At 58.1% G+C, this 115,343-nt stretch carries 88 protein-coding genes (2 of these 88 only partly in view); 47 read left to right on the top strand and 41 right to left on the bottom strand.

Translation table 11 applies throughout. The annotated features are described in order from the left end of the window. Both Mal65_RS05035 and Mal65_RS05030 read right to left on the bottom strand, forming a co-directional pair. Positions 1–665, bottom strand: the 5' portion of a protein-coding gene (locus Mal65_RS05035) for an MBL fold metallo-hydrolase (protein WP_145294339.1). 139 nt of this gene lie to the left of the window's left edge; only the first 665 of its 804 coding nucleotides appear in the window; the start codon lies at positions 663–665; its stop codon lies off the left edge, out of view. A 125-nt stretch (positions 666–790) separates the two neighbouring features. Beyond that, complete coding sequence (locus tag Mal65_RS05030) at positions 791–1,771, bottom strand: NAD-dependent epimerase/dehydratase family protein (RefSeq protein WP_145294336.1); 981 nt, start codon at positions 1,769–1,771, stop codon at positions 791–793. Between the two features lie 433 nt (positions 1,772–2,204). On the opposite strand from Mal65_RS05030, the gene Mal65_RS05025 reads away from it, so the two are divergent. After that, positions 2,205–3,338, top strand: a complete 1,134-nt coding sequence (locus tag Mal65_RS05025; protein ID WP_196784584.1) for a S1C family serine protease — start codon at positions 2,205–2,207, stop codon at positions 3,336–3,338. 121 nt (positions 3,339–3,459) lie between these two features. Continuing rightward, positions 3,460–4,527 (top strand): PDZ domain-containing protein, encoded by a 1,068-nt coding sequence (locus Mal65_RS05020; RefSeq protein ID WP_145294330.1) that lies wholly within the window; start codon positions 3,460–3,462, stop codon positions 4,525–4,527. Between the two features lie 47 nt (positions 4,528–4,574). Here the strand turns inward: Mal65_RS05020 and pdxA are convergent, their stop codons facing one another. After that, on the bottom strand, positions 4,575–5,588 hold the full coding sequence (pdxA, locus tag Mal65_RS05015) for a 4-hydroxythreonine-4-phosphate dehydrogenase PdxA (RefSeq protein ID WP_145294328.1): 1,014 nt from the start codon (positions 5,586–5,588) through the stop codon (positions 4,575–4,577). A gap of 302 nt (positions 5,589–5,890) precedes the next feature. On the opposite strand from pdxA, the gene Mal65_RS05010 reads away from it, so the two are divergent. The 12 genes from Mal65_RS05010 (at position 5,891) to Mal65_RS04955 (ending at position 24,219) form a co-directional block, all read left to right on the top strand. Further along, positions 5,891–7,462 carry a C25 family cysteine peptidase gene (locus Mal65_RS05010; protein ID WP_165701075.1) on the top strand — a complete coding sequence of 524 codons (1,572 nt, stop codon included), beginning with the start codon at positions 5,891–5,893 and terminating at the stop codon, positions 7,460–7,462. Between the two features lie 175 nt (positions 7,463–7,637). Beyond that, complete coding sequence (locus tag Mal65_RS05005) at positions 7,638–8,873, top strand: prenyltransferase/squalene oxidase repeat-containing protein (RefSeq protein ID WP_145294322.1); 1,236 nt, start codon at positions 7,638–7,640, stop codon at positions 8,871–8,873. A gap of 56 nt (positions 8,874–8,929) precedes the next feature. Continuing rightward, entirely contained in the window at positions 8,930–9,379 is a 450-nt protein-coding gene (locus tag Mal65_RS05000) for a hypothetical protein (protein ID WP_145294319.1), read from the top strand. A gap of 239 nt (positions 9,380–9,618) precedes the next feature. After that, the gene (locus tag Mal65_RS04995) at positions 9,619–11,433 is read left to right on the top strand and encodes a right-handed parallel beta-helix repeat-containing protein (RefSeq protein ID WP_145294317.1); all 1,815 of its coding nucleotides are present in this window, start codon (positions 9,619–9,621) and stop codon (positions 11,431–11,433) included. A gap of 101 nt (positions 11,434–11,534) precedes the next feature. Next, the gene (locus Mal65_RS04990; RefSeq protein WP_145304688.1) at positions 11,535–13,061 is read left to right on the top strand and encodes a sulfatase family protein; all 1,527 of its coding nucleotides are present in this window, start codon (positions 11,535–11,537) and stop codon (positions 13,059–13,061) included. Between the two features lie 154 nt (positions 13,062–13,215). After that, entirely contained in the window at positions 13,216–13,806 is a 591-nt protein-coding gene (locus Mal65_RS04985) for a sigma-70 family RNA polymerase sigma factor (RefSeq protein WP_145294314.1), read from the top strand. Next, complete coding sequence (locus tag Mal65_RS04980) at positions 13,799–15,556, top strand: LamG-like jellyroll fold domain-containing protein (protein WP_145294312.1); 1,758 nt, start codon at positions 13,799–13,801, stop codon at positions 15,554–15,556. Before Mal65_RS04985 ends, Mal65_RS04980 begins: the two co-directional genes overlap by 8 nt. 1 nt (position 15,557) lies before the next feature. Beyond that, positions 15,558–17,072 carry a sulfatase family protein gene (locus Mal65_RS04975; protein ID WP_165701074.1) on the top strand — a complete coding sequence of 505 codons (1,515 nt, stop codon included), beginning with the start codon at positions 15,558–15,560 and terminating at the stop codon, positions 17,070–17,072. 78 nt (positions 17,073–17,150) lie between these two features. After that, positions 17,151–18,776, top strand: a complete 1,626-nt coding sequence (locus Mal65_RS04970; protein ID WP_145294308.1) for a sulfatase — start codon at positions 17,151–17,153, stop codon at positions 18,774–18,776. A 91-nt stretch (positions 18,777–18,867) separates the two neighbouring features. Continuing rightward, entirely contained in the window at positions 18,868–21,585 is a 2,718-nt protein-coding gene (locus Mal65_RS04965; RefSeq protein WP_196784583.1) for a PSD1 and planctomycete cytochrome C domain-containing protein, read from the top strand. Positions 21,586–21,666: 81 nt separating this feature from the next. Beyond that, positions 21,667–23,163 carry a DUF1501 domain-containing protein gene (locus Mal65_RS04960; RefSeq protein ID WP_145294305.1) on the top strand — a complete coding sequence of 499 codons (1,497 nt, stop codon included), beginning with the start codon at positions 21,667–21,669 and terminating at the stop codon, positions 23,161–23,163. Between the two features lie 117 nt (positions 23,164–23,280). Then, positions 23,281–24,219 (top strand): sugar phosphate isomerase/epimerase family protein, encoded by a 939-nt coding sequence (locus tag Mal65_RS04955; protein ID WP_145294302.1) that lies wholly within the window; start codon positions 23,281–23,283, stop codon positions 24,217–24,219. Between the two features lie 13 nt (positions 24,220–24,232). On the opposite strand, the gene Mal65_RS04950 is transcribed toward Mal65_RS04955, so the two are convergent. Then, positions 24,233–25,723 carry a DUF6298 domain-containing protein gene (locus Mal65_RS04950; protein ID WP_145294299.1) on the bottom strand — a complete coding sequence of 497 codons (1,491 nt, stop codon included), beginning with the start codon at positions 25,721–25,723 and terminating at the stop codon, positions 24,233–24,235. 143 nt (positions 25,724–25,866) lie between these two features. On the opposite strand from Mal65_RS04950, the gene Mal65_RS04945 reads away from it, so the two are divergent. From Mal65_RS04945 to Mal65_RS04925, 5 genes are all read left to right on the top strand, one after another. Then, on the top strand, positions 25,867–26,733 hold the full coding sequence (locus Mal65_RS04945; protein WP_145304684.1) for an OmpA/MotB family protein: 867 nt from the start codon (positions 25,867–25,869) through the stop codon (positions 26,731–26,733). A gap of 153 nt (positions 26,734–26,886) precedes the next feature. Then, positions 26,887–27,822, top strand: a complete 936-nt coding sequence (locus Mal65_RS04940; RefSeq protein WP_231131282.1) for a protein-tyrosine phosphatase family protein — start codon at positions 26,887–26,889, stop codon at positions 27,820–27,822. A 165-nt stretch (positions 27,823–27,987) separates the two neighbouring features. After that, positions 27,988–30,516 carry a beta-galactosidase GalB gene (gene galB / locus Mal65_RS04935; RefSeq protein ID WP_196784580.1) on the top strand — a complete coding sequence of 843 codons (2,529 nt, stop codon included), beginning with the start codon at positions 27,988–27,990 and terminating at the stop codon, positions 30,514–30,516. 179 nt (positions 30,517–30,695) lie between these two features. Then, a complete protein-coding gene (locus Mal65_RS04930; protein ID WP_145294293.1) occupies positions 30,696–31,556 on the top strand; it encodes a family 16 glycosylhydrolase in 861 nt (286 codons plus the stop codon). Positions 31,557–31,651: 95 nt separating this feature from the next. Beyond that, the gene (locus Mal65_RS04925) at positions 31,652–33,133 is read left to right on the top strand and encodes an alpha-L-fucosidase (protein WP_145294290.1); all 1,482 of its coding nucleotides are present in this window, start codon (positions 31,652–31,654) and stop codon (positions 33,131–33,133) included. A gap of 41 nt (positions 33,134–33,174) precedes the next feature. On the opposite strand, the gene Mal65_RS04920 is transcribed toward Mal65_RS04925, so the two are convergent. After that, positions 33,175–34,059 carry a LysR substrate-binding domain-containing protein gene (locus Mal65_RS04920; RefSeq protein WP_145294288.1) on the bottom strand — a complete coding sequence of 295 codons (885 nt, stop codon included), beginning with the start codon at positions 34,057–34,059 and terminating at the stop codon, positions 33,175–33,177. Positions 34,060–34,156: 97 nt separating this feature from the next. Between Mal65_RS04920 and Mal65_RS04915 the strand changes: the two genes are divergently transcribed. From Mal65_RS04915 to fliM, 3 genes are all read left to right on the top strand, one after another. Further along, on the top strand, positions 34,157–34,456 hold the full coding sequence (locus Mal65_RS04915) for a DUF167 domain-containing protein (protein WP_145294285.1): 300 nt from the start codon (positions 34,157–34,159) through the stop codon (positions 34,454–34,456). A 96-nt stretch (positions 34,457–34,552) separates the two neighbouring features. After that, complete coding sequence (locus tag Mal65_RS04910) at positions 34,553–35,875, top strand: glutamate-5-semialdehyde dehydrogenase (protein WP_390621935.1); 1,323 nt, start codon at positions 34,553–34,555, stop codon at positions 35,873–35,875. 236 nt (positions 35,876–36,111) lie between these two features. Further along, a complete protein-coding gene (gene fliM, locus Mal65_RS04905; protein WP_145294279.1) occupies positions 36,112–37,221 on the top strand; it encodes a flagellar motor switch protein FliM in 1,110 nt (369 codons plus the stop codon). Between the two features lie 50 nt (positions 37,222–37,271). Here the strand turns inward: fliM and Mal65_RS04900 are convergent, their stop codons facing one another. Then, on the bottom strand, positions 37,272–39,704 hold the full coding sequence (locus Mal65_RS04900) for a glycoside hydrolase family 2 protein (protein WP_165701072.1): 2,433 nt from the start codon (positions 39,702–39,704) through the stop codon (positions 37,272–37,274). 186 nt (positions 39,705–39,890) lie between these two features. Between Mal65_RS04900 and Mal65_RS04895 the strand changes: the two genes are divergently transcribed. From Mal65_RS04895 to cls, 3 genes are all read left to right on the top strand, one after another. Beyond that, positions 39,891–42,701, top strand: coding sequence for a PAS domain S-box protein (locus tag Mal65_RS04895; RefSeq protein WP_165701071.1), 2,811 nt, complete (start codon positions 39,891–39,893; stop codon positions 42,699–42,701). A 4-nt stretch (positions 42,702–42,705) separates the two neighbouring features. Further along, complete coding sequence (locus tag Mal65_RS04890) at positions 42,706–43,353, top strand: response regulator transcription factor (RefSeq protein ID WP_145294271.1); 648 nt, start codon at positions 42,706–42,708, stop codon at positions 43,351–43,353. A gap of 169 nt (positions 43,354–43,522) precedes the next feature. Then, positions 43,523–45,052: a cardiolipin synthase gene (gene cls, locus Mal65_RS04885; protein WP_231131366.1), complete on the top strand. Its 1,530-nt coding sequence runs from the start codon at positions 43,523–43,525 to the stop codon at positions 45,050–45,052. A 51-nt stretch (positions 45,053–45,103) separates the two neighbouring features. Here the strand turns inward: cls and Mal65_RS04880 are convergent, their stop codons facing one another. The 3 genes from Mal65_RS04880 to hmpA all read right to left on the bottom strand — a co-directional run bounded on the left by Mal65_RS04880 (position 45,104) and on the right by hmpA (position 47,577). Further along, on the bottom strand, positions 45,104–45,439 hold the full coding sequence (locus Mal65_RS04880) for a cupin domain-containing protein (RefSeq protein WP_145294269.1): 336 nt from the start codon (positions 45,437–45,439) through the stop codon (positions 45,104–45,106). Positions 45,440–45,526: 87 nt separating this feature from the next. Continuing rightward, on the bottom strand, positions 45,527–46,351 hold the full coding sequence (locus tag Mal65_RS04875; RefSeq protein WP_145294266.1) for a YwiC-like family protein: 825 nt from the start codon (positions 46,349–46,351) through the stop codon (positions 45,527–45,529). Then, positions 46,348–47,577 (bottom strand): NO-inducible flavohemoprotein, encoded by a 1,230-nt coding sequence (gene hmpA, locus Mal65_RS04870; RefSeq protein WP_145294263.1) that lies wholly within the window; start codon positions 47,575–47,577, stop codon positions 46,348–46,350. Before hmpA ends, Mal65_RS04875 begins: the two co-directional genes overlap by 4 nt. Positions 47,578–47,795: 218 nt before the next feature. Between hmpA and Mal65_RS04865 the strand changes: the two genes are divergently transcribed. Continuing rightward, the gene (locus Mal65_RS04865; RefSeq protein ID WP_145294260.1) at positions 47,796–48,005 is read left to right on the top strand and encodes a DUF3565 domain-containing protein; all 210 of its coding nucleotides are present in this window, start codon (positions 47,796–47,798) and stop codon (positions 48,003–48,005) included. Between the two features lie 33 nt (positions 48,006–48,038). Here Mal65_RS04865 and Mal65_RS04860 read toward each other — a convergent pair whose 3' ends face one another. The 4 genes from Mal65_RS04860 to Mal65_RS04845 all read right to left on the bottom strand — a co-directional run bounded on the left by Mal65_RS04860 (position 48,039) and on the right by Mal65_RS04845 (position 54,562). Continuing rightward, the gene (locus tag Mal65_RS04860) at positions 48,039–49,163 is read right to left on the bottom strand and encodes a DsrE family protein (RefSeq protein ID WP_196784578.1); all 1,125 of its coding nucleotides are present in this window, start codon (positions 49,161–49,163) and stop codon (positions 48,039–48,041) included. A gap of 97 nt (positions 49,164–49,260) precedes the next feature. Continuing rightward, positions 49,261–49,815, bottom strand: a complete 555-nt coding sequence (locus tag Mal65_RS04855) for a rhodanese-like domain-containing protein (protein WP_145294254.1) — start codon at positions 49,813–49,815, stop codon at positions 49,261–49,263. A 206-nt stretch (positions 49,816–50,021) separates the two neighbouring features. Next, positions 50,022–53,174 (bottom strand): efflux RND transporter permease subunit, encoded by a 3,153-nt coding sequence (locus Mal65_RS04850; RefSeq protein WP_145294251.1) that lies wholly within the window; start codon positions 53,172–53,174, stop codon positions 50,022–50,024. A gap of 32 nt (positions 53,175–53,206) precedes the next feature. Next, entirely contained in the window at positions 53,207–54,562 is a 1,356-nt protein-coding gene (locus Mal65_RS04845; protein ID WP_165701070.1) for an efflux RND transporter periplasmic adaptor subunit, read from the bottom strand. Positions 54,563–55,093: 531 nt separating this feature from the next. On the opposite strand from Mal65_RS04845, the gene Mal65_RS04840 reads away from it, so the two are divergent. Together Mal65_RS04840 and Mal65_RS04835 are read left to right on the top strand one after the other, a co-directional pair. Beyond that, positions 55,094–55,834 carry an alpha/beta fold hydrolase gene (locus Mal65_RS04840; protein ID WP_165701069.1) on the top strand — a complete coding sequence of 247 codons (741 nt, stop codon included), beginning with the start codon at positions 55,094–55,096 and terminating at the stop codon, positions 55,832–55,834. After that, complete coding sequence (locus Mal65_RS04835) at positions 55,809–56,624, top strand: methyltransferase domain-containing protein (RefSeq protein WP_145294243.1); 816 nt, start codon at positions 55,809–55,811, stop codon at positions 56,622–56,624. The genes Mal65_RS04840 and Mal65_RS04835 overlap by 26 nt, the downstream gene beginning before the upstream one ends. A gap of 29 nt (positions 56,625–56,653) precedes the next feature. On the opposite strand, the gene Mal65_RS04830 is transcribed toward Mal65_RS04835, so the two are convergent. Together Mal65_RS04830 and Mal65_RS04825 are read right to left on the bottom strand one after the other, a co-directional pair. After that, positions 56,654–58,348, bottom strand: a complete 1,695-nt coding sequence (locus Mal65_RS04830) for an alpha/beta hydrolase (RefSeq protein ID WP_145294240.1) — start codon at positions 58,346–58,348, stop codon at positions 56,654–56,656. Positions 58,349–58,449: 101 nt separating this feature from the next. Beyond that, the gene (locus Mal65_RS04825; protein ID WP_145294237.1) at positions 58,450–58,833 is read right to left on the bottom strand and encodes a translation initiation factor; all 384 of its coding nucleotides are present in this window, start codon (positions 58,831–58,833) and stop codon (positions 58,450–58,452) included. Positions 58,834–59,044: 211 nt separating this feature from the next. Between Mal65_RS04825 and lacZ the strand changes: the two genes are divergently transcribed. Beyond that, complete coding sequence (gene lacZ, locus Mal65_RS04820; RefSeq protein ID WP_145294233.1) at positions 59,045–62,266, top strand: beta-galactosidase, LacZ type; 3,222 nt, start codon at positions 59,045–59,047, stop codon at positions 62,264–62,266. On the opposite strand, the gene Mal65_RS04815 is transcribed toward lacZ, so the two are convergent. After that, positions 62,263–63,705, bottom strand: a complete 1,443-nt coding sequence (locus tag Mal65_RS04815; protein WP_145294230.1) for a hypothetical protein — start codon at positions 63,703–63,705, stop codon at positions 62,263–62,265. The two genes, lacZ and Mal65_RS04815, sit on opposite strands and share 4 nt — an antisense overlap. 277 nt (positions 63,706–63,982) lie before the next feature. Between Mal65_RS04815 and Mal65_RS04810 the strand changes: the two genes are divergently transcribed. Beyond that, entirely contained in the window at positions 63,983–65,599 is a 1,617-nt protein-coding gene (locus Mal65_RS04810; protein ID WP_145294228.1) for an arylsulfatase, read from the top strand. Between the two features lie 98 nt (positions 65,600–65,697). Here Mal65_RS04810 and Mal65_RS04805 read toward each other — a convergent pair whose 3' ends face one another. After that, complete coding sequence (locus Mal65_RS04805) at positions 65,698–66,792, bottom strand: NAD(P)-binding domain-containing protein (protein ID WP_145294224.1); 1,095 nt, start codon at positions 66,790–66,792, stop codon at positions 65,698–65,700. Positions 66,793–67,466: 674 nt separating this feature from the next. Here Mal65_RS04805 and Mal65_RS04800 point away from each other — a divergent pair. Beyond that, entirely contained in the window at positions 67,467–69,731 is a 2,265-nt protein-coding gene (locus Mal65_RS04800) for a DEAD/DEAH box helicase (protein WP_196784577.1), read from the top strand. Positions 69,732–69,736: 5 nt separating this feature from the next. Here Mal65_RS04800 and Mal65_RS04795 read toward each other — a convergent pair whose 3' ends face one another. Continuing rightward, on the bottom strand, positions 69,737–71,539 hold the full coding sequence (locus Mal65_RS04795) for an apolipoprotein N-acyltransferase (protein ID WP_145294218.1): 1,803 nt from the start codon (positions 71,537–71,539) through the stop codon (positions 69,737–69,739). A gap of 179 nt (positions 71,540–71,718) precedes the next feature. Here Mal65_RS04795 and Mal65_RS04790 point away from each other — a divergent pair, with 179 nt between their 5' ends. Further along, positions 71,719–73,773: a serine/threonine-protein kinase gene (locus tag Mal65_RS04790; RefSeq protein ID WP_145294215.1), complete on the top strand. Its 2,055-nt coding sequence runs from the start codon at positions 71,719–71,721 to the stop codon at positions 73,771–73,773. A gap of 22 nt (positions 73,774–73,795) precedes the next feature. On the opposite strand, the gene Mal65_RS04785 is transcribed toward Mal65_RS04790, so the two are convergent. The 6 genes from Mal65_RS04785 to Mal65_RS04760 all read right to left on the bottom strand — a co-directional run bounded on the left by Mal65_RS04785 (position 73,796) and on the right by Mal65_RS04760 (position 78,657). Beyond that, on the bottom strand, positions 73,796–74,302 hold the full coding sequence (locus tag Mal65_RS04785) for an SET domain-containing protein (protein WP_196784576.1): 507 nt from the start codon (positions 74,300–74,302) through the stop codon (positions 73,796–73,798). A 170-nt stretch (positions 74,303–74,472) separates the two neighbouring features. Beyond that, entirely contained in the window at positions 74,473–75,381 is a 909-nt protein-coding gene (locus Mal65_RS04780; protein ID WP_196784575.1) for a family 16 glycosylhydrolase, read from the bottom strand. 124 nt (positions 75,382–75,505) lie between these two features. After that, entirely contained in the window at positions 75,506–76,387 is an 882-nt protein-coding gene (locus Mal65_RS04775; protein ID WP_145304678.1) for a thiazole synthase, read from the bottom strand. After that, complete coding sequence (gene thiS / locus Mal65_RS04770; RefSeq protein ID WP_145294209.1) at positions 76,387–76,590, bottom strand: sulfur carrier protein ThiS; 204 nt, start codon at positions 76,588–76,590, stop codon at positions 76,387–76,389. Before thiS ends, Mal65_RS04775 begins: the two co-directional genes overlap by 1 nt. Before the next feature lie 168 nt (positions 76,591–76,758). After that, on the bottom strand, positions 76,759–77,763 hold the full coding sequence (locus Mal65_RS04765) for a sugar phosphate isomerase/epimerase family protein (RefSeq protein WP_145294206.1): 1,005 nt from the start codon (positions 77,761–77,763) through the stop codon (positions 76,759–76,761). Positions 77,764–78,066: 303 nt separating this feature from the next. Further along, entirely contained in the window at positions 78,067–78,657 is a 591-nt protein-coding gene (locus Mal65_RS04760; protein WP_145294203.1) for a hypothetical protein, read from the bottom strand. Positions 78,658–79,234: 577 nt separating this feature from the next. Here Mal65_RS04760 and Mal65_RS04755 point away from each other — a divergent pair. From Mal65_RS04755 to Mal65_RS04740, 4 genes are all read left to right on the top strand, one after another. Further along, on the top strand, positions 79,235–80,257 hold the full coding sequence (locus Mal65_RS04755; RefSeq protein ID WP_196784842.1) for a prenyltransferase/squalene oxidase repeat-containing protein: 1,023 nt from the start codon (positions 79,235–79,237) through the stop codon (positions 80,255–80,257). A 108-nt stretch (positions 80,258–80,365) separates the two neighbouring features. Further along, a complete protein-coding gene (locus tag Mal65_RS04750) occupies positions 80,366–81,229 on the top strand; it encodes a PSP1 domain-containing protein (RefSeq protein WP_196784574.1) in 864 nt (287 codons plus the stop codon). Between the two features lie 102 nt (positions 81,230–81,331). Beyond that, a complete protein-coding gene (locus tag Mal65_RS04745) occupies positions 81,332–81,742 on the top strand; it encodes a Minf_1886 family protein (protein WP_145294198.1) in 411 nt (136 codons plus the stop codon). 49 nt (positions 81,743–81,791) lie between these two features. Next, on the top strand, positions 81,792–82,559 hold the full coding sequence (locus tag Mal65_RS04740) for a class I SAM-dependent methyltransferase (protein ID WP_196784573.1): 768 nt from the start codon (positions 81,792–81,794) through the stop codon (positions 82,557–82,559). Here the strand turns inward: Mal65_RS04740 and Mal65_RS04735 are convergent. The 5 genes from Mal65_RS04735 to Mal65_RS04715 form a co-directional block, all read right to left on the bottom strand. Next, complete coding sequence (locus Mal65_RS04735; protein ID WP_145294192.1) at positions 82,551–84,110, bottom strand: carbon-nitrogen hydrolase family protein; 1,560 nt, start codon at positions 84,108–84,110, stop codon at positions 82,551–82,553. The two genes, Mal65_RS04740 and Mal65_RS04735, sit on opposite strands and share 9 nt — an antisense overlap. Positions 84,111–84,144: 34 nt before the next feature. After that, on the bottom strand, positions 84,145–84,909 hold the full coding sequence (locus Mal65_RS04730) for an N-formylglutamate amidohydrolase (RefSeq protein WP_145294189.1): 765 nt from the start codon (positions 84,907–84,909) through the stop codon (positions 84,145–84,147). Beyond that, on the bottom strand, positions 84,906–86,138 hold the full coding sequence (locus tag Mal65_RS04725; RefSeq protein WP_145294186.1) for a carboxylate-amine ligase: 1,233 nt from the start codon (positions 86,136–86,138) through the stop codon (positions 84,906–84,908). Before Mal65_RS04725 ends, Mal65_RS04730 begins: the two co-directional genes overlap by 4 nt. A 104-nt stretch (positions 86,139–86,242) precedes the next feature. Continuing rightward, positions 86,243–87,715 (bottom strand): RimK family ATP-grasp domain-containing protein, encoded by a 1,473-nt coding sequence (locus Mal65_RS04720; protein WP_145294182.1) that lies wholly within the window; start codon positions 87,713–87,715, stop codon positions 86,243–86,245. Beyond that, on the bottom strand, positions 87,712–88,491 hold the full coding sequence (locus tag Mal65_RS04715; RefSeq protein WP_196784572.1) for a cysteine peptidase family C39 domain-containing protein: 780 nt from the start codon (positions 88,489–88,491) through the stop codon (positions 87,712–87,714). Before Mal65_RS04715 ends, Mal65_RS04720 begins: the two co-directional genes overlap by 4 nt. A gap of 331 nt (positions 88,492–88,822) precedes the next feature. Here Mal65_RS04715 and Mal65_RS04710 point away from each other — a divergent pair, with 331 nt between their 5' ends. Next, complete coding sequence (locus tag Mal65_RS04710) at positions 88,823–89,614, top strand: serine/threonine-protein kinase (protein WP_196784571.1); 792 nt, start codon at positions 88,823–88,825, stop codon at positions 89,612–89,614. A 199-nt stretch (positions 89,615–89,813) separates the two neighbouring features. On the opposite strand, the gene Mal65_RS04705 is transcribed toward Mal65_RS04710, so the two are convergent. After that, positions 89,814–90,392 (bottom strand): tetratricopeptide repeat protein, encoded by a 579-nt coding sequence (locus Mal65_RS04705; RefSeq protein WP_145294177.1) that lies wholly within the window; start codon positions 90,390–90,392, stop codon positions 89,814–89,816. Positions 90,393–90,800: 408 nt separating this feature from the next. Here Mal65_RS04705 and pgsB point away from each other — a divergent pair, with 408 nt between their 5' ends. The 3 genes from pgsB (at position 90,801) to pgsW (ending at position 93,874) form a co-directional block, all read left to right on the top strand. Beyond that, positions 90,801–91,997, top strand: coding sequence for a poly-gamma-glutamate synthase PgsB (gene pgsB / locus Mal65_RS04700; protein ID WP_196784570.1), 1,197 nt, complete (start codon positions 90,801–90,803; stop codon positions 91,995–91,997). Between the two features lie 136 nt (positions 91,998–92,133). Continuing rightward, the gene (gene pgsC / locus Mal65_RS04695; RefSeq protein ID WP_196784569.1) at positions 92,134–92,622 is read left to right on the top strand and encodes a poly-gamma-glutamate biosynthesis protein PgsC; all 489 of its coding nucleotides are present in this window, start codon (positions 92,134–92,136) and stop codon (positions 92,620–92,622) included. 106 nt (positions 92,623–92,728) lie between these two features. Continuing rightward, a complete protein-coding gene (pgsW, locus tag Mal65_RS04690) occupies positions 92,729–93,874 on the top strand; it encodes a poly-gamma-glutamate system protein (protein ID WP_145294171.1) in 1,146 nt (381 codons plus the stop codon). A 14-nt stretch (positions 93,875–93,888) separates the two neighbouring features. Here pgsW and Mal65_RS04685 read toward each other — a convergent pair whose 3' ends face one another. Both Mal65_RS04685 and Mal65_RS04680 read right to left on the bottom strand, forming a co-directional pair. Then, positions 93,889–94,929 (bottom strand): peptidase M42, encoded by a 1,041-nt coding sequence (locus Mal65_RS04685; RefSeq protein ID WP_145294168.1) that lies wholly within the window; start codon positions 94,927–94,929, stop codon positions 93,889–93,891. 199 nt (positions 94,930–95,128) lie between these two features. Then, a complete protein-coding gene (locus tag Mal65_RS04680; RefSeq protein WP_145294166.1) occupies positions 95,129–95,485 on the bottom strand; it encodes a hypothetical protein in 357 nt (118 codons plus the stop codon). A 174-nt stretch (positions 95,486–95,659) separates the two neighbouring features. Here Mal65_RS04680 and Mal65_RS26935 point away from each other — a divergent pair, with 174 nt between their 5' ends. From Mal65_RS26935 to Mal65_RS04665, 3 genes are all read left to right on the top strand, one after another. Then, positions 95,660–97,360: a two-component system sensor histidine kinase NtrB gene (locus Mal65_RS26935; RefSeq protein WP_196784568.1), complete on the top strand. Its 1,701-nt coding sequence runs from the start codon at positions 95,660–95,662 to the stop codon at positions 97,358–97,360. A 160-nt stretch (positions 97,361–97,520) separates the two neighbouring features. Continuing rightward, positions 97,521–98,948 carry a sigma-54-dependent transcriptional regulator gene (locus Mal65_RS04670; protein ID WP_196784567.1) on the top strand — a complete coding sequence of 476 codons (1,428 nt, stop codon included), beginning with the start codon at positions 97,521–97,523 and terminating at the stop codon, positions 98,946–98,948. A 235-nt stretch (positions 98,949–99,183) separates the two neighbouring features. Then, on the top strand, positions 99,184–100,497 hold the full coding sequence (locus Mal65_RS04665; protein ID WP_165701068.1) for an MFS transporter: 1,314 nt from the start codon (positions 99,184–99,186) through the stop codon (positions 100,495–100,497). A gap of 25 nt (positions 100,498–100,522) precedes the next feature. On the opposite strand, the gene Mal65_RS04660 is transcribed toward Mal65_RS04665, so the two are convergent. Further along, a complete protein-coding gene (locus Mal65_RS04660) occupies positions 100,523–101,605 on the bottom strand; it encodes an acyl-CoA desaturase (RefSeq protein WP_145294157.1) in 1,083 nt (360 codons plus the stop codon). A 93-nt stretch (positions 101,606–101,698) separates the two neighbouring features. Beyond that, complete coding sequence (locus tag Mal65_RS04655; protein ID WP_145294154.1) at positions 101,699–101,902, bottom strand: small basic protein; 204 nt, start codon at positions 101,900–101,902, stop codon at positions 101,699–101,701. 387 nt (positions 101,903–102,289) lie between these two features. On the opposite strand from Mal65_RS04655, the gene Mal65_RS04650 reads away from it, so the two are divergent. Then, positions 102,290–103,450: a lysylphosphatidylglycerol synthase transmembrane domain-containing protein gene (locus tag Mal65_RS04650; RefSeq protein ID WP_196784566.1), complete on the top strand. Its 1,161-nt coding sequence runs from the start codon at positions 102,290–102,292 to the stop codon at positions 103,448–103,450. A gap of 50 nt (positions 103,451–103,500) precedes the next feature. Here the strand turns inward: Mal65_RS04650 and Mal65_RS04645 are convergent, their stop codons facing one another. Together Mal65_RS04645 and Mal65_RS04640 are read right to left on the bottom strand one after the other, a co-directional pair. Then, positions 103,501–107,328, bottom strand: coding sequence for an AAA family ATPase (locus Mal65_RS04645; RefSeq protein WP_145294151.1), 3,828 nt, complete (start codon positions 107,326–107,328; stop codon positions 103,501–103,503). After that, positions 107,325–108,584 (bottom strand): metallophosphoesterase family protein, encoded by a 1,260-nt coding sequence (locus Mal65_RS04640; protein ID WP_145294149.1) that lies wholly within the window; start codon positions 108,582–108,584, stop codon positions 107,325–107,327. The genes Mal65_RS04645 and Mal65_RS04640 overlap by 4 nt, the downstream gene beginning before the upstream one ends. Before the next feature lie 525 nt (positions 108,585–109,109). Here Mal65_RS04640 and Mal65_RS26930 point away from each other — a divergent pair. Together Mal65_RS26930 and Mal65_RS04630 are read left to right on the top strand one after the other, a co-directional pair. Continuing rightward, positions 109,110–109,541, top strand: coding sequence for a hypothetical protein (locus tag Mal65_RS26930; protein ID WP_196784565.1), 432 nt, complete (start codon positions 109,110–109,112; stop codon positions 109,539–109,541). 53 nt (positions 109,542–109,594) lie between these two features. Continuing rightward, entirely contained in the window at positions 109,595–110,416 is an 822-nt protein-coding gene (locus tag Mal65_RS04630; RefSeq protein ID WP_145294146.1) for a ParA family protein, read from the top strand. An 88-nt stretch (positions 110,417–110,504) separates the two neighbouring features. Here Mal65_RS04630 and Mal65_RS04625 read toward each other — a convergent pair whose 3' ends face one another. Continuing rightward, positions 110,505–111,179, bottom strand: coding sequence for a DNA-3-methyladenine glycosylase (locus tag Mal65_RS04625; RefSeq protein WP_145294144.1), 675 nt, complete (start codon positions 111,177–111,179; stop codon positions 110,505–110,507). 3 nt (positions 111,180–111,182) lie between these two features. Here Mal65_RS04625 and Mal65_RS04620 point away from each other — a divergent pair, with 3 nt between their 5' ends. After that, a complete protein-coding gene (locus Mal65_RS04620) occupies positions 111,183–112,457 on the top strand; it encodes an amidohydrolase family protein (protein WP_145294142.1) in 1,275 nt (424 codons plus the stop codon). Here the strand turns inward: Mal65_RS04620 and Mal65_RS04615 are convergent. The 4 genes from Mal65_RS04615 to Mal65_RS04600 form a co-directional block, all read right to left on the bottom strand. Continuing rightward, complete coding sequence (locus Mal65_RS04615) at positions 112,442–113,248, bottom strand: SDR family NAD(P)-dependent oxidoreductase (protein ID WP_145294140.1); 807 nt, start codon at positions 113,246–113,248, stop codon at positions 112,442–112,444. The two genes, Mal65_RS04620 and Mal65_RS04615, sit on opposite strands and share 16 nt — an antisense overlap. Next, complete coding sequence (locus tag Mal65_RS04610; RefSeq protein ID WP_165701067.1) at positions 113,245–114,102, bottom strand: GDSL-type esterase/lipase family protein; 858 nt, start codon at positions 114,100–114,102, stop codon at positions 113,245–113,247. Before Mal65_RS04610 ends, Mal65_RS04615 begins: the two co-directional genes overlap by 4 nt. A 138-nt stretch (positions 114,103–114,240) precedes the next feature. Continuing rightward, positions 114,241–115,032, bottom strand: coding sequence for an Fpg/Nei family DNA glycosylase (locus tag Mal65_RS04605; RefSeq protein WP_145294133.1), 792 nt, complete (start codon positions 115,030–115,032; stop codon positions 114,241–114,243). Positions 115,033–115,213: 181 nt separating this feature from the next. After that, positions 115,214–115,343: the 3' end of a DUF1559 domain-containing protein gene (locus Mal65_RS04600; protein WP_145294130.1), read on the bottom strand. Its footprint extends 1,052 nt past the window's final position; 130 of the gene's 1,182 nt are visible here — the last part of the coding sequence; the start codon falls outside the window, past its right edge — the gene reads right to left on this strand; the stop codon is at positions 115,214–115,216.

Raw genomic sequence — 115,343 nt, 5'->3', positions numbered from 1 at the left:
CGGTCCAACAATTCGGGATCGTTGCGAAAGATCGGTCCGTGGCTGGGGGCCAGCCATTTGACGTCACTGTTGCGGATGCGTTCCAACGAGCGGACGAAAGCGCCGATGTCGCTGCCGTGATGTGCGTCGATCGCGCCGATGCATCCGTCGCGATAAATGTTATCGCCGCTTAACAAGACATCACCGACGCGAAACGACAACTGGCTGTCGGTGTGTCCGGGCGTATGCCAGACTTCGATTTCCAAATCGCCGACGGTGATGATGTCGCCATCGTTGACTTGATGTTCGATGGTGACCTTGGGCATGTCCAAGTGCAATTCTTGGGCTTCGATTTCCGCCATCGTCTTCAACCGATCGCCGGCTTCCAACGTCGCCACGGCCGCCGGGTGCGCGGTCACGCTGGTCCGCAACATCTGCTTGGCTTTGGCCAATCCCTGAACGTGATCCACATCGGCGTGGGTGGCCACCAGCGTTTTGCACTGGCTGAATGGAAAATCCAGCTGACGAATCAGTTCGACATAATCGTCGACCGTTTCTTCGTATCCAATATCGACCAACAGCCACTGGTCGGCGTCATAGACCAAGAAAACGTTGCACCCAAGAACTTCGCCGGCTTGAAAGTTCAGTTCAATGATGCCTGGGAAAAGGGGCTTTCGGGGCAGCATGTTTCGGCCTGACGAATAGGTGCAAACGTAGTGGGAAAAGGATAAGCGTCGACGGACCGGCAATGACCGATCCGCCGGTGTGGATGAACGTGCGACTTTGCCACACGATCGACCGTCGGCAGAGTCTAAGGATTCGCGCCGCGATGGGAACCGCCACGACGATCCCGATTCAACACGTCGTCCAACCCCTGGCGATAGGTCGGAAAAGCCAGTCGAGGCAATAGACAGCGCTTCATTCGTCGGTTCCACACGCGTTTGTTGCTGTCGCTGCGGACCGACATTTTGGATTGACCGTCGGCGAACCGCGGCGTCGGCGCGGCCAAACGATCGGCGATGTACTGATAAAAGTCGCGGCGGACCACGGGCCGGTCATCGGCAACGGCAAACAACCGATGCGATCGGACGCGCGACGGTTCGGGGACATCCGCATCCATCGCCTGCCAAGCCGCCATCACCGCCGCGGCCGCATCGGCAACATGAATCAAATTCAGGTACCCGCCGCCCGGCGATGCCAAAACCCGACCGTCGCGGACATCGGCGATCCGCGGCACACGTCCGGGACCATAGATCCCACCCAGCCGCAGCGTTGTCGCCCGGCGATGCACTGCCCAGCGGCGAACCCGTTCTTCGGCCATCAAGTGTGCTTGGCCGCCGGGGCGTGTGGGCCGCGTCGGTGACGTTTCGTCCACCCAGCGACCGTCACGCTGGTGATAGACGCCGGTCGTGCTGATGTAGACGACTCGTGTGGCCGGCGCGATCGCGTCCAACAAACGCTGCAACCCCAAAACCTGCGATTCGTAACGTCCGACCCCGGATGCCGAATCGTGGCTGACGGCGACCAACAACCGGTCCACCGGCGGCAGACCACGCAGTGTCGGTGGCCGATTCCAATCGGCAATCACTGGTCGCCAGCCGGCTTCGTCGATCGCTTCGGCTTTCCGCGGGTCCCGCGTCGTGGCCCAAACCTGGTCGCCGCGTGCCTGGGCCAGCCGGGCGACTCGCCGACCGACATAGCCGCAACCGAAAATCAGCGTCCGCTGTTTTTCAGGGCTTTCGTGGACACCAGCCGGCTGGGTCCGGCAAGATTCGGGGTCACTGGGTGGCATCAAAGTCGTCAAACAGTGGTCGGAAAAGTCGTGCAATCGGCGAAAAAGTGCCCTCATACCGGACGGGTGGCCAGAGGTCGCGTTTTCCGCCCCAACCGGGTCGCTGGAGGCCCCGTGAATTCCAAACCGTCGCCGCGGACGGTGAAAAACCGTGCGGTTTGACGGGCTGAAAAGGCATGAATCGCTCAGGCCGCGACACCCCGAGCCGTTTTTCGGGGTTTCACCGGTGTCGGCCCGGCTACAATAGGCCGCAGCCGACGGCGGATCAAACTGGGGCCGTTTGGCACGGCAGTTTGGCTCTCGGACTTCCTATTTCGATCCACTCTGTTTTTGATTCATACGTTTCGATTTTCACGTTTCGATTCACTCAGGCGAATGGTTTGGCGTGGTCCCGCAGCGGACCGTCGATGGCATCATGGAATCGTATCCACCAATGAATTGGACATCGCGATCAGTCGGAAACCCATCGGGGCAGCGAACCGCCGGGCTGGCTCTGTTGCTGACGTTGGGTATCGCCTGGCTGTCGTCATCCTCGGCGACGGGACAGACGATCGTCGCGAATCCACTGGCCACATCGACCACGGCGGTCAGCGCCCGCATTGAAAACGACTATGACGGTGACACCAAAGTCACCATCCCGGATCCGCTTCGCGACGAATTGCGCTACGGTGGCGTTCCCGATTCGATCGATGAATTCCGCCAACTGGAGGACCAGGTCCAACAGGTCGCCCGACGTGGTGCCCGCTGTACCGTCGGTGTGAAAATCGGACCGGCCCAAGGCTGTGGCGTGATCATCACGCAAAGCGGTCTGGTCTTGACCGCCGCCCATGTCGCAATGCGACCGGGCAAGACGGCGGAAATCATGCTGGACGACGGCCGCACGGTATTGGCCACGACCCTGGGCATGAACCGACACGTCGACGCCGGATTGCTGCGGATTCACAGCGGCCAAAACAACGGCCGGCCGTGGCCCTGTGCATCACCGGGCACCAGCGATCGTCTGCGTCCGGGAATGTGGTGCGTGGCGACCGGGCATCCCGGCGGTTACGACACGTCGCGTGGCACGGTGACCCGAGTCGGGCGGATCTTGGCCATCCAGTCGGGATCGCTGTTGACCGATTGCGCTTTGATCGGCGGCGACAGTGGCGGCCCACTGTTCGACATCGAAGGCCGCTTGATCGCCATCCACAGCCGGATCGGCAACGACGTGGCGGACAACTTGCACGTCCCGGTCGACTACTACAAAGAAAGCTGGGACCGTTTGATGGCCGGCGAAGCGTGGGGCAGTCTGCCCGGCTTTCGCCCCGTCATCGGTGTGACCGGCAACAATTCTTACTCCGACGCCCGAATCTTGGACGTGCATGACGGTTCACCCGCCCAAGATGCGGGAATCGAACCAGGCGATGTGATCACGCAATTTGGCGAAGTCAGTGTTTCGAATTTTGAATCGCTGACCCGCGCGGTCTCCAACACGATGCCCGGTGAACGCGTCGTGGTTTGGCTGACTCGTGGCGGCACCCAGTTCAAAGTCCTGCTGGAAATCGGACGAGGTGAAGACGACGACTGATGGAAAGATGGGCCAGCGACGCCATCTGTTTCCTTGCGGTTGAGATCGCTACCGACCATTTTGATTTTGTTCTTTTCACGACCCTGCTAGTCCCCGACACCGGAAATCGCATCCTTTCGTCATGAATAAGAATTGGTGGATCCTTTGCCTTGCCGCGTTGTCGATCATGACGATCGATGTCGATGTTGCACGGGCCCAAGACTATGACGACACCGAAGCGTGGTTGCGGCACCAGTTGGGTCTGCGGACATCCCAGCGCCGCGACAACGCGGAAATGAAGCGTTTGGTTTCGCCGCTGTCACAGTCGACCATCGACAGCGTCGTGAAGGTCTACAGCGGCGATCGCCCGGTGGCGTTGGGCACGATCGTGGCCGCCGAAGGATACGTGCTGACCAAACGCAGCGAATTGACGGGCGATCCGATCCGCGTCCGCATGTCGGACAACCGCCTGTTGCCCGGACGCATCGCCGCGGTCCGCCGATCGTCCGATTTGGGGCTGATTAAAATCGAATCCGATGAAACCTTCACACCCGTGACTTGGGTCGATCAGACGCCGCAGGCCGGCAGTTTCCTGATCAGCCCCGGACGCACCGGACGCACGATCGGAATCGGTGCGATCGGTTCCCGACGGGTCCGTGTCGAACACAAAGGCCGCCTTGGCGTTCAACTGGTCAGCGCCGAACGCTCCGGTGCAACCGTTCGTGGTGTCCAGCCCGGCAGCGGTGCCGATCAAGCGGGCATCGAAAGGGGCGATCGCATCGTCGCGATCAATGGCCGCCAGCAACCCGATCGCTTTGCCGTGGTCAACACGCTCAGCAAAATGTACCCGGGCGAAGTGGTGGCATTGACCATCGTCCGCGGCGAAGACCGATTGGAGATGGACGCGCGATTGCGTGACCTTAGCGTGCTGCAGGAAACGGAAAACGACGCGCGGGTCAACGGACCCCGCAGTGCACGGCTGTCCGGTTTCGATGACGTCTTTCAACACGACACCGTGCTGAACCCTGACGAATGTGGCGGTCCGATCTTGGACAGCGACGGTCGCGTGATCGGAATGAACATCGCTCGCGCCGGCCGCGTCGTCAGCTATGCGTTGCCGGCCAGCGTGATCATGGAAGACTTGGCCGACATGCTGAACGAAGCCCGCGGAAGCGTCCCGGATCAAAACACGGTGGCCGGACAACGTTAGGTTCGGTGACGGACGTTAAATGCCGAAGGTCCAGTCGACTGGCGGAACTAATTAGCCGCCAAGTCGATCGCCATTTCGATCGCGGCCTGCATGCTGTGATGGCTGGCTCGGCCGGTCCAAGCCAAATCCAACGCCGTGCCGTGATCCACACTGGTCCTTACGATCGGCAATCCCAGTGTGACGTTGACTGCTTCGTCAAACGCGAGCGCCTTCAAGGGAATCAAACCCTGATCGTGGTACATGCAAACATACACGTCGGTCACGTCACGCTGTCGCGGTGTGAACGCGGTATCCGGCGGCAAGGGGCCGGTCACAGGAATGCCTTCGCGTGAAAGCTGGTCAACCGCGGGCTGAATCAAACGTTCCTCTTCACCGTGGCTGAACAAGCCGCCTTCGCCCGCGTGCGGATTCAATCCCAACACGGTCACGCGAGCGGGACGTCCCAGACGGCGTGACACCGCGGCATGCCCCAACCGCGCCGCTTCAACGATCGACGATGTGCGGATCAGCTTCGGCACGTCCGCAATGGCTTCATGAATCGTCACCAGCACGCAAGAAATCTGGGGGCTGGTCAACATCATTCGAAAGTCGGTTACACCGGTCCGATCGGCCAGCAGTTCGGTGTGACCGGGGAACGGACAACCTGCTTGATGCCAAGCTTCCTTTTGAATGGGGCCGGTCACGATACCGGCCACCCTGTCATCGATCGCGGCATCAATCGCCCACTGAACCGATGACAACGATGCCGCGCCCGTCGCTGCGTCGGGGCGTCCAGCCGCAACGGCACCGGCGTCCAGATCACCGACGGGCCAAATCATCGGACGATCGGACACTTCGACGTCCGCCCAATCACGTGCGACTTCGGGGACAGGTAATTCCAATAGATCACCGATCCGCCGAACCACGTCGGCCGGGCCGACAAGAATCGGTTGACACCGATCCGTGATTTCGCTCAGCATCGTACAGCGAAGCGCCAGTTCGGGACCGACACCCGCGACGTCACCGACGGTCACCGCCAAACGTGGGATTCGCTTTGTGGATGCGGGACTGGCGGTACTCATGGAAGCCTTTTGGAAACGAAGCCCTGTCAAAACGCAGTATTTTGAAACCTGGCCGAACGAAAAAACGGGGCCCGAGTCGCCGGCCATGGCCCCGTACCACGCGAACGGGTTTGGCCGCCTTTTCGTAAAACGTCAGTTAGCCAAGCAGCCTGTCCGCCACCCAGCAACGTCACGCTATCCAAAGCCTAGTGCATGAGGCCCCGATGACGGAATCAGCCGAAACGACCAAATCCACCACCGACTGGCGTGGGCGGGCCACGGCGCGGCCAGGATCTTCACCGCGATCTGGCCCCCCTGCGAACGTGAAATCACCATGGCGATGGCACACGTCATGGCTGTGTTTTTTGCTGCTGTCAATCGCTGCCCCCGCGTCGGCCGTCGACGTCGTTTTGGTGTGTCCCGACGCCTTTCAAACCGCCGCACGCACATGGGTCGAACACCGCAGGGCCGAATCGCTGCAGATCACGGTGATTCCGTCACAACGGACGGCCGAATCGTTGTCCCAGACAATCAACCAAGCCAGCGACGCCAACACGCGATACGTTGTGTTGCTGGGCGACGCACCGGTGATCGGTACCCCTTGTGACCCGGCACGACAGATCCCCACGCATTACCGCGAAACCACGGTGACCCGGAACTGGGGATCGACACCGACCATTGCAACGGACTTGCCCTATGGATTGGCCGGACCGGACAAAATCCCAAGGCGGGCGGTGGGGCGTATCCCCGTCACCAGCCCGGCTCAAGTGCAATCGTTTGTCAACCGCCTAAAAGCCTATGAGCGCAGCCGCGATTTCGGGCCTTGGCGACAACGCATCGAATTGACCGCCGGCGTTGGCGGATTTGGGATGATCGCCGACGCCGCGATCGAACAAGTCACGCGAGCGATCGTTACCGGCGTGCTGCCGGGGGACACACGGACGTCGATCGCCTATGGCAGCCCCGGTCATCGCTTTTATCCGCCAGGCCCCAGCTTTCGCGACGCGGTGATCCGGCGGTACCGACGCGGGTCTCGGTTTTGGGTCTATGCCGGTCACGGTTGGATCGACCAACTGGACCGCGTTCCGGCCACCGAGGACGGCATCGCGGTGCTGGACAACGTTTCGGTGTCGCGGCTGGCCGGTTCCCAAGAACGCAGCAGCATCGGCCTGATGCTGGCGTGTTACACCGGCGCCTTTGATGCATCCCAGCCGTGTTTGGCTGAGTCGATGATGATGCAGCCGTTCGGACCGATCGCCATGATCGCCGGCAGCCGAGTCACCATGCCGTATGGCAACTGCACCGCCGCAGTCGGGCTGATCGATGGGATCTATGATCGCCGGATGCCACGTCTGGGCGACGCCTGGTTGGGTACGTTAAGCGCGATGCATGCTGACGATGAACAGGACGATCGCACGACCACGCGAAAACTGATCGATACCTTGGCCGCGGTCGTCAGCCCCAGCGGGACGAAGTTGATCGACGAACGGCACGAGCACATGCGTCTGTACAACTTACTGGGCGACCCGACCCTGAAATTGAATCCGCCCAAGACGGTGCCGATTCGTGTCGTCAGCGGGCACTTGGACGGCCAACCGTTGCAGATCGAATGGTCCAGCCCCATCGACGGACAATCACAAATCGACGTCGGTTTTCCCGTAGGCTATCAACCCGACGATCAGTGGATCGATGCCGGCTGGGTCCGCGAAGTCGAACCGGGGCACTGGTCGATCGCATCGGCCGATGCGGATGCCGATGCCGGCGCCGTGAATCGGCACACGTTCGAATTGCCCGAATCCATCGATGGGATGTTGATTTGCCGCGTCCGCGTCGACGGTAGCGACGATTGGGCCAGCGGATCGGCGGACTTGATCGCCCAACCGCGACAACGCTGACCAAGACATCTTCCCGGCACGCTGCTTGCATTGCAGATCCGGTGTACAGCCGCCCACAACGGCCCGGAAATTCGCGGGATGATCACGCAAGCCTGGTCGGCATCGCGTGCGAACCTTCGCTTTCCGTGTTTCTGTGCGGCACACCGTTACCGCATCGCAGGAAAGCATCCCAGCCATGAATTCAGCGTCCACCGCCACGTCGTCATTCTTCTTTCTGGGTCGGCGAAATTTCCGCCACCACCGGCGGTTCTTTGTCACCTTGGGACTGGTCGCACTCACCGCGGTCCCGGCTTCTGCCGATTCGCCCTCGAACGAAGGCAACGGTTCGGTCGACTGGCCATCTGTTTCTGCGCAGCGAGACAAGATCGCCCAAGCGGGGCTTAAATTCCTGAAGGAACAAGGACAATCCGATAAAGGCAGCTTTTCCGATCGCGTCGGTCCTGGAATCACCGCGTTGGCGATCACGTCGGCGCTGCGAAACGGACGTCCGGTCGATGACCCGATGGTCGCGTCGGGCCTGAAGGCCTTGGAATCATTCGTTCAAAAGGATGGCGGGATCTACGGCAGCGGTCGGCTGAAGAACTATGAAACCTGTGTCGCCATGGTTTGCTTTGCCCAAGCCAACACCGACGGGCGCTATGACCAAATCCTGCAGGACGCCAAACGATTTGTCACCGATTTGCAGTACGGCAATGATCGCAAGGATTCGTCCGACCCTTCCTTTGGCGGCGCCAGCTACAGCGGTGATGAGCGGCCCGATCTGTCCAACACGGGCTACCTAATCGAGGCACTTCGCAGCGTAGAAATGCCCACCGGCGACCCGTCCATCCAGGCCGCATTGAAATTCATCTCCCGTTGTCAAAACTTGGATTCACCGCACAACGACACCACGTACGCGGACAAGGTGGACGACGGTGGTTTCTACTATGTCATTCCGTCGACCAGTCCCGAATCAGGCACGCCCCAACGTCGCGGCGGGCAATCTGGTCCCGACGAACGCACCACGGCCAATGGTGGTTTGCGAAGCTATGGATCGATGACCTACACGGGTTTGAAAAGCATGATCTATGCGGGCTTGCAGAAAGAAGACCCGCGTGTCAAAGCCGCCGTGCGTTGGATCGAAATGAATTATGGCGTCGATCGGAATCCCGGCATGGGATCGGCCGGCCTGTTTTATTACTACCACACGTTCGCTGCCGGATTGAACGCAGCGGGCCTGCAAGTCGTCACCGATGCCGATGGCCAAACGCATCACTGGAAGGCTGATCTGATTGCCGAGTTGGCCGAACGCCAAAACGACGACGGATCGTGGAGCAACGAGAACGGCCAGTGGTTCGAGAACGACAAGAACCTGGCGACATCTTTTGCACTGATGGCCTTGTCCTACTGCGATGTTCCGGGCGAAGAGTGATGTCGGGGCGGGTGTTCGGACTTAAACGGCGATACCGTTTCGGCATCGGCCGCTTGATGTTGACGACACTGTTGGCGGCCAGTCTCTGTTCGCTGGCAACCGGCCACGATCCGATCGCTTGGCAAAGCAAGCGGTTTCGGATGATCAGTCTTCTTGATCGCCTGGAAACCCTCGCACAGCCGCTGCGGCAAGCCTGGCCCACGACCAGCGGCGAAATGCACCAGACGGGTCTGTTCATGGCCTACCCCGTCCGGCACCCCCGCACTTTGGTTTTGTTGACGCCCGTCAAGTTTGATTCCCCCTCCGTGACGATCAACACGATCGAACGGGGCCGTCACGGCAGCCTGCGTTTGCGGCTTGCCGGGGCGGACGAAGGCGACTGGATCGAATGGCATCCGCACAAACGCCATCCGACCAGCTTCACCGGTGGCCTGGGCGATTCGCATTCGCTGCAACGCTTCTTGCCGATGACTCGTGGATGGTATCTGGTCCGTTACGATTCCTAGCAATCACATCGCTCGGGAAAACGCATATCACCGGCAGCTGGCTGCGTCATGACGCCACCCCAGGATCTGTCTCCATTGACACAGTGCGTCTATCGGGGTGCTGTCGCCGATGATGCCTCCGGCCATGCGGGCTAGAATGGTGCCGGGCTAGCACACGATTCCCGAAGGCATTGGTCGTCGGATGGCACACGGTGCAGCCGGACCAGACTGATCCCCGCCACTTCCCCACAGATCCTTTCATGCGTTGCATCGTGACCACCATCCTGGCATTGAGCGTCGGTACAGCCTTTGCCAATCAGACGATCGATGTCGCCGACCACGGAATCGTACCGGGCACTGATTGCACCTTTGCCGTCAACCGGTTGATCGAAAGTGTGGCGGATCAGGATGCCGTAACGCTGCGTTTCGCGGCGGGACAGTATGACTTCTATCCAGAAAACGCGGTCGAACGACATCGCGCGGTGTCCAATCATGACAACAGTTTGAAACGCATCGCGTTTCCGTTGTTCGGTCACCAAAACGTGACCATCGATGGTGGCGGTGCCGTGTTCATGTTCCACGGTCGAATCAGCCCGTTGGTGTTGGCCCAGTGCACCAATATCACTCTGAAGAATTTCACGATCGATTGGCAGCGATCGTTTCATGACGAATTGCCCGTCATTGCCAGCAACCCGGACGACGGCAGCTTCGTCGTCGAAATCGATCCGAAACGTTATCCGCACACCATCAAAAACGGCAATCTGCTGTCGGACAAGTACGATTGGCAAGACCGGATGGGATCCAACATCGTCTTTGATCCCAAAACCAACGCGCCGATTTTCAACACACGTGACTATTCGATCAACTTCTCCGCGCCTTACACGGCATCACACGCCGGTGAGAATGCGGTCAAGATTTCCAGTCGCGTTCGCAAATCGCCTCCGCCGGCCGGCAGCGTTCTGATCAGCTACGGCACACATCCGACCAGTCGTCTTTGCCCGGCCATCCATTTGGATCAAGCCAATCAGACGCGAATCCAAAACGTGACCATTCATGCGGCCGGTGGCATGGGCGTCATCGCCGAACGATGTGACGACGTAGACCTGGACGGATTGGTCGTGACATCGAATCAAGACCGGATCGTGTCCACCCGCGCCGACGCAACACACTTCATCGGATGTCGCGGAACGATCCACTTACAAAACTGTTTGTTCGAACACATGCTGGACGACGGAATCAACGTCCACGGTGCCTATGTCAAAGTGGTCGAATACTTGGGTGATCGCCAATTTCTGTGTGAAATCAGCCACTTCCAACAATGGGGACTGGTCTTTTCGAAGCCGGGAGATCGAATCGCGTTGTTGTCGCGTACCACCGTTCTGCCGTTCTTTGAAACCGAGGTCACCGAGACGCGGATTTTGAACGAGCGTCGTTTGTTGGTCACCCTTGCCGAGGTTCCCGACCAGATGCCCGAAGGACCGTTGTCGATGGAAAACCTGACTTGGTATCCCGATCTGGTGATGAAGAACAACACGATCCGCGAAAACCGCGCGCGCGGTGCTTTGATCACCACCAAAGGCAAAGTGTTGTTGCAAGACAACGTCATCGCCAGCCAGATGCACGGCATCTTGATCGAAGGTGATAACAACAAATGGTATGAATCCGGCGGCGTGCAAGACATCACGATCACCGGAAACACCTTTGACAATGTCGGCTTCGAAGGCGGACCGGTTTATCCGTTGCTGGCTTCGCCGCTGTTGAATGAAACCCAGCATATGGGCGAAGGCCACTTCCACCGAAACATTCGTTTCACTGACAACACGATCCGGTCCTTCAGCGGGCACCTGGTCCAAGCCCGATCGGTCACCGGGCTGACCATCTCGGGCAACCGATTGGAATTCAGCAAAGACTATCCGGCCGTCACCGATTTCCCGGCGGTCGATCTCGAATACTGCGACAATGTCACGATCCGAGACAACGACGCCGTCGGATTTGACCGTACGCTGGTCGTGGAAACATCCGACGATTGCTCGTCGGTATCGGTCGGCCCCAACTCGGGCCTGGATCGACCGTAACACCTTGCAACGGTCAACCATCATCGACCAAGCCACAATGATTCCGTTTGGCTGCTTCCCCGCCCAATCCCCCCCCCCGCAACGAACCCACCTTGGCGAAAATGACCCGATACCTTGCACCGCCCCTGATCGGCTGGATCACTTGCTGTTGGATCGCTGGACCGGCGATCGGCGATGATGCGGCCGCGGATTCCACTCCGCCTAACCCCACTCGGCCGAACATCGTGTGGATCATTCCCGATGACATGTCGGCCAACTTTTCGTGCTATGGCGAAACGGCGATTGAGACACCCAACGTCGACGCCTTGGCCGCCGGCGGTGTTCAGTTCAATCGTGCCTTTGTGACCGCACCGGTCTGCAGCACTTGCCGATCGGCGTTCATCACGGGGATGTACCAAACCAGCATCGGCGCCCACCACCATCGCAGCGGACGCGGTGAACGCAAAATTGAATTGCCCGCCCATATCCGCATGGTGCCGAAGATGTTCCAGGATGCCGGCTATTACACGACGATCAGCGGCTGGCCCAATCGCGGCAAACGTATGGGCAAGACGGACTACAACTTCCAGTGGGACGCATCGGTCTATGACGGCACGGATTGGTCCGAACGAAAACCCGGCCAACCCTTCTTTGCCCAGATCCAGACGAAGGGCGGAAAGATGCGTGGCAAAGACGCCAGCGGATGGAGCCGGATTCATGAGCAAGCGGAAAAGACACTGGGCAGCCGTACCGGCGAAGATGTCGTTCAACTGCCACCCTATTACCCGCAACATCCTGACGTGATCGCCGACTGGGCCGCCTATCTGGATTCGGTCCGCATGACCGATCACATGGTGGGCGAAGTGCTACAGCGATTGGAAGACGAGGGCATCCGCGAAAACACTCTGGTCTTGTTCATGACCGATCACGGCATCAGCCATGCACGTGGAAAACAATTCCTGTACGACGAAGGGATTCATGTTCCCCTGGTGATCAGCGGCCCGGGTATCCAACCGGGAACCGTGCGCGACGACGTCGTCGAACACATCGACATTGCGGCGTTGTCCTTGGGTGCCGCGGGGATCGAAGTCCCGACTTGGATGCAGGCGCAAGACATCTTGGCCGACGATTATCAGCCGCGTGACGCGGTCTTTGCGGCGCGTGATCGCTGTGACGAAACGGTCGATCACATCCGGTCGGTACGGACCGCTGATTTCAAGTACATCCGCAACTTCCTCCCTCAGCGGCCGCATCTTCAGCCCTGTGCCTACAAAGACGCCAAGGCGATCCTGATTGCATTGCGTCAATGGCACGACGCGGGAAAGCTTGACGCGACCCAAGAACTGATTTTTCGCCCGACCCGACCGGCGGAGGAGCTGTATGACTTGGCGGCCGACCCGCACGAGATCAACAACTTGGCCGATGACCCGGGCTATCAGGACAAGCTGGCGGAAATGCGGTCGCGTCTGGATCGTTGGATGGAAGAATCCGGCGACCAGGGTCGTCAGATGGAAGACGCAGCGATGTACGACAGCGATATGGAGGAATACTTGCGGAAGTTCCGCAAGCCTGACGGCGACAAAGCTCACATGCGGGTCATCGAATCCAACATCGCATTGATGAAAAAATGGGCGGCCGAGGGCAAGTGAATTGGCCGTCCCCCCCTAGCTGCTGACAACGCCGCGGCGACTCGATCATTCGGGTCGTCGCTTTTTTATTGTCAATTTTGATCAAAATGGCTTGGTAATTTCCGGCGTTCCCGGAATTTCTCTGTGTCGCCCGATGATTTCTGGCTCGATCCGCATGAATTCCCTCCCTGATGCCCCGCCCGATGACGTCCCACCCGACGATCCCCTGGATGACCGCTACGCCGACTTTGTCGGCTTGCTTGCGCGTCATGATCAGGCGGTCCGTCGGTTCGTCCGTGCGTTGTTGCCCACTGGTGACGGAGTGGATGACGTGATGCAGGAAACAGCGCTGGAATGCTGGCGAAAATACGACCAGTTTTCTGACACGGCGACCGAGGTCGATGGCGAATTCACACGCTGGGCTTGTGTGATCGCACGCTACAAGGCACTCAGCTGGCAACGTGACCGCGCACGGGACCGACTGGTGTTTCGCGAAAGCGTCATTGAACAATTGGCCGCATCGGCCGAGTTGCGTTTGGATCGCGGCGATCACGAACGCGAAGCGATCGAACGGTGCCTGGATCAGTTGCCCGCCGATCAGCGGCGATTGTTGTTAAGCGTGCATTCGCCCGGTGAATCGGTCGCCCGAATCGCCAGCGAAACCGGCCAGCGGGCACGCAAGTTGTACAGCGTCGTGCAGTCGCTTCGCAAACTGCTACTGCGTTGCGTCGAAAGCCGATTGGCATCGGAGTCGTCGCATGGCTGATCGCTTGAAGAACGTGATCTTTCAAACGCTGCAGCGGACCGTTTCTCGCGCCGATTTCGACTGGTTGCAAGACCGTTTGGAACAAGACGACGCGGCACGACAAACCTACCTGACCGCCGTGCACGTCAGCGAACACTTGGATCAACAAGCGGTCGATGCCTCGGGAAAGCCGACGCCATCCGATGCACCGGGTGCTGATGCAATGTCGACGCCACTGTCGATCGGTCGCCAAACCATCGAATCGACGCCTGTAATGCACTGGGTCCTGGTCGCGGTGGCCGCCAACATCATCGCCTTGGCCGGGATCACCTGGTACGCGCGAACACATGACGCACCATCACGCACCGAACGCGGCAGTGTCTTGCCTGACGATGCCATGGCCACGTCGTCGGCCCCGGATGCGTCATCATCCTTTGCCGCCGGCGACTCCGACACGACCACCGAACGGCTGATCGCGGGACATGCAACGCTGCGTCGTGCGATCGACATCCGCTGGCCGAAAGGCAACAGTGGCTTGCACGAAGGCGACGTGCTAACCAACGGAACATTGCAATTCGATTCCGGCGTCGCCGAGATCGATTTTTTCTGCGGCGCAACGCTGATCGTCGAAGGCCCAGCCAAGCTGAACTTAGAATCCGACTGGTCGGCCGAGGTGTTTCTTGGTCGCCTGCGTGCGAATGTTCCACCGGTTGCCCGTGGATTCACGGTCAAAGCCGCCGACGCACAGATCGTTGACCAGGGGACCGAATTTGCATTGCAAGTGACGCCCGATGCCGCCTGTGTCGAAGTCCTTCGTGGGCAAGTCGAGATCCGTAGCACCGATACGCCCGCACGGCAGTTACGCACAGGCCAGCGGCATTGGTTGAAGGGGTCCGCGTCGTCGGCGTCCGACTTTCACGACTTGGTGACCAACGACGATGTCCAGCGTCGTCGCCACACCGCGCAGAGCGATCGCTTGGCCGATTGGCGAAACCATATTCGCCAGCTTCGCCGTGACGAACGGTTGATTGCTCTGTACACGGCCGACGCCATCGACCGCTCCGCCGAATCGTCGGACGAATCGCTGAGACGGATGTTCAATCAGGTCGGCGCCCCCGATGAACGTGACGGCGTATTGGTCGGTCCGGTCGAGCGAGTGTCGGGTCGATTCGGCAACGAATCGAAAGGCTTGGATTTTTCGCGGACCGGCGCCCGTGTCCGCACACGAACCGACGGCCAGTACGGCGCATTCACGTTCGCATGCTGGGCGCGCATCGACGGACTGGATCACGTTTACAACGCCTTGTTCTTGGCCGACGGGTATGAAAACGGCGAACCCCACTGGCAAATCGACCAAGACGGCCGGTTGTTGTTTTCAGTGATGGTCGACGACACGCCGGGGACGGGACTGGGCGGTCATCCACAAGCCCGGTTTCACCACCTGTACAAGACGCGTCCATTTTGGAACGACAGCAACCGTAACCAATGGTTCCACTTGGTCGCGGTCTATGACCCACCGAATCGACGCGTCACACAGTACGTCAACGGCGACATTGTCGGCGATGAAGTCATCCAGCCCAAATTTCATGTCCAGGACCTGCGGATCGGCCCCGCCGAGATCGGCAACTGGGGGCAACCGCTTCGCAATTCGCCATGGTTTGCCGTTCGTAATCTGAACGGCCAGATCGATGAATTGGCCATCTACGACGCGGCTTTGGATGCCAACGCAATCCAGTCGCTTTACCAACAGGGAAAACCACTTGGTTACTGACATGCCCTCACGAACATTCATTTCATCCGTCGCGTTTGCGATCGTTGGCATCGGGGCATTGTTCGCCACCGATGTCATCAACGCGAACGATTCGATCGCCGGGGATGATACGTCACGACCAAACATCCTGGTCATCATGTGCGACGACTTGGGTTATGCCGACGTCGGGTTCAACGGATCGACCGACATCCAAACTCCCAACTTGGACGCATTGGCCAAAGCGGGAACGGTGTGCACGTCGGGCTATGTGGCCCATCCGTTTTGTGGCCCCAGCCGCATGGGCATGATGTCGGGACGTTACCCGCATCAATTCGGCGCCCCGTTCAACTTGCCCAACAGCGGCCAAGGGGCGGATGCCTATGTGGAACACGGCATCGATCCCGACGAAGTCTTGATCAGCACGGTGATGCAGCGTAGCGGCTACTTCACCGCCGCGGTGGGCAAATGGCACATGGGGATCCAATCGTCGTTTCACCCCAACCACCGTGGTTTCGAAGAATACTACGGCTTCTTGGGCGGCGGACACAAGTATTTCCCCCAACAGTTCCAGGGCGTCTATGAACGCCAGAAGGCGCGCGGCATTCAGCACATCAACGAATACGTTCGCCCACTGGAACACAACGGCCGACCGGTGAAGGAAACCGAATACGTCACCGACGGGTTGTCGCGCGAAGCCGTTCGAATCATCCATAATGCAGCCACTGACGACCGACCATTCTTCATGTTCCTGGCTTACAACGCGCCGCACACGCCGCTGGAAGCCAAGCCGGAAGACATGGCCCCCTTCGCACACATTGGCGACGAAAAGAGACGTACCTACGCCGGCATGGTCTTCGCCGTCGACCGCGGCGTCGGTCAGATTGTGGATGCGTTGTCCGAAACATCGCAGTTGAACGACACACTGATCGTCTTTCTTAGCGACAACGGCGGCAAAACCAGTGCCGGTGCCGACAACGGCCCGCTGCGTGAAGGCAAGGGCAGCACGTTCGAAGGCGGCTATCGTGTTCCGATGTTCTTCCACTGGCCCGGCGTTGTGAACGCCGGCCAAACCTACCCACACCCGATCACCGCATTGGATTTCTATCCAACCTTTGCCGCCCTGGCCGACGCGTCGATCCCCGACGGCAAAGTCTTGGACGGCAAAAATGTTTGGGCCTCGCTGATCAACGGCGACAATCCACGACCGGATGAAATGATCTATGCCATGCGGCACCGACAAGGTTTCAGTGACGTCGGAGCACGCCGTGGCCCTTGGAAGATCACGCGGACCTTTCGTAGCCCTTGGAAGCTGTTCAACCTGGAACAGGACCTCAGTGAATCGCGCGATCTGATTCAACAGTATCCAGATGTGGCCGCCGCGATGATTGAACAAACGAAACAGTGGAGCAGCACACACCCCAGGCCTCTGTGGTTCGACAACCGAAAGGCCGAATCCGAATGGACCAAGCTGGAAATGCCGCGGCACAATGAAACGTTCGCCTTTGAACGTCCAGGCCAGCCGGCCGGCCAACCTTGACACGCTCTTCGCCACGCGGCATGCGTTTCCGCGTGACCAGTCCCCCCCACCCCTTGTTACGTTGAAAGCCTACCCGCCATGAACACGCACCCTCGGTTTCGCAATCGCATCCCGCTTGTCGGTTACTTTTGTCTTTTCATTGGTTTTGCCGTCACGGGTTTGGCGGCGGACCGACCGAACGTCCTGTTTGTGGCGATCGATGACCTTCGTCCAGAACTGGGTTGTTATGGTTCGGAGATTGCTGTCACCCCGAACATGGACGCTTTGGCCGCCGACGGACTGTTATTCAATCGCGCGTATTGCCAGCAAGCGATTTGTCGTCCTTCGCGGGCCAGTTTGATGACCGGTGCTCGTCCGGAAACCACGGGTCTTTTTCACAACTATGTCTCGCTGCGTGAACTCCAGCCCAACATCCTGACGTTATCCCAGCACTTCATTGCCAACGGCTACGACGCGGCGTATGCCGGCAAGATCTTCCACAACGGGGACAACGACGACGACACTTCTTGGAATCGAAAGCCCGTTCAGTGGCTTGACGGTTTGGACAAGCCACAGAAATACCATTTAGCCGAAAACCGGCGATCGCAATCCGAAACCGCCAAAGAGATGTTGGCCAAGTACGGCGATGCAGCACGACGCGGATTGATTTCTGGCCCGACTTACGAAGGCGCCGATGTTCCCGACCACGCGTACCTGGACGGTTACAACACACTGCGTGCGATCGACATGCTGGACAAAATGGTCCAGGACGACAAACCGTTTTTCTTGGCACTGGGCTTTCACAAGCCGCACCTGAATTGGATCGCGCCCAAGAAGTACTGGGACATGTACGATCCCGAAAAAATCCAGCTCGCAAGCCAAACGGATGCACCGGAGGGTGGTGCGGCGATGGGGCTGCACGCATCATTCGAACTTCGCACCCGCACGGGGATCCCCAAGTCGGGGCCGATCGACGACGCCATGGCCCGAAAGCTGATGCACGCCTATTTGGCTTGTGTCAGCTACGTGGACGCCCAATTCGGAAAAATGGTTCAAGCCTTGGATGACGCTGGTGTTCGCGATAACACGGTCATCGTCGTATGGGGCGATCACGGCTGGCACCTGGGTGACATGGGCGTCTGGGGCAAAGCGACCAACTACGAAATCGCGACCCGTGTGCCGTTGATGATCTGGTCACCGTCGATGAAGGCACGCGGCGTGAAAACCGATGCGTTGGTCGAACTGGTCGACATCTACCCGACGCTGTGCGATCTGGCCGGCCTGGACAAGCCCGATCACCTGGAGGGCCACAGTTTCGCCCCGTTGATGGATTCGCCAAACCAGCCTTGGAAAAAGGCCGCGTTCAGCCAGTACCCCAATCCGGCACTGCGCGAATGGGCCGCCAATCCGCTGTCACCGGAAATGCGTGAGACATTTTTCGGACCGCTGATCGAAGAAGTCGAACAACGGATTCAAGAACAACAGGGGGATCGTTGGGATCGCGACCTGTTTGAAAACAACCTGATGGGATACGCGATGCGTACCGACCGATATCGATTGGTGGCCTGGAAGGACCGAAAGGATGCGGAAGCAGCGCCGATTTTCGTCGAGCTTTATGACCACCAAGACGATCCCAACGAAACCATCAACATCGCGCCGCAGAACCCCCAATTGGTCAATCAGTTGCTGAAGCAACTGGACGCCGGTTGGAAAGCCGCGCTGTAGCATTGCGGCCGTCTAAAATTGAATCCCGTTGCCAATTCCCCCACGCCTGATCGATCGACGAATGATTTTCCGATTCCCGACAATGCGGCTCATGATGGTCACCGCAGGTCTTGCGATTGCCGCATGGGCCGGCGGTCCGTTGGCCCACAGCGACGACCCTGTCGACTTTGAACGCGACATCCTGCCGATCCTAGAAGACCATTGCCAGTACTGTCACGGCGAAGACGAACAGGAATCCGGGCTGCGTCTGGATCGTCGGGCGATGATGTTGCGTGGCGGCGACTATGGGCAACCCGCGGTCGTTCCCGGTGATCCGGATGGCAGTTATCTGATGACGGTGGTCACGCATGCGGAACCTGGCATGGAGATGCCGCCCGACGATGACAAACTGTCGGACGAAAAGATCGACTTGCTGCGGCGTTGGATTCAACAAGGTGCGCAGTGGCCCGGCCAGATGGACGACGTGGTCGATGAAACGATCGATCACTGGGCATTCATGCCTTTGAAAAAGGAATTCGACCACGACACGATCGACGGATTCCTGAAGGCCAAACTGGATGAAGCCGGACTGGCATTCAGCGCCGAAGCTCCGCCGCGACAATTGATCCGTCGCGTCAGCATCGCGTTGACGGGTTTGCCGCCGACGCCCCAGCAATCACAAGCCTTCGTCGATGCTTACGCCAAAGATGCCGACGCGGCCTATGAAAACTTGGTCGAACAATTGTTGGATTCGCCCCACTTCGGCGAACGGTGGGCACAACACTGGCTGGACGTGATTCGCTGGGCGGAAACCAACGGCAGCGAAAGCAACCTGTATCGCAAGAACGCGTGGATGTACCGCGACTATGTCGTCGACGCGTTCAACCAAGACAAACCCTATGACCAATTCATCACCGAACAAATCGCCGGTGATGTATTGGGACACGGTGACGCGACCGGCTATCTGGTCGCCGGCCCCCACGTTCCGGCGGCAACCGTTGGCCAGGAACCGACGGCGATTCGTCAAGCTCGAGCCGACCGAATGGACGAAATCCTGCAAACCGTTGGGGCTTCGGTGATGGGGGTGACCGTCGGATGTGCCCGATGCCACAATCACAAGTTCGATCCGATTTCGATCCAGGACTACTACCGCTTGTCAGCGGTCTTTCAAGACATCGAATTCGGCAGCCGCTTTCCCGAACTTTCCCCCGAACACCCACGCGTCATCCGCCACGACGAATTGACCGCCGACATCGAGGCGATTCGATCACAAATGCGGCGTCAAGGTTGGGCGTGGGTGGAAGATTGGTCGGGCTTCGAAGAAATTCATTTCCCACCACAAACGGTTCGTGAAATGCGGATCCAATTCGAAAAGGGTTGGGTCCAAGCCGACGAACTAGAAATTTTCGAAGCGGGTGATTCGTCACGAAACGTCGCCAAAGCGCACTATGGCACCGTCGTGACGGACAATCCGGCCACTCATATCGAAGGCAAAGATCCCGAAGCCTTGGCCGATGGCGTTTTTGGTACGCAAGTCTGGCGCGGGAAGAGTCCCAGCGGACAAAAGGAACGCCCATGGCTGCACTACACCTTCGCCCAAGACACGACGATCGATCAGATTCGAATTAGTACCAACCGCGAAGACTTCTTTGAAACGGATTACCTGGACAAGCAGAACAAGAACATGCACGGCGACTTTGCGATTCAGTTTCGCGACGCCAACGGGAATTGGAAAACGTTTGCCAAGACGTCGATGATGCGCAAACGCACCGAAGACGATTCCAATCGCAGTGCATTGGTCGACACCATCCAGCAGGCCATCGAACAGTTATCCACCCAGGGGCCCCAAATGGCGTTCTTGGGCAAGATGATCGAACCGGTCGACACCTTCGTGTTTTCGCGTGGTAGCCCGGAAAACCCTCGTGAAAAAGTTGAACCGGCCGCGCCCGAAAAGCTGAACGGTCAATTGGACATCGCGCCGGACGCATCGGGCCCCGAGCGCCGCCTTGCATTTGCACGCTGGCTGACGCGACCAGAAAACCCGTTGACCGCGCGAGTGATGGTGAACCGTTTGTGGCATCATCTGTACGGCAACGGAATCGTTCCCACGCCCAGCGATTTTGGCAAAGCCGGTGCACCGCCGACGCATCCGGAAATGCTGGACTGGATGGCGGAACAGTTCATCGAATCGGGTTGGTCGATGAAGTCGACGATCCGCTCGATCGTGATGTCGGATGCCTTTCGTCAATCATCCTTGCCCAACGACGACGGAATGCGTGTCGATGCGTCGGCGCAACTGCTGTGGCGTTTTCCGCCACGTCGCGTGGAGGCGGAAGTGATTCGTGATTCAATCTTGTTGGCCGCCGGTAACCTGAACGACACCGTTGGCGGTCCCAGCTATCGCATTCACAACATCAAAGCACGCTATGCCCAGTGGGAAGTCGTTGACAATTACAGCGATCCGACTTGGCGGCGAATGCTGTATCAAGAACGGATGCGTCGTGTCGACGATCGCATCTTTACGGCATTTGACTTTCCCGACTGTGGTCAGATTCGTGCCAAACGCCCGGTCAGCACCACACCGCTGCAGGCGTTGAATTTGATGAACAGCCAGTTCGTGGTCACGCAATCCGAAGCGATGGCCGAACGGGTGCGCCGCGAAGCGGGCAACGATACCGAATCGCAAGTCCAACGCTGCTATCAACTGCTGTTTTGCCGGGACGCCGATGAAAGCGAATTGCAATCATCGATCGAACTGGTCCGGCAACATGATTTGGCGCTGCTTTGCCGTGTCTTGTTCAACACCAATGAATTCGCGTTCCTGCCTTAACCGCCCGCGGGTCGCGCAACGGCGGGTAACCGATGGGGTTGGCCGTGATGACCTTGAATTTTTAACCGAAGATTGCAATCGATGAACTTGCCTGAACGCATCAGTCCAATCGGACGTTCGCTTTTGAACCGTCGATCGTTTTTGGGCCAGACCGGCATGTCCCTGGGTGGTTTGGCACTTTCACAGTTGCTGGCCCGTGACAACCTTTTGGCCAGCGATGCCGCCGATGGCTTGGGGCCGATTCGTCCCCAGATCGACGATAAGAATCCGTACGCGTCACGGCCACCGCACTTTGAAATGCCGGCCAAACAAGTCCTGGTGATTTATTTGCCGGGTGCGGTCAGCCATGTCGACACCTTCGATTACAAGTCAGCCTTGTACGACCTGGACGGTCAAAAACCACCAGGGATCCCCGCGGTCACCTTCGAAGGCCCAACGGGCAATATCGCCAAGCCGTTTTGGGACTTTCGTCCTCGCGGTGAAACCGGAAAGATGGTTTCGGATCTATTGCCCAACTTGGCCGAAATGGTGGACGACTTTTGTTTCGTCCATTCGCTGACGACCCAAACCAGCGCGCACCCACAAGGCGAAAACTTTTTCAACACCGGTTTTACGATGGAAGGTTTTCCGTCGTTCGGCGCTTGGGTGACTTATGCGTTGGGCTGTGAAACGGAAGAACTGCCCGCGTTCGTGGCCATCAACGACCCGCGTGGGCTTGCGCGAAGTGGCAAGAACAATTTCGGCAGTGGATTTCTGCCGGCGGCTTTCCAGGGCACCGATTTCACCGCATCCAACCCGCCGGCCAACTTGCACCGTCCCGACCGGTTTACACCGGGGGCCGATCAAGCGGGCGTGGATCTGCTACGCAAACTGAACGCCGATCACCTGGAGAGCTTTCCGGGCGATGCAGACTTGGCCGCGCGAATTGCCAGCTATGAATTGGCCGGCCGTATGCAGACATCCGTCCCCGAAGTGATGGATATCGCCGGCGAACCCAAACACGTCCACGATGCTTATGGAACCGAAACCGGCACCGAACTGAAACGTGCTTACGCCAACAACTGCATCCTGGCACGCCGTCTGTTGGAACGTGGCGTTCGTGTGGTCCAGTTGTTCAATGGCAGCGACCCGGCCGGCGGCAATGGGATCACCAACTGGGATTCGCATTCGGACATCTTGAAAACGCATGCGATGCAAGCGGAAATCATGGACCAGCCGACCGCTGCTTTGATCGCCGACTTGAAACAACGGGGCATGTTGGAACACACGCTGGTGGTCTGGTGCACGGAGTTCGGACGGATGCCGTTCTTGCAAGCCAACGGGACGGGGCGTGACCACAACCCCGACGCCTTCACCTGCTTCTTGGCCGGGGCCGGTGTGAAAAAGGGATTCAGCTATGGCGAAAGCGATGAATTCGGATTCAAGACCGCCAGCAATGAAACGACCGTATACGATTTCAACGCCACACTGCTTCACCTGATGGGACTGAATCACGAGCGTTTGACGTATTACCACAATGGGCTGGAACGACGCCTGACCAATGTCCACGGTCATGTGGTGAAAGACATTCTGGCCTGATTCGCCACGGATCATCGCCCATGGTTTGACGATGACAGGTATAACGACGACGTTCGAATGTCGCGTCTCACCCGTCGTACTTTCCGGAATACCCGTTCATCGCAAACCGACAACGCCATGATCCATCGTCGACAATTGCTTCAGTCCACCGCGGCACTGGCCGCGGCGTCCACCGTTGCTGGGCAGACCGACCCAGCAATCGCCGCTGATCCCGGCAGCGTCAAACGTGGAAACCCGATTGCGGTATCCACCTATTCATATTGGCGGTACCGCGACGATACCAAGTTACCCATCACGCGGTGTATCGAACTGGCGGCCGACGCCGGTTTTGATGCCGTGGAGATCTTGCATGTGCAAATGGAAGATCAATCCAATGCAATGTTGCAAACGATCAAACAGCGTGCGTTTCGCTTGGGACTGGATTTGTGCGGGTTGTCCACGCACCAGTCTTTTGTGACTCCCGATGCCGACAAACGGAAGCAGCAAATCGATCACACGATCGAGTGCATCGAATTGGCCTATGCGATGGGCATTCCCACGATCCGCGTGAACACCGGTCGCTGGGGAACATCAGGTAGCTTTGATGAACTGATGGCCAACCGTGGAATCGAGCCCACGCTGAATGGCTACACCGATGACCAAGGATTCGCATGGGTTCGCGATGCCTTTGAAAGGTGTTTGCCGACCGCTGAGAAATGTGGCGTCGTGATGGGGTTGGAAAACCACTGGGGGCTTGGCCGAACCGCCGACGGTGTTCTACGTGTCATCGGTGAAGTCGATTCGCCGTGGTTAAGAGCCACGTTGGACACGGGTAACTTTTTGGAAGACCAGTACCGCCAGTACGAACAATTGGCCCCCGAAGCCGTCTTCGTCCAGGCCAAGACGTACTTTGGCGGTGGGACGTGGTACACATTGGACATTGATTACGAACGTGTCGCATCGATTCTGCGGCAAGTGGATTACCGTGGTTACATCAGCCTGGAATTCGAAGGCAGTGAAGACCATGCGACGGCCATCCCGAAAAGTCTGGCCATGCTTCGGCAACACTTTTCATAACCCAGGCATCGTATCAGCGTTCGGCGTGCACCTCACCGCGTAGCACCAAAGCCCAGTTTCCGCCGTTCGGTGGTCGCAGACGCATCAGTTCCTTGTTCCCCATGCGGGTTTGCATCCGCTGATCGGTGTCGATAGAAATCCAATCCGCCGTTCGCTGGCCCGTGTCGCGCACCGCAACTTCGGCGGTGGTGGCATTGGCGGGAAAGAAAATCACCAACGTTTGGTCGTCCTTACCCGCGGCAGCATAGGCTTCGTTGGCTTGCCGCCCGATCAACAGATCATTCTTGGGATTCACATTCCACAGTGGCACCAATTGCTCCACGTCACGAGCCGCCCGCAAGCATGCCACCGCCTTGTCGTTGATCCCGATTCCCGAATCGGGACGATGGAACCGAATCGAAGCGGCCCCGGCCAACAGATGACGCCAAAACCGTTCGATCGCGTCTTGGTCACGATGGCCAAACTTGTTCCCATCGGCCCCATAGGTTTTGGTGGTGTTCATCGGACGCGGCTGACTTTTCAGATAGTCACGCACGAACAAAAAGTTTTGCCAGTGTTTCTCACCGCTGTTGTGATTGTTCTGCGACACGTCGACGTAGTCGTAAATCTCCGGATGGTCGAAGGTTTCCCGGTGTGACGTGGCCGATAAATTCCAGTCGTCCCACATTTCGGTCACCATGACCGTACGTCCGGCATCCTGGGCGCGTTGCTTGATGAAATCCGCCCAGTACTGTCCCCACTGTGGTTGCGCCCGCGTTTCGTTATCGATGCAATACAACACGTGGTCGTATTGCAACGAATGCTGTAACAACTTGGCGACTTGTCGCTGCTGGTATTTCAGCACGACTTGGTTGTCACGTTGCCGCGGCGTTGTGAAGAAAAAGGGCTGTTTGTTTTGACCGGGATGGTCGGGATAGGTTTTTGCGAATCCGGATTCGTCAAACGTGTAGTTCACGTTATTTGCCGGGTTGTACGGATGGTCGATCCAGCGTCGTGGTCCGCGACCGGCCAAGTCCGCATAGTCGAACCGATCCCAGATTTCGATTTGCACAAAGATGTCACGCTGGGCGGTCCAACGTAGAAATCGTTCAAAGCGTTCCCAGTACTTTGGGTTCCACCGCGACAGGTCGTACTTGCCATTGTCCAACCGCAAGAACGGATAGACCTCGGTACCACGATCGGGCCGATCGGACATCGTGTTGCGAACGACGTTTCCGCCGGCGGCTTGAATGCGGTCCAGCTGGGCTTTCAATTCATCGGCGGGCCACTGAAACAGGTTGTCATCATCGCTTCCGCCCAACAGCAACACGGGTTCCCCACGGTATGACCAGTACCAACGGTTTTCGGCCCAAGGCTCGATCCCCCGTTGATCGGCTCGCGATTCTTCCGCCCCAGTCGCCGGGCAAACCGCCGCAGCAAACGCCAGGCAGAGGCCCCCGGCGCAAAGCAGTCGCCTTGAAACCAGCGCCGTTGCGGTTGACCAGCGATACCGATTCGTTGCCATCGTGCGTATCCACCTGCGAATTGTGGGAAACGAATGCTCTTGCGACGTTTTTCAAAGATTTTCTAAAGTCCCATGCTATCAGCCCCGTCGACAGACCGCATTGACGGTCGAACGGACCCTTTACGATGCCAACGCCCATTGCCATGAACGCCCGACGCCGCACCCAGGATTCGCCTGGTCGCGTGCGTGCTGCGCTGCTGTTGTCCGTCTGGCTGATTGCGGCGGTCGTGTCCGGCTGTACACAAAATCCATATTTGGCCACCCCCGGCGGTGCCGCATGGCAGGGGCAACCCGTCGCGGTGGCCAACAATCCCACGCAGGCCCAGATCGCCGAACTCAGCCGACGCGTTCAGTTGCTGGACGATAACAATCGCCAGCTGACCACGCAGTTGGCCCAAAGCGAACAGCAGGCTCAGGTCTATAAGGACGAACTGCGATTGGTACGCACACAGCTTGCCGAGGTCACCAACCAGTTTGAATCCGCACGAATGGCTGCGAACCAGGCGGAAAACCAGGTCCGCAGTTTTCAAGCGTCCACTCAAATGCGTGGCGGCGCGACCATTCGGCCGAACACCAATTTGTCCGCGCAAGCATCGCGGCTGAACCTTCCCAACTTGGCCGTCCAGCCCGACGGCGATGTGGTTCGCATCATCTTGCCCGCAGATCAGTTATTTCGCGCGGGAACCAACCAGATGATCCCGCAAGCGGCCGGAATCTTGGATCCCGTTGCCGCACAGCTGCGCACCGTGTTTCCCCGACAACGCATCGCCGTGGAAGGTTACACCGACAATTCGCCAGTCTATGGCGGCGATGTCGCGACCAGCCATCAATTGAGTGCCGCACAGTCGGGTGCCGTACTGGACTTCATGGTCCGCCGTGCAGGAATGCCGATCCACCAATTGTTCACCGTGGCTCAAGGTGCCAACAATCCACGGCAATCCAATGACACCCCCGCCGGTCGTGCGGCCAATCGTCGGATTGAATTGGTCGTCTATCCTGAAACCTTCTAAGCATTACAGGTCCACTCACGATCGCGCAAAGACGAACGCCGATCTGAAATCGACTAAGCTAGTCCCAGCGACCTAGGTAAAGCACTGGTTCAATGGGACACTTGGATGGGCATGTTTTGGGGGCAAACAATCAAGGCGGCAATCGCTGCTGTGATGCTGTCCATCTTCTTTGGCGACATCCTGACAACACACAGTGTTGCCGACCAGCCTGAGAAAAACGCGTCGGTCCCGCATCCACAAAAGATGCCCACCCGTCATGTTCCCAACTTGGTGCAATTGCACGACCGGGTGTTTTCTGGTGGGTTGCCCGATAACGACGACGCGTTCGCGGAATTGGCCGCATTGGGCATTCGCACAGTGATCAGCGTGGATGCCGCGTTGCCCGATGTCGATGCCGCCGAACGACAAGGATTGCGCTACGTCCATCTGCCTCACGGCTATGACGGTATTCCTGCGGAACGTTCACTGGAATTGGCCCAAGCGGTCAACCAATTGCCGGGCCCCATCTTTATTCATTGCCATCACGGCAAGCATCGCAGCCCCGCCGCCGCCGCGGTGGCCTGCTTGGGCGCCGGTTTGATCAATGAAAACCAAGCCGACCAGACACTTCGCATCGCCGGAACGGGCCCACAGTATCGCGGGCTGTTTGCCTCCGTCGCCGACGCCCAACCTCTGTCCGACGCCGCGTTGAATCAAAGCGGTGTCGCCTTTCCCAGCATTGCTGATGTGCCCGCGATGGCCCAACTGATGGTGGACCTGGAAACACGCTTGTCGCACCTGCGTCGAATCGCCGCGAATGCCTGGGAACCGCCCGCCAACCATCCTGACCTCGACAAAGATCACCAAGCATTGCTGTTGATGGAAGCCTTTGTCGAAGCCGATCGCATTGCCCGGCAAGAATCGCTCGGCGATGACTTTGTCGAACAATTACAACGATCAATCGCGAATTCGAAAGCGCTCCGGCAATCGGTGGCGCGGGCGTCACAGAATCGGTCCGCCGCCAAAATGAGTCTCCGCAGAATCGAAAAAATCTCACACGATTGCCGTGTCTGTCACCAGCGATTCCGTGACGTTCCGTCGAATCAATAAGTCTCCGTCCGGGGACCTGCGACAGTCTGTTCCGACGCTTCCAAATTGTTAACACTTCGACGATGATACGGGTCTGCCCCGCCGCCGTCGTTGTCGAACGTCTTGAAGATTCGCATCGTCTGGCCTTCCCCCCAATCTTTTGCCCACCCGAAGGATTCGCCGACGATGCGACGATCGACCGGATTTCAATTTCGTGTTTGCCCACGATCGCGACTGCCACTGCTGGTGTGCGCATGTGTGATTTTGATGGGGTCGGTCGCTTCGGCCGAAAACCTTCAACGCATGGGACGCGAAAGCTTCAACAACGATTGGCGTTTCCACCGCGGCGCCGCCGAACACGCACAGAACGCCCAATACGATGATGCGTCCTGGCGTCCGTTGCGTCTGCCACACGATTGGGCGATCGAAGGCCCGTTTGACATTCAATACAACGCCCGCTGTGGCGGCCTGCCGTTCCACGGCATCGGGTGGTATCGCAAGTCGTTCACGTTGCCGGCAACCGACCGCGGTAAACAAGTCAGCGTCGAATTCGACGGTGCGATGTACAACGCGGAAGTCTGGCTGAACGGCCACAAGGTCGGTCAACGACCGTTCGGCTACATGGGTTTTGTCTGTGACCTGACCGAACATCTGAATTTTGGTGACGAAGCCAACGTCATCGCCGTTCGCCTTGCCCCGGAAGACCTGTCGTCACGCTGGTATCCCGGTGCGGGCATCTATCGGAACGTTTGGTTGGATCGCAAGTCACCGATGCATGTCGATCACTGGGGCACGTCGATCACGACACCGACGGTCACCGCGGAACAGGCGGTTATTGCGATCGAAACAAGCATACGCTGCGCCGACGCGAACAATTGCACCGGAGAATTGCAAACGACCGTCCTGGATGCGTCCGGCCAATCCATCGCCCAGTCCACGCAGCCGATCGAGGGGAAACCAGAAAAGGCGGTCACTGTTTCAACCGAATTGAACGTGGATCAGCCCAAGCTGTGGGACATCAGTCAACCGAACCTTTATCACGCGGTCAGCAAGATCGTTTCGGCCGACGGGGAAGTCCTGGACCGCTATGTGACGCGATTCGGGATCCGCACCATCGATTTCAGCGTTGAAAACGGATTCGTCCTGAACGGTCAACCGGTCAAATTCAAAGGCGTCTGTCTGCACCACGACCTTGGACCACTCGGTGCGGCCGTTAACCGACGCGCCACGATGCGTCAGTTAGAAATCATGAAATCGATGGGCGTCAACGCGATCCGAACCAGCCACAACCCGCCGTCGCCCGAGCAACTGGAATGCTGTGACGAGTTGGGTTTGGTCGTGATGGACGAATCGTTTGACGTGTGGCAAATCGCCAAAGTTGAAAATGGTTACAACAAATTCTTCGACGAGTGGTCCGAGCGTGACTTGCGCGACATGATCCTTCGTGACCGCAACCATCCCAGCGTGATCATGTGGAGCATCGGTAACGAGATCCTGGAGCAAGGGCGAAAAGACGGCTGGAAACAAGCCCGACGCCTGACTGAAATTTGCCATGACCAAGACGCGACGCGACCGGTCGCAGCCGGCTTCAACTACTATCCCGGCGCGGAGGTGAACGGTTTGGCCGCCGAAGTCGATATCGTGGGCTGGAATTACAAGCCCATGCGATACCAGGAAGTCACCGAGAACCATCCCGATTGGATCATGTGTGGATCGGAAACCAGCAGCTGTGTCAGCACACGTGGCGAGTACCATTTCCCCCTAGTGAAATACGACACTCACCCGTCCAAACAAGTCACCAGTTATGACTTCATCGGTCCGGTCTGGGCGTACCCGCCGGACTTTGAGTTCCAGTCGCTGGAAGAGAACCCGAACATTCTGGGCGAATTCGTTTGGACCGGCTTTGATTACTTGGGTGAACCGACCCCGTACGGTGGTCGTGACAATTCAACCAACGGCTATTGGAACGGCGATTGGCCAGTACGCAGCTCGTTTTTCGGAATCGTTGACCTTTGCGGATTTCCCAAGGACCGATTCTATCTGTACCAAAGCCAATGGACCGACACCCCGATGGTTCATGTCCTGCCGCACTGGACCTGGCCCGAACGGATCGGCGAAGACACGCCCGTGGTCTGCTATACCAATTGCGACGAAGTCGAGTTGATCGTCAACGGCGAATCACAGGGACGCAAAGCTCGCTTCAGTGCCCCCGTCACGTTGCCGATGTCGGCAAAGGTGGTCCCCGAACAGACTTATGATTCGAAGTATCGGCTGCAGTGGGTGGTTCCCTATCAACCAGGGTCCATCGAGGTCGTCGGGTATGTCGACGAAAAACCTGTCAGTCGCAAAAGGTTCGTCACCGCGTCCGCCCCGAAACAGATCCAGCTTTCGGCCGATCGCTCCGAAATCGCCGCCGATGGAATGGACCTGTCTTTTGTCACGGTGCAGATCCAAGACGGCGAAGGCAATTTCTGTCCGCGGGCCGACAACTTGGTGAAGTTCAGCATTGACGGACCTGCGGAAATCGCAGCGGTCGGCAACGGAAATCCTGCGTCAACCGAACCGTTCCAAGCGGATCAGCGGTACGCGTTCAACGGTCTGTGCATGCTGATCGTGCGATCCAAAGCCGACGTCGCCGGCGACATCAAGATCACTGCCACCTCGGAAGGGCTTGATGCATCGACCTTGAGTTTGCATTCAACCGACAACGATTGATCGAACGTTTTCAAGCGACTTTGATTTTGCTTCGCTTCCCTTGCGGGCGTGCATCGGATCCACCGGCATCCATGCCCGCTTTTCTGCGGAAGCCAAACAAAGGTTTCCGCCCCCATCTGAGGGCGTTTCATTCAACGCATCTACCTTTCCCGCATGTCCCATTCCCACCCCAGTCTGCAATGACACTGCTTACCATTCCAAAACGATTCCTGTTTTTCGCTCTGACGTTTCTTTTTGCTTTCCAAACAATCGCTAATGCGGAACCACCAACACCACCGGAAGGCTATCGATGGGTTCCCGATCCAAGGTTCACCGACGAATTCGACGGGGACCATTTGGACGCTGACAAGTGGTACGACCACCATCCGACGTGGAAAGGACGATCCCCGGCAAAATTCATGCCTTCGGCGGTATCGATCGTCGACGGCAAATTGCGGATTCGAAACAGTGTGCTGGACCAGCCAGATGGGCCATACACCATCGCCGGCGGCGCCGTTTGCTCCAAAAGCAATCAAGCACACTTCGGATACTACGAAGTACGCATGAAAGCTTCGAAAGTGTCGATGTCATCCACGTTTTGGTTTTCCAATCGTGGACGCAAAGTCGAAGATCGCTGGATCGCGCAAGAATTGGATGTCCAAGAAACCATCGGTGGTCCTAAGAAGCATCCGAATCGACCGTTCGGCATGTTTTCAAACACGCACGTTTGGATTCGCGAGAACGGCAAAAAGTATTCGAAGTCTCAGCCCGGACAAAGCGAATTCAAGGTATCAGCCGCCGACGAATTCCATACCTACGGCGTCTGGTGGGTCGATGCCAACACGGCACACTTTTATCACAATAATGAATTTCAATTCACACTTCACCCGGACACGTCGATCGTCAGCGAACCGTTCACCGACCCGATGCAGTTGAACATGGTCACCGAGACGTACAACTGGGAAACACCACCGACACCTGAAGAACTAAGCGACGACACGAAGAACGCGACCTATTACGACTGGGTTCATGGATTCCGATTGGAACCCATCCAACCATGATCAAGTGGCGCGGCGATCCCATCGTTTAACTTGGCGTCACCGCGGGAACGTTAACGGTATACTATTTTTTAACCTTCTATTCAGCGAAATAACCCATGAGACACTTTGCAATCGCTTTGATGGCGTTTGCCGCTGCGGCAAGCATTTCCAACCGACTGTCAGGCCAAGATTTCAAGCCCGACTGGCAATCGTTGGCCGCGCACGATGAGGCCCCGGAGTGGTTCAAGGATTCCAAGCTAGGAATCTATTTCCACTGGGGCGTGTACGCGGTTCCGGCCTATGGCAGTGAGTGGTATCCGCGGAACATGTTTTTGAAAGGACACCAAGTCAACAAACATCACGTGGATGTTTACGGCGATCCGGGAAAATACGGCTATCACCGCTTTGTCGACCAGTGGCAAACGCCTGAATTTGATGCCACCGAATGGGCCAAGCTGTTCAAAGCCACGGGGGCCCGTTTTGCCGGACCGGTGGCCGAACACCACGATGGGTTTTCGCTGTGGGACAGCCAGGCGACGCCCTGGAACTCGGTGGACAAAGGCCCCAAACGCGATCTATTGGGTGAATTGACCGAAGCGATCCGTGCCGAAGGCATGAAAACCATCGCCACGTTCCATCACGCTCGGAATTTCTATGGCCACTTTGAGGGAATGGTCAAAGACTATCCATCGGCCAATGAGAACGAGGAAACCGCGATCTTGTACGCCCAAATGCCGGCGGAGCAGTTCCATCAAATGTGGTTGGACAAATTGGCCGAAGTGATCGACCAATATCAACCCGACATCATTTGGTTTGACAGTTGGCTGGACCGGATCCCCGAGTCCTATCGCCAGGAGTTCGCCGCCTATTATTTGAACGCGGCAAAGAAGTGGGATCGCGACGTGGTGATCGTTCGCAAACAGGAGGATTTGCCGTTGGACATGAGCGTGCTGGACCACGAAAAGTCTCGTGAACCACGCGCGGCGGAAAAGGTTTGGATGACCGACGACACGATCAGCACGGGCAGTTGGTGTTATACCGATTCACTGAAAATCAAACCCACGCACAAGGTGGTTCATGCTCTGGTCGACACGGTGGCCAAAAATGGAATCGTCCTGTTGAACATTTCACCGATGGCCAACGGCCGGATCCCCGACGACCAACGCCAGGTGTTGGCCGAACTGGGCGAATGGATGAACGTCAACGGCGAAGCCATCTATGCGACGCGCCCTTGGAAGGCTTACGGCGAAGGGCCGACGGTGGAACCCGAAGGCGGATTCAAGAAACACGGCGAATTTTTGAAGCTTGAATATTCCGCCGCCGACGTCCGGTATACACAAAGCAAAGACGGCACCACCGTTTATGCGATCACGCTGGGGTGGCCCAAATCCGCGATCCAGCTGCAATCGGTCCGTGTCCAATCGGCGGATGACCAAGCCACGGTACAACTGCTGGGCCATGACGGCACGCTGGCTTACGAAGTGGACGACCAAGGTCAGCTGACCATCCAGATGCCGGCAATCGCCGCTGACGATCTGCCCTGTGATTGCGCGTACAGTTTCAAGCTGACCGGCTTTGAATTGGACGCCGCGAAATAGGGTCCTTCTTCCCGGCGTCTTACTGCGGTGGCGGTGGTGAATCATCCACCCGCCACCGCGCCGACGTGATGGATCACGGCGTCGGCGAATTCGCTGGTCGCACGAATCGACGCCTCCTCACTAGCTTGCAACAGGCAAACGCTGCGTCGGATCATCGGACTTTCGATTCGAATTCCCGACAGGTCGGTTCCGGTCATCGCCAGTTCAGGCAAGATCGTCGGTGGTCCTCCGGCGTTGGTCACTGCCAGACACCCGGCTACCGATGTCATTTCCACGGCCACTTGTAATTCGACATCATTCTGTGCAAAGGCCGCGTCGATCATGCGACGCGTGCAGAAGTCTTTGGTCATCAAGCACAGCGGTTCTCCCGCCATCTGGTCCAAACGGATTCGTCGGCGATTGGCCCACAGGTGCTCGGCCGGAACGATCAGGACGAACCGCTCGCCGAACAACCATCGGCAGTGCAATTGCCGTCGCGTCGGTTCGAACGAAATCCCCAGATCCAGGCTGCCATCGACCAGTCCGTTTTCCACGTCGTCCGCGGACAATTCGTGGACGACTAACTGGACACCGGGGTTTTGGCTTTTGAACTCCGCAACAACCGGCGGAATCAAGTACGCACCCACGGTTTGAACCACTCCCACTCGGATCCGCCCACGCAACATTTGATCGAACTCATCGATCGCAGCCTGGCCTTCGTCCAACACGTTGATCGCACGCTGGGCGTATTCACCGAACAGCACGCCGGCTTGAGTCAGCCGAATGCCCCGTCCGGCGCGTTCGAACAGCGAACACCCCAGTTCTTTTTCCAGATCCTTCATCTGCTGTGACAGTGTCGGCTGAGACACCAGCAGTTCTTCGGCAGCGATGCGAAAACTGGTGTGGTTGGAAATCGCCAGAAAGTAACGCAGGTGTCGCAGTTCCATTTACACTTTGCCACAGACCGATAGGATAGAGCGATCAGACCGTCGGCAATCATAACCGAAGCCGACCGACGTCACGATCCGCATTGCGTCCACCGTCATGATCCCGATCGAACACCGCGACGATGAACTGCGATTCGACGTTCGCGTCACACCCAAAGCCAAGCGGGCCAAAATCGGGGGCCGCCACGCCGACGCACTTCGGGTGGCCGTCACATCGCCGCCGGAAGACGGGAAAGCCAACGCGGCGGTCATTCAGGGATTGGCCAAATTTTTCAAAATCGCCAAATCGAACATTTCCATCTGCAGCGGTCAGGCCAGTCGGTGCAAACGAATCGCCGTGCGATCGATGACCGAAACAGAACTTCGGGACCGTCTGCGGGACGTCATTGACGCCTGATCCGCTCAATTGGGCCCGTCAGACTCAGACGCTTTTTCCGTGAATCAATCCGATCCCGCCGCCTTGCGTTGACCCTTTCGCGGTTCACACTGACAATTGTCACGACGTTCAACCGCCGACCGCCCCACATTCGAACGACCGTCCATGTCGACCACCACTGAAATTGATCTTGCCGGATACTGTGCCGAAACCGCCCAGAAAGCCAAAGCTGCGTCGTACGAACTTGCCAACATCGATACGGAATTGAAGAACCGTTGGCTCTTCGATTCGGCCGATCGCCTGGTCGCGGATTTGGACACGATTCTGCAGGCCAACGCCAAAGATGTGGCCGCGGCCCCCGATTACAACTTGAGCGACGCTGCGGTGGATCGGCTGCGTCTGGACAAGAATCGCGTCGATGGCATCGCACAAGCCCTTCGCGAAATCGCTGCGTTGTCGGACCCGATCGGCGAAGTCATCGACGGGTTCACGCGTCCCGGCGGATTACGGATCGTTAAACGACGCGTCCCGCTGGGCGTGGTCTTTTTCATCTACGAAAGCCGGCCGAATGTGACCGCCGATGCCGCAGCGATTTGTGTCAAAAGCGGAAACGCCGTCATCCTTCGCGGCGGTAAAGAAGCCATCCACAGCAGCCGTGCCATCGTCGAATTGCTGCAACAGTCGGCACGGGAAATCGGATTGCCCGGGGATGCTGTCCAGCTGGTCCAAACGACGGATCGGCAAGCCGTGGGCCAGTTTCTTTCGATGTCCGATTGCATCGATGTGGCGATTCCCCGCGGCGGCGAAGGCTTGATCCGCCGTGTCACCAGCGAAGCGACGATGCCGGTGATCAAACACTTTGACGGCAATTGCCACGTCTATGTCGACCGCAATGCCGACGTTCCGATGGCGGTGAACATCATCGAAAACGCCAAATGCCAGCGAATGGGTGTTTGCAACGCCTGCGAATCCTTGTTGATCCACGCGGACATCGCGACGACGGTTCTGCCGGCGATCGCCGAACGATTGTCGTCATACCCGATTGAAATGCGGTGCGACGATCGCGCGGCGAAATTGGTCCCTGGTTCGTTGGAAGCCCAAGAATCCGACTGGTCGGCGGAATACCTGGGGCCGATCATCAGCGTCCGCGTTGTCGATTCGCTGGACGAAGCAGTCGGGCTGATCAATCGATATGGGTCCCATCACACCGACGCCATCGTGACCGACAATGTGCGGGCCGCCGAACAATTCACCAGCGGCGTCGACAGTTCAGCGGTCATGGTGAACGCCAGTACGCGATTCAACGACGGTGGAATGTTCGGACTGGGTGCCGAAATCGGTATTTCGACCGACAAGTTTCACGCTCGTGGACCGTGCGGGCTGCGTGAATTGACGACGTACAAGTACATCGTCCAGGGCGACGGTAATATCCGCACCTGATTGGTACCGACGGGCCGCATCGACGATCTCAACCTGAAGGGATTCTCTGCACGCCGGACGGTGCTAGATGGCGTGTTTCACGGCGTTCCCGAGCTTGCCGACGGCTCGTTTGCCGATCGCGATGACGGGCAATTCTGGACTCGCATCGCCGGACCGACATCGCGTATTCTTTGCGGGTGCTGTGGACACGCCTGTCGAATCCGCGGTCCCGCAAACCAGGACGGTATTTCGCTGCCATGTCGGACGAATCACTTAGCCAGAATCAGGTCGAAAGTCTGCTCCGCGCCATGGAGGGCATGGGTGACGACGACGGTCCACCCGAAGCCCCCAAGTTCACCGACGAAGGTCCGCCCGAACCGGTATCCGCCGGGGTTCGTACCGCGTCGGCCCGGCAACCCAGCGGCGCTCCGTATCACCACGGCGTCGGTGATGCCAGAGTCATGGCGTATGACTTCAAACGTCCCGAACGGGTCGGCAAAGAACAGATGCGGGCGATGCAATCGCTGCATGAAGTCATCGCGCGGAACTTCGGCGCGTCGGTCAGCGGCATGCTGCGGACGATGATCGAAGTCAAACTGCTTAGCGTCGATCAACTGACCTACAGCGAGTTCGTCTTCAGCCTGGACAACCCCAGTTGCTTCAACGTCATCAGCACCGAACCGCTGGACGGCCACTGGATTCTGGACATCAATCCGGCACTGTCGTACACGATCATCGACCGAATGCTGGGCGGCGACCCGGTCCCCGGCGACGTCATTCGGCGACCGTTGACCGAGATCGAAACACGCTTGATGAATCGCGTCGTCAAGTTGTTCTTAAGTCACTTGAAAGATGCTTGGCAAAACATCATCGAATTGGACCTGTCGGTCGAAAGCACCGAAAGCAACCCACAACTGGTCCAGATCGTTCCGCCCAATGAAGTCGTAATCCTGGTTAGCTTTGAGATCGTGATCGGCAAAAATCGCGGGATGTTGAATCTTTGTATTCCTTTCAACACCGTCGAAAAATACAACTCGCAACTGTCACGCAACGGTTGGGTCGGCTACGGACGCGAAGCTCCGACCGAAGAATCGCGACGCCAAATCGAATACAACCTGGATGAAGCGCCCGTCAACGTGGTCGTCACGCTGGCACGATCCAAGATCAACACCAGTGATTTGCTGGCGTTGAACGTGGGTGATGTGATTGCCACCGAAAAGGAAGTCACGGATTCCCTGGAACTGTCCATCCAGGACGTGCACAAGTTCAACGTGCGTGCCGGGGCTTTCAAAGGCAAAAAAGCAGTCCGCATCGACACGGTGGCGGAAAAACCGCAGCGAAATGCTGGCGGTTCTCCGCCACGCTAGGCGACGCACGATTCGGTCCCTTTTCGACATCCCTGTCAGGTGCGACACGTCTACTTGGGGTCGTTCACCGAGGGCTCTTCGCGGGACACCGACAACAGGGCAAAGTCGACCAAGTTGCCTTCGTCTTCTTTGAACCGGGACACCTTCAACGCGATGACGTTCGTGCCGTCGATCAGTGCATCGAGTGCCTCCGGCGGCAACAACACCGTGCTGTAGGGGACATAACGGGCGCGGTCGCTGTTGGTGATGTTCATCATTGTTTTGCCGTTGATCGATAGTTCCCAACGACCGGTTCCCACAGTGTGGATGGCCAGCCGTTCGGGTTGCGTCGACAAATCAAACTCTCCGCGAATTCGCACCGGGCCATCATCGGCGGTACGTTGTGGCTTGAGGCTTTCGGCGCGGCGCATAGAAACCGATTTCCCCTGCGTCACGTCCACGTCGGCTGTCCGCCAACCAGGCGTCAGCTTGCCCGACCAATCCGTCCACGTCTTGGATGACAGGTCGATCAAAGAATCACTGTGGATCGGTTGGTACAGTTGCCGATGCATGCGTCGTAAATCATCAGCCGCGATCTTGCTGATTTCTCGGTCATAGGTCAGCCATCCATTGCACTCATGTTCGACGTCGGAGATTTGGGTATAGACCGCTGCGTTCAATCCGTGCGGCTTCATCAAACGCAAATTGGTCAACCAAGTCTGATAGCGTTGTTTCCAGGATTCTGGATTGGCGTAACCTTCGCGTCCCTTTTCGCCAGCCGGATTCACGACGGGGCGAAGCGTTTGATCGGCATGCCAGCGGTGGTCATCGACCAACACGTTGAAACCGCCACATTCACCACACAAAGTCGCGCGGTCGTCGAAATTCCATCCATGGGCCGGCGAGATGTTGAAGGAATAGTCGTGGTTGTCATAAAGATCACCGACCGGATGATCGGTCCAGCCACTGGCACAGGTCACCAAACGACTGGGATCCAGGTCCTCGGCCCACCGTGTCAGCCTTTCGGTGTCATATTGGCCCCAGCCTTCGTTGAACACCACCCACTGAATGATCGACGGGTGGTTGTACAGATGGCGGACCATTTCCACCTGTTCTTGTTCCCACTGTTGTCCGCTTTCGGCTGTGATCTTGGAATCAAACTTGCGTGTGCAAACGAAGTCCTGCCAGACCAACAGGCCTTTGCGATCGGCTTCGTAGTACCAAGCACGCGGATGCACCTTGATGTGCACTCGGACCATGTTGCATCCGATGTCTTTCAGATATTGCAGGTCATAACGCACCGCGTCCTCTGATGGTGGCGTCATCGCGCTTTCGGGCCAATAGCCTTGGTCAAGCGGACCGAACTGAAAGATCGGCTGGCCATTGAGATGAATACGTTGGTTCCCATCGCCGTCGACTTGGGTATCGACCGTTCGCAACGCGAAATAGCTTTCGACGGTATCGATCACCCGATCGTCGCGTCGCAATTGGATCGACAGGTCATGCAGATTCGGATCATCCGGTGACCACCACTGAAACTGGTCATCCAAATCGATTCGAATCGTCTGTCCCGGTCGTCCGTCGACCACATGCGCTGCATCACCGGCATTCAGACGAACCGTCATGTCGTTAGCGGCGTGATCCGTATCCACGCGGACATCAATGGCTTTCTGATGTGCGACCGGCGTGATTTTCAATTGAGCGATGGAAGCCGCCTTGGGCACCGGTTCCATCCAAACACTTTGCCAGATGCCGCTGTTGGGGTTGTACCGAAAGCCTTTTCTGGATTCCGGCAGGGCTTGCTTGCCGATCGTCTGGTCACCCATGTTGGTCGGGTCCCACGCGATGACGACGATCTGCTGTTGGTCCCTGTCATCCAATGCATCGGTGATGTCACAGGAAAACGGAACGTAGCCGCCACGGTGATCGGCAACTTTGGTCCCGTTGCACAGCACGATTGCGTGCCAGTCGACCGCTTCGAAGTGGACCAGGATTCGATCGTTTCGCCAATCGTCGGGAATGCGAATGGACCGACGATAGAACATCACCTGTTGCGGACGCACGCTGCGATTGATTCCCGACAGCTGAGTTTCAGGGCTGAAAGGAACCAAGATCTTTTTATCAAACGCACTGGGCAGATCGGGAAGTCCATCAGCCAGCGGATCTTGCCTGGCGTTTTCAATTCGGCCCCCGGTCCAACGCTGTGAATCGCCGCTAAGGTGAAAATCCCACAAACCGTTCAGCGATTGCCAACGGTCCCGCTTCATTCCCGGCCGCGGGTATTCACGCCACGCGTTGTCCGCGGTGACATTCCGCCCCCACCGGGTCATCAGATCAAACTGGTCCGGTTCGGCCGCTCGGTCCACGGGATTGGAAACTCGCGTCGGCTGCGCCGCGGACCAAGGATGGTGCACCAAGAAAAACAGGCCGACACAAAGGAGTGCGACGACGGGTCGCACCTGTGATGTGGCACAAAACAGGCCACTGATTCGAAGAAAACTCACGACGAAAAATCCGTATACCAAGGCGGGAATTTGGGGGTGGGGCGGTGCGATGGACGAGCCATCCGGCCGATCAACGGCGGATCGCGTCATCACACGACACATACGAACCGTGGGACCACAACTCGACACTGCGTCGATAAGACGCGTTGCCCCATGGTCGGTTTCGGTGATGGAAGGACCACCGCTTTGTCGTATGTTAAATGGATCATGAACGGTGTAGCGATTCAGGCCGATTCGATTCGTCAGGAAATCTTTGATCGATTTGGGACGATTCCAAGTTTCTTTGAGTTGTCATTCCCCACGCCCGAGTTGGCTTGGGACCTATGGCGTCAGGCTCAAGTCGCCTACTTGGATAATCCGCTGCCGTTTCGATTCAAGGAACGGCTGTTCGTCTATCTTTCGCGGTTTTGCAACAACCCGTACTGCCTGGGCAGGCACGTCGCAATGTTGCTGACACCGAATCCGGCGACCGTCGGCCCCAACGAAGGCCCCGGTGCCCACAGCGCGACCGACATCGCCGCACTGCTGGACGCGCCCGCCCCGAGTCGCCAGGAACTTCTCAGCCAGATGGACCGGCTGAACGACGTCGATCCGCCACTGGAACAATGGCCCAGCGATCACCCCGCGCTGGAACATTCGCTGTTCGTCTGCAGTGTGGCGACGTTTCTGCGCATTGGCGAAGCCGATCTTTGCTCGGCGGCGATCCGCAGTGCATTGGCGCCGGTTTGGTCCCAGCGTTTGGAACTGTTCCTGGCATTTGTTCGGCGAGCCCACGATTGGACCGAATCGCATCGTGAATTGAAACTGGAACCAGAAATCACCGCGCTGCTTTCTGCCCAACCCGCTTTGGCAAAATGGATGGATCGGTGGCGTCCCGGCGATGCGGTTCGGCTGAAGAACGAGTGGCACCAAGGCGTCACGGCCCCCGGCGATGCCATGGGTGGTTTCTTCGGCGAAATGGAACACGAGCTGACGCGGTGGCGAACGTTTCGCAATGGCAAGCAAGATGCCGCCAGCGGCACCAATGACGACATCGCCTTGCTGATGCGAATCCAGAACTTGGCCATGCAGGCGACCCAAGTGGGCGTGCTGATCGCCGATGCCAGAGCCCCGGATTTTCCCGTCGTCTATTGCAATTCCAGTTTCGAGAAGATGACGGGATATCGCAGCGAAGAAATCGTCGGCCGCAATTGCCGATTCCTGCAAGCCGATGATCGCGATCAGTTTGAAATCCACGTCATGCGTCAAGCCTTGCGTCAAGGCAGTGCGTGCACCGTGACGTTGCGCAACTATCGCAAAGACGGGTCGATGTTTTGGAACGAAATTTCACTTTCACCGATCCACAATGATCGCGGTGAACTGACCCATTACGTCAGCATCGAACGCGATGTGACCGAACGGCAACAATCGCTGACGGATCTAAAGCGAGAACGTCTGCTGTTGGACGCCCTAAGCGATGGCACCCCGTTCGACGAACTGCTGCGTTTGATCGTGACGCAAGCGGAATCGTCGTGTGCGCGAATGAGTGCGGCGATCTTCTTGATCGACGACGACGGTCAATCCCTACGGTGCGCTTGCGCGCCACGCTTGTCGCCGGAACTGCGTTGCCGCATGGAACGGGTGCCGATCGAACCGGGCGTCTGCTGCTGTACGTTTGCCGCGTCGCAGCGTCAACGGCAAATCATCCCCGATATCCATCTGCATGAACGCAGCGAATTGATTCATCCGCTGGCCAAAGCGGCTGGAATTCGCTCTTGTTGGGCCGAACCCATTCTGTCGACCCAGCGTGACGTGTTGGGTGTGCTGTCGATGTTTTCCACCCACGCGGCTCGGCCGACCGAAACCGAGCTTTCGTTGCTTTCACACTTTGCCCAACTGGCGGGCGTGGTGATCCAACGATCCCAGGCGGCCAGACGTCTGGCCAAAAGCGAAGAGCGTTTGCGGTTGGCGTTGCGAGCCACGAATGATGCGATCTGGGACATCGATCTGCTACGACAACGCATGTGGTGGAATGAAGTCTTTGACGAACAGTTTGGCGGCCCATCCGGCGATGTCGATGTCGATACGTGGTGGCACCAACACATTCATCCCGATGATTTACGGCGTGTGATTTCATCACCGTCACGTGCCGTCGAAGGACGCGCGGACGATTCGAAGGGGCTGATCGAATACCGCTTGATGCGTCGTGACGGTACCTATGCCGTGGTGAAAGAGCGCACGCTGCTGAGCCGTGATGCCGAGGGCCAGCCGGCTCGGCTGCTGGGTGCACTGACGGACCTGACCCAGCGGCGGGCGTTGGAAAAAGAAGTCTTGGAAATCGCAGCCGCACAAAGTTGGCGGATCGGAAACGACCTGCACGACGGCGTGGGACAAGAACTGACCGGCATGGGCATGCTGGCCGACGCACTGGGTGCATCGATCGACCGGGACGTGACGTCGGTTGACTTGGCGTCACTGCGGCGGATCGCTGGCAAGTTGCGGGAATCGGTCCATCGCACACTGCGGCAAGTCCGTACTCTGGCGCGAGGCATGAATCCGGTGGACGTTGACCGTCACGGATTGACGTCGGCGTTGACCGAAATGTGCGATCGCATCCGTGAACTTCACGGTGTGAATTGCCGGTTCGAATGCGATCGTCCCGTTCCGTTTCGCGAGAATCAAACGGCCACCCAACTGTACCGCATCGCTCAGGAAGCGGTGACCAATGCCGTCCGCCACGGCGAAGCGGCCAACATACGCGTTCGACTAGGCTTCCGTGACGACCAATGGTCACTGCGAATCCAAGACGATGGCGTCGGAATTTCAAAGAAACCCAACGCGGATCGCGGCATGGGGCTGCGGACCATGGACTACCGCGCCGGACAAATCGGCGGCCAAATCCAGATCGGACCACGCCCCGACGGCGGCACGGAAGTCGCCTGTATCTTCCCCGGCGACGCCGTCGCACAGGACGACGAGGAATTCATCGCACTTCTTTCCGATTTACCAACCGAGTGATCTTATGTTGCACCGCATCGTTATCGTTGATGACCACCCCAGCACACGTGACGGATTGATCACCCGTGTCGACGTGGAACCCGACTTGGCCGTCTGTGGCGAAGCCGCCGACCAGGATGAGGCATTGGAAGTGATCGACCGAACGCATCCGGATTTGGCGGTCGTCGATATCTCGCTGAAATCAGGCAGCGGCATCGACCTGATCAAGATCCTAAAAACCAAGACACCGGAACTGAAAACGCTGGTTTGGTCGATGTTCGACGAATCGCTGTACGCCGAACGCGCCCTACGCGCCGGTGCCAAGGGCTATATCAACAAGCAACAGGTCACCGACAAGATCATCGAAGCGATTCGAACCGTGATCAGCGGTGAACTGTACATCAGTCGTGAACTGTCGGCCAAAATGTTGCAGCGTGCCGTGATGGGCAAAGACGCCGTGGCACAGTCGCCGGTGGAAAACCTTTCGGATCGCGAATTGGAAACATTCCGATTGATCGGCCAAGGTTTGACGACCAAGGACATCGCCAAGACGATGAACCTGAGTCCCAAGACGGTGGAAACCTATCGGGCACGCATCAAAGAAAAAGTCGACTTGCGAGACATGGCATCATTGACTCGCGAAGCAACCCAGTGGGTGTTGGAAAACGGCTGATTCCGGCATCCAAGCCTCGTCGCCCGAAACAATGGAACGCGAAGTTGCCACGCCGGTCCACATCGGCGTCATGTTGCCGCTGAACGACCCGAGCCAGTATCGTTGACGCATCCAAGTCATCGCCCCAGTGGGCGTTGGCGACGTTCCGTTCGATGCGGGGTTAGTGCCGATGATATTGGCCGATGGCGGCGGTCTATTTCCGAACAACTGGATCACAACCGAAGGGCCGCAGTGGTGGTTGGTTGCCGCACCGGTTCTGTTGCTGGTGATCGAAGCGGTGGGGATCGCAACAGCCTGCCATGCGCTGCGGTACGTTCGGACGTCGCAAGCCACGGTGGCCTGGGTTGTCGGCCTGTTGACTGTGCCGGTGCTGACGATCCCGCTGTACTGGGTATTCGCTCGCAATCGATTTTCAGGTTATCGAGAAGCCATTCGTCGCGTCGGCCAACGTCATCGTGAATCCGTCGATGCCGTTCGACACGAACTGGCGACCGAATCAAACACACGAAGCACGGCGCTGCAAACACCGCTGGACCATGTCGCCGATGTGCTGGACACGCCGATCAGTGCCGACAATCGCTTCGAACTATTGATCGACGGTGATGCTTTCTTCGACGCGGTCGAACAGCAGATTGATTCCGCCACCGATTACGTCTATTGCTGCTTCTATATCATCCGCGACGACGAATGCGGGGGACGCTTTGCCGAAGCCTTGATTCGGCAAGCCAAAGCGGGACGCAAGGTTCGGTTGCTGTACGACGAAGTCGGGTGTGCGGGACTGCGTCGACGTTACCTGAATCGATTGAAAGACGGCGGGGTTGACGTTCGATCGTTCAACACACGTCAGGGGCCCGCGAACCGATTTCAAATCAACTTTCGCAATCATCGAAAATTGGTCGTCGTGGACGGAACATCGGCGATTATCGGCGGCCTGAACATCGGCGATGAATACCGTGGGGTGGCCAATTGGATCGATGGCTGGCGGGACACCGCCGTCGCCGTTGTCGGACCACTGGCCAGGAAAGTCCAGGCCGTGTTTGCGGGCGACTACTACTGGGCGGCAGGACTTGATTTGGCGGAAGCCAACTGGGGGCCCACATCCAACGACGATGCCCCACCGAATCGCAGGGACAATGGCCAGCAGGGCAAACGTGGTCTGGCCGCGGTATGTGCAACCGGCCCCGCTGATCACCTACCGCGTGCGTCGATGATGTTCGCTGCGGCCGCGTCAATCGCCAAGTCACGATTATGGATCAGCACACCGTACCTGGTTCCCGATGAAGCCGTGATGGTTGCCCTTGCGTCCGCCAAGGCTCGCGGCGTCGACGTCAAGATTCTGATTCCCGCGGTTGCCGATCACTGGGCGGTGTATCTGGCCGGTTTCTATTACGAACACGAATTGGCCGAGATGAAGATTCCGGTCTATCGATACAAGGACGGATTGCTGCATCAAAAATGCGTCTTGATCGACGACGACTTGGTTTTGATCGGATCGACCAACCTGGACAATCGATCGCTGCACCTGAACTTCGAACTGATGGTTGCGATTGAACAAGCCGACTTTGTCCGAGACGTGCACCGGATGTTGGTCAACGATCTGAAACAATGCCACGGTCCGGAAGATCGCGCGCAAATCACGCGCCCTTGGACGTCGCGTCTGGGTACCGCCATCGCCCGTTTATTCAGCCCCATCTTGTGATTCGGATCAGGTGCCGACCGGTGATCCCGCGGGCAAACGGTCGACCGCCGATCAATCTGTCGGTTTGGCGGCTTTCAGCAGCAACAACAGCATCTTGGTCGGTTTCGTTGCCGTGATGCTGTGTGGCACGTTTGCATCCATTCGGTAGAAACTGTTCGCCGACGCCACCGATCGTTCATCGCCAACGGTGACTTCCGCTTCCCCATCGATGAAATGCATGATGGCGGGAACCGATGCGGTGTGTTCCGACAATTCCTGTCCCGTATCGAAGCCGAACAGGACAACCTTCAGATGCGAATCCTGGCACAACGTCTTGCTGATCGTGCCATCGTCTTGGATTTGGATCTCATTCGCCAAATCAGAAAATGCTGTATGCAAATCACTCATCGCTTACCTTATCCCTCCAATCACATTTACCACTGAATCACCCCACGGTCACGGATCGTCCTTGCTCGATGCCGGACTTTGACTTTCTCACGCGACGGGGCCCGGAAGACCAAGAACGACGGCACTGATGATTCCAAGTGCCGTCAACATTGTGGCCGCCACCAACGTCCAACCCACGCGGCGCAGATGCTTGGCCGGCGGCGGCCAAAACATCAACCCCCATCCGCCGACGATCATGGGAACCGCTGCCAAAGGCAACCAAACTTGGTTGACCACAAGTCCGACCGTCGCTGCTGTGGTGATTCCCAAACCAATCCAACTCGTGACGGCGGTTTGACGTTTTTGCATCGCGATCACGCCGCGAACCGCCAACGTGGTCGATGCAAAACCCAACAGCCAAACCAACCACACCAACAGACTGTTCGAACGATCCAGGCCACCGTCCAACAAAATCGGCATGCATGGCAATGACAGGCCCGCAACGCCCAACAATTGACCGCCCAAGGTTCGGTGCAGGCGAACAATCGCAATCGCAAAGCAAATGGTCGAAAGTGCAAGACACGCGATCAGCGCGATCCGCGTCGGCGGATCCGCAGACCACAACGCGAACGCACCGACCGCAACGGCCAGCCCCAACAAACCCGACGCCAGCGCCCTTGCCCCAGGGGCGCCGCGTTGGGCACGTCCGCCACGATGCCCCATCGCGACCAGTATCGGTTCGTGTGCAAAGAATCCGGCCAGCGATGCAACCACGATCGCAGCGCCGACCCAACTGGGGCCGACCGACAACAACGCCGAAAACAATGGAATCATCACGATGGCATAAGCACCGTGTTCCTTGGGCTTCAAACTGACGACCGCCACAGCGGAGGTCGGCAGTGGTGGTGCCCCCACGACCATCGCATCATTCATGTCACCTGGCTCAGTTCCTGTTTAGGGCCAAAAAACTCATATCGCATGCACGATGGATCGACCCCCAACTGTTCCAGGGCGTTCTCAACGGATGCCATGAACGGCTTGGGACCACAGAAATAAAAATCCGCGTCCCCATAGGGCGTCCACTGACCAATGAGGTCCGCGGAAAGGAATCCCACATGATCACACCTTCGACCCTGGCCGGCATCCGGCGGCGTGTCGTACAAGACCTTGTAGGTGAAGTCGTCGTGCCGGCCCGCTAGTTCTTCGATCTCATTCGCAAACGCATGCACGTCGCTGTTGCGTGCCGCTTGGACAAAGCAGATCGGTGTATCGATGGCCCGATTGACCAGCGTTTTCGCCATCGATAACAAAGGCGTCACCCCGATCCCACCGGCCAAAAGAACCACCGGACGTTCGGCCGATCGAACAAGATCCAATGTGAACTCGCCACACGGTGGCCCCAAATCCACGGTTTGACCTGCGTCGATTGAATCGTGCAAATGATTCGATATCAGGCCACCGGGTGCACTTTCCTGTGGCCCCTTTTCGCGTTTGACACTGATGCGGTAATGCGGTTGGTCCGGGCAATCCGAAAGACTGTAATTCCTTGGCGACGTCGGCGTTTCGGGATGATCAATGTGGACCGTGATGTACTGACCGGCCTGAAACGTGGGCAGCGGTTCGTCATCAGCCGGCCGAAGGTAGAACGATGTCACCTCCGAACTCTCGCAGACTTTTCTTTGGACGACAAAGGACCGCTTTCCTGTCCAACCACCGGGTTGGGATTGCTGATGCTGGTAAATGTCCGCTTCGCGTGAGATCAGGATGCCGGCCAAGAACTGATAGGCCTCGGCCACTGCATTGACGATCTCCGGCGTGGCGGCATCGCCCATGACATCCTTGATCGCGGCCAACAAGTTTTCGCCAACGATCGGATAGTGTTCCGCTTTGATGTTCAGCGAGCAGTGCTTTTGCGCGATCAATTCGACCGCCGGCATCAGCACGCCCGGATTATCGATGTGTGTGAAATAGGCACATATCGCGCCGGCCAGCGCCTTTTGCTGGCCCCCGGTGTGTTGGTGAGCTTGGTTGAAGAATGCCCGGACTTCCGGATTCGCTTCGAACATCCGCTCGTAAAAACGACGCGTGATGGTTTCCGCGTTGGCGGCAACCAGCGGAGTGATTTCCTTGACAATCGCGACAGTTTGTTCGCTTAGCATTACGGCGTGCGTTGGGTTGGATTTCAAAGGCGGGATAGGTGGGACCACGACGCGACGATTGGAAACCAGGGCTTCCGATCGCCATCACCGGGCTTCACCCAAAAACTACCCTGCCAAATCTTTACGTCAAGGTATACTTTATTCACCGACCTCAACAAGCCCGTTCGAACAGTGATTAGTCGGCGGTGCTGCAACAACCGACCCCGGACCGCCGTTCCATGAAGCATCCCATTTGTGGATACCACCGCGACGAAGAAGGCCACTGGGTGGCTCAATTGGCGTGTGGGCACAATCAACACGTCCGCCACGATCCGCCATGGATGATCCGGACGTGGGTCACATCACGTCGTGGCCGCGACGCGATGTTGGGCTATCTGCTGGATTGCAAGAAGTGCGACGAACACGCGCCGCCGGACGAAAGGCCCTAGCAGAGGAATCGATATCGCGACGTTGACGGCGTGCTATTTCAAATCAATGCAAACAAAGCCATCGCTTTGCAGATTGACGAGGCTGGTCAACGCAGAAACCGCAGTCTGCGCGAAGACGACCAGATCGTCGGGACGTGCGTTGCCATGCAACAGTGATTGACCACACACATAGAACTCCACGCCGGCTTGGTGCAACTGTCGCAAACGCAACGCATTCGGATTGCCCTTGGTGCCGAAACGCGACGCATACGCATCATCGTTCAGTGCGATGAAGGTGGCGCCGCCGTGCAGCACGACCGCGATTTCGGGGCTCTGCTGATCTTTGCCACCGGCATGGTACAAGTTGACGTACTTGGCAATCGTCTCCAATGCATCGTGGGTCTGGTCAGCGGGGCTACTTTGCGTCACGTCGATCAACAGCTTGCTATCGCTGCGAGGCTGCTGCGTCGCATCAGGCAAGTGGAACACTGGTTTTCCGGCTGGAATCCGTGGCTGGCCCAGCGGCGTGCCGACGGATGAATCGGACGTCGGCTGCTGCGTCGCTTTCGGCGCTTCCACGTCGGCGGGGACCGCATGGTTCTTCATCGCTTCGGCAAACCCGTTTGCGACAAAGCCCGAAACCACTTCAGCGTGCGCTTTGATCAAAGACGCGACGGCCGGATCGTCCGAAGTTTCGATCACACGGACACCTTTTTCGGTATCTTCGTGCTGCATTTTGATTTTGTCGGCGTGCCGAAACAGTTCCGCAAACAAAGGATCTCGCATCCGAATGGGTTGAATCTCATCGACGCGAATCTTCATCCAATGAACGTGCTCCTGAATCTTTGCCGCGATGTCGGGATCGTCCGATTCGGTGACCGTGATCACGCCGTCATCGGTTTCGGTCACCGTGCGACGAATCTTGTCGTGGTGACTCAGCAAGAACTGAAACACTTCGTGATCGGCATCGTGACGATCGTCATGGGCGTGGGGTCCGCCGGCTTGTTCACCACCGCCCGCGCCCCCGCGAAATCCACGTCCCATCCCGAATCCTGGTCCACGGCCACCGCCGCGTCCGAATCCTGGGCCGCGACCGGTTTGCGCGGCAACATCCACGCAAAACAATGCCATGACCAACAGCCCCAAAACTAGTCGACCGGCGGTGGTCGGGAAATTCATCGGGCGCATCGTGGTGATTCCTAATAGGTCAGAGAACGAGTTTCAGGCGGTCGAAACCGTCACGGATCGATGCCGGGGCCAATCATCCCCAATCATGTCACGCCGAACACTTGCCGCTGCTGCAACTGTCACCGACTTGATTCCATGGCATTCGGGCCAAGACCATCCCCATGCCACAGGTGTCCGTGATACCGGCGAACATCAATCCGGCGCCAATGAAACCTGACAGGCCAATGAAGGCGGGATGGACAAAGTACCCCAGCACGGCACCAAGCAGTGCCAGGAACCCGGCGACAATGCGGACCTGGCGTTCCAGCGAAATTGCTTTCTTTCCACGCACCACCGGCAAGCCTGCGGCGTCCCACGCCGACGTGCCGCCTTCGACGTTAACGACGTCTTCCAAGCCGGCATCGGCAAACTTCTTACACGCCTGGGCGGCCCGATTTCCGCTGCGACAGATCACATACAACGGTTGCCCGGCCGACCCGTTGCGTGACCGCAAGAATGCGGCCGCATCCAGTGATTCCAACGGCACGTTTTTGGCACCCTGGGCGTGAACCTCACGAAACTCCACGGGCGTACGGACGTCGATCAGTTCGACATCGGATTCGTTCGACAACTGGGCCATCCGGTCCACGGAAATCGTTTGCATCAGGGATTCTCCTTCACACGTCCAATCGTTATCTCGATAGTCGACGATATTTCTGACCATCGTCGTGCATCACTTCATCGACAGGTTCGACGCGGCACAACACCTCGCCACCTTACGATATATCAATGCTTCAATCGGTCGGGCGTCCGCCGCGACGCCGAAAAATTTTTCCCAGCATTCGTTTTAAACGTCTGACGCGAGCAAAGTCACGCGGATTCCGTCGCCCCCGGCTGCGGCGGATCGTCGCCGGACGAACCGCGGCGGCTGCCCCATTCGGCGACCGTCTGCATCACAAAGAAGAACGTCGGCACCAACAGCAACGAGAAAAACGTGGCGGCAATCATTCCGCCGACCACGGCGTTGCCGACCGCACGGCGGCTGGCGGCCCCCGCACCACTGGAAACGATCAACGGCAAAAAGCCCAAGATGGACGAAAATGCGGTCATCAAGATCGCGCGAAAACGCAGCGACGCTGCACTGACGGCGGCCTGTCCAATGTCCATGCCTTCGCGTCGCTGCTGGCTGGCGAATTCGACAATCAGAATCGCATTCTTACTGGCCAGAGCGACCAACAGGACGATTCCGATCTGGGTGTACACGTTGTTGTCGGCCCCGCGGACGACCAGCGCCAAGATCACCCCCAAAACGGCCAAAGGCACCACCAAAATCACCGCCGCAGGGCTGGTCCAACTTTCGTACTGGGCGGCCAAAACCAGGAACACGGCCAAGATGGCCAGCCCGAAGATTGCCAATTGCCCGCCGCCGGCCAATTTTTCTTGGTACGACATCCCCGTCCAAGCAAACCCGAAGCCGGGTGCCAAGCGTGACTGCGTGATCTGTTCCATCAAATTCAGAGCCTCTCCCGAACTGGTCCCCGGCGCAGGTGACCCGTTGATCGAAGCACTGGGATACAAGTTGTATCGTTTCACCACCGACGGACCGAATTCATCGCGAACATTGACGATCGATGACATCGGGATCATCTCGCCATGAATGTTCCGAACGTCCAAGCGTAAGATATCGCTGGCGTTGGCCCGCTCCGATGCATCGGCTTGCAACCGAACTTGGTAGGTCCGGTTGTTGTAGGTGAAATCGTTGACATAGGCCGACCCAAGGTAGGCTTGCAGCGTTCCAAACACGGTCCCCAGCGGGACATCTTGCGTTTTAGCCTTCAAGCGATCGACGTCGGCAAACAACTGGGGCACGTTGGCACGAAACGAACTGTTCAGTGCGGCCAAGCGAGATTGGCCCGATGCCGTTTCGACCACGTCGGTGGCCGCGTTCTGCAGCTGTTCGTACCCGCTGGCCCCTTGGTCCAACAGTTCCATTTGGAAACCGCCGGCATTGCCCAAACCGTCGATCGGTGGTGGGGTGAACGGAAACACGACAGCATCCTGCAACTGGGCAAACTGCTCTCTTAAGTGTTTCAGAATACCGGGCAATTGTTCCTCGGGCGTTTCGCGTTCCTCCCAGGGCTTCAGCACGACGACACTGAACGCGACGTTGCTGTCGGCATAGCCGCTAAGCAACGAATATCCGGAAACCGAAAGTGTGTTGGCGACCCCCGGCGTGTTGTTGTAGATCTTGTCCAGTTGATCGATCACACGATCGGTTCGTTGCCGCGATGCGGCATCGGGTAGCTGGACGTTGACCATCAAATAGCCCTGATCTTCCTCCGGAACGAATCCGGTCGGCAACGATCCAAACCCCCAACCGATCAGCAACAACAGCCCCGCGTAAACCAGTCCCACGCCGAAGACGAACCGGACGATTCGGCGAACGATGGCGGTGTATCCATTGGTGGCCGAATCAAAGCCACGGTTGAACCATCGGAATCCGACAAAGGTGCTTTCCTTCGGTGGTCGCAACAGGATCCCACACAGGGCGGGGCTTAGCGTCAATGCGTTCAGCGTACTGATCAACACCGCCGCAGAAATCGTCAACGCGAACTGGCGAAACAGTTCCCCGGTGATTCCCGGCATGAAGGCACAGGGAACGAAGACGGCCAACAGCACCAGCGTGGTCGCGATCACCGGACCGGTGATTTCGTCCATCGCTTTGACGGCGGCATCCTTGGACGACAAACCGTCCTCCAAGTGTCGGGTGGTATTTTCAACCACCACAATCGCGTCATCGACCACGATCCCGATCGCCAGAACGATCCCGAACAACGACAGCATGTTGATCGAAAAACCGGCGACATTCATGATCATGAACGTCCCGATCAGGGAAACCGGGATGGCCACCACCGGAACGATTGTGGCTCGCCAATCTTGCAAAAAGATAAAGATCACCAGGACGACCAGCACGACAGCCGACACCAGCGTCTTGTAAACCTCCACGACGGATGCTTCAACGAACAGAGTCGAATCAAAGGGGATGTCGAACTGCACACCATCGGGCCAGTTATTGCTGGCGGCCAATTCGTCCATCCGATCGCGGATCAGAGCGGCCGTTTCGATCGCATTGGCACCGGGCAATTGATAGATCCCGATCGACGCCGACGGCACGCCGTTGTACTGGGAGTTATAGACATAGTTTTGTCCACCCAATTCCACACGCGCGATGTCGCCGACCCGTAGAACGCGTCCGCCCTGTTCGGCGCGAATGATGATGTTGGCGAACTCTTCCGGTTGGACCAATCGACCGCGGGCGTTGACCGTCAATTGATAGGCGGTCCCCGGTGGCGCCGGTTCGGCCCCGACTTGTCCCGCGGCCACCTGAATGTTTTGCTCGCTGATCGCATCGACCACATCTTGGGTCGTCAGTCCCCGTTGCCGAAGTTTTTCCGGCTCCAGCCAAACACGCATGCTGTAATCGCCAACGCCAAACACTTGGACGTCTCCGACCCCCTTGATCCGGCTAAGTTCGTCACGCACCGACAGCGCGTAATTGCTAAGGAACAACGCGTTGTAAGATTCGTCCGGGCTGGTCAGCGACAAGAACTGCAAGATCTGTGTCGAACGCTTTCGCGTGGTGATCCCCTGCTGGCGGACTTCGAACGGCAAACGCGGCTCCGCGATGGCGACCCGGTTTTGAACCAGCACCGATGCGATGTCCATGTCGGTGCCCAGTTCGAACGTCACCGTCAAGCTGTAGCTGCCGTCATTCGCGCTGGCCGATGACATGTACAACATGCCTTCGACACCGTTGACCTGTTGTTCAATGGGCGTGGCCACCGTTTCAGCAATTGTCTTGGCATCGGCACCGGGATACATCGCGGTGACCGACACTGTGGGCGGCGAAATCGGCGGGAACTTTGCCACGGGCAGGGCAAAGAACGAAACGACGCCGGCGATCACGATCACGATGGAGATGACCGCGGCGAAGATCGGACGGAAGATAAAGAACTTGGACATGAATCAGTCGCTGCGTGATGAAAGGCCCAAAACTATTCCTGTCCGTCCGCAACGCCGTCGTCATTTGACTCGGCTGCTTCAGACATTTTTTCCGCCAGCTGTTCTTCAGCCTCATCAGTCGGATTTTCGTTCATGCCTCGGGTCAGCGCGTCGGCATCCAAGTCCAACGTGACGTCGACGGGTGTAACGGGGCGTCCGACCTGGGCCTTTTGCAAACCACTGACGACGATCTTTTGCTGCGGCGAAAGCGATTCGGTCAGCCGAGCCCAACCGTTCATTCGCTTGATCACGCTGACGCTTTCCCGCTGCACGATGTTTTGATCGTCGACCAACAACAAGTATTCACCACGCTGGTCACGCTGGACCGACAACTCGGGAACAAACGTTGCCTCCACCGCCTGGGATTCGGGGATTCGAACGGTGACAAACAACCCCGGCAAAAGCCGTTCATCTTCATTGTCGAAAACGGCTCGCACCGCCAGTGTCCCGGTGGCGACATCGATCCCCTTGGCATCGGCGTATTCCAATTTGCCTTTGAAAGCGAAGCCTTCGTCGCCTTCACGTTTCAAGTAAGCGTCACGTGCTTGAAACTTCACCAGATCAAATTCGGCTTCCCCGCGACTGCGATCCGACCGCATGAATCGCAACAATTCGCGATCGCTGATGGTGAAGTTGGCAAACATTTTGCTTTCGTCAACGATCGTGGCCAACAAAGATCCGACTTCGACCAGATTGCCTTCCTTCACGGACGTCTTCGAAATCCGTCCGTTGATCGGCGCCTTCACTTTGGTGTACTGGACGTTCAGGTCCGCGATCCCCAACGCGGCCTGGGCGGTTTGCAGTTGGGCACGGGCGGCGGCGACTTGAGATTCCGCCGATTTTAGGTTGGCTTGCGCGGCATCATTGGCGGCTTTGGCGGCGTCAAATTCGGCTTTGGACGCGGCATCACGTTGCAACAATCGTTGCTGGCGATCGAAATCCAGCTTGGCTCGTTCGGCTTCTGCCTTGGCCACCCCAACCGCCGCTTCGGCAACGGCGATTGCGGCATTGGCATTTTCAACGTCGGCCTGAGCGGCCTTTTGTTCCGCTTCGTACTGATCCGGTTCGATCAGATACAGATCGGTGCCTTTGGCGATGTCTTGCAACGCGGTGAATTTCTGCGATTGCAAAACGCCACTGACCTGGGCGCGAACATCGGCTGCATTGACCGGCTCGGTCGTGCCCTCTTTTTCCAAGAAAGGCGTGTAACTTGTAATCACCGCGGTCGACACACCGACCGGTTGCGGCGGCGGTGCTTCGTATTTGTTGGCTTCCTTGCGGTTGCAACCGCAGGGTGAAAGGAACAGCAGCACCGCGGCCGGCAGTCCCCAGTCTCGAAGGCGTGTCATCTTCATCGGCCCAACATCCACATTACCCCGGCATGACGGTGTGATCATTCCTGCGGAGCCAAGCATACTGGAAATCCGGCGGCCCGAAGACCAGACAAGAATACGAATCTGAGCGTTTCCGATCGTTGGCATTCCTTCGATGCCAGACCGACGAATGCCGACCGAACCAGCGCAATCCGCATGGAACAAAAACATGCACCGGAGAATCCGACGGGGGGATCGTCTGACGGCTAAGTCGGCCACCGTCCAGGTCCGCCGGTTCCATGGTCGGTCGCCTGACGGCCGTCCCGGCATCCGCCGACCAATGTGCAAACCCATGGCATCAAATCGATCCCATGTCGGCGGCCGGCACCGCCATTTCCCAACTCGGCCGGCGCGCCGCCATGTCCGTTTCCACAGGTGAACGAAACACCCGTATTCCCAGACACCCACCGGAACGGGCTATGCTAGACAGACGAGCGGCGACGCCAACGGTTTGCCGCAATGCCCACTTCTGCCCCGGCGATCCGCTTCAAATCCATCCACCTTCCCATGCAATCCACTGTCCTAATGATCAGCGGTTGGTCCTACGGCGCTGGCGCCCTGGCCCCACTGGCCCAGCGGCTGCCGGGACACATGGATTCGATTTCGTTGTCGGCCGAAGAAGTGCTGACGTCGGACCGGATGGATCGTTTCCTGCGTGACGACCGCCAATACATGTTGGTCGGATGGTCGATGGGCGGCATGTTGGCGCTGCACTGGCTGGCCCGCCAGCCGAATCTTTTTAAGGCGATGGTGTTGGTCGGCAGCACCGCGAAGTTCAGCAGCGGCGACGGTCATCACGACGGCGTGCCGAAATCACGGCTGCGGGCAATGTCGTTGGGGCTGCAGCGGGACCCGACCAACGTCCTTGCACGATTCGACCGTCTGGCGGCCGAACCACATCCGGTGCACCCGAGTGTGACCGAATGGCGACAAGCGAACGAACCATCGACGGACCTGGACGCCAAACAGCGTGACGAATCGCTGGCGGCTGGGTTGAGATTTCTGTCATCCAGCGACTTTCGTCCGCTTCTGGCCACCGTCACCGTGCCCACGTTGATTCTGCACGGCGAAGACGATGAAGTGATCCCCGCGCGGGCTGCGACGGAAATGGCACACCGAATCAAAGATTCGCACCTGGAATTTCGAGCCCAAATCGGCCACGATCTACCTGTACGCGATCCCACTTGGGTCGCCGAGCGGATCGAGCAGTTTTGGACCAGTGATGAGGCTGACGGCAATACAGACTGACGACGTCGGACAGCGTTTTTCGTCAGCGGCGACGACCTACGATCGCCACGCCGACGTTCAAGATCGCGTGGCGGCGGATTTAATGCGCTGGATCGGCCGCACTCCGCCGGGCCCAAAAACATCGCCCGACCGCATTCTGGAAATCGGCTGTGGGACCGGACGCTTGACCGTTCGCCTGGCCGGTCGCTTTGCCACGTCCCAATTGACGGCGATCGATTTGAGCGCCGCAATGGTCAACGTGGCGCGGCAAAAACTGCCAGACGATCACTCTGCCACGCTGATCCCCGGTGACTTGCGTGATTTCGACGCACCGCCGTTCGATTTGGTCACCAGTGCATCGGCGATCCACTGGATTTTGCCGATCGACAACGCCTTTGCCGCCGTCGACCGTTTGACCATTCCGGGTGGGCGCGTCGTCATGGCCTGGATGATCGAAGGCACGTTGGGCGAACTGCACAACGCGCGTCTTCGCATGGTTCCCGACAAACCGCCCCAGTCCGCCCTTCCGGCTTGGCCGCAATGCCTGGACGCGATCGAACGAACCGGTTGGACCGTTCATCGTACCGACCAACGGACTTATCCGACGCGTCACCGGTCGGCGATGCATTTGTTGCGGGCCATCCATGACCAAGGGTTGACCGGCGGCCCGTTTTCACGGGCACAAACACCGCTCAGCCGTGGTGAACTGGCCGCCGTCATGCGTGACTATCAACAACGACATGGTCAGGACGACGATACCGTGTCGGCCAGTTACGTCGTGGGATTCGTCGACGCGACCAAGCCCGCTTGAGCGAGGTTGTGAATTCGCCGGCGGGTGCACTATGGCTTGGGGGTGCCCTTGGCTTTGAACTTTTCTTTTAACTGTCGGCTCAGATCGTCATTCCACTGCGCCGGTTCGGTCACCGAGGTCCACGCATCGATGTAAGCCGATGGGGCATAGTTGTGTCCGTAGCCGATCGGAACGCTGGTCGCCATCGGCATGTCAAAAGCCACCTGCAAGAACGTCACTACCGGAAACCATCGCAAAAACGGCGACACGTCCGGGCCCCGCGGCTCGGTCAACCAATCCGGTCGGTGCCAGGCAAGGTTCGGTGAAAACCAGATCATCGGATCACTGGCATGTTGGATGTAGACGTTTCGCATCGCTCCCCAAGGCCGTGACGGGTTCAACGCATTTTTAGCTGCGGTGAAACGGACCAAACGGCTGTCCCGATACACGGGCAACCAGGCCGGCGAATCCGGCTGGCGGTCGCGAACGATTTCGTTCCAACGCTGGCTTGGAAAAGGCGGGCCGCTCCAAACCGCCCCCTGAATCGGGTCTTCGAAAATCGTGTACATGTCGGCACATACTTCCGACCCGAGCGCCCCCAGACTTAGCCCTTGCAAATATAGCCGCGGTCGGTCGTCGGCCGGCAAGTCGGTCCAGTAACGATAGATCACATCGAACAACGCGTCCGCCGAAACGATCGAACGCTTGGGATCCACCAGAATCGTGATCCAACTGGGCAAGTAGGAATATTGCGTGCTGACAATCGCGCAATCGCCGCCGTGAATGAACTCCAAAGTGTCGACCGCCGACGGGTCCAACCAACCGGTTCCCGTGGGCGTCGCAACGACCAGCACGCTGCGGTCGAAACCGCCGACCCGGATCAATTCCTGCAGGGCCAATTCCGCCCGCTGCTGCGGCGTTTCCGCCGAACGCATGCCCACATAGACGCGAATCGGTTGCGGAACATCACGGTCAAGAAATTCACCGATTTCGTCGGCACTGGGACCTTGCACCAGGAAAGCCTTGCCCTGACGCCCGATCGAATCCCAATCGACCAGCGATTCTTCGCTGCCACATGCCATCGCGTCGCTGGGATGATCGATGTCTTCTTCGATCAACGCATCCGCTTTCAAAAACACACCATCGGCAAAGTTCACCAACCCGCGAATGACGACACCATTGGCGACCACCCAAACGATCACAGTCACCAAGATCGTTCCCAACGTCACCGCAATCCGTCGCGGCAAAAATCGATTCAGCTGATTCGCGGCGAACACCGACGAATCGATGAACATGCGTGTCAACGCGACAAGCACGGCGGCAAAGACGATCGCAATCGCGCTGGTGCGATAGGGATCCGCCGTTTGCAGACTTGGCATCTCCATCAATTCGCGAATCGAATTCTGCCAGAAAGTCATCTGGCGAATGCCCCCGACGAAACACAACGCCACCACGATCACGGTCGCAACCTTGGCGATCCGCTGAAGCTTCTGGGGCGCGTGGGGAAGTTCGAAGAAGCGATAGATCCAAACCAGCAAAACGCCCAATGCGTATCCGGCGGCGATCGAAAACCCCGACAGCAAGCCCTGGGTGACGTAGTGCCGGGGTAACAACGACGGCGTCACTGATGCGGCGAAAAACAGCGTGGCAAAAACCAATCCGACAAACGAAAACGATCGCCAGTATTCCACCAACCATCGCCGTACCCGCCGCGACAACGCGATTGATCGTTTCGCTTTTGACATGAGCCTGATTCAAGTATTGAAGAAGTCGAAGCCAACCACCGAAGACGACCAGAGCTCAGGACCCGGCGTCTTTGAATGTGCGTGACCATCGCGTGGGTTCGTCAACCTTTGACGCGATAACCGATCTGTTTCAGCTGACGCCGAACCGTGTCCAGATGGTCACCCTGTAATTCGATCAAATCCTGTTTCGCTTTGACCGTTCCGCCGGATCCACAGACCGCCTGTAACTGCTTCAACAACTGCGGCAGATCGTTCGCGGCGGCGGTCAAGCCTTCGATGACCGTCGCGACACGCCCGCCTTTACGCTTTTGACGCTGGATCTTTGCCGTCTGTTGTTCGGGCGGCAAACGTTGACGTTCGACTGCCAGTTTCCGCTCGTGTTCAGCTTTCTGCGCAGCACTGCACTGACAATGGGCTTCCACCTTGCCACACAGATCACAGGTGGGCGGAATGTCGAACTGGGTTCCGGCAAACAATCGTGTCATCAATCAGTCAGTCAACCAAAGTCTATTGTCAACATATCGCATCATCCCTTCGGATTGTCGCCGACCATCGTATCGTTGTTTTCGCTGTCCGTCTTCGGGAATGTCGCAGCATCGACGACTCCCGGAGCAACTCATCGGCGCTAAAATGTGACCTTTGGCCTCGGCGTCCCGCCCCGCCTTCATGACCACCGTCGACAGGATGACCATCCCAATGCCGCTACTTCGTTTCTGTCCACAGCCCTGCCGTTTGCCAACGTTGATCGTTGCGTTCGGCCTTTTGCTGACCAACATTGGTTGCGCGGTGGACACCGCCCCGGCCCCGGATGCACCGGACTGGGCAAACCAACATGTCATCGGCATCAACAAACTGCCGCCGCGTGCCCACAGTTGGCCGCTGGCCGGCACCGTGGCCGCCGCCAATGGCCAGACAACCGATTCACCATGGGTCCGTTCGCTTAACGGCCAATGGAAGTTCCACTGGGCCAAAGATCCGTCGTCACGACCGGTCGATTTTTATCAGCCCGATTTTGATGTCACCGGTTGGGCCAACATTCAAGTCCCCGGAAACTGGCAAACCCAGGGCTTTGGATTGCCCGTGTATTCCAATATCCCTTATCCGTTCAAGAAAGATCCGCCGAATGTGATGGGAGATCCGCCGGCCGATTTCACCAACCACGAAATGCGGAACCCGGTCGGTTCGTACCGACACACGTTCGATGTGCCCGCGGATTGGTCGGGACGAAAAATCGTCTTGCATTTTGCCGGCGTCGATTCGGCTTGCTACGTGTGGGTCAACGGACAAAAGGTCGGCTACAGCCAGGGCAGCCGAACGCCCGCCGAGTTTGACGTCACCGACCTTGTCCAGACCGGCAAGAACCAATTGGCGGTCGAGGTCTATCGATACTGCGACGGCAGCTATCTGGAGGACCAGGATTTTTGGCGTCTAAGCGGTATCTTCCGCGACGTCTATTTGGTTGGCACCGACGAACGTCGCATCCGCGACTTCTTTGTCACGACAGACTTGGATGACGCCTACCAAGATGCCGAATTGGCGGTGCAAATCGAATTGGAAAACCGTTCCGATGTGGACGCCGCTCTGTCCGTCGACGTCCAGCTATTGGATGACCTTAACGAAGCCGTTTTCCGTGACACCGTGACCGCCGAATCAATTCCGGCCGGATCCAAAGGCAACGTCGCGCTGACCGAAACGATCAAGCAGCCGAAACTGTGGTCCGCCGAAACACCCAATCTGTACCGCTTGGTGCTGACCCTGTCCGACGCCCAAGGAACGGTCATCGAAGCCCGGCAATGTGAAGTCGGATTCCGCGAAGTCGAGATCAAAGATGGCCTGCTGCACGTCAACGGACGTCCGGTTTATCTGAAAGGCGTGAATCGTCACGAACACGACCCGCAAACCGGCCACACCATCAGCCGTGAATCGATGATCCGCGACATCGTGTTGATGAAGCAGTTCAACATCAACGCGGTACGCACCAGCCATTACCCCGATGACCCCACGTTCTATTCGCTGTGCGATCAGTACGGTTTGTACGTCATCGATGAAACCAACATCGAATCGCACGGCATGGGGTACAAGCGTGAATCGCTGGCCAAGGATCCGTTGTGGGAAAAGGCTCATTTGGACCGAGCGATACGGATGGTCGAACGTGACAAAAATCACCCCAGCATCATCATCTGGTCGCTGGGCAATGAAGCGGGCAACGGCGTGAATTTCATGACCAATTACGACTGGATCAAACAGCGTGACCCGTCGCGTCCGGTCCAGTACGAACAAGCCCACTACGACCAACACAACACCGACATTCGATGCCCGATGTACGCGACGATCGACAAGATTGTCGACTACGCCCGCAATGATCCGGACCGACCGTTGATTTTGTGTGAATACGCGCACGCGATGGGCAACAGCGTCGGTAACCTGCAAGATTACTGGACCGCCATGGAATCTTATGACCATCTACAGGGCGGATTCATCTGGGACTGGGTGGATCAGGGCTTGGTCAAGTCGGTTCCCGAGGGTGACCAATTGCCGACCGGCTTGACGCCCGCCTTCGGTGACTCGGACACTTTCTTTGCCTATGGCGGTGACTTCGGCGACAAGCCCAACGACGGCAACTTTTGCATGAACGGTTTGATCCAGCCTGACCGCCGACCCAACCCGCACCTTTGGGAGGTCAAAAAGGTCTATCAAAATGTGAAGGCAAGCTCCGACGCGCCCTCCCAAGGCAGCTTCACGGTGCAAAACAAATTTGTCTTCACGAACTTGGACCAGCTGGAGACGCGTTGGACGCTACGCATCGATGGTGAAGTGGCCGACACCGGTTCGCTTGGACGTCTGGACGTCCCGCCGCTTAGCACCGCCGACGTCAACGTTCCCTTCGACTTGAAAGAATCGGGTCGCGGCGAAGCGTTGCTGACGCTTGAATTTGTCCAGCCACAGAAAACGCTTTGGTGCGATGCCGGACACCGTGTTGCTTGGGACCAATTCGAACTGCGTCCGGCGGCAGCCGAAGCGTCCACGATGCAAGCGAATGATGGTCAACCACTGCGTGTGACCAACAACGAGGCGACGCTGGTCATCCAAAACGCGGGCAACACGTTGGAATTCGACAAGTCGACGGGTGCGATGTCGTCCTGGATCGCCGGCGGCAAGGAATTGTTGACCGGACCGCTGCAATTGAATTTCTGGAAGGTCCCCAACGACAACCAGTATCGCAACCGTTATTTACAGCGATTGGGTGTCTGGCAAGACGCGGTCGACCAAATCAAAGTCACCGAGATGGATGTCCGGAACGACGGCGAAAAGGTCGTGGTGCAATTCGATTCGAAGCTGCCCAGCGTCGATGCGACGTGCAGCGTCAAATACACCATCACCGACGGACAATCGGTGGACATCAAAGCCGCCTATCAGCCCGGAAAACCGCCGGCCGATCTAATGCCGCGGTTCGGCATGCAAATGCAAATGCCCGAAGCATTCGGGCAAGTCCGATGGTACGGTCGCGGACCGCACGAGACGTACTGGGACCGCAAGACCGGTGGAGAAATTGGGACCTACGAAGCTCAAGTCGCCGACATGGTGTTTCCGTACTGCCGATCACAGGACACGGGCAACCGCACCGATGTGCGGTGGATCGAACTGAACGATGGCGATGGAACCACCGTGCGCGTGACCGGCGATGCGCCGGTCAGCGCCAGTGTTTGGCCGTTCACGATGGAGGATTTGCAACAATCCACCCATCCGTACAACCTGCCGCGTCGTCCGATAAGCGTCGTCAGCATTGACGAAAAACTACACGGCGTCGGCGGCGATAACAGTTGGGGTGCCAGGACGCACAGCGAGTACACCCTGGCCAGTGATCAGCCGCATCAAATCGGATTCCGGATGCGGGTCCGCTCAGGTCAGTCGGACTAGAACTGCACTTGATACTTGTCCGTCATCTTGCGGCGCGTGTCTGCGGTCATTTTGTCGATCGTTGAAAGGGTCGACGTCCAATTCGCATAGGCGTTGCCGCGAGCCTGGGCCTTGTTCACGTTTGCCGCGTTTAGGCTGTTGTAGTAATAGCCTTCGCGGTAACCGTAGCCACCGTTCCAACCATACGAGTATCCGGCGCTGCCGTAGTAGCCGCCGTTCAGGCTATCGCGTGCGTTTTGTTTTCCGACAGCGATATTCCCTTGGCGAACCGTCAGCGCATTGCCACGCAGCAACTGCGCGACGTCGGTCCCGTACTGGACCATTTCGGGGTCGACGTTCAACGTTCCCAATTCTTCGATCTGACGAGCCCGTTGGTCATGCCATTTGGCCAAGTGCCCGGTCGATTGCGATTTGTGGTTGCGCGTCTGTTCGATGATTTCATTGACTTGGTCGAAGTAGTACTTGGTGCGATAGACCGCCTGTTCTTCCTTCGAACGCGACTTGGCCGCCGGGTCGGTGGCCGCGGCGGCGCGACGTGCCTGACGTTCCAAACTGAACATGCTAAGCACACCGCTAAGGGTGCTTTCAGTGATCGGACCTTGGAACTGCAGAACGTTTCCTTCGACCTTGACGTCCCACGTCAGGATTTCCGCGGCCGAGGTGCCGGCATTATCCAAGATTTCGGCCAACATTTCCTTGGCGATCAATTTCAGCCCGGCCGGCGATTTGCTGAACTCGAACTTCACGATGCATTCGTTCAGACTTTTTCGGCCGACGATGATGCTGAAACCTTCCATCGACGCCAGGGTCTTGGCGACGTTTTCCGGAGGGTTGGATTTCAGCGACTTCAGGCCTTCCAAGTGCTTGCTAAGCGGGACGGGCGAAAACGCATTCTTGGTTTCAATCGCCAACATCGCCGACAGATACGATTCGGGTTGCCCCGCCATGCGCGTCAGGAAATCGCTGTAGTTCACGCTGACACTGGGCGTCAACCAACCGGACAGCAACGTCCGGTCGGCCGGTCGCAACATGCCCAACCGATTTTCCTTGCCGGCCAGAAAATAGGTCTGGTTCGGTGACCAAACGACCTTTTCGCCTTCCACTTCGTCGACATAGCCGCCCAACGAATCGGCCAACTGGTCGGGTTGGACGGTTTGCTTCAGCGTGGCATAGCCGGCTTCCCAGCGTGGGGACATCTTGGACAGATCCAAGTCGGCGATCAGCCAGTAGTCTTCGATTCCCTGGGCGGCCCGTTTGGCAACACCGGCGGCCGACAGCAATTCATTCAGGGCGGGGACGTTGACGTAACCGACCGTGTTGGCCGGAGCAGGGGACTTCTTCAACAAAAGCGCGATTTTTTCGTCATCATCAGCCGCCGCGACCGTAGTAAAAGTAACGGCCGCCAGTAGCGACAAGCCATGCGACAGTAGGCGATTCATGTTTGCTAGCTCGGATGCAGAGGGATAATGGGCTGCGGAAAAGACGGTGTATCGACAGCATAGCCGCCGGTCGGCACGTCCGCCGGTCTGCCTGGCAAAGGGACAAGTGTGCCCGGAACAGGCGTGCCCAGAACAGGACACAAAATACACGGGATATTTTGTGCCTGTTAAACTCCCAAGCCCATCCCCCGAAATCCCGCCACCTTTCCGGCGTCGCACCGGAAACGGCCGCCCACCTTTGCCGAACTCTCACCTCGCCTTCACCATTGCCTCACCAATGAGATTCAAAACCCTCCACCTACTGGCCGTCTTGAGCCTGTGCGTTTGTTCCCACCTGCAGGCCCAGGATCGCCCCAACGTGATCGTTGTGCTGGTCGACGACATGGGCTATTCGGACCTCGGCTGCTACGGCGGCGAAATCGACACGCCCAACATCGACGCACTGGCCGGGCAAGGCCTGCGGTTCACCCAGTTTTACAACCAGGGGCGGTGTTGCCCGACACGGGCCAGCCTGATGACCGGGCTGCAGCCACACCAGACGGGCATCGGCCACATGACGGCGCCTCCCGGCAAACCGCTGGGCATCACCGGACCGTACCAGGGATATCTGAACGACCAGTGCACGACCCTGGCATCCGTGTTGCGTGATGCGGGCTATCACACGTTGATGACGGGCAAGTGGCACCTTTCGGGCGACCAAGAACAGTGTCAGCCGACACGCCGTGGCTTTGATCAGTTTTACGGATGCCTCAGCGGCGCGATCAATTACTTTGATCCGGCGGGCGATCGCGGATTGACACGCGGCGACCAACCAATCGATGCACCGGAGGATTTCTATGCCACCGATGCGTTCACCGACGAAGCGATGCAGATGATTCGCGATGTCACCACCAAAGATGACCGTCCGTTCTTTTTGTACTTGGCCTACAACGCCCCCCACTGGCCGCTGAACGCCAAGTGGGAAGACTATCAAAAGTATCGCGGCAAGTATCGTGACGGCTGGAACGAACTGATCCGTCGTCGCAATGAACGTCAGCGAGAACTTGGCATCCTTGACGCGGACACCGAACCGGCCGCTTATCCGGGTCCTGACTGGGATTCATTGAAACCGAAACAACGCGATCGCCTGGACGCCGTCATGGCGGCCTACGCGGCGTGTGTGGATTCGGTCGACCAAAATATCGGCAAACTGGTCGGATTCCTGGACGAACAAAAGCTGACCGACAACACGATCATCTTTTTCTTGTCCGACAACGGTGCCTGCCAGGAAGGCGGCGATTTCGGCAAGGGCGATGAAGCGATGGTCAAGAATCCGCCGCTTCGCACGACCAACGGCGTTCGATTGGGTTTGCACTGGGCCGGTGCCTGTAACACGCCTTATCGCAAGTACAAACACTTCGTTCACGAAGGTGGCGCTTGCACGCCCATGATCGCCCATTGGCCCGCGGGAATCCCCAACAAGCTGAAGGGTTCATTGGTCGATGAAGTGGCTTACCTACAAGACTTCATGCCCACGCTGATGGAATTGGCCGGCGGATCCTATCCGTCCGATGTCACGCCGATCGAAGGGCGTTCGATGCTGCCGCTGTTGAAGGGTTCAAAAGATCCGATTCACACCGAAACGATCTTTTGGGAACACGAGGGCAACGCCGCGGCCCGCGACGGTGACTGGAAACTGGTTCGTGAATACGGCAAGCCGTGGGAACTGTACGACATGGCGAACGACCGAACGGAGCTGAACGATCTGGCCGACACCCGCCCCGAGGTTCGTGACCGATTGATCGCGGCTTGGGAATCATGGGCCGATCGAACCGGCGTCGCTTATCCCGAGCGTTTCAACATGTACGAATACTTGAACAAGTTGAACAAGGCCCCGGGGCATTCGTCGAAGTGAGACAAGCGTGCGGCCGACTGCCCGTTTCGCTTGAGCAACGGCGTTTGCAACGTGGCGACAGCCACGCTGCATCGATGATCCCAACCGATAGCGATGCGTCAGCTTTCCGGCTGTGCACGGATGATCGAATCGATTGAGGAATCCTGTGACACCGCCACGGATCTTCCGGTGATGTGGCGGACGATCTTGTCGACGTGTTCGTGACAGTTTTCCAAAAAGACCTTGTAGCGACTGGATTGCGTGCCGGCGACCGCCGTCCCGGCCACATACACGCCCGGGACCGAGGTCATCATCGTTTCGGCATCGTAGGCCGGATGGTCGCCCGGATGGACCAATTCGATGCCGATTTCGCGGAACAGCGTTTTGTCTTGCTCGTAGCCGATCAGCGTCAAGACATCATCGGCCGGGACGATTGTCGGCGAAGCCCGATCGATATCGCCGCTTTCGGGGTCGACCGCGGCCAGTTCCACTTGGCTTGAGGTGATCCGGAGTGGGACCGTCGAGTAATGGGCGGTGATGCGGCCGGCACGGATCAGGCCTTCGATTTCTGGACGAAGCCAATACTTGATGCTGGTGCTGGGCAAAGAAGGAGCACGATACGAAAGCGTCACATCGGCACCGACGTGGTACAGCCGCAACGCTGCCTCGATAGCGCTGTTTCGTCCGCCAACGATCAAGACACGACGTCCGAAATATTGATGGACTTCGCGCAGGTAGCCATCAACATGCGGCAGGTCTTCGCCGTCGATCCCCATGCGTCGCGGATGGTCGGTACCGCCGACCGCTAGGACGACTTGACCACATCGGATCTGACGGCCTCCGGCGGGAGTTTGAACCAGCACCGTCAGCCCGTCGCCGTCTCGCTGGACCGATGCGACGCGTTGGCGGCAACGCACATCCAATCCGAATTGCTGAACCACCGCCCGCAAGTAGGTCAGGTACTGTTCCCGGGTGGCCTTGGTTTGATCCGGGGTCAGCAGTGGAACGCCCGCGATCGCGATTCGTTCGTTGCTGCTGAACCAACGGGTCCCCGGTGCCCACCAGGACATCGTTTGCCCGATCACCCCTGCTTCGATCACTTGGGCGTCCAGACCCGCGTAACGGCACGCCACCGCGGTTTCAATTCCAATCGGTCCCCCGCCGACGACCACGACTTGGCAAGACGACGTTGGGCATGGCGGCACGGCATTCAATGCGGGGGTCCTTTTTCGTTGGCCTTCTGGAGTCGTTCGTTGGCCGTTTGGTGAATCGTTGAACTCTGCCAGATTCACAGGCGTTCGGGGGCATTGCCGATATCGGCCGGTGCCCCAAGGTTCGATTGCCGGGTGTTCAATCTGGCACAACCCAGCGAATCGTCAATCGGCGACCGTCACCGCACGCCGGAATTGCCCGAAAGTGGCATCCCCCACGATTTAGCGGCTATCGCAATCGGCGGCGGTCCGATACGGTCTGCGTCGATTCAATTTTACGCACCCGGCCAGACTGGTACGGGTGGTCGCCGCAACACGCGGCGAAGCGACACGACTTCTGATCGTCCGGCGTATTCCAACCGCCGGTCCTGTGCACTTGCCGAACGACGCCGAAACCGGTTTCGCATTCAATATCGGCAGAAAAACCACGAAGTGACGTCGCCGCGAAGGTTGTCGGCGCTGTGCGAATGCCCACAAAAAGGCACCAGCACCACGAAAAACGTCGGGGAAATCCCACGTGACAACCCGGATCGCAATCACCTGAAGTGACGTCCAATAGGCACCGCCGATTGTATCGGCCAAGCCAAGATGTGATGGCATGCCGACGAATCCCGATCGGCCAAGCGTGCTCCCACTGCGTTGCTGTCCATTTTTTCGATCAGAGTATCCATCTCGTTATGACATTCGTTTCCGAAATTTCTCCCACGTCCGACGCCGACACCTCGGAAGTTCAACCCGCCCCAGCAGCGGACAAGCTTGAGAACGAAGCCACGACCGTCGGTGAATCCGCCGTGGTGGAGGGTGCCCCTGTTGATGGCGATGCGTCTGATCAGGCTGTCAGCCCCACCGGGGAACAGCATTCCGGCGACCAGAATCCCGCCAATCAGACTTCCGGCGACCAGGCCATCGGCAACCCGACTTCCGGTGACCGAGATCAGCAGGATCAGGTCGTGAACTCGGGCGAAGCGGCCATGAGCGATGCGACAACAACAACTGATGCCGAATCCAAATCGCAGCCAAGCGAAACGGCCGAAGCGGCCACGCCGGCGTCGCAAGAGGATCCATCGGTTGCACCGGAGCCGGATCAACCGTCCTTCGCCAATCTGGGATTGACCGAAGAAGTTTTGCGTGCGGTCGAAGCCTCGGGTTACCAAAGCCCAACGGAAATCCAAGCAAGGGTCATTCCGGAACTGGCCAGCGGTCGCGACGTGTTGGCTCAATCGCAAACCGGGACCGGCAAGACAGCCGCCTTCGCATTGCCCATCCTCAGCCACGTCGACTTGCACGGTGACACGCCGCAAGCGTTGGTGCTGACGCCGACCCGCGAATTGGCCATCCAAGTGGCTCGCGCGTTTTCGACGTACGCGGGCAAGACCAAGAAGTTTCGCGTGGCGGCGATCTATGGCGGCCAAGATTACGAACCACAGTTGAAACAACTGCGTCGGGGTGCTCACGTCGTGGTGGGCACGCCGGGTCGGGTGATCGATCACGTCAAGCGTGGTTCGCTGAACTTGTCGTCGGTCCGTTGTCTGGTGCTGGATGAAGCGGACGAAATGCTGAACATGGGCTTCTTGGAGGACGTGGAATTCGTTCTGCAGCATTCCCCGGAAGACCAACAAATCGCTTTGTTCTCCGCGACGGTTCCGCCGGCGATTCGCGATATCAGCAAGCACTATCTATCGGATCCGGTCCACATCACCGTTCGCCGTAAACAGGTAACGGCCGAGCAGATCGACCAGAAAGCCATCATCGTTCCGCCTCGTTTGAAACAGGAAGTCTTGCGACGATACCTGGAAGTCGAACCGACCGACGGCGTGATCGTGTTCACCAAGACCAAGGACGCGACGATTGCCTTGGCCGAACGTCTTGGCCACGGCGGCTTTCGTGCGATGGCACTGAACGGAGACATGCCACAAAAAGTTCGCGAACGCACGGTCGCACAACTCAAGGACGGCCAGATCGACATCCTGGTGGCAACCGACGTCGCCGCACGCGGCTTGGACGTCAAACGCATCAGCCACGTGGTCAATTTCGATCTGCCCCATGACAACGAAGCCTACGTGCACCGGATCGGGCGGACCGGACGTGCGGGCCGTGACGGCCACGCGATCTTGCTTGTCACACCGGCACAGCGTGGCAAACTGCGGAGCATCGAAAAAACCACACGCCAGAAAATCGAGATCGCTCAGCCCCCGTCCGCCGAACAACTGAATCAGAAGCGGATCGAAGAATTCAAGGCTTCGGTGAAGGAAACGGTGGAATCCAAAGACCTGGAATTCTTCACCGGTTTGATCGAATCACTGGCGAGTGATTCGGACCTGACGCCACAGACCATTGCCGCCGCACTGGCATTCCAGTCACAGCGTGGACGATCGTTCTTGGCGAAAGACTTGCCGACCGCCCCCGAGAAGAATCGCCAGCCATCGCGGGAACGACATGACCGTGACGACTCGTTCGGCGATGATTCGTCACGACGTTCGGGGCCACCGCGTCGTCTGGGTCCCGTGCGAAAGGGCATGTCGCGGTACCGAATCGAAGTCGGGCGACGCGATCGCGTAAAGCCGGGAAACATCGTCGGTGCGATCGCCAACGAAGGCGGCATTGATGGCCAATTCATTGGCCCGATGTTGATTCACGATACGTTCACCATCCTGGACCTGCCCGAGTCGATGCCGCATGACGTGATGGAAACGCTTCAAAGAACCTGGGTGGCTGGCAAGCAATTGGGTCTGAAAGTCGACACCGGCGGTCCCAACCGCGTTGGCGGCAGCGATCGATCAGGCGAAGATTCGTCCGGACGCCCGCGCTTCAAACGTGGAAAGTTCCAACGGGGGCGCGATGACGACCGCGGCCCCGCCGGAAAACGAGGCCCCCATTCCAAGCGTGGCGCCGGCAAACGCGGGCCAGCCGGCAAGGGCGGTTATTCCAAGAAGCGTCGCTAGACGAATCAGTCTCCCCGACGGCGGCGAACGCGTCCCAGCAATGGCGGCAACACCGCCACCCCCAGCACGCCGAAACCGGCCAACGCCGCCGGTCGGTCACCGATCGTCAGGTAGGCACTGTGGCGATCATCGACCATGGGCCGGGCGACGACATGCCCGGCGCGGCCATGGGGCACGCGGTCGACGATGCGTCCGAAACTGTCGATCCATGCGGTCGGGCCACCGTTGCCGGCCGACAAGACCGGCGTGCGGCAACCAATGGCTACAAACTGGTCGCAACGCAGGTGATGCTGGACGACCGCGGTGTGGTCGAACCATGCGTCATTGGTCACCGTCACAATCGCATCGGGTTTGACGCTTTGGCCGTCCACGATTTCGCGGACGTGGTTGACCGCCACCCGTTCAACCGCGGTTTCGATACAGATGTTTGCCAACAAACGACTCTGTCCGACCGTGAAAGCCTTGGGACCATTGCCAAACGCCAATCCCAAACCGGGCGGTACCCATCCTTTCAGCGCCGGCCACGTGGACAGTATCGGGATGTATTCACCAAACATCACCAAGTGATTCTTTCCATACCAATCCACGTCCAAGGTCGGCGTCAGGTGAACCAGCCCGCTGTAGGCACGGGGCACGCCGTCTTGAATGACCACACCGCAACCACCGATCAAATGCGTCCGCGACTTCGCCGCATTGGCACCAGTGATCGGACCGCCAGAGAACTCCGGTGCAACCGCTGGTGAAGCCCCGCCTGGTGCGGTTGGCATCCAAGCGCGTTGCATATCGTTCGCCCGCAAGGTGAAAGCCTGCTGCCACTCGTCGGCCCAGCGGCGGTACTCATCTTCCGATGCACTGTCATCTTCCGGTGGGGTAAACGGGGTGGCGACTTCCATCCACGGCAGGCCTCCGGAATACATCGATTCCGGCCAAACGACGACGGGCGTGCGTTCGGGGGAATCCGATTCCAACTGCTTTGCCACTTCGATGCACTTCCGCGCGTACGCGTAAAAAATCTCCTTGGGGCGTTCTTCGTCTTGATCGTATTCGGTCTGTTCATCCAGCCCCAATAACGCGACTGACAAATCGCCTTCGCTGGGTTGGTATCGCAATCGCATCTCACCGTACGCAAAACATGCAACGGCCACGACACCGGCCACGACAACACCGGCGGCCGTGCGTGCGTGATCGCGACGATGCACGAACGCTTGGCACAACTGAAAAACGGCCGCCCCCATCATCGCGACCAGTAAACTGACGCCATAGCTTCCGAACGTATCGGCAACCTGAATCAGCCGGGAATAAGGAGCAAAGCTGTGCCCCAACATGCAAGCGGAGATACCGGTCAACAGATAGTTGCGGATCCATTCACAGCCGACCCAGGTCACCGGGACGGCGATGATCCAGGGAATCGACCAATCCCGCATCCGACGGACCACCACGGCAAACACCACGACGTAAACGCCCAGATACCCCGCCAATGCGATCCAGGCGAAATACAACAGTGGATGTGCGTGCCGCAAGCCTTGCAAAGAAACCGCCCAAAATGCGAACGAAGCCAACCACAACCACGCAAGGCGATGGGATCCCCGGCGATCCGCATCGCGGTAACGGATCCACCAGAGCAGCGGCACCAGTGCCAGCGGCGCACACCATCCCCAGGCGACCGGCGGCTGCCCGAGCCATCGGATCAATGCGTATCCCCAAGGCAGGATGGCGAACCACCAAACCATCGGACGGGTTGATTCGTGGTCATCGCGGTGACCGTCGTGTTGATCGTCTGGTTTCGGCCGGTCATTCATGGACGGCATGATAGGAATTCGGCTTTCCCGTTCCAATCGCGGATCGGCCGGTTTCACGCGGGTCTTCCTCAGACTTTCATCCCCCCAATTCGATCGTCGGCCCAGGAGCAATGGGCACGGCGATGCCGCCAAATTCACGCGTCGTTTACAATGACGCGTCTTCTTTCACGATGCCTAAGCGGAGCGACATGAGCTCATTGGAATTTTTAGGGCCTTATCGAGTCGGCGAACTGATCGGCCGCGGCGGCATGGGATCCGTCTATGAGGCGACGCACGAACAGACCCAGGAAAAGGTGGCGGTCAAGCTGATCGCCAGTCACGTCGCCGATGAAATGCGATTCCGCCGCCGCTTTGCCGCCGAAGTCGAAGCTTTGAAACAGTTGCGGCACGAAAACATCGTTCGCCTGATCGGATACGGCGAAGAACAGGGACAGCTGTTTTACGCCATGGAATTGGTGGACGGCGAATCCCTGCGGACGATCATTCGCCGCCAACAGCGTCTGCCTTGGATCCGTGCGGTCGACTTTGCCATCCAGATCTGTAGCGCCCTGAAACATGCCCACGACGTCGGCGTGATCCACCGTGATTTGAAACCGGCCAACTTGCTGGTGGATCGAAACGACAAAATCAAAATGGTGGACTTCGGGATCGCCAAGCTGTTCGGTTTTGGCGAACAAACGATGGCCGGGTCCGTCCTGGGGACCGCCGACTACATGGCCCCCGAACAGGCGGACAGCGGCAGCATCACCATCCGCACCGACCTGTACGCGTTGGGCAGTGTGATTTACGCGATGCTGGTGGGACGCCCGCCGTTTTCCGACAAGAGTTCGACGAAGGTGCTGGAATCATTGCGGCACGAAACGCCGGTATCGCTGCAATCGCTCGATCCCAACCTGCCCGATGACTTGGTGGACTTGGTGGATGAATTGCTGGCCAAAGATCCGGACGACCGCCCGCCGACGGCGCTGAAGGTGGGCAATCGGCTGAAAGCACTTCGCGCGGGGATGCTGCGTGATTCGACTTGGAATGAGCGCGGTGCAGCGACGCAATTGCTGACCGAGTCTGAAGCCAAAGACTTTGTGGCGGCACATCAAGCCAAAGCCGATGTCGATACCAGCCCCGCAGGCACGGCAACCGGCAGCATCGAACCTCCGGGTGCACCGGGGTCGATCAGCGGTGAAGACACGGGCGAACGCCACAAAGACCGCACCGGCGAAAGCCGTTCGCGAAACGACGTCGGCACCAAAGCCAACGACAAAGGCTCTTCACCGGCAAAGGATCCGTCCAATCCAGGCCGGTCGGCCAATGTGACCGTCAACGTTCCGCCGAACCAGGCCACCGAGGTTTCGGACCAGCACGGGGTGGTCCCAGACGATCCCGCCCTTAACGATGCGTCACGCACCCACTTCCAAACCGTCGATGCATCCAAGCGATCTGATGACGGACAAGTGCATCCGGATTCCACCAAACCGACGTGGATCCACGGGTTATCCCTGGTCGGCATGATCGCCATTCTGATCGGCATCGGCGTCTATCTGTTCGGTACGATGCGGACGCCATCGGCCGATGAGCTGTTCGATGAAATCAGTCGGGCCGAATCAGGAAATCGATTGACGTCGGTCGAGCCTCGAATCCGCTATTTTTTGAACACCTACGGTGACGACCCCAGACGAGAACAAGTCGCCACTTGGCAACTGGAAATGGAACTGCAGCAGGTCATGAACCGGCTGGTGTTCAAAGTCAATCACCGCGGCCTGGAACAGTTGGCTCCTCACGAACAAACGTTCTTTCGCGCGATGCAGTTGCGGTCCGATGCACCGGAACAGGCGGGCGAACAAATGTCGCTGTGGCTGACCCTGTTCGCCGGCGCGGACACCGTGCAATCGGATCAGGTGCAACAGATGACGCGGTTGGTTCGTCATGAATTGGCACGTCTGGACGCCGGTGAATCGGTGGAATCATCCGATCCGCGGATCCACGAACTGATGCAACGCATTTACGCCAGCCGACACAAGCGGTCCGAACAGGAACGCAAAGACATGCTGAACGCTTTGATCCGTTTGCACGAAAACGACCCTTGGGCCGCACCCGTGGTCCAGCGTGCACGGGAAGAACTACAGTCAATCGAAACGACCGATGCGGTTCCCACCGCCGTGGACATTCAAATCGGCACCGACACCGAAGTCCAAGACACGGAAGTTCTCCGCATCGACGAATCCGATCCAGAAAAATCGACCGAGTAGTTCCACCGACCATCCGGCGGGATCACTTGCCGGATTCGTCCTTGTTCTTCTTGCCGGGTTTGCGTTTGCCGGTCAGCTTTTCCATCTTTTTGACTTCGGTTTCCCCGACGACCCAGCCGCGACAATTGGGTGCACCACAATTGCATCGTGGAATCCAATCGGCGGCTTCCCACTGATAGTCAAACGTGATTTCCGTGCCCGCTTCGATGTTGCAGAATGCCACGAATCCCATCGTGAACTTCGTGATCTTCATCAGCTCGGTGTTCGGGCTGCAAGAATGGTTCACATAGCACGCCGGGACGCCGGGTTCCAAATACCACTTGTCGTCAAACTCCATGACGTAGGTGGAACCTTCATAGTCCTTCTGATTCAGCAGTTGCCCGCGGACTTCCAAGATCAGTTCGCCGGGCAAAAATTGACGGGCAGCGAAGACACCGCACCCTTTCGAACCGCCACGATCGATCACTTCAATGTCACGATCGTGATACCGACGATACCCGAAGTCGTCTTCGATCTTCTTTTGAAGCATCTCACGACGCTTCTTCGTTAATCCCATTACGATCAACTTGCCGGTCTCGTTTGTCGAATATTGCTGACCAAGTCCATGTGAACCTGGGCAGCATAGAAAACCACGGCAACAAATCAATAGACGGGTCGGCGGAATCGTCGACGCATCGGATCACCGGATGTCCGGCCGCCCTAGCGTTGCGGGGGCTTGGCGACCGATTGGTAAACACGAATCCAATCGACCCAGTAGATCCTCTTGTCCCAATCAGCAAGTTCATCATCGGTGGGTGTGATCCCTTCATCAGAACGCCAATCCTGGTCTTCGACATTGATGATGATGTGCATTGCTTTGCTCAGCCCCGTGCCACCGGTGAATCCGTTCGGGTCGATCATGTCCGGACCAGAAACGGATCGGACCTTTTCGCCGTCGACGTAGTAGTCCAGATTCCATGGATCGATCCAGTGGACGCCGACGCGGTGAAAGTCTTGGCTCCACCGCTGCTTACCGACATGCCAGCTTCCTTCATCGGTGGGCTGGTAATCCTGAAACGGCTTACGCACGAAGACGTGGTGGGACAGATGGATGCGTTGGGCCGTCCATTGCTGGTCGGGCCGATCACTGCCGTAGGCTTCGACGATGTCGATTTCCTGCGTCGAATCACCGCTTAGCATCCAGACATTGGACGCCAGCACCAAGCGATTCAGCTTCACCCTGGCTTCGACAAACAACGGATAGCGGAACGTCTTTCGCGACGAAATCACCCCCGTGTTGATTTTGTCGGTGCCATTACGGACGCTGGCCGCGATCCCCAGTCGGCCACCGGTGACGATGGAATGAGAGCGACTCCAGTGGCTGCGTCCCGGTCCGGTCCAGTGATTGATGAACCAGTCGTCCCACCGATCCGTGAATTCGACAGGCTTGTTGTGGGGCGGCGCGTCGTAGCGAAAGTCGTCCGAAATGGGCAACAACACCCATTCACGCTGCGGGCCCGCATTGGCGGGAATCGGCACGACGTCCCAGTCCGCGGCGTCGGCCCAGCATGCGGTCATTGCCAATGCCACGGCCCAGCCCCAGCCAACCATCGGTCCGAATCGAAGCATTGGATTTCCACGCCGTCATTGATCGCCAACGAAACACCGGGCTGGCCCAAACAACGACGGGACAGCCGCCTTGTTAACAATAAACAAGATGGCCGCCGGGGTCAATTTGCATGACATCGGCCCGCTAGGCCTGCGACCCATAGGGGCGTGTGCTGATGACGCCTTCGGTCGGACTGCTGGCGGTCCCGTACAACTTGCGCGGGATTCGCCCGGCCAGGTACGCTTGGCGTCCCGCAATCGCGGCGTGCTTCATCGCCGAGGCCATCAAGATCGGGTCGCGGGCGTGGGCGATCGCCGTATTCAACAACACCCCATCAGCGCCCAATTCAAATGCATCACTGACATCGCTGGCGGTCCCCACACCGGCGTCGATGATCACCGGGTAATCGGGATCGTCGTCCTTCAGGTATTCCAAGATGATCCGCAAGTTGTTGATGTTCAGCAGACCTTGGCCGCTTCCGATCGGGCTGCCGGCGGGCATCACGCTGGCGGCACCGGCCTGCTTCAGTTTCAACGCGGTCACCGGACAATCGCTGGTGTAACACAACACACTGAAACCATCGTCGACCAGTTCGCGGCACGCAGCCACGGTTTCGATCGGATCGGGCAGCAGTGTCTTGCTGTCGCCCAAGACTTCCAGCTTGACCCAGTCCGCGCCCGGGTTGCCCAGGGTGCGAAGGATTTCGCGTCCCAGCTTGGCGGCGCGGATCGCATCGGCGGCGTTGAAACATCCCGCCGTGTTGGGCAACAGCGTGTAACGATCCCCGTCGATGAAGTCCAAAATGTTGCGACCTTCGCGGTCGTACAGCCGTTCACGCCGCACAGCGACGGTCACACAATCGGCACCGGATGCGGCCAACGAATCCCGCATCTGGTCCATGGTGTCATAACGACCGGTGCCGACGATCAACCGACTGGCCAGCGTATGCTTGCCGACGATCAAGGGCCCGCCGCCATCGGGATCCGGATCATTGCGGACGTCATCGGGTGTTGTCACAGTTGCCATCATCCACCTCCCACCAGCGTGACGACTTCGACGCGGTCGCCGTCGTTCACGACGTGGTTGTCATAGTCTTCGCGAGGGACGACTTCTTCGTTGACTTCCACCGCCAGATAGTTCGGCGGGACGTCGACGGTGTTCAACAGCTGGCGAACCGACATCGCCTTTTCGACGGTCGTGGGTTCGCCGTTGACGGTCAAATGAATCATGGTCCGCTGCTTTGTCGCCCGATCGTTTGGGTCATACACAAACGTGATCCGCGGTGCGTGGCGGTCCACCATCGCACCGGTGATCGTTACCCGTTCAATCGTAGCGAGGCCGGTGAAAAGGGAACATTCCCCGCACAGGTCCACCGGCCTGAGCTAAATCGTCGCGGATCAGGCCGTGGCTTCGTCGAAAGCCGAATCGAACGCACGATTGCTGGGCGAAAAGTCCAGCTTCTTGGTGAATTCGCAGGCTTCGCGGGCGCCGAAGGTCCGTTCCATGCCGCTGTCTTCCCATTCGATCGACAGCGGGCCTTGGTAATTGATGTCGTTCAAAGCGCGAATGATTTCTTCGAAATTCACACCGCCTCGGCCAGGGCTGCGGAAATCCCATCCACGACGTGAATCACCAAAGTTCAGGTGGCTGGTCAGGATTCCGCTGCGTCCGTCCAAGGTGACCAGCGCGTCTTTGATGTGCACGTGATAGATGCGATCGGGGAACGTGCGGATGAACTGCACGGGATCGACGCCTTGCCAGATCAGGTGGCTGGGGTCGAAGTTGAAACCGAATTCCGGCCGATGATCCAGTGCTTCCAAAGCCCGCTGAGCGGTATAGATGTCAAACGCGATTTCGGTCGGGTGGACTTCCAAAGCGAAGCGAACACCGCATTCGCCGAACACGTCCAAGATCGGATTGAACCGCTCGGCCAACAGATCAAACCCGGCGTCAATCATCGACGGCGGGACCGGCGGAAAACTGTACAGCAAGTGCCAAATGCTGCTGCCGGTGAACCCGTTGACGACTTCGACACCGAACTTTTGTGCCGCCCGCGCGGTGTTGGCCAATTCCTCCGCCGCACGTGCGTTGACGGCGGCCGGATCGCCATCGCCCCAAACGTAGTCGGGCAAAATCGCCTGGTGTCGCTCGTCGATGTTGTCCAAGACGGCTTGGCCGACCAAGTGGGCACTGATCGCGTGACACTGCAATCCTGCGTCGTCCAACAGCGATCGCTTGTTGTCGCAATAGTCGTCTTCGGCCAACGCCTTGTCGACTTCGAAGTGGTCTCCCCAGCACGCCAATTCGATTCCGTCGTATCCGAAATCGGCGGTCATGCGGGCCATTTCACTGATGGGCAAATCGGCCCACTGTCCGGTGAATAAAGTGACGGGGCGAGGCATGGTTGCGAATAACTCCGAAAGAGGCGGTCGACGTTTCAGGAACGATGAATGCAAAAAATCACCTCGCACCGATACGTGCTTGGCGGCCCGAGGAGTGCCGACGCGATCATCGGCCAAAGCAGACCGACGCGATGGCGGCACGGGGCGGCTAAGATTGTCGCGGCTGGGTGGGACGGTGGCAACGGGTGCGATGTTTTGCCTTACCGCACTCGCCCGGGCGTCCTAGCGGACGTTGCCCCCGAGCAGAATGCCGAACGCACCCGGGAGACCAACACCGCTTGGGGCGGTCCAAACCGCCACCGGTCACCGCGATCGGCCGAAGTGCCCCAGCGCGAACGCCACCCGACGTGCGGCGGCGGCACAGGAGCGATCGCCCGCTGTCTGAAATGTTGGCGACAAGGCCGCGTCGATCGTCGGTTGCGGTGATGTCACAGCAGCAGCCATCGCGGCCTGGCGGGTCATCGAATCGACACGCCGCTCACGACGATCCAATTCCGCCTGACGCACGTTCAGATCGGCTTCGCGGGCGTCCAGTCGGTCGGCCCAAGCCTGCAATCGCGTCACCAAGTCGGTCGCGTGCAACCGCAGGGCGTCCTCGGCGGTCAAACGTGGCCCGTCACCGGCAACGTGCCGATCAGCATCAATGAAGGCCCCATCATCGATCGAAACGTCGTCATCGATCGACCGCTGCGTCGACTCGATCCGTCCCGGGCCGGCGTCCCCAAGGCCCCAATCCGACAACGCGATGTCGGACAAATCGCCTGGTCGCGATTGATCGCTTCCGGCAGACTTTCGGGCCTGCCCGTCTGGCAATGCATCCGCCACATGCGGACCATCGATCCGCCAATGTGTCCCCGGGACAGCCCCCGGGCGTTGCCCATCGTTCGCGTTCACCGGTCCCGCGTCGTTTGGCCCCGCTTCGTCTGGCCCCGCTTCGTCTGGCCCAGCGTTCGCCTGGGAATCCCGATGCGGGCCCCGGCGATCACTGGTGCGATTGGACGATGAAGACCGTGACATGAATGCATTCCGACCGAATCGATGAACACAAAAACTGGGAAATGCCGGCAGACCCCGAATCGTTGGGCTGCACCGCCGACCGGACAACGCCTGTTCATCTGGTCGATCGGCCATAGGCACGTGGGTTGCTAAACAGTGGACTGATGAACCGCTAAAATGCGCGACTTTGCCCAGCGGTCTTGACGTTTGAAACAGTCGTGAACTTCAACGCCTGTGACGTTTTCAACCATCCACTGTCGAAAGACGGGAGCCTTCGTTCATGCACCACGCCGATTCCGTTTCCGCAACGCCGTCGATCGCCCAGCCGCCACGTCGCCAGACGCCGTCGATTTGGTGCAACCGTCTGGGTCGGATCGCCGCAATTTTCGCCATCGTGACGGTTATTCCGCCGGCGACGACGCTGCGTGCCGATCCTGCCGACCGATCGGCCGATTTGCAGCAGCGAATTGACCAGATGGCCAACCGTGGCATCGAATTTTTGCGCGCACGCGGCCAGGCCGACGACGGTTCGTTCAGCGGCGAAACGGGAGCCGCGGTCACGGCGCTGGCCGTCCGAGCGATCTTGGAACATCGCGGCACCGCGGGCACCAACGATCCGGTCGTTCGCAAAGCGCTGAAGTACTTGGAAGACATGGTCCAGCCCGATGGCGGCATCTATCGCAAAGGTTCGCTGCACCGAAATTACGAAACATCCACAGCGGTGATGGCGTTGGTCAAGGCGTCCGAAGATCCCAACATCGGCGATCGATACAACAGCCAACTGCAACGCGCCGAAGCCTTCTTGAAAGACATCCAGTGGGACCAGGGCGAAGGCACCGAATCGGACGACACGGCGTACGGCGGTGCAGGCTACGGCAGCCATTCGCGTCCCGACTTGTCCAACACGGCATTCTTGATCGAAGCATTGCGGGAACTGGACAACGGCCCCGACGACGAGAGCATTCGCAAAGCGTTGACCTTTGTTTTACGGACGCAAAACCTGGACGGCCAAGGCAACAACACCGAATTTGCCGACAAGATCGGTGACGGCGGCTTCTATTACACACCGGCCGCCGGCGGACAAAGCAAGGCCGGCGAAACCGACGGCGGCGGGCTGCGCAGTTACGGGTCGATGACCTACGCAGGCTTGAAAAGCATGATCTACGCCGGGCTGACACGTGACGACCCGCGTGTGGTCGCCGCAATGAATTTCATTCGTGACAACTATACGCTGGATCACAATCCCGGCATGGGGGCCCAGGGTCTGTACTATTACTACCACACCTTTGCCAAAGCCCTGGCGGCGGCCGGCGTGGAAGTGTTGGACGACGCCGAAGGCAAACCCCATGACTGGCGTGCCGAATTGGTCAACCAGTTGGAATCCAGCCAGCAGGCCGACGGATCTTGGGTCAACGACCAAAGCGAACGCTGGATGGAGGGCGACCGACAACTGGTCACCGCCTATGTTTTACTGGCATTGGCCGAAGCCAAGCGTTAAAACGCAACGCCGACGCGCTGGCCGCCTCAGCAAGACGGCCCACCGATGCCGTCTTGCCGCTGATTGGCCGCGCCGGCCGATTCGCCCGCTGCCCCACACTGCACGCGCATGCCCACACCCCCGCCGCCATCGCCCCCCAACGATCCACCGCCGGGTGAATCATCCGCGCCGCTGGAATACGTCGTGCGATACGGCACGATGCGAACGCTGGGGGTGATGACCGCCAAGACCACGTTCGGATATGGCGACGATGTGATCGTGCGAACCGATCGGGGGACCGAATCGGGTACCGTGCTGTGCCAGGCGACGCCGGTCGCAATCGCGGCAATGCAGGAATCAACGCAGGGGCGAATTTTGCGGCTGCAAGACGTCGACGACCGCAAACAACTGGCCTATCTGAAAACGCTGACCGATGCCGCCATGGCCACGTGCCAACGGTGCGTCGACGCACTGGACCTGCAGATGGAATTGGTCGACGTCGAACAAATTTTGGGCGGCGAACGTGTCGTGGTCTACTTCATCGCACCACAGCGAGTCGACTTTCGGCAGCTGGTCCGCGACCTGGCGAAAGAATTCCAGACGCGGATCGAAATGCGGCAAATCGGTGTCCGAGACGAAGCAAAGATCTTGGCCGACTATGGCGATTGCGGACGTCCGATCTGCTGTGCCAACCATCTGACCAAGATGCCGCCGGTGTCGATGAAGATGGCCAAGCTGCAAAAAGCAACGCTGGACCCGAACAAAATTTCCGGCCGCTGTGGCCGTCTAAAGTGCTGCCTGCGCTACGAATTCGAAACCTATCAATCCCTGGCCGATGCGTTGCCGCCGGTCGGCAGCCAGGTGGTCACCCGCGACGGTACCATGGTGGTATTGAACCAGGAAATCCTGAGCGGGCAGTTGTTGGTCAGCACCGAAGACCGCCGACGTATCCTGATCAACGCCAGCGACGTGTTGACGGTTCAGCAAAAATAGGGAATTCCCCCCTCCGCCCGCGGTGCCAGAAACGCTAACGTGGGTCGCCACCGACGGTAAATCGCCGTCGCCCATCATTCACCCGCCGGATCCCGCACGATCATGACTTCGCCACTGCAAGCGATGCGCAAGCTGTTAAAGGATGATCCACGTTTCAAACTGGAAGCCTATCAGTTCATCCGCGAATCCTTGCAGTACGCCCATGAACACGCCGACCAGATCCGGATCGGCGACATGCCCACCGACGCCGACGACGTCCGCCATCTGACCGGCCAACAGCTTTGCGAAGCCTGTCGACTGTACTCGCTGGAACAATACGGCTACTTGGCCAAAATCGTTTTAAACAGCTGGGGCGTCTACACCACCAGTGATCTTGGCGAAGTCGTCTACAATCTGATCCGCATCGAACAGATGCGGAAAAGCGATACCGACCGGCGGGAAGATTTTGATGACGTGTATGACTTTGACGAAGCGTTCCAGCCGGTCTTCGAATTGGCATCCTCGGAAGAATAGCCGGCCGCGCATTCTCTTGGTCACCGCGTGGCTGTTCACCGCATCCCTGATGCCGGCGTCCACCCATTTGTGCGTCGCACAAGACGCACTGTTGTCTGAATCACCATCCGCATCCGATACGTCCGATGCCCCGCCCAAGGAATCCGCCCGCCGGGTTTATTTGGATCGCATCGTCGCCCAGCCGATGTCCCATCGTGGTGCGTCTTGGCTGATCCGTCCCGAACGTGAAGAAGAAGAAAGCGTCCGCGAAGGATTCGACCAACTTCAATTGCGACCCGGCATGGTGGTGTGCGACCTGGGTTGCGGCAACGGTTTTTGGACCTTGCCGATGGCCCGCGATGTTGCTCCCGACGGACGTGTGCTGGCCGTCGACATCCAACCGCAGATGCTGCAAAAGTTGGCCGCTCGTTCACGACGCGCCGACGTCGATAACGTCCAACCGATCCTGGGCCGCATCAACGATCCCAAACTTCCAGCCGGGCAAGTCGACTTGCTATTGATGGTCGACGTCTATCACGAATTCTCACATCCCGAATCAATGCTGTGGTCGATTCGGCGAAGCCTGAAGCCCAAAGGCGTCGTCGCGTTGTTCGAATATCGTGCGGAAGACCCGACGGTTCCAATCAAACCGCTTCACAAAATGTCCAAGCGGCAAATCATCCGTGAATACAACGCCAACGGGCTGAAGTTGGTCCGTGAATACAACCAACTTCCCTGGCAACACTTGATGTTCTTCGCGCGGGACGACAGCCCACTACCGGAAATCGATCCGGTCGCGACCAAAGATGTCTTGGAACAGATAAAAGCGTCAGGCTGATCCATCGCCGGGGGTCCGCACCACGACGTCATACAGATCGGTTCGACGATCGTTCCAGTTGCGAACCGTCCCACCGATTCGATGGCGACGCAACAGTTCTAAATCCACATCGTGGATGATCACCGTTTCAATGTTCTCGTTCGCTTGGGCACCGATCCCGTCTCGCGCGAAGGTGACGTCACACGGAGTCAGAATCGCCGATTGCGCATAGTGGATGTCGGCATTTTCGACAAACGGCAGGTTGCCCGTACAACCGGCGATGGCGACGAAGACTTCGTTCTCGATACAGCGTGCCGCCGCACACTGCCGGACTCGCAGGTATCCGCTGCGGGTGTCGGTATTGAACGGGACAAAGATCAAGTTGGCACCTTGATCGGCCGCGATTCGCCCCAATTCCGGAAACTCACAGTCGTAACAAATCTGGATCGACACCTTGCCGCAATCGGTATCAAAGACGCCAAGTTCGTTCCCCGCTTCGACGCCCCACCAACGTTGTTCGGACGGCGTGATGTGCAACTTGTATTGCTTGTCAATCTTGCCGTCGCGGTGACACAAGAACGCGACGTTGTAAAGGTGTTCGTCTTCCAACACTAAATGCGAACCGGGAATCAAGTTCACGTCATAAGACACGGCCAAGTCCGCGAACAGTTCCAACAACTGCGGCGTGAATTCGGCCAGCCGTCTGGCGCCTTCGCCCGGTCGCATGTTGGGAAGCGTGGAAAGTAATTGGACCGAAAACAGTTCGGGGAACAAGACAAAGTCACACTTGTAGTCGCCCGCGACATCCACAAAGTAGCGAACCTGTTTGGCGATGTCATCAAAGCTGTCGATCGCACGCATTTCATACTGAACCGCGCCGATGCGAACCGAATCGACGATCCGGCGAAGCACCCGTTTTGATTTGGGCACGTAGTTCAGATTTCGCCATTCCAAATAGGTTGCATAACCACAACTTTCCTTGTCCGACGGTAAGTAGTTGGGGATCAATCCCTGTAAGGAAAACCCGTTGGCGATTTGGGCCGTCAACACCGGATCATAGATCGCCTTTTTCATCACCCGGTCGACGTATTCACTGGCCTTCATCTTGTCGGCACACAAGTGATACCCCGGCAACCGTCCGCCGACGATCATCCGTTGGATGTTGTTTGCAACGCAGTATTCTTTACGTGCGTCATACAAACGCCGCGACAACCGCATGCCACGGTATTGCGGGTCGACCATGATTTCGATCCCGTACAACACATCACCGTCGCGTTGATGGTTTCGAATGTAGCCGCCGTCGGCCGACTTTTTCCAATCGTGCCATTCCAGGTTATCGTCGTATCGCAGACGCAGACTGGACGATGACGCGACCACTTTCCCGTCGATTTCAATCACGACTTGGCCTTCAGGAAACATGGCCAACTGCGATTCAATCTGGTCGCGTCCCCATGGATGCATGTTCGGAAAGCATGCGCACTGCATCGCCACCAGACGATCGTAGTCCTGGATCTGCATCGGACGAACGATCAACTGGGTTTCATATTCGTTCAGGTCAATCGAATCGGTCATTTTCTTTCCGGGCGATGAAATGATCACGTTGCATTCAGTGGGGCTGTGTTGATACCGCGACGGGCGGCGTTGCTCCAGCCCAGGGCATTGATGGGATTGCGCGCAGGCTGTCCGCCAAACTTCGCACGATCGACAAGAACCGCGAAGCGTTGTGTTTGAAAAAGCGGTGGTTGATCTCGATTTCAACACCCGCGTACTGCGGAGACGAATCAAGTTGACGCAGACAGGTGGTGAACCCGTCGTCGATTCCGCGATAGGGCTGATTCATGCGGACACACAGTTGCCTCTGCTGCCGACGGAAACGTCTCGCCCAGTCTTGGCACAACTGACGTTCCGCTTCACGCTTCGGATCGTATAACAGACCGACATCCACTTGTCGGTGTTTTCCACGGTATCGCGGCGTGAACGTGTGGACCGACAGATGCAAGACCGGACAACCTTTGGGTTGATCGACGATCCATTGACGGACCTGTTGGCGATACGGCTCGTAATAGTCGGCGACGACGCGTTCTTTAATCGCCGGGTCCAAACCAACGGTGTACTTTGAGAACAACTCCTGGTGGCCCAAGGACCGATTCAAATCGATCAACAGCCGCGACTGCTGACCGACGATCCGGTGACACTTCAACCGCCCGGCTAGTTCACGTGATGCTTCATCCGCGCCGGGATCGTACCCGCGATGGCTTCTCAAATCGGCCCGGGCTCCCGGTGAATCTAACCATCGGAAAAATTCCGGCGGCACTCGATTCGTCGCATGTTCGCAAGTGACCAAAATCTTCACCACGGCGGGGCCCGTCATGGCTGGAATGGTTCCCAGCGGTCCAGACAATCGGCCACCTGTTCGTAGACGTTTTGCAGGTTTGCCGGATCGGCATCGCCGTCGATCGCCGCCCGGATTCGGGTCGACAGTGTTCCATCACGCAGAATGATCTCCAGCGGTGCAAACAGATTGTCCACCATCGAATCTTCCCGTCGCGCGACCCCCAACAAGTGCTTCCACAGATCCGACACACGAATACTGGGGGCATCGATCGCAAAGCACCTCAGATACTCCGGCGCATCGATGACGGCCATTTCCGCATCGACCGTCACTCGGTCCAAAACGGACCGCAACCGTGACGTGGCCACCTGTTCCTGTTCCTCCAAACTGCTCCACTTCTCGTCCACCAACAACCGCAGCACCGCGATGATCGCTGCGCAAACAGCGACGTCCGCACCCGGATACTCTTGCACGTCCATGACACGAATCTCGATGGACCCGCGGTCGAATCGTGCGATTGCTCCGCGAGCATTCAAGAACTGCGGATCCATCACCGACGCCGACTTGGATTTGGAGACCGCTTCGCGTATTGGCCGGAAAATCATTTGTTCATATTCAGCCTCACTGCGAACCGTTTCCGGCACCACCGAACCAGTCAAAGCGGGCATCAGATCGCAATGGCGACAGTACTGTTGCATTCGATTGTCGGCGATCCCGGTGTCTTGGCCGCCGATGATCGGTGAACTAGCGGTCAAGGCTGACAGAACGGGAATCACCAACCGGACCGCCGCGTGAAGTCGCCGGAATTGCTCATCGCCGTCGAAGGGCACGTTCAAATGCACGCTCTGGACGTTGCCCCATCCGTGAGACCGGCATCCAAAGATCTGGTCATACCCTTGGTAGATCTCGTAGCAGTCGTGTGGCCACAGGACGACGTCACGACGCGGGTCCATCCAAGGGTGCATCGCCGTAGGCAGCAGTCGCAAATGGCATCGTTCCAGCACTTCACGGATCTCGATGATCGCCTGCTCAAACTGTCCCGCCAGCGTTGCCAAGCGTTTGTTCGGCGTACCGACTTTCAGTTCCAGCACGTGCATCGCCAATTCGTTGGACCAAGTCACTGGGCCACGCTTAACATCACCCGTGATTTGTCCACCGTTCAACATTCCCAACACGGTGTCGGCCATCGGGCGAACATCCAGTGTTGAAGCATCCACCAACATGTATTCCAGCTCGATGCCATAGGCTTCGAAGAATTGTAGCGTCATAGAAGAAGTTGAAAGAGAAGATTGATGTTTTCGGAAACTCGTTCGAGCAAGTCGCGCCCGCCGTATCGTGCGGGTCTAGTCGGCATGGCGGTGGAAAAGGCAGGCTATTCGCGGTTTAAGCGACGAACCAAAGATCGAACGATCCGCCGGTACAATTCAACGCCCAAGACCTTGTCTTCCACGCCGGCGTCCAAGTTCGGGTTATCGTTGACTTCGATGACATAGAATTCGCCGTCCGATTCTTTGATGTCGACGCCGTAAAAACCGTTTCCGATCAAGCCCGCCGCTTTCTTGGCCAATATGACGCACTTTTTCGGCGCCAGTTCAACGGGAATCGTTTCGCATTTTCCAAAGCGGGTTTTGGCGCTGGCATCGCCGTGTTTGGCAATTTGCCAATGCCCCTTGGCCATGTAGTACTTGCAGGCGAACAACGCTTCGCCATCCAACAATCCGATCCGCCAATCAAAGTCGGTCTTCATGAATGGCTGTGCGATGACCAATTCGGAATCGGACAGGTACTCATGCAGCAAACGTTCCAGTTCGTTCGCGTTTTCGGCTTTGGATACGCCTTGGGAAAACGCACTATCGGGACGTTTCAAAACACACGGATAATCGGCTTGTCGGATCCAATCCTGGGCGTTGGACCGATGGATGATGGTCGTGGGTGGCGCGGGAATTTTGGCCCGCTGCATCAACTCGGCCAGATACACTTTGTTGGTGCAACGCAGAATGGATGTGGGATCGTCAATGACCACCATCCCCGCGGATTCCGCGCGACGCGCCAGTCGATACGTATGGTGATTGACCGAAGTGGTTTCACGAATCAACAACGCATCGAATTCAAACAATCGGCCCGCATCGGCTACTGTGACCAATTCGGCCCGCATGTCTTCACGTGCGGCAGCTTTGATCAAACGCTTCAGGGCCGTTTCACACGATGGCGCCAGGTCTCCTTCGTCAGGGTTGTGAAGGATCGCCAGATCGTATCGGGGCGGTCGATAGTTGGCTTTGGTAACCGCAACACGGTCAAAGTGTCGCCGTGCGGCTTCGGCAACGAAGTCACGATGGCTGTCGGGAACATCGCTGACGGCGATCGCCGACACCTGCGCCAGACGCCAAGTTTTCTTGCGTCGTTTGAAACGACAGCGAATCAACGGCGCGTTGAACTGGGAATAGATAGAACGTGCGAGTCGTTCATATCGCTTGGCAAGGTTTTCACCAAAATAGACGCTGAGGATAAAGTCATCGGATGCCAACGGTGACAACGACTTTTGAATCAGGTCTTCCAGTCCGTCGGGCACCATGCGAACCGAACGCGCAAGTGACAGGTCACCGATCGTCAACACATCGGGAAACGGTCGGTGACCTCGCGCTTCGGCCAACAAGGAAACGTAGTAGCCCATCGACTGATAGCGATAGCCGCGACACAGATTACACACCCGAACACGGTCACCGCGGGACGTGACCGCCCCGGACAGATATTGCGTCGGAGTGACGATCTGTAACCGGTCCTGATTTTCGGCCAACGCGTTTGCGATCCATCCATCATCGGGATCCAACACCAACAACGTCTTCATGACCGGATGTCTCGAGGTGCGATCGTCAATAGGTTCGCGTCATACGTCACGATGCCCAACAACAACGCAGCGGCCAACGTGGAAAACGATGCACGATAATGGTGCGAATCTGTAAATGGGTTTTCGTGCATCGGATCGGCGATTTCGACTTCGCCACTGGCCGCGTCAAACCCGTACAAAACGACAAAGTGCCCCACCGGATACCCCCCAACGTCATCGGGAACTGACGACGGCGACAGATCGTCGATCGGGCACAAGGGCTGCACACTGCGTTCCCTCGCTTCGTTGTAAAGATAGGTCGCGCTCAGCCCGCACAGAATGGGAATGCGCCGCGAAAGCGGTCGGGTGATCAGGACTTCTTCCAGCGGACGCATCCTTAATCGACCGCCCAACTGCAAGAAACGCACATAGGCTTCGGTCGACAATGTCAAACGAACTTGATCCGCTTCGCTATCGAATCGCTTGCGTCGCATCTGCAATTCCAGACGCTCGCATAGGAATTCGCCGAAGTACGGTTCTCCTTGATGGTGAAACCATGTCGGATCGAAAAGCTGCAAGTTGAACGTCGTGATCGCTGCGTCCAAATCCCGTTGCAACGCGTCAAGCGCCAAGTGAACCGCCAGCGTTCCGCCCCCGGGTAATCCCGGCATCGGGTCGACGCTGGGCAATTGGTCCACGGGAACATTCCAGTATTGATAGACCGCCGATAAGCAGGCCGGACCGCAGGTTGCATCGGTCGGTTGGGGGCGGATTTGAATGGGAATCGAAAGATTCAACGGACGAATTTCCTTCGTGGATCGTCGCCGACAAGCACCGACATGAAAGCGACCCGTCGGGTCGCGCAACTGCCATCACACATTGGCAGTCATCTCCATTGGCACGCGCTGTGCCAAACGATGCCGCGGCGCCACAAGTCGCCGCAAATCCCATTGTTTTTGCTGTCCACCGCGATGCCACGAGGACGGCCGTGGAAAATTAATTTCCAATCAGCAAGAAGGAACTGATTCTTTGTCCGCAACGACGTGGAACCCCAGCACGAAGCGATCCTCCCGACGTCCAAGCAAAATGGGCGGACTTCGGGTGGGATCTCGGCTGGGAAAATACCGTTTGAATTGGCGTATCGGGTCGGGTGGTTTTGCGGAGGTGTTCGCGGCAACCGACACGCTGCTGGGAATACAAGTCGCGCTGAAAGTGCTGCACCATGCAGCCAATGACGATGCCGTGTTGGATGACTTTCGCCGCGAAGTTCGTTTGACCATGCGGCTGGATCATCCCGGCATTCTGCCGATTCGAGACGCCAGCATCATTGAAGGCCACTTGGTGATCGTCACACCGCTGGCGGACCAGACCCTAGCAGAACGCTTGCAAAAGCGGATCCGATTCGAAACCGCGTACGGCTATGTAACCCAACTGCTTGACGCGGTCGCCTATGCCCACGATTCGGGTGTGGTTCACTGCGACATTAAACCCGAGAACGTGCTGCTATTCGGCGCCCAGACATTGCGTTTGACAGACTTTGGGATCGCCAAAGCCGGGTCGAAAACGATGACCGGCGCGGGCACGGGAACGGTCGGCTACATGGCTCCCGAACAGGCGATGGGCCGTCCTTCCCCGCGAAGCGATGTTTTTTCAATTGGGCTGATTTCGCACCGGATCTTTGCCGGTCGCTGGGCGGAGTATCCATTTCAGTGGCCGCTTCCGGGAACCGAAAACTTGCGACGGCGATTGCACCGCGATGCCGTTGACGTGATCCGCAAATCGCTGGAACTGAATCCCAGGCATCGGTATCGAAGTGCCAGTTCGATGTTGGACGCGTGGAAACGACAACGTCAAAAGGCGATGCGATTCGCCCGGCGAAAACGGGCGACAGCCACCGCTGCTTCATCGACACGGAGCTGAAACCCTCATGTCGGCTGCGATCGACGTCGCACCACGGACCAAAAACTCGCCGCCACCGACCAGCAACAACAATCCGATCAGGATAAAGACAAACGAAATCAGCGGGACAGTTCCTTTGCGTCTTGATTGGGTATGAACGACGTGAGATGACGGTCACCTCGGATGACGCGAATCAAAAAAACCGCGGCCACACCGACAGTTAAAGCGGGACGGATGCGGGATCCGCTTTGTCGTCACCGGTAATGCGACCGAACCCATCAGAGGTGCCAGCACGGTCGATCGATCGCCCGGGAATCGACACTCCCGCGGGCGGCCAAACGCCGAGTTCAAAATCCACCGAAACCGGTGTGGCAAACTCCAGACGTCCGGCTCGCCAAAGGATCCTTTTCCACCAGGGAAGCGATTTTTCCCAATCCAACAAGACGCAACGAATCTGAATCGCCATCCACTGGTTCGGATCCCCCAGTTCATCCAATACGTCCAAGGCGCCGATCAACTGCCCCTTCGCCAATAAGGCGGAAGCGTAGTTCAGTTTGATCTCGTCCGGCAAGTCGCCACGCAGGACGCAAGTGCCGGGGCTCAAGGCGATGCGACGGAAGATTTCCAAAGCTTCGTCGATCCTTTCCAATCGCATCAAGCAGACCGCGCGGGCGTTGTCGACCCACCGGTTTCGTCGTTGCTGTTCGCATACCGAAAGCAAGTGTTGGTAGTCCACGACGCTGAAATCGTGCAGTGAAAGTGTGCATGTCAAATCAAGAATGGGATGGGGTGAAATCATGAGTCCATATGGGTGGTGATGACTATCGTTTTCAGTCGAAGGCGGCCATTGGAAAACGGCTTTCCAACCTGGAAAACTTCTTTCGCTCTTCCCGGGCCACCGCCGTCGAAGCCATCAACTTGTCACGCAATCGGATCACACGATCGCTCTGAAATTGCCCTAAAAGTGACGTATTGCAGGACGCTTGCGATCCACACGGCGTCCGATCACAAAATTGGCACGCCTGATGCGATTGGCTGTGCAACAACCGGGCCGGTGCAAAGCGTCCCGGTTCATGATTTTTGCCTGCCGGTCCAGTCGCCAAACCTGGCTTTCGGACCGGTCACTTGTCCGGGCATTCCGGTTTGCCCCACGTTGCATCCGGGCAATTGCCGCACCCACTTTTCAAGCTTATCGGATCCCTCATTCGTGACAGCCGAACTTGCGCTGCTCGGTACCACCGGCGCAGTGATCGCCGGCGGTGTCGTTGAATCTTTGGTTCACCGCCGAACACTGAAACAGATTCCCATTCGCATCCACGTCAACGGAACTCGGGGAAAATCAAGCGTCGCCCGCCTGATCGCCGCAGGCCTACGCGCCGGCGGTATCCGCACTTGTTGCAAGACCACGGGGACGCTGCCACGAATGATTCTGCCCGACGGGACCGAATACCCCGTGTTTCGTCCGTCGCGTGCCAATGTCATTGAACAGATCCGAATCGTTCGCACCGCTGTGGAATTGGAATGCCAGGCCTTGGTGATTGAATGCATGGCGTTGATACCGTTTCTGCAGTGGTTATGCGAAGACAAACTAGTCCGTGCAACACACGGCGTGATCACCAACGCGCGTGAAGATCACTTGGATGTGATGGGGCCGACCGAGCGTGACGTCGCTAAAGCTCTTGCGGGCATGGTGCCCGTCGGAACCAAGCTGTACACCGCCGAACGTGACCACCTGGACGTCTTTCAAGCCGCGGCCGATGACCGTGGCACCGAAACGATCCCGGTGACCGAATCTGACGTGGCGACCATTACCCCGTTGGACCTGGCCGGATTCTGTTATGTCGAACACGCCGAAAACGTTGCGCTGGCTTTAAAAGTGTGCCAGGACCTGGGTGTCGATCGTGGTGTGGCACTTCGCGGCATGTGGGAATCCCCGCCCGATCCCGGCGCGATGTTGGCCTATGAGATGGACTTCTTTCATCGCCAGATCAACTTCGTCAACGGTTTTGCCGCCAATGATCCGGAATCGACCCAACGCATTTGGGAAATGGCACTGGAACGATATCCGGGTGTCGATCGTCGGATCGCGATCTTCAACTGCCGACTGGACCGTCCGGATCGCAGCGATCAATTGGGTCGTGTCGTGGCATCATGGCCGCCGGCGGACAAATACTTATTGATCGGAACCGGTACGTACATCTTCGCCCGCGCTGCGACGTCGGCCGGCATGGATCCGATGAAGCTTGTCTTTGCCGAAGACCAACCGGTGGATCAAGTGTTCGAGATCATTGTCGAATTATCCGAACGCTGCAGCCTGGTCATGGGTATGGCCAACATTGCGGGTATCGGCCTGGATTTGGTTCGACACTTTGCCAACCGCAGCATCCGACGCGAATTGAAATAGCCGCGTCGTTCAATCCGTACACGCGTGACGTTGACTCCAAGTCTTCGATTCGTCGGAGCCAATGTCAGATTTCCACCAAATTTTTCAATCTCCACGATACAAAAGGCAGACGAAAAGCGTCTGCATAAACACAAACATGATGATGACAGAATTTGCGGATCAAATGATGGTCTCGGTCGGTGTCGGCCTGGTGATCAGCTTGATCTTCTCGGAGCTTTTCGGTCTGGCCGCAGGCGGTATGGTCGTCCCCGGTTTCATTGCATTGAATCTGGGACGACCGCTGGACGTTGCCCTGACCTTGGTCGCCGCGGCGGCGACGTACTTAATCGTTCACTCGCTGGGCACCTTTATCATCATCTTTGGTCGTCGCCGGACGGTCCTGATGATTTTGATGGGATACAGTGTTCGACTATTGATGGACATGATGCCGACAGAACATTTGGTCAGTGTTGATCTGTTCGCGACCGGCGACGCGACCGCACAAGTGGTGGGCTATATCTTGCCTGGACTGATCGCGATTTGGATGGATCGTCAAGGATGGCTGGAAACCATATCCGCACTTTTCACTGCGTCGGTCGCGATTCGTATGGTTCTGATTTTGATCTATGGCGCTGCCTTGGCTTGATGCCGTGACCGCGGAAGACGCGAACGCAAGCATCGATTTCTCTCCTACGTTCATCCACCACCTTCGTTAGAAATTCACAGGCGATTTGCCTGCCCCAAATTCATCCATGAAAAAAGTCTATTGGCGTCCCAAAGCCGTTTCACGCACCGGACTGTTCTTGATCGGTTTGACATCGTTGGCCGGTTTGACCCTGGTCGAAAACTTTCGTGTCCAACAACGTCAGCCGAACTTTGATGAAAAGCTGGCTGCCGCGAAACTTGCATCGCAAGCGTACGACGTCATCTATGACGCCCGGATCGAACGTGGCCACGAAATCGATGAAACGATGGACTTGGTCCACAGTGGTGTGCTGGGCATCGCGATGAGCGAAGTGACCAGTTTGTCGGGTGATGTCACGGCCAAGCGGACCAGTATCAATCCCAACTTTGCCGCCGTCGCAGTGCAAATGCTGCGTGACGCCGGCGTCGAAAACGGCGACACGATCGCAATCGGGGTCAGTGGATCGTTCCCCGGTATCAACGCATGCGTCTATGCGGCCGCGGAAACGATGAATTTGAAACCGATCATCATCACCAGCGGCGCCGCATCCCAGTGGGGTGCCAATTTGCCCGACCTGTTGTGGATCGATATGGAACGAATCCTTGTCGACCAAGGCGTCTTTCGGTCACGTGCGATCGCGGCATCCATCGGCGGCTTTGAAGACCGCGGCTTGGGATTGAGCGATGGTGGACGTCAAGCAATCGAGGAGGGCATCTCACGAAACGGGCTGTCCCTATTGGAGGCCACGACGTTCGAAGCGTCCGTGGAAGAACGAATGAATCTGTATGACAAGCACGCCGGCAGCCAGCCGATCAAAGCGTACATCAACGTCGGCGCCGGAACGGTTTCGGTCGGTCGCACGCTGGGCAAGCAGATGTTTTCACCAGGCCTGAACTTGATTCCTCCCGTACAAATCCGCCAGACCGATGGGATCATGCCGCGTTTCATCCTTCGCGGCGTCCCCGTCATTCACTTCGCGCAAATTGCCGACATCGCCGAAAAATACGGCATGCCCGTACCGCCTTTGGAACCGCCCGCCCCCGGTGAAGCCAGCGTGTTCGAAGCGATTGAATACAGCAAGCCGCTGGCGGCATCACTGCTGGGCCTGTTGACGATCATGATGTACGCGTTTGTCCGCAGCGATATCGGTTCGCGTCTGCTGAAGCTAAACAAATCGCCCAAGAAAGACGCTACAGCGGAACCGATGCTGTAGCCCCACCCACACGATCAAGGCTGTTCCAGACCGGCGATCCGATCCAGTAGTTTCAGCATCGAACGAACACCGGCCAGCGTGGCGGTTTCCGCTTGGGTGTGGTACGACGTCGTGGGCAACTGCAACGTCGTGCCACTGACCGACGTCGGGATGGCGTTCATCAATCGGCCCAATTCGGTTCGGCCCAGTGACATGGGGCTGTCCCGTGACTGGTTCATCAGGTCGATGTACTCGTCTTTGAATCGATAATTGATCGACATCTCGTCACAGTATCGCTTGAGCTCCAGGGTCAGCCGTCGATCGAACTCGGCATTGGCGTCTCGCCACCGGAGAACGACCTCTTGGTGTTCTAAATCATTGAGCGATGGAAACGGACTGGTGTCTAAAACGATCAGCCGGTTGGTCGATTGGTTGGTTCGTTGGAACCATTCAGCCAAGAAACGCCAGCTTCGTCCGGCTTCTTCACCGGCGGTAAAGAAGGCGGTGCCTTGATATCCACGGCGGAAAAGGTCGATCAACATGGCAACGCTAACGACATTGTCTAGCTGTGCAGAGATCGTTCGGTCATCGACGACCAACCGATCCACGAACGACACCGGCGTGTTGGGCTGTAGGAACTCCAAACCGTCGACTGAAAAAACCAAGTTCCGACGACGCGGGCAAATGTTGGCTTGGGTGATCGTGCCGTGCCCCAAGTACACCCCGGTATGAGGTGAATGTGCTTTGACACGTTCGCCATGAAAACGGCCTGCGATCAGTTCCATGAATTGCTCGGAAATCGAATCGCCGTTCAGTTCGCCCCGATTGCCCGCGATGAAAGCCGCATACTGAAATTCGTTGGGGCCGGTGCAAAGCAAACCGTGACGGTCCACATGCGCCGATAGATACAGGCTGTCGGGACACCCGCCTTCGGCCACCAAAACGCCAAAGTATTGCGTGACCTTGATGGACAGTTCTTCGAGCTCGCGGCGAACGATTCGAAAAAATGCCTCTTCCACACCCACGACTGACGGCTCACGGACCAACAGACGCAGCAACTGCAAAAACGCGTTCAACTCAATTCCATCAAACTTCGATTCATTACGTTTTGGTCACGCGAAGCGAATCTTCGCAGACGTCCGGCACAGGGTCGACGCCAGAATCTGGCAAACTCGTTTCCGTTTTGGCAAATTCATTGCCGATGCGTGTTTTAACAATTGCGTTCATCGCCGCAAAAATTTCGCCCCAGAATGCCGGTCCAGAATCCCGGCCCCCTCAGTGGCCGGCCGATTGATGCGGCCGATGTTCCGCTTCGATCTCGTCAGCCGCCCGGCGCAGCCAAAATGCTTCACCCGCATCGCCTTTTCCATCCGCATGGTCGGCCTGTCGCCGAAGCTCCGTCGCCCGGATTGCATCGGATTCGACTTTTTCCAGCCATTTTGCCGCCGCGAGCCACTGTTCGGCTTCCAATCCACGAGTCGCGCTGGCGACCGTCCGCGCCTGACGGCTGCGGATGCACTGAAGATTCAGCTTCAGCGGCCCGAACTCCGTGGCCCAATCGCATCCGGTCCATGGTGTGCCGTGACGGAAAAGCACCGCTTTGGATGCCGTATCGACTTCCGAATTGAGCATAAAGAAAATCGCGAAAGGACTTTGATGGACCAATGCCCGAATCACCGCGGGACCGATCAGCGGGGACAATTTCCTGTGCTGGCAAACGGTGTGCCCCAATTCGCACGGCGAAGATTTCCCGCCGCCGTACCCCGCTGAATCAATCCAATCCGTTTTGTCCACTTCGGATCGCGCATGTCCGCCGAACGATTTCTATTTCCAGCATCGGTCGCTTTGACCTTGATTTACACCCTCGGATCGCTGTGGATCGGGGTCCGCCGGATCGACGACACCGATCGGCTGGAACGGCGAATCGAATCCGCTCGCATGTACCGCAACACTTTGGGCGACTTTCAACGGGTGATTTCGTCGGCAACCACACGCGTTTGGCGGTTCCACGTGACCGGCAATGAAGTCGACCGAGCGTTGGCCCAGCAACGGTTGTCCGACGCTAGCGACGATGTGATGCGTCTGGCCGACTTGGAACAGCATTCGCTTTCCGAGTCCGCACTTCGATTCGGTTCCGATACGGCACAGGCCAGTCTGCAAGCGGTACGCCGCATCATCCAGCATCCCGTCCAGGGCGACGATCAATTGGAGGCGACCGAAACGTTGAAGCGTAACCGCGACCACGCCAACGCCGTGATCGACTTGATTGACCAAGACATTGAATCCGTCAAACCATTGCTGTCGCGGCACCGGACGCTTATCCGTTCACTATTGGTTTATGGACAACTGGTGATGATCGGTTTGTTGGCGTTGATTTTTTTGACTCAGCAAGCTGAAAAGCGTTTGCGATCCGAAAGCGGAAAAGAACAATTGCGATACACGACGTTGTTGTCTGAGATCCCTGAACCGATTCACATCGAAGACCCCAGTGGTGCGGTGGTGTATTGGAACGCCGGCGCCGAAAAGTTATTCGGGATTCCCGCGGAACAGATGATCGGCAGGAATGCCGATAGCGTCATTGATTTGGGCTTTGGCGACGACGAACAGGCATCCGGCCGATTGCAACACTACGACCGGGCCAAGCATTGGAACGGCGAGGTATGGGCGAAGAACGCCGCCGGCAAATCGATCCATCTGGAACGCCGACGGACTCGCGTGATGGACGGTCGGCAATGCCATGGCGTGGTCGTCTTGGATTTGGACCTTGCCGAGCGCAAACGGCTCCAAGCGGTCGACCGTCGCCGCCAGCGTTTGGAATCGCTGGGCACGCTGGCAAGCGGTATCGCCCATGACTTGAACAACGTACTGACGCCGATTCTGATGAGCAGCAAGATGCTGGCCCGGCATGATCCGAAGATCAACCAAGACGCCTTGATCGACACGATCACCCAAGGTGCATCGCGTGCTGCGGGGCTGATCGATCAACTGCTGACCTTCGCACGCGGGGGTGAAGGTCAACATGTCGACCTGGATCTGGCAGGCGTTTTGCACGACACCGAGACGATTTTACAGCGAACCTTGAAACCCAGTATCAACTTGCGTTTGGAGGTCGCCGATGCGATGCCGATGATCCACGGTGATGAAACGGAGATCAGTCAAGTGGTGATGAATCTGGCCATCAACGCACGCGATGCGATGCCCGATGGTGGCACGCTGGCGATTCGGACTTCAGTTCAAGAATTCTCAAAGGAACGGTTGTTTTCGTTCACGCCACTGCCACCGGGACGCTACGTTCGCATCGAAGTCAGCGACACGGGACACGGGATTGCACCGGAGAATCGCGAACGGATTTTCGAGCCCTTCTTTTCGACCAAGGAACGTGGCCAAGGCACAGGGCTTGGCCTTTCCACTTCGCTGGGCATCATCAAAAGCCACCGGGGTGCGGTGGAGGTGAAATCAGTGCCCGGCGAAGGCACGACCATCGCTGTTCTGCTGCCCGCCCGTTGACCGACAGCGGCCCGCCGAACCGGCATCGCCTTGAATTGCACACAAGAACCGCCCGACAAACCGCACACACGAACACTTGCACCGTGCCGACAACGAATCGACCGCACTGCGACCAAACGATCACCGCTTACGAAATGCGATTTCAATCGGAATGAACGCCATGACTGCCCCCACGCTCTTGGTCATCGACGACGACCCTCTGATTTTGCAGTGCATGAAACTGTGCCTGCCGGAACCTGATTACACGGTGTTGGTCGCATCGACTGCGGAACACGGGATCAACATCTTCCGTCAATCGCGTCCCGATGCGGTGCTGTGTGATATCCAATTGCCCGATCGATCCGGGCTGGCGGCAGCCAGCGAACTGCGTGAAATCGATCGCCGGATCCCTGTCATCTTGATCACCGGTCACGGTACGGCCGAAACCGCAATCACGGCGATGAGCAACGGGGCCTTCGACTACGTGACCAAACCGTTCGAACCGGACGAGATTCTGCCGTTGATCGATTCGGCGTTGGAAACCAGTCGCATGGCACGACGTCCGGCGGTATTGCCCAGCGACAAACCGATGCACACTGCCGCGGCCGATCAGGTCTTGGGCCGATGCGACGCCATGGTCGAAGTCTTTCGTTCCATCGGTCGTGTCGCATCCAAGGACGTTGCGGTATTGATCCTTGGCGAAACGGGAACCGGAAAGGAAGTCGTCGCACGGGCGATTTATCAACACAGCCATCGACACGATCAAGTCTTTCATGCAATCAACTGTGCCGCAATTCCCGAGAACCTGCTGGAAAGCGAACTGTTCGGGCATGAAAAGGGCGCCTTCACTGGTGCCGACCAACGGCGAATCGGCAAGTTCGAGATTTGCGACAAAGGCACGCTTTTCTTGGACGAAATCGGCGACATGTCACCGGTCATGCAAACCAAGCTGTTGCGTGTGCTGCAGGAAAAGGAATTCGAACGGGTCGGCGGATCGAAGCCCATCAAAACCGATGTGCGGATCCTGGCGGCGACCAACCGCGATCTGGAATCCGCTATCGGCGACGGCAGTTTCCGCAGCGATCTGTTTTATCGCTTGAACGAGTTCACGATTCGGTTGCCACCAATGCGGGAACGTGGCGATGACGTCCCCCTGATGATCGAACACTTTTTTTCTGCATTTGCCAGGCAACTGGGCAAAGAGTTCATCAGCATAGCGCCCGAAACAATGCAGTCACTGTGCCAGCATCATTGGCCCGGCAACGTTCGTGAATTGCAGGGCGTGATCAAACAAACCCTGTTGAAAGCCAGCGGGCCGGTGATCGTCCCGGCGTTCTTGCCGCCGTCCTTTCATCGCGACCCGAAACATGACATCACCACGCCGTCATCGTCAGATTGGCGAAGCGATCTTTCGCGGCTGATCGCTTCGCGTTTGGCGGCCGGTTCGTTTTCCATCAGCAGTGACATTCACGATGAAGTCGATCGCGTGTTGATCGAGCAAGTGTTGAAAGCGACGCAAGGAAACTTGAGCGAGGCCAGTGCACGTCTGGGCATCAGTCGCCCGACCCTGCGCAGCCGTCTCAAGCAATTGGGTTTGACGCGACACTAAATGACCCGCGTGACGATGCCCGCGGGGCCCGGTGTCGTTCAGGTGCGCCGCCGCCGGGGGATTTAGGAAACGTCAAAGGAGTCAAACATTCTTTGGCGTCAGGATGTCGCGACTTGGGTGGGGACACCGCGATCGGGATGCAGATTACAATTCGCTTTCGCGAATGCCAGAATCATCGGCTGTTCGCATCAACGTAGTCGTTCCGTTTTCCGATCTGCCCAACGAATCCGCTGCCATGTCCAAGCCGATCCGACTAAGCATCATGATGTTCCTGCAATTTTTTGTATGGGGCGTTTTCTTTGTCACGATGGGCGGTTATCTGACCAAGCTGTTCGCCGCGTACGAAGAAAAGGGCACGTTGAATTCGATCGTCGCCAACATCTATGCGACGCAGACTTGGGCGGCCCTGTGTGCCCCGCTGATTGTGGGCTTCGTCGCCGACCGCCTGCTGAACAAGGAACACGTGCTGGCGATTTTGCACTTGGCCGGTGCGGGCTTGCTGTACTGGGTCAGCACGATCGAAGATTCGCCGACGATGTTCTTCGTCGCCATGTTGGCGTTTTTCATCTGCTACATGCCCACGCTGGCGGTGGTCAACACACTGACCTTTCAGAATGTGGCGTCGCCGGAACGTGATTTCCCGAAGATCCGATTGTGGGGAACGATTGGTTGGATCGTCGGCGGCCTGGTGGTGTCCCAATCGTTCTTTGGGATCTTTCCGCTGAAGGTGCTTCCGGGCGTCGACGACGCGGGCGGATCGGCGGTCCAGTTTCAACTGGCCGCTGCGGCCAGTTTGATCTACGGGATATATGCGTTCACATTGCCTTCGTCGCCGCCGGAAGGCAAAGGCAAACCGGTCAACATCATCAAACTGTTGGGATTCGATGCGATCAGTTTGCTGAAGAATCCGTCCTACGCGGTTTTTGCTTTGTGCTCGTTCCTGATCTGCATCCCGCTGGCGTTCTATTACGCACGAACCGGCGACTTCGTGAAGCTGATGGCGTTTGGCGACGATACCGGCGGCGTGATGGCGCTGGGTCAGGTCAGCGAAATTGTGTTCATGGCGTTGGTGCCCGTGTTCTTGGCTCGACTGGGCGTCAAAAAGATGCTGCTGGTCGGCATGATCGCTTGGGCGTTGCGATACGTCTTGTTCGGCCTGATGCCATCGAATTCGGCGATGCTGATCCTGGGCATCATGCTGCACGGCATCTGCTATGACTTCTTCTTTGTGACCGGCCAACTGTACACCGACCGCGTTGCACCGCCGGAAACACGGACCAGCGCCCAGGCCTTGGTCGGCTTGCTGACTTATGGTGCCGGCATGTTGGTCGGCAACTACGTGTCGGGGTTTTGGGGCGACAGCGTCGTGAAGTTGGACGCCACGACCGCCGAGGGTTGGGAAGCCGGTGCCGCGATGTTCTGGCTGATGCCAGCGGTGTTTGCCGGTGTGGTGGCCGTGATCTTTGCCCTGAGTTTTTGGGATAAGACCGAGGTCACCGAAGAAATGGCCGAAGAGAAACCCATCGATCTGGGCCCGGCCACCACCTGATTCGCGGGTCGCAAGGAAATCGCGTTCAGGGTTTGGGACGAACCACGTCTTTGGCCAAGCCCATCATTTCCCAGGTGCGGATGACCCACCACGACATGTCAAATTCGTACCACTTGTGACCGTGCCGTGCGGCTCGCGGGGAAGCATGGTGGTTGTTATGCCAGCCTTCGCCGTGGGTAAAGATGGCCACCATCCAGTTGTTGCGACTGTCGTCGCGGGTTTCATAGTTGCGGTAGCCAAAGAAGTGGGCGAACGAGTTGACCGCCCAGGTTCCGTGCAACACAAACACGGTTCGCACCGCAACGGTCCACACGAACCAACTGGCCATGTAACGCCCGGCTTCGGCCCAAGATCCGCCACTGGCGATCAATCCCCAAACGCCACCCATCAGAGTCAACAAAAGGGCGTGCCCGACATACACCAGAAACCAAACGTCGCCGCGTTCCAAACGCAGATAGAACGGATCTTTCAGCAAATCACGGACATAGCGTTCGTAATGCCGCGTGGTGTCCAAGTCTTTGTGGCGACAGACGACCCAACCGACATGGCCCCACAAGAAACTGGCCAGTGGACTGTGTGGATCGGGTTGGTGATCGCTGTGCTGATGATGCATCCGGTGGATGGCCACCCAACGCGCCGGGCTGTCTTGCAAGTTACAGATGCCCAGCAGGGCCAATCCGTGTTCCAGCCACTTCGGACAGGTGAATCCGCGGTGGGTCAGCAACCGATGGTAACCGATCGTGATCCCAAGCATGCCGAAGACAAAGTGTCCGGCGACGGCAAAGAACAGTCCGGACCAAGTGAAAAGCCAGGGGATCAACGCCAGCATCGCGATCAGATGAACCGCGGAAAGAACGATGACATACCGCCACATCACCTGCAGCGGCTGGGTGGCTTCGGGCAAAGGCAGCCGCTGGGGATCACGAACGCCCGACGCGGAATCGGTGTCGGCCGAATCACCGGGAGTTGCTGACGACGCCTTGGTCACCTGAGCAGTCTGGCCGCCACCGGATGACACATCAGGGGCGGACGCAGAATCCGCCGCCGCAGCATCACTGGCGTTCGATGAAGTTGGCAGCCCCGAAATTTGGTCGTCGGCGACGGGCATGGGTCCGGCCTTGAGAAGTGGTCAGAAGTCGAATCGAACAGCCTAGGGTACACAAGGGCGTACCGCGATTGGGCCGAACGACGCAACCCCAGCCTACTTGTCGTCGTCGGCCTTCTTGACCTTCTTCTTCTTCTTCAGCGAGATCTTTTGGACGCGAACCTTGGGCATACCCACGATCGCTTCGTTCTCGTCAAACTTGTCCAGTTGTTTCAGCCGTGCGACACGCTCGGCACGGGTCAGAACGTTCCGGGACTTGATGGCCCCGGCTTTCACCTTCAGGCTTTGGTCGATCGACATTTGGCGGTCTCGATAGGGACAGTGATTCGGAATGACGTTGGGTCGGCATCCGAGGCCCTGACGAACCCGGTTGCCTTGAATTTTGCCGTAAAACCGGCTGTTTTAGCGGTCATTTCCACGGCTTTCGCAGATCGTCCGTCCTCCGCGATCGACAAGCCCAAAGGCCGGATCGGAAAAGGCCGGCGTCGTCCGTTGCGACGCGGACCGACGAACACAAACACGCGTTCGAAGGGGGGCTGCCTGACGGTGCGGGGCAAGCCGACGTTGCGGTCGGAATCAGGCCGTGGAACCCAGTGGCCCCGCAGGATAGGAACTGGACGCCGATTTGGCAAGATTGACCTGGGGGACACCTCGGCAGATTCCCGTGACCCAACTATTCTTCGACGGATGAACGCCTTGGACCCCATCGAACCGACCGCCCGGGACAATCCGGACGCACAGGCCAGCCCCGAATCCCGGGCCGACGCCCCCACCCCACGACCGCCCGGGGATCCCGCCGACGAAGAAACGTCGGGCGAGCAACATGGCCCCGCGGCCGGTCGATCGTTGATCACCGCGGGGCTGATGACGGGGGCCAAGTTCCTGATTCCCGCGGCGATCATCGCCTATTTGCTGATCTATCGCGTGAAGCCCGAAGATTGGGCCGAAATCCGCGACCAGCCGAAAAATTTCCTGCTGTTGGCTGCCGCCCTGGCGGTCGCACTCGGAGCGATGTCGCTATCGTTCGCCCGCTGGTGCCTGCTGGTCCGTGCCCAAGGCATCAACCTGACAATGCTGGAAGCTTTCCGGTTGGGGGCGATTTGCTTCCTGCTTAGCTTCGTTTCCGCCGGCAGCGTCGGCGGCGATCTGTTCAAAGCGATCTTCCTTGCGCGGCGTCGTCCCGGCAAACGCGTCGAAGCGGTCGCGTCGGTGTTGGTCGATCGCGGCGTCGGGCTGTACGGGCTGTTGCTGTTGGTCGCCGCCGCATTGCTGACCACCAACCCCAGCGGTGACGCCGATCTGACGAACATCAAAATCGTCACCGCGGCGCTGATTGCGACTGGCACCGCAGTGCTGATGGTGCTGATCCTGGGCGGTCGCGGCGTCGATTCGCTGGTGCGGTGGGCCAGCAATTGGCCGATCGTCGGTCCAGTCATCGCCCGCGTCGGACCACCGTTGCGAATGTTTCATCACCATCGGCTTGCGTTTGGGGCCTCGGTGGTGATGAGCCTGGGCGTGCAATCGATGTTGGCGATCAGTGTCTATCTGATCGCTCGCGGTTTGTACGCATCACCGCCCAGTTTTACCGAACACTTTGTGATCGTTCCCATCGGGATGTTGGCTTCGGCATTGCCGTTGACGCCGGCGGGATTGGGCGTGTTCGAAGCGGCTTTGGAATGGCTTTACACGATCGTCCCGGCCACACCCACCGAAGCCAAGGGGACCTTGGTCGCGCTGGTGTTTGAGTTGGTCAAAGTGATCATGGCGGCGATCGGGACCGTTTTCTACTGGACGGCCAACGCCGAAGTCCGCCAATCGCTGGAAGCCGAACCCGACGCGGGAATCTAAACCGGCAGTGTCCGCCGGTTGCTACTTCCGCCGATCGTTTGTTCCGCGGATCAGCTTGCCGCTCGGGCGCCGTCCCACCACGATCCGTCGTCTCCCGGTGCATCACCGGGATGTGCCGGTTGACCGACGTCACGACGGGCGTGCCGATTGGTATTCATGGCGGCCAATGATTCGTCGCCCACCCATTCGCTGCGTGCGATTTCTGCCACGGCTTCGTCATCGTCGATCCGACCGTCGGCGGGTTCACGTTGGAACCATGCCCAATCCAGGGAACTGGACTCTGGTTCATCGTCCAGGTACTCCACTTCCTCGATGTATTCGTACACCGGCTCAGGTTCGGGCCGGGGTTCGGGTTTCGGCTGGGGTAACGGACGCGGCTTTGCCGGTTCTGGTTTGGGCTCGGGCTTCGGCGGTGCCGGTTGGACAATCACCTTCGGTTCGACGGGAACCGGCACAGGCTTTTCGACAACCACCGTTTTGGTTTGAGGCTTCTTCAGTGACTTTTGGATGAACTGAATTCGCGGCGTGACCACCTCCGGCTGCTCTTCTTCCAATTCCACCACGGGCTCGGCGACGGTGATCTCTTCTTCCTCGTATTCCACCGGTTCTTCTTCGTAAACCGGCGGCGGCAAGACTTCCGCCCGACCGGGTTCGCCTTGCGTGGGCAATTGCCGGACCTGCACGTCGATGTCGTGAAAGATTTCAACGATGTGGTCGTGACAAGTAAACATCATTACTTGGTGGCCCAGTTCCGCGAACGTCTTCAACGTGCGGGCGGCACTGACGGCGCGTTCCCGGTCAAAGTTCACCAGGACGTCGTCCAAGACCAACGGCAACATCACGCCGCGGCGTGAATAGGCGGCGGCGAGTGACAGTCGCAATGCGATGAACACGGCTTCCCCCGTCCCACGGCTTAGCACCTCCAGCGGCAACGAGTTGCCTTCGGCATCGTCAATCTTCAGCTTGCTGGTGCCCAGCGGCGTCCAGATACGCGTGTACTTTCCGTCGGTCAATTGGCTCAAGAACGATGATGCTTCGCGCAAGGTTTCCGGTTGTCGTTCACGTTCAACCGTGCTGCAAACGTCTTCCAACAAACTGCTGGCCATCGCCAGCGTTTGCCACCGTCGTGTCGCCGATGCGATCTGTCGATCCAGGCATTCCAGTTCCAATTGCGCCACGGTCAAGCGGCCGTCTTCGCCCAGCTGTTTCATTTCTTGTGCCAGCTGACCCTGCTGAGTCCGCAGCAAAGCGACGCGTTCTTCCGTCTCGGTCATCCGCGTCGTCAACGATTCCCAACGCTTGTCCAAGTCTTGGGCGGTCGCGCCGTCGATCGCCGTGGCCACTTCGTCATAGTCGACATGGGTGCCAATGATTTTGCGGACTTGTTGATCCAGTTCTTTGATTTGGATTCGCATTTCACGCAAACGCGCCTTGGCGTCGACCAACTCGTAGAACTGCTCGGCAGTCGCCACGCCACATTTGGCCCACAACGCACGACGCTGTTGTTCGCCTCGTTCGATTGCCCGAGCGTGTCCGGCCTGCTGTTTCTTGTAATGGTCGTCTTGGTCTTTCAACGTTCGACGACGCTTGATCCAGTGCCGCTGACGCGACAGTTCTTCTTGCAAGTGGTTCAACTGGTCCAACGGGCCGGTGCGAGGCCGGGCGACGATGCGTTGCTGTTGGGCCTTGTCGTCTTCGTCATCCTCATACATCAACGCATCTTCATCGACCGATTCGCGTTGGACTTCCAATGCTTCCAGGTACAGGTCTTCGATGCGTTTTGCCAACGTTTGCATTTCACGTTGACGTTGTTCACGTTCGGCCTTCAGCTCATCCACGCGGCGGATGCTGGCCTGCAGTGTTTCGTAGCCATCGCCAAGCTTTCGAACGCTTTGCGGCGACATCGATTCGCTTAATCCCAGGCGTTCCAAGGTAGATGCCCATGCGCGGCGAGACGCCTTCAAATCATCCGCAGCCTTGGATGCACGCGAACGCGCCGACTTGTACGCTTGGTCGGCGGCGGCTTGGCTGTGGTAGGTCGGCAGGGCCGCGTCCAGATCGGCGGCCAAAGATTCGGCATCACGCAATCGTTGTTGCAAGTTTTCGGCGTTGCTCGGCAGCGACGCATCGACATCGTTGGCTTCCGATTCCAGGTCGCGGATTTGGCGACGAATCGATTCGATCTGACGTTCGCAATCCTCCAGGTCCAACGAATTGGCACGGCGGCCATTTTCGCGTCCCATGTAGAAGATCAACATCGCGATCATGCCCAACGTCAGATACAGCATCCCGTAGGTCGGGTCCGGCTGTGCCACAAACGTTTGGATGTTCAACAGATGGAACAAGCCATACATCAACAGCGCGCCGCCGGCAAAGAACGGCACGCCCAGCAATAGCATCCGATCGACCGGCAATGCCTCGTCGGTGGCCAAGTCGACCGACTCGCGTTCCAGATCGCGATAGTGCCGTTTCAGCTTGTCCAGGTGTTCGCCCAATTGGATGCGTTGGCGAAGCACGTTGATGCGATCGTTCTGTTGACGGATCGCTTGTTGCAAGTTGTTCGCATTCGCACGACGCAAGACTTCGTCCAAGTCTTCACGCAGTTGGTCGGCCTTTTTCTTATGAGCCAATCCTTCGTTGCGTGCCTGCTTCAGGGCATACATCGCTTCCTTAACGTTCCGGGCTGGCTCAGCCAAGGCCGTCAAGGTTTGCTTGGACAAGTCGGGCAAACAATGCAGATCACCACGACAGATCGCTGCGCGGTCTTCTTCGTCGATCCCCAACCGATCGGCATCGGATTCCAATTGTTTCCGCGCCTTGTCGACCTGGGCATCCAGGCGTTCGATTTGTTCTTCAAGTGCTTCGACCCACGTCGCCTGTTCGGTGGCCGCTTCGATGCGTCCTTGCAGTTCCAACATCCGCCGGCTGACGGGCAACTGTTCAGCTTTCTCGCGAACCTCGCGTCGCTTGGCTTTGATTTCCTCCAGCTTCGCGCGACGTTCGTCCATCATCGCATCGATCTGGACCAACTGCCCGGGTGCTTCGTCGGGCAATTCGGTTTGCAGTTCGGTCTGGCGGATCTCTTCCTGCAATGCGTCACGCTGCTGCCACGTATCCAGAACGCTGGTGGCGGTTTCAACGCACTTGGCTTCCTTTTCCCAACTGCCCATGCGTTCGGACAGCTGTTCAATCTCATGCTGTTGGGCGCGGCGTTGGCTGGCCAATTCGGTCCAGCGGCGACTGTGCCGCGTCAGTTGTTCGACTTCGCGGCGAAGGTTTTCGCGGCGTTTCAGCATGCCGAACAGTCGGTTTTGTTGCTGTTCTTGTTCGCCACCTGATTGCCCGACCAAGTCTTGGCGACCGGCACGAAGTCCGCGCAGCACGTCGACCAGCGACACGCGATCCAAACCACTGGACAGTTTGTACAGTTCGTCCGCTGCGGCCGTTCCGTCCAGCGTGCTCAGTTCCTGAAGTTCGCGAATGCCGATGGCAAACACGTTGGTAAAGATGGGCTCGTCGATCTGTCCCAACAAACTGCCCAGACGATGCTGGCCCTGTGACAAGCCGTCTTGGCCGGTCACCGTCAGACGACCGGTCGCGCTGTTGTCGGTCAACTGTGACGTGCGGCGAATCTCATAGCCACCGCCGGGGCCCGTCACACGCAGCGCACCGCCGGGGGTGCCGCCATGGATCGGGGGCAAGTATTTTTCGCGACGTTCTTGCGTGAAGCCGTACAGCATCGCGCGGATGAACTGCATCAGCGTCGTCTTGCCGGCTTCGTTGGGCCCGTAAAACAGCGTCATGCCTTCGGGCATCGAGTCGACCGAAAGGCCGGTCCAAACACCGAAACCATCGATCTGGATGTCTTTGATCTTCATGATTTTTGCACCAACTGGGGCTTCCCGCCTCTGAGCAAATCGACACCAAGCAGCGTCGCCTGGTCCAGCAACCGTCCGCGATCCGATGCAGCGATTTCCGCCAGCAGACTGGACGTCGTCGTCGGCAACCCGCCTGGTTGGCCGATTTCATGTTCTTCGGTGAACGGCAACAAATTCAATTCGCGGCTGTCGTTTTCACGATGCTTCGCTGTGGCACGCAAAAAGTCGCCCAGAATCGTGTCTTCGTCATTCCAAGACTTGGGGAACTGCCGGGGCGGATTGACGGTCAATGCAATCGACCAAGCCGCCGGTGTTCCGTGGCCGTATTCGCGACGCAGCCAACGCAACGTTTCGTCCGGATCGCCGATCGCCGACAAATGCTCCGCGGTGGCGACGTTGATTTCCCAGCCGATCAGCAACTGACGTCCGCCGTTTTCGTGGGCCAGGCGGGCAATACGTTCGCCCAACAGATTCTTCAGCGTGCCGACCTGAATCACCTCCGATGCATCGATCTGTTCGTGACAGTATCGAAACGTATCGCATTCCACTTGGTGGACCCGCGTCGTTTGGTCCGAATCCACATCGACGACGCAATAGCCGTGCGGTCCGGTTTCCTGCAAGCAACGTCCCTGTGGTGTTCCACACTGAACGGCGGCGGCGTTGGCCCCTTGTTCGATTTCTTGTCGGTTGTGTCGCCCACCCAACGCCCAGTAATCAAAATGGCCTTCGGCCAGGGCCGCGGCCTCCGCGGATCCGTGCCCGATGGCAACCGTAAATTCATCGACGGGATCAATGCGATAGCCAGGGACATGCAACGTGCTGCGTCCGTCGCTGCTGCGCCCGATGACGTGGCAGATGGTTCGGCCGCTGCGCTGGACCGGAACCGCGATGGCGCGATCCTTGGGGAACAACGTCACATTGGGCGGCAACGGTGCGGCATCGGGCCAACGTTGTGGGTCGTCGGCCACCCCGGCGCTCCAAAAGACCGGTGTCTTCTTGGCGTGCAGCTTTTCAAAACCGTCCAGCAGCAACGCCATTGCGTGCGGGCCGGCGGTGGAAGGATTCACCAGATCACCACACAGCACCAAAAAGTCGATGTTGTCGGCGGTCGCCGCATCAAAGACCGCGGCAGCAGCCGATCGTGGTGCGTCGGCCAGTGCGTCCCGCAGATGCGGCGGCAGCTGATCCAAATCGCCCAGAGGACGTTCGAGGTGAAAGTCGCTGGCGTGAATGAAGCGAAATGATTCGCCCGGCATTGGTATCCCTCCCAATTTTTCGACCATCGGCCGCCGATGACCCGCCGTACACCAGCCACATCATGCGGCTTGTTCGTTGCGCAGGGGACCAGGCCGGTCGGCAGGTCTGCGGCAAAAGTTTAGTCGAATCCGTGAAACCGAGCCAAGAGCGATCGCGGGGGCAAATGATCACGACCGGCCGGCGTGCGGAAACCCCGCAAAAAACGACGTTTGGCGGCTAGACCGGGCCGCAGGATGGACAAAAAAACTATTGATTCCGGGCGTGAAAAACGGCCGCCGACCAACCATTTTCGGGAAATACCCAGGAAGCCCTAGCGACCATCGAAGTCCGTTTGGTAGCTAGCCTCCGCGGCAGCGACGCCAACGGGTGTCGCCGCACCGTTGTCGCCCCGGGCACGTCCCGACCGGCGGCAACGACCGATCGCCGCATGGGGATCGCCACGACTGTGCCATCAAGGCAGCAATCGCCGGCGCCCCCGGATGCATCAGTTTTGAACGACCGGGAAACCAGTTCCGATAAACGCCATGACGAATCCCGATTTGCGTCTGTACCAAGGCGACGACGAAGCTTTGCCGCCAAAGCCCGATTCGACCCTGGGTCACGACGCCAGCCATACCGAACGTCCCGTCCAACCGACCGCGATCCATGACGAACGCGAAACGCCGGTTGGGCAAACCGACATCGCACCAATCGACGTCCCCGACGACGATCCGCCGCGTTTGTTGTCCGATGCCGACATACGACGTCTGGAAAAAGAACTGGACCGCGTCAGCGGAACCGCGGAAGCCAAGACCGTTTCGGTGTCCGTCAAAACCCTGATGCCGCTATTGATGGAGGCCGCGGAAAACGGTCGATCTTGGCTGCACGATTTCGCGGACGACCCGGTTCGTATCGACGCGGACCTGTACGACGTGCTATTAGCCTATCAACAGCTGTCCCGGCGGCGGGCTTCTTGAACTTTCAAGTGGGCAGCGTACCGCTCGCAATTCCAAACTGCAGGGAGACCAACATGCGATCGATCGCCGTGATCAATCAAAAGGGTGGCGTCGGCAAAACGACGACTTCGGTGAACCTGGCCGCCGCTTTGGCCGAAGCCGGACGCCGCGTCTGTGTCCTTGACCTGGATCCCCAGGCGCACGCATCGTTGCACCTGGGCATCACCACACTGGATGGCGACCCCAGCATGTACGAAGTGCTGTGCGGTGACCTTTCCATCGACCAGGCGCGTCGCAACCTTTCGGACAATCTTTCGATCGTGCCGGCCAACTTGGATTTGGCCGCATCGGAACTGGAACTGGCCAGCGAAGTCGGAAGGGAAATGATCCTGCGTGACAAAATGGACGCGGACGAAGAACCGTACGATTACTTCATTCTGGATTGCCCGCCCAGCCTTGGCGTGTTGACGGTCAACGCGCTGGTCGCTGTGGGGGAAGTCTTCTTGCCGCTGCAGCCACACTTCCTCGCGCTGCACGGGCTTAGCAAGTTGTTGCGGACGATCGAAGTGGTTTCGCGTCGGCTGAATTCACAACTGCGTCTGACCGGCGTGATGCTGTGCATGTACGATTCGAATACCCGCTTGGCCGCGGAAGTCAGCACGGACATCGACGAATTCTTTGCCGCCAACACCGGCTCGCGGCGTTTCTTCCAAGACGCCCAGTTCTTTGACACTCGCATCCGCCGCAACATCCGTCTTGCCGAAGCCCCCAGTTTCGGCCAGTCGATTTTCCAGTACAGCGGCGAAAGCAACGGTGCGGCGGACTATCGCGCCTTGGCCGAAGAAGTGATGGCCCAAGAAGTCGCCGCGGAACAACCCCAACGCATGGCGGCCTGAGCGTTCCCTTCATTGATTTGCCAATGAAAGGCTGGCTGGGGCACTGCAAACCGTCAGCATGCGAAAATCAAGCGTTGGCCGCGGGCACTCAAAGGTCCGCCGCCAATTCCAACAGACTTTCGCGGGGTGGACGCCTGTGGTCACCCGCCTTGCCGCTGACGAATCGATTTCCGTCGACGATGAATCGCAATTTCCGGTCGGCCGATCGTCGAATGCCGATGCGTCGGGTTGCGATCACACGAGATTCGATGATTCCTTGGATCCGATCATCGCTCCAGACTCTCCAGCTTGGGTCGTGGACCACATCGACGCCGTCATCGCGTCGGTCCAGCATCATGGCCTGACACAGCATGGCCGGCCCGCGGGTCAGTCGTCGCGGGTCATCGGTTCGACGCAACGTCTGCATCGTTTCGCAGCCCCACACCGGTTCGATCGCACGAATCAAAACGGCGGCCCCAATCCCCTGTGGCTCGGTCACCAGATTCGAACAATGCTTCGCGTGGATCGGATAAACGTAAAGCGAACCGGGCGGCCCAAACATGGCCGCGTTGGATGGTGTTCGGCCACGCGCACTGTGGCTGGCGGCATCCCGTTGGCTTAAATACGCTTCAGTTTCGACGATCAACCCGCCGATCCATTGACCGCCGCGGATCACCGCGTAACCACACCCCAACAACCCGCGTGCGACGTCCGCGGTGGCACGCGCATAGAATCGTCTCGGCAATGACGCCTTTGTGTCGGGACTGGACATCCACGAATTCATTTGATGGCGACCCTTCCCTTGAACACGGCTCCAACGACCGACGATCGAACGTATCAGGCACGCTGGATTCTGCCGATCAGCCGGCCGCCTTTTCAAGACGGCTGGGTCCGCGTTGTTGACGGATCGGTGATCGAAGTCGGGTCGGGACGCCCTCCCCATTGTGCGATCGATCTGGGCGATGCCGCCTTGATGCCCGGACTGGTCAACGCCCACACGCATCTGGAGTTTTCGGATCTGTCCGAACCCATCGGCATCGGCTCCGACGGGCGTTCCACCGTACCTTTGTCCGCCTGGATCGCTTTGGTCACCCGCCGACGCTTCGACGCGGATGTCAGCCAAAGACCCTGCGTCGTGCAAACCGGTTTACGTGAATCGATTGACGCCGGCGTCCGTTTGATCGGCGACATCGTGACCCCGAACCCTCTAGGCACGCCTCCCGAGACCACCGATCCGAATTCCGGCCCGCCGTCGTCGATTGACACATCACCGGCAACCGTCATTCGATTTGCCGAAGTCATCGGGCTGTCATCTTCGCGAATGGAAGAACGCTGGGCCGCAGCGTGTAACTTCATCGAACACGACGCAACCGCGGGGCTCAGCCCCCATGCACCATACTCCATGCGTCGTGATTGCATCCGCCAAGTGATCGATCAAGCAACATCGCTTTCGCGTCCGGTGGCCATGCATGTCGCGGAATCACCGGACGAAAGAGAACTGATCCGAAACGGTGGCGGGGCTTTCGCCGACGCCCTTCGCAGCATGGGGGTTTGGCAGGACGACGTTTTTCCCTGGCCCGATACGACCGTCGACGGTGACTATCGATCGCTGATCGACAGGCTGACCAAAGCACCGCGTGCGTTGTTGGTCCATGGAAACGACCTGACCGATCAAGAACTGGACACCGTCGCCGGTCATCCCAATTTGTCGATCGTGTATTGCCCACGAACGCACGACTATTTTGGGTACGCCCCGCATCCCATGGATCGCTGTATCGGAAAAGGAATTCGCATCGCGCTGGGAACCGATTCACGTGCCAGCAACCCAGACTTGGACCTCTGGTCCGAAGTCCGATTCTTGCTAAACCACCGACAAGACATTGCACCGGAGGATATTCTTCGCGCGGCGACCCTGTCCGGTGCGGATGCCTTGGGCAGGCCAATGTTTGGTCGCATCGAAGTCGGTTGTCATCCGGGCCTGGGCATGGTTGCGACGACCGCGGATGATCCAGACACACTGTTCCGGGACTTGGCCGTCGGCACGTATCAACCGGTGTTGTAGCCGGTCTGCAGCCCGTCGTTGGCAAACACCGTCTTGCCACCGTCGACCGACAGACAGACGCCGGTGATGAAAGTGTTTTGACACAACATCATCGCCGCGTGGGCGACATCGTCCGGCGTTCCGACCCGTCCGACCAGCGTGCTGTCGACCAGAGATTGACGAACCTGATCGGACACATCGTCGGCCAGCAAAACGGGACCGGGAAGAATCGCGTTGACTCGAACGCGTGCATTTCGACGTCCAAATTCGACCGCCAGCGAGCGTGTCATCGTCTCGATCGCCCCTTTGCTGGGAAAGTAGGCCGCGTGGTCCAAATACGGCCGACACGTTGCCCAGTCGCCGATGTTGATGATCGCGCCGCCGGCGGTCTGTGCCGCCATCTGCAGCCCCGCGACTCGGGCGGTTTCGAAGGTACCGACACTGTTGACCTGAAAGTACCGACGGACTTCGGCGGGCGTCACATCTTCCAACTTTGTTGGTGACCAAATCGCCGCGCTATTGATCAAGACGTCGATGCGCCCCCAACGCGAAACCACGGCGTCAACCATTTGGCGTGGTGTCGTGTCGTCTTCCAGTGACCCTTGGACGACGGCCGTCTCGATCCCGTGTTTATCGCTCAAGTCTTCAGCAGCTTCCGCCGCCTGCGCGACACTTTGGTTCGCGTGGATCGCGATGTGACAACCGCAGTCGGCAAACCACGATGCGATCCCACGCCCGACACGGGGCGAACCACTACCGGTCACCAGAACGACCGGGCTGTCCGTTTCGAAAACTGATTGCAATGAAATCATGAACCAGTGTGCTGTGCCGACAAGTCCGCGGCCTCCTGATCGTTCAACGCCAAATCACGGAACACGTCGTCCAGCTTTCGTCTAATCAGTTTGCTCCACAGATCATACCCCTCGTCGCTCAGGTGCAAGCGATCGTCATCAAAGAAACGCATCACGGGCTGGTTGTGGCGATCCAAGTAATGTTCGGCGGTTTCAATGAAATACGTGTCCGGTCGCGTCAAACAGATTTCGCGCAAGCGATCATTGACTTGCCGAATCTTTGCGTACACCGACCATCGCTTGGGCGTCGGAGTGATTTCGATAATGAACACGGGCTTGCCCGGCGAATGCTGTTGTGCAACGTCCAGAATGGAATCCACCCAACCTTCGATTTGATCCACCGTCGCATCGTTGTCCCCGCCCGACACGTCGTTGGCGACAAACATGACAATGGCGCGGTAATCATGCGGACGGATCAATCGTGTGGCGAAATGGGCCAAGTCCCGGTATCTAGCGCCGCCATAGCCACGACGAATGGGCAGGTACGGTGCCATGTCTTCGTCAATCGTGGTCCAGCGTCGGACGCTGCTGCTGCCGATAAACAAGATGGCACCGGGCGGATCAGACGACTGGGCGTCCAACTTTTCCAGCTTTGCAATGTCGTCTTCCCACTTGGTAATTTCCTTGGGAATTTCAACCTTTTGCTTCGCGATTGCCGGATTGTCGGGATCCACGTCATCGATCAACAGTCCTGGTTCAGCGGGCTCGACCGCTCGCTGGACAACCGGTTGGTCCTGGGCCGTAAGGGACGGCGAATCGAATCCGGAAAAGCACACAAGGGCCGTCATAGCAACGGCGAAGGTCGAACGCGTCATGTTGATTTCAGTCGTGGGGTGGGATGCATGGTGGGGCGCGGACGTGACGCGAATCGCCCCGACACTGCAGGTGCGATCCGCCAATCCACCGTCAAATTTAATCGCCCCGACGCCTCGCGTCATTGCGGCGTCCAATGTTTACCCCTGTGACTGACAGTGTGGACAAAAGTAGATCTTTCGCGATGCAATCGATGTCGTGGCAATCGCGCTGCCGCAGACTCCGCAGTGATCGCATGCATACACTCGGAAACGCTGGCGATCGTTCAATTTTGACAACGGGCGATCCACTTCCGATCGTGTCACGCTGATGATCCGCCCGTGCTTCAAGCCGACTTTCATCATCCGCAGCAAAGCTTTCCAAATTCGCGTGAACTGCCTTGGGTCCAACTGGTTGCCGGGAACCGCCGGGTGCACCTTCGCTTCGAACAGTGCTTCGGCGCGAAAGATGTTGCCAACGCCCGCAATGATGGATTGGTCCAACAGCAGCGTCGCGATCGGTTTGCCACTTTCCCGAATCGTCGCCCATACGTCTTGCCGTTTTCCACCGGCCAGCGGATCGGGCCCCAGCCCACGGATGATTGTCCGGACTTCCTCCGGTCCGATCACTCGGCATCGACTGGGACCGTTCAGATCGATGGTCCCTTCATCGAATACCATCCTCATACGGACCAGCCCGCGTGGCGGCGGCGGTGGCAACGTGCCGAAACGAAAGGTGCCGTAACGTCCCAAACGAATGTGAACGGTTTCTTCACTTTCAAAATCGTAAAACAGATGCTTGCCCGCGGCGTGCACGTCGACCAGCGTTTTGCCGTCCACACGTTTTGCGTCGTCGGTAAATCGTCCTTGCGGGCTGGACACCGCGATTGCTTTTCCGATCAACAGGTCGGCGTGCTGCCGTGCCAAATAGTGCGTCTTATGACCCTCGGGCATTAAAAAAGCTTCCACCTTCGATCCGCGGAAACAAAAACACCTTCCACCCAACACCACCAATCGGGTGCGGCCCGGGCGCATGAAAAAACCTCCGCTGAATGGATGGATCATCCGAAACAGCGGAGGCATTATTGCAACACCGGCTACCCTGACATCGCCCAGGGTTTAGACGCCTGGTGAATCAAGCATCATCGATGGAGACCGTTTCACGCATGTTCCGAGTTCCAAGTGCCCCCCAGACGCCGTACGGGCTGGGGTCACCGGGAAGCGAGCGATTCGGATCACTTGCGGTTGCCGACACGGGGCCCTTG

The organism is Crateriforma conspicua (genome assembly GCF_007752935.1).
Classification (GTDB): domain Bacteria; phylum Planctomycetota; class Planctomycetia; order Pirellulales; family Pirellulaceae; genus Crateriforma; species Crateriforma conspicua.
This window is presented reverse-complemented; position numbering and strand designations above follow the sequence as displayed.

Bases quoted from the DNA above. Each gene is read 5' to 3' on its own strand.
- Mal65_RS05030 (WP_145294336.1), bottom strand. From the start codon at position 1,771: ATGCCACCCAGTGACCCCGAATCTTGCCGGACCCAGCCGGCTGGTGTC.
- Mal65_RS05025 (WP_196784584.1), top strand. From the start codon at position 2,205: ATGAATTGGACATCGCGATCAGTCGGAAACCCATCGGGGCAGCGAACC.
- Mal65_RS05020 (WP_145294330.1), top strand. From the start codon at position 3,460: ATGAATAAGAATTGGTGGATCCTTTGCCTTGCCGCGTTGTCGATCATG.
- pdxA (WP_145294328.1), bottom strand. From the start codon at position 5,588: ATGAGTACCGCCAGTCCCGCATCCACAAAGCGAATCCCACGTTTGGCG.
- Mal65_RS05005 (WP_145294322.1), top strand. From the start codon at position 7,638: ATGAATTCAGCGTCCACCGCCACGTCGTCATTCTTCTTTCTGGGTCGG.
- Mal65_RS05000 (WP_145294319.1), top strand. From the start codon at position 8,930: ATGTTGACGACACTGTTGGCGGCCAGTCTCTGTTCGCTGGCAACCGGC.
- Mal65_RS04995 (WP_145294317.1), top strand. From the start codon at position 9,619: ATGCGTTGCATCGTGACCACCATCCTGGCATTGAGCGTCGGTACAGCC.
- Mal65_RS04990 (WP_145304688.1), top strand. From the start codon at position 11,535: ATGACCCGATACCTTGCACCGCCCCTGATCGGCTGGATCACTTGCTGT.
- Mal65_RS04985 (WP_145294314.1), top strand. From the start codon at position 13,216: ATGAATTCCCTCCCTGATGCCCCGCCCGATGACGTCCCACCCGACGAT.
- Mal65_RS04980 (WP_145294312.1), top strand. From the start codon at position 13,799: ATGGCTGATCGCTTGAAGAACGTGATCTTTCAAACGCTGCAGCGGACC.
- Mal65_RS04975 (WP_165701074.1), top strand. From the start codon at position 15,558: ATGCCCTCACGAACATTCATTTCATCCGTCGCGTTTGCGATCGTTGGC.
- Mal65_RS04970 (WP_145294308.1), top strand. From the start codon at position 17,151: ATGAACACGCACCCTCGGTTTCGCAATCGCATCCCGCTTGTCGGTTAC.
- Mal65_RS04965 (WP_196784583.1), top strand. From the start codon at position 18,868: ATGATGGTCACCGCAGGTCTTGCGATTGCCGCATGGGCCGGCGGTCCG.
- Mal65_RS04960 (WP_145294305.1), top strand. From the start codon at position 21,667: ATGAACTTGCCTGAACGCATCAGTCCAATCGGACGTTCGCTTTTGAAC.
- Mal65_RS04955 (WP_145294302.1), top strand. From the start codon at position 23,281: ATGATCCATCGTCGACAATTGCTTCAGTCCACCGCGGCACTGGCCGCG.
- Mal65_RS04950 (WP_145294299.1), bottom strand. From the start codon at position 25,723: ATGGCAACGAATCGGTATCGCTGGTCAACCGCAACGGCGCTGGTTTCA.
- Mal65_RS04945 (WP_145304684.1), top strand. From the start codon at position 25,867: ATGAACGCCCGACGCCGCACCCAGGATTCGCCTGGTCGCGTGCGTGCT.
- Mal65_RS04940 (WP_231131282.1), top strand. From the start codon at position 26,887: ATGCTGTCCATCTTCTTTGGCGACATCCTGACAACACACAGTGTTGCC.
- galB (WP_196784580.1), top strand. From the start codon at position 27,988: ATGCGACGATCGACCGGATTTCAATTTCGTGTTTGCCCACGATCGCGA.
- Mal65_RS04930 (WP_145294293.1), top strand. From the start codon at position 30,696: ATGACACTGCTTACCATTCCAAAACGATTCCTGTTTTTCGCTCTGACG.
- Mal65_RS04925 (WP_145294290.1), top strand. From the start codon at position 31,652: ATGAGACACTTTGCAATCGCTTTGATGGCGTTTGCCGCTGCGGCAAGC.
- Mal65_RS04920 (WP_145294288.1), bottom strand. From the start codon at position 34,059: ATGGAACTGCGACACCTGCGTTACTTTCTGGCGATTTCCAACCACACC.
- Mal65_RS04915 (WP_145294285.1), top strand. From the start codon at position 34,157: ATGATCCCGATCGAACACCGCGACGATGAACTGCGATTCGACGTTCGC.
- fliM (WP_145294279.1), top strand. From the start codon at position 36,112: ATGTCGGACGAATCACTTAGCCAGAATCAGGTCGAAAGTCTGCTCCGC.
- Mal65_RS04890 (WP_145294271.1), top strand. From the start codon at position 42,706: ATGTTGCACCGCATCGTTATCGTTGATGACCACCCCAGCACACGTGAC.
- cls (WP_231131366.1), top strand. From the start codon at position 43,523: ATGATATTGGCCGATGGCGGCGGTCTATTTCCGAACAACTGGATCACA.
- Mal65_RS04880 (WP_145294269.1), bottom strand. From the start codon at position 45,439: ATGAGTGATTTGCATACAGCATTTTCTGATTTGGCGAATGAGATCCAA.
- Mal65_RS04875 (WP_145294266.1), bottom strand. From the start codon at position 46,351: ATGAATGATGCGATGGTCGTGGGGGCACCACCACTGCCGACCTCCGCT.
- hmpA (WP_145294263.1), bottom strand. From the start codon at position 47,577: ATGCTAAGCGAACAAACTGTCGCGATTGTCAAGGAAATCACTCCGCTG.
- Mal65_RS04865 (WP_145294260.1), top strand. From the start codon at position 47,796: ATGAAGCATCCCATTTGTGGATACCACCGCGACGAAGAAGGCCACTGG.
- Mal65_RS04860 (WP_196784578.1), bottom strand. From the start codon at position 49,163: ATGAATTTCCCGACCACCGCCGGTCGACTAGTTTTGGGGCTGTTGGTC.
- Mal65_RS04855 (WP_145294254.1), bottom strand. From the start codon at position 49,815: ATGCAAACGATTTCCGTGGACCGGATGGCCCAGTTGTCGAACGAATCC.
- Mal65_RS04850 (WP_145294251.1), bottom strand. From the start codon at position 53,174: ATGTCCAAGTTCTTTATCTTCCGTCCGATCTTCGCCGCGGTCATCTCC.
- Mal65_RS04845 (WP_165701070.1), bottom strand. From the start codon at position 54,562: ATGACACGCCTTCGAGACTGGGGACTGCCGGCCGCGGTGCTGCTGTTC.
- Mal65_RS04840 (WP_165701069.1), top strand. From the start codon at position 55,094: ATGCAATCCACTGTCCTAATGATCAGCGGTTGGTCCTACGGCGCTGGC.
- Mal65_RS04835 (WP_145294243.1), top strand. From the start codon at position 55,809: ATGAGGCTGACGGCAATACAGACTGACGACGTCGGACAGCGTTTTTCG.
- Mal65_RS04830 (WP_145294240.1), bottom strand. From the start codon at position 58,348: ATGTCAAAAGCGAAACGATCAATCGCGTTGTCGCGGCGGGTACGGCGA.
- Mal65_RS04825 (WP_145294237.1), bottom strand. From the start codon at position 58,833: ATGACACGATTGTTTGCCGGAACCCAGTTCGACATTCCGCCCACCTGT.
- lacZ (WP_145294233.1), top strand. From the start codon at position 59,045: ATGCCGCTACTTCGTTTCTGTCCACAGCCCTGCCGTTTGCCAACGTTG.
- Mal65_RS04815 (WP_145294230.1), bottom strand. From the start codon at position 63,705: ATGAATCGCCTACTGTCGCATGGCTTGTCGCTACTGGCGGCCGTTACT.
- Mal65_RS04810 (WP_145294228.1), top strand. From the start codon at position 63,983: ATGAGATTCAAAACCCTCCACCTACTGGCCGTCTTGAGCCTGTGCGTT.
- Mal65_RS04800 (WP_196784577.1), top strand. From the start codon at position 67,467: ATGACATTCGTTTCCGAAATTTCTCCCACGTCCGACGCCGACACCTCG.
- Mal65_RS04795 (WP_145294218.1), bottom strand. From the start codon at position 71,539: ATGCCGTCCATGAATGACCGGCCGAAACCAGACGATCAACACGACGGT.
- Mal65_RS04790 (WP_145294215.1), top strand. From the start codon at position 71,719: ATGAGCTCATTGGAATTTTTAGGGCCTTATCGAGTCGGCGAACTGATC.
- Mal65_RS04785 (WP_196784576.1), bottom strand. From the start codon at position 74,302: ATGCTTCAAAAGAAGATCGAAGACGACTTCGGGTATCGTCGGTATCAC.
- Mal65_RS04780 (WP_196784575.1), bottom strand. From the start codon at position 75,381: ATGCTTCGATTCGGACCGATGGTTGGCTGGGGCTGGGCCGTGGCATTG.
- Mal65_RS04775 (WP_145304678.1), bottom strand. From the start codon at position 76,387: ATGGCAACTGTGACAACACCCGATGACGTCCGCAATGATCCGGATCCC.
- thiS (WP_145294209.1), bottom strand. From the start codon at position 76,590: ATGATTCATTTGACCGTCAACGGCGAACCCACGACCGTCGAAAAGGCG.
- Mal65_RS04765 (WP_145294206.1), bottom strand. From the start codon at position 77,763: ATGCCTCGCCCCGTCACTTTATTCACCGGACAGTGGGCCGATTTGCCC.
- Mal65_RS04755 (WP_196784842.1), top strand. From the start codon at position 79,235: ATGGCCAACCGTGGCATCGAATTTTTGCGCGCACGCGGCCAGGCCGAC.
- Mal65_RS04750 (WP_196784574.1), top strand. From the start codon at position 80,366: ATGCCCACACCCCCGCCGCCATCGCCCCCCAACGATCCACCGCCGGGT.
- Mal65_RS04745 (WP_145294198.1), top strand. From the start codon at position 81,332: ATGACTTCGCCACTGCAAGCGATGCGCAAGCTGTTAAAGGATGATCCA.
- Mal65_RS04740 (WP_196784573.1), top strand. From the start codon at position 81,792: ATGCCGGCGTCCACCCATTTGTGCGTCGCACAAGACGCACTGTTGTCT.
- Mal65_RS04735 (WP_145294192.1), bottom strand. From the start codon at position 84,110: ATGACCGATTCGATTGACCTGAACGAATATGAAACCCAGTTGATCGTT.
- Mal65_RS04730 (WP_145294189.1), bottom strand. From the start codon at position 84,909: ATGACGGGCCCCGCCGTGGTGAAGATTTTGGTCACTTGCGAACATGCG.
- Mal65_RS04725 (WP_145294186.1), bottom strand. From the start codon at position 86,138: ATGACGCTACAATTCTTCGAAGCCTATGGCATCGAGCTGGAATACATG.
- Mal65_RS04720 (WP_145294182.1), bottom strand. From the start codon at position 87,715: ATGAAGACGTTGTTGGTGTTGGATCCCGATGATGGATGGATCGCAAAC.
- Mal65_RS04705 (WP_145294177.1), bottom strand. From the start codon at position 90,392: ATGATTTCACCCCATCCCATTCTTGATTTGACATGCACACTTTCACTG.
- pgsC (WP_196784569.1), top strand. From the start codon at position 92,134: ATGATGATGACAGAATTTGCGGATCAAATGATGGTCTCGGTCGGTGTC.
- pgsW (WP_145294171.1), top strand. From the start codon at position 92,729: ATGAAAAAAGTCTATTGGCGTCCCAAAGCCGTTTCACGCACCGGACTG.
- Mal65_RS04680 (WP_145294166.1), bottom strand. From the start codon at position 95,485: ATGCTCAATTCGGAAGTCGATACGGCATCCAAAGCGGTGCTTTTCCGT.
- Mal65_RS26935 (WP_196784568.1), top strand. From the start codon at position 95,660: ATGTCCGCCGAACGATTTCTATTTCCAGCATCGGTCGCTTTGACCTTG.
- Mal65_RS04670 (WP_196784567.1), top strand. From the start codon at position 97,521: ATGACTGCCCCCACGCTCTTGGTCATCGACGACGACCCTCTGATTTTG.
- Mal65_RS04665 (WP_165701068.1), top strand. From the start codon at position 99,184: ATGTCCAAGCCGATCCGACTAAGCATCATGATGTTCCTGCAATTTTTT.
- Mal65_RS04660 (WP_145294157.1), bottom strand. From the start codon at position 101,605: ATGCCCGTCGCCGACGACCAAATTTCGGGGCTGCCAACTTCATCGAAC.
- Mal65_RS04655 (WP_145294154.1), bottom strand. From the start codon at position 101,902: ATGTCGATCGACCAAAGCCTGAAGGTGAAAGCCGGGGCCATCAAGTCC.
- Mal65_RS04650 (WP_196784566.1), top strand. From the start codon at position 102,290: ATGAACGCCTTGGACCCCATCGAACCGACCGCCCGGGACAATCCGGAC.
- Mal65_RS04645 (WP_145294151.1), bottom strand. From the start codon at position 107,328: ATGAAGATCAAAGACATCCAGATCGATGGTTTCGGTGTTTGGACCGGC.
- Mal65_RS04640 (WP_145294149.1), bottom strand. From the start codon at position 108,584: ATGCCGGGCGAATCATTTCGCTTCATTCACGCCAGCGACTTTCACCTC.
- Mal65_RS26930 (WP_196784565.1), top strand. From the start codon at position 109,110: ATGACGAATCCCGATTTGCGTCTGTACCAAGGCGACGACGAAGCTTTG.
- Mal65_RS04630 (WP_145294146.1), top strand. From the start codon at position 109,595: ATGCGATCGATCGCCGTGATCAATCAAAAGGGTGGCGTCGGCAAAACG.
- Mal65_RS04625 (WP_145294144.1), bottom strand. From the start codon at position 111,179: ATGAATTCGTGGATGTCCAGTCCCGACACAAAGGCGTCATTGCCGAGA.
- Mal65_RS04620 (WP_145294142.1), top strand. From the start codon at position 111,183: ATGGCGACCCTTCCCTTGAACACGGCTCCAACGACCGACGATCGAACG.
- Mal65_RS04615 (WP_145294140.1), bottom strand. From the start codon at position 113,248: ATGATTTCATTGCAATCAGTTTTCGAAACGGACAGCCCGGTCGTTCTG.
- Mal65_RS04610 (WP_165701067.1), bottom strand. From the start codon at position 114,102: ATGACGCGTTCGACCTTCGCCGTTGCTATGACGGCCCTTGTGTGCTTT.
- Mal65_RS04605 (WP_145294133.1), bottom strand. From the start codon at position 115,032: ATGCCCGAGGGTCATAAGACGCACTATTTGGCACGGCAGCACGCCGAC.